This window comes from Clostridium transplantifaecale (assembly GCF_900626075.1).
GTDB lineage: Bacteria > Bacillota > Clostridia > Lachnospirales > Lachnospiraceae > Otoolea > Otoolea transplantifaecalis.
Genome location: NZ_UYZY01000006.1, coordinates 1 through 115,343, shown reverse-complemented (window position 1 = coordinate 115,343; position 115,343 = coordinate 1). Strand labels below are relative to the sequence as shown.

Annotated in this window: 102 protein-coding genes, 12 tRNA genes, 3 rRNA genes, 1 pseudogene and 2 riboswitches (1 of these 120 running past the window's edge); of the genes and pseudogenes, 73 read left to right on the top strand and 45 right to left on the bottom strand. The window is 48.2% G+C overall.

What is annotated here, in order from left to right; all coding sequences use genetic code 11:
• The 4 genes from EJL91_RS20160 to EJL91_RS20145 all read left to right on the top strand — a co-directional run.
• Nucleotides 1-473, top strand: the 3' end of a protein-coding gene (locus tag EJL91_RS20160; protein WP_125143758.1) for a hypothetical protein. The gene continues 1,948 nt to the left of window position 1, outside the view; the window shows 473 of its 2,421 coding nt (coding positions 1,949-2,421); the start codon falls outside the window, past its left edge; its stop codon occupies nt 471-473.
• Nucleotides 470-1,033 (top strand): type II secretion system protein, encoded by a 564-nt coding sequence (locus tag EJL91_RS20155; protein WP_243125493.1) that lies wholly within the window; start codon nt 470-472, stop codon nt 1,031-1,033. Before EJL91_RS20160 ends, EJL91_RS20155 begins: the two co-directional genes overlap by 4 nt.
• 153 nt (nt 1,034-1,186) lie before the next feature.
• Nucleotides 1,187-1,966: a PilW family protein gene (locus EJL91_RS20150; RefSeq protein ID WP_125143757.1), complete on the top strand. Its 780-nt coding sequence runs from the start codon at nt 1,187-1,189 to the stop codon at nt 1,964-1,966.
• A complete protein-coding gene (locus tag EJL91_RS20145; RefSeq protein WP_125143756.1) occupies nt 1,966-7,320 on the top strand; it encodes a DUF5057 domain-containing protein in 5,355 nt (1,784 codons plus the stop codon). Before EJL91_RS20150 ends, EJL91_RS20145 begins: the two co-directional genes overlap by 1 nt.
• 174 nt (nt 7,321-7,494) lie before the next feature.
• On the opposite strand, the gene EJL91_RS20140 is transcribed toward EJL91_RS20145, so the two are convergent.
• On the bottom strand, nt 7,495-8,424 hold the full coding sequence (locus EJL91_RS20140) for a hypothetical protein (protein WP_125143755.1): 930 nt from the start codon (nt 8,422-8,424) through the stop codon (nt 7,495-7,497).
• A 313-nt stretch (nt 8,425-8,737) separates the two neighbouring features.
• The gene (gene hpf / locus EJL91_RS20135; RefSeq protein ID WP_125143754.1) at nt 8,738-9,265 is read right to left on the bottom strand and encodes a ribosome hibernation-promoting factor, HPF/YfiA family; all 528 of its coding nucleotides are present in this window, start codon (nt 9,263-9,265) and stop codon (nt 8,738-8,740) included.
• Between the two features lie 645 nt (nt 9,266-9,910).
• On the opposite strand from hpf, the gene secA reads away from it, so the two are divergent.
• The 17 genes from secA (at nt 9,911) to EJL91_RS20050 (ending at nt 31,149) form a co-directional block, all read left to right on the top strand.
• Entirely contained in the window at nt 9,911-12,568 is a 2,658-nt protein-coding gene (secA, locus tag EJL91_RS20130) for a preprotein translocase subunit SecA (protein ID WP_125143753.1), read from the top strand.
• A gap of 71 nt (nt 12,569-12,639) precedes the next feature.
• Nucleotides 12,640-13,768, top strand: a protein-coding gene (prfB, locus tag EJL91_RS20125; protein WP_423243460.1) for a peptide chain release factor 2 whose coding sequence is annotated in 2 segments (ribosomal slippage) — nt 12,640-12,702 and nt 12,704-13,768 — 1,128 coding nt in all. Because the reading frame shifts where the segments join, the coding sequence is not laid out codon by codon here.
• Nucleotides 13,769-14,041: 273 nt separating this feature from the next.
• Nucleotides 14,042-14,188, top strand: a riboswitch (cyclic di-AMP (ydaO/yuaA leader).
• A 187-nt stretch (nt 14,189-14,375) separates the two neighbouring features.
• Nucleotides 14,376-15,932, top strand: a complete 1,557-nt coding sequence (gene nhaC, locus EJL91_RS20120; protein ID WP_243125492.1) for a Na+/H+ antiporter NhaC — start codon at nt 14,376-14,378, stop codon at nt 15,930-15,932.
• 306 nt (nt 15,933-16,238) lie between these two features.
• Nucleotides 16,239-16,682: an ACT domain-containing protein gene (locus EJL91_RS20115; protein WP_125143751.1), complete on the top strand. Its 444-nt coding sequence runs from the start codon at nt 16,239-16,241 to the stop codon at nt 16,680-16,682.
• A 5-nt stretch (nt 16,683-16,687) separates the two neighbouring features.
• The gene (locus EJL91_RS20110; protein ID WP_125143750.1) at nt 16,688-17,896 is read left to right on the top strand and encodes a homoserine dehydrogenase; all 1,209 of its coding nucleotides are present in this window, start codon (nt 16,688-16,690) and stop codon (nt 17,894-17,896) included.
• Nucleotides 17,897-18,170: 274 nt separating this feature from the next.
• Nucleotides 18,171-19,130, top strand: coding sequence for a LysR family transcriptional regulator (locus tag EJL91_RS20105; protein WP_125143749.1), 960 nt, complete (start codon nt 18,171-18,173; stop codon nt 19,128-19,130).
• 127 nt (nt 19,131-19,257) lie between these two features.
• Nucleotides 19,258-20,472, top strand: a complete 1,215-nt coding sequence (locus EJL91_RS20100; protein ID WP_125143748.1) for a pyridoxal phosphate-dependent aminotransferase — start codon at nt 19,258-19,260, stop codon at nt 20,470-20,472.
• Nucleotides 20,473-20,518: 46 nt separating this feature from the next.
• On the top strand, nt 20,519-21,268 hold the full coding sequence (locus tag EJL91_RS20095; protein WP_125143747.1) for an aspartate dehydrogenase domain-containing protein: 750 nt from the start codon (nt 20,519-20,521) through the stop codon (nt 21,266-21,268).
• A gap of 30 nt (nt 21,269-21,298) precedes the next feature.
• Nucleotides 21,299-21,811: a TRAP transporter small permease gene (locus tag EJL91_RS20090; RefSeq protein WP_125143746.1), complete on the top strand. Its 513-nt coding sequence runs from the start codon at nt 21,299-21,301 to the stop codon at nt 21,809-21,811.
• Nucleotides 21,808-23,106: a TRAP transporter large permease gene (locus EJL91_RS20085; RefSeq protein WP_125143745.1), complete on the top strand. Its 1,299-nt coding sequence runs from the start codon at nt 21,808-21,810 to the stop codon at nt 23,104-23,106. The genes EJL91_RS20090 and EJL91_RS20085 overlap by 4 nt, the downstream gene beginning before the upstream one ends.
• A gap of 72 nt (nt 23,107-23,178) precedes the next feature.
• Nucleotides 23,179-24,231: a TRAP transporter substrate-binding protein gene (locus EJL91_RS20080; RefSeq protein WP_164516902.1), complete on the top strand. Its 1,053-nt coding sequence runs from the start codon at nt 23,179-23,181 to the stop codon at nt 24,229-24,231.
• Nucleotides 24,228-24,866: an aspartate/glutamate racemase family protein gene (locus tag EJL91_RS20075; protein WP_125143743.1), complete on the top strand. Its 639-nt coding sequence runs from the start codon at nt 24,228-24,230 to the stop codon at nt 24,864-24,866. The genes EJL91_RS20080 and EJL91_RS20075 overlap by 4 nt, the downstream gene beginning before the upstream one ends.
• A gap of 66 nt (nt 24,867-24,932) precedes the next feature.
• Nucleotides 24,933-26,327, top strand: a complete 1,395-nt coding sequence (gene allB / locus EJL91_RS20070) for an allantoinase AllB (protein WP_125143742.1) — start codon at nt 24,933-24,935, stop codon at nt 26,325-26,327.
• A gap of 33 nt (nt 26,328-26,360) precedes the next feature.
• The gene (locus EJL91_RS20065; protein WP_125143741.1) at nt 26,361-27,548 is read left to right on the top strand and encodes a Zn-dependent hydrolase; all 1,188 of its coding nucleotides are present in this window, start codon (nt 26,361-26,363) and stop codon (nt 27,546-27,548) included.
• A gap of 173 nt (nt 27,549-27,721) precedes the next feature.
• Nucleotides 27,722-29,161 (top strand): sodium:solute symporter family protein, encoded by a 1,440-nt coding sequence (locus tag EJL91_RS20060; RefSeq protein ID WP_125143740.1) that lies wholly within the window; start codon nt 27,722-27,724, stop codon nt 29,159-29,161.
• A gap of 358 nt (nt 29,162-29,519) precedes the next feature.
• Nucleotides 29,520-30,728 carry an aspartate kinase gene (locus EJL91_RS20055; protein WP_125143739.1) on the top strand — a complete coding sequence of 403 codons (1,209 nt, stop codon included), beginning with the start codon at nt 29,520-29,522 and terminating at the stop codon, nt 30,726-30,728.
• Between the two features lie 64 nt (nt 30,729-30,792).
• Nucleotides 30,793-31,149, top strand: a complete 357-nt coding sequence (locus EJL91_RS20050) for a DUF2752 domain-containing protein (protein WP_125143738.1) — start codon at nt 30,793-30,795, stop codon at nt 31,147-31,149.
• 104 nt (nt 31,150-31,253) lie between these two features.
• Here the strand turns inward: EJL91_RS20050 and EJL91_RS20045 are convergent, their stop codons facing one another.
• The 3 genes from EJL91_RS20045 to pflA all read right to left on the bottom strand — a co-directional run bounded on the left by EJL91_RS20045 (nt 31,254) and on the right by pflA (nt 34,842).
• A complete protein-coding gene (locus EJL91_RS20045) occupies nt 31,254-31,652 on the bottom strand; it encodes a DUF4190 domain-containing protein (RefSeq protein ID WP_125143737.1) in 399 nt (132 codons plus the stop codon).
• Between the two features lie 125 nt (nt 31,653-31,777).
• A complete protein-coding gene (gene pflB / locus EJL91_RS20040; RefSeq protein WP_125143736.1) occupies nt 31,778-34,021 on the bottom strand; it encodes a formate C-acetyltransferase in 2,244 nt (747 codons plus the stop codon).
• A complete protein-coding gene (pflA, locus tag EJL91_RS20035; protein WP_125143735.1) occupies nt 34,006-34,842 on the bottom strand; it encodes a pyruvate formate-lyase-activating protein in 837 nt (278 codons plus the stop codon). Before pflA ends, pflB begins: the two co-directional genes overlap by 16 nt.
• 53 nt (nt 34,843-34,895) lie before the next feature.
• Nucleotides 34,896-34,976: riboswitch (ZMP/ZTP riboswitch) on the bottom strand.
• 440 nt (nt 34,977-35,416) lie between these two features.
• On the opposite strand from pflA, the gene EJL91_RS20030 reads away from it, so the two are divergent.
• From EJL91_RS20030 to EJL91_RS20015, 4 genes are all read left to right on the top strand, one after another.
• Entirely contained in the window at nt 35,417-37,561 is a 2,145-nt protein-coding gene (locus tag EJL91_RS20030; RefSeq protein WP_125143734.1) for a Tex family protein, read from the top strand.
• 329 nt (nt 37,562-37,890) lie between these two features.
• Complete coding sequence (locus EJL91_RS20025) at nt 37,891-39,426, top strand: AbgT family transporter (protein ID WP_125143733.1); 1,536 nt, start codon at nt 37,891-37,893, stop codon at nt 39,424-39,426.
• A 123-nt stretch (nt 39,427-39,549) separates the two neighbouring features.
• On the top strand, nt 39,550-40,749 hold the full coding sequence (locus tag EJL91_RS20020; RefSeq protein WP_125143732.1) for an amidohydrolase: 1,200 nt from the start codon (nt 39,550-39,552) through the stop codon (nt 40,747-40,749).
• Nucleotides 40,746-41,933 (top strand): amidohydrolase, encoded by a 1,188-nt coding sequence (locus EJL91_RS20015; protein ID WP_125143731.1) that lies wholly within the window; start codon nt 40,746-40,748, stop codon nt 41,931-41,933. The genes EJL91_RS20020 and EJL91_RS20015 overlap by 4 nt, the downstream gene beginning before the upstream one ends.
• A gap of 209 nt (nt 41,934-42,142) precedes the next feature.
• On the opposite strand, the gene EJL91_RS20010 is transcribed toward EJL91_RS20015, so the two are convergent.
• A complete protein-coding gene (locus EJL91_RS20010) occupies nt 42,143-43,438 on the bottom strand; it encodes an amidohydrolase (RefSeq protein ID WP_125143730.1) in 1,296 nt (431 codons plus the stop codon).
• Nucleotides 43,439-43,641: 203 nt separating this feature from the next.
• Complete coding sequence (locus EJL91_RS20005; protein WP_125143729.1) at nt 43,642-44,682, bottom strand: asparaginase; 1,041 nt, start codon at nt 44,680-44,682, stop codon at nt 43,642-43,644.
• A 347-nt stretch (nt 44,683-45,029) separates the two neighbouring features.
• Here EJL91_RS20005 and EJL91_RS20000 point away from each other — a divergent pair, with 347 nt between their 5' ends.
• The 22 genes from EJL91_RS20000 to EJL91_RS19895 all read left to right on the top strand — a co-directional run bounded on the left by EJL91_RS20000 (nt 45,030) and on the right by EJL91_RS19895 (nt 58,003).
• Entirely contained in the window at nt 45,030-45,521 is a 492-nt protein-coding gene (locus tag EJL91_RS20000) for a YcxB family protein (protein ID WP_125143728.1), read from the top strand.
• A gap of 1 nt (nt 45,522) precedes the next feature.
• Nucleotides 45,523-45,951, top strand: coding sequence for a tRNA (adenosine(37)-N6)-threonylcarbamoyltransferase complex ATPase subunit type 1 TsaE (gene tsaE / locus EJL91_RS19995; RefSeq protein ID WP_125143727.1), 429 nt, complete (start codon nt 45,523-45,525; stop codon nt 45,949-45,951).
• Entirely contained in the window at nt 45,948-46,703 is a 756-nt protein-coding gene (gene tsaB, locus EJL91_RS19990; RefSeq protein WP_125143726.1) for a tRNA (adenosine(37)-N6)-threonylcarbamoyltransferase complex dimerization subunit type 1 TsaB, read from the top strand. Before tsaE ends, tsaB begins: the two co-directional genes overlap by 4 nt.
• A 5-nt stretch (nt 46,704-46,708) precedes the next feature.
• Nucleotides 46,709-47,149: a ribosomal protein S18-alanine N-acetyltransferase gene (gene rimI / locus EJL91_RS19985; protein ID WP_243125491.1), complete on the top strand. Its 441-nt coding sequence runs from the start codon at nt 46,709-46,711 to the stop codon at nt 47,147-47,149.
• 210 nt (nt 47,150-47,359) lie between these two features.
• Nucleotides 47,360-47,602, top strand: a complete 243-nt coding sequence (locus EJL91_RS19980; protein ID WP_206429529.1) for a hypothetical protein — start codon at nt 47,360-47,362, stop codon at nt 47,600-47,602.
• A 166-nt stretch (nt 47,603-47,768) separates the two neighbouring features.
• Entirely contained in the window at nt 47,769-48,680 is a 912-nt protein-coding gene (locus EJL91_RS19975; RefSeq protein ID WP_125143724.1) for a ribonuclease Z, read from the top strand.
• Between the two features lie 22 nt (nt 48,681-48,702).
• Nucleotides 48,703-49,740 carry a tRNA (adenosine(37)-N6)-threonylcarbamoyltransferase complex transferase subunit TsaD gene (tsaD, locus tag EJL91_RS19970; RefSeq protein WP_125143723.1) on the top strand — a complete coding sequence of 346 codons (1,038 nt, stop codon included), beginning with the start codon at nt 48,703-48,705 and terminating at the stop codon, nt 49,738-49,740.
• A 2-nt stretch (nt 49,741-49,742) separates the two neighbouring features.
• A complete protein-coding gene (gene ispD, locus EJL91_RS19965) occupies nt 49,743-50,489 on the top strand; it encodes a 2-C-methyl-D-erythritol 4-phosphate cytidylyltransferase (protein WP_125143722.1) in 747 nt (248 codons plus the stop codon).
• A gap of 556 nt (nt 50,490-51,045) precedes the next feature.
• Nucleotides 51,046-51,131, top strand: a tRNA-Ser gene (locus EJL91_RS19960).
• Nucleotides 51,132-51,178: 47 nt separating this feature from the next.
• Nucleotides 51,179-51,267: transfer RNA gene (locus EJL91_RS19955), tRNA-Ser, on the top strand.
• Nucleotides 51,268-51,506: 239 nt separating this feature from the next.
• Nucleotides 51,507-53,038, top strand: a 16S ribosomal RNA gene (locus EJL91_RS19950).
• A 202-nt stretch (nt 53,039-53,240) separates the two neighbouring features.
• Nucleotides 53,241-53,358: ribosomal RNA gene (rrf, locus tag EJL91_RS19945) — 5S ribosomal RNA — on the top strand.
• Nucleotides 53,359-53,362: 4 nt separating this feature from the next.
• A tRNA-Ile gene (locus EJL91_RS19940) sits at nt 53,363-53,436 on the top strand.
• A 121-nt stretch (nt 53,437-53,557) separates the two neighbouring features.
• Nucleotides 53,558-53,630: transfer RNA gene (locus EJL91_RS19935), tRNA-Ala, on the top strand.
• Nucleotides 53,631-54,016: 386 nt separating this feature from the next.
• Nucleotides 54,017-56,904 (top strand): 23S ribosomal RNA (locus tag EJL91_RS19930).
• The 16S, 23S and 5S rRNA genes sit together here with 11 tRNA genes alongside, the layout of an rRNA operon.
• Nucleotides 56,905-57,044: 140 nt before the next feature.
• Nucleotides 57,045-57,117: transfer RNA gene (locus EJL91_RS19925), tRNA-Asn, on the top strand.
• A 113-nt stretch (nt 57,118-57,230) separates the two neighbouring features.
• Nucleotides 57,231-57,302 (top strand) — tRNA-Glu (locus EJL91_RS19920).
• 4 nt (nt 57,303-57,306) lie between these two features.
• Nucleotides 57,307-57,379: transfer RNA gene (locus tag EJL91_RS19915), tRNA-Thr, on the top strand.
• A 13-nt stretch (nt 57,380-57,392) separates the two neighbouring features.
• Nucleotides 57,393-57,466 (top strand) — tRNA-Ile (locus EJL91_RS19910).
• Between the two features lie 42 nt (nt 57,467-57,508).
• A tRNA-Asp gene (locus EJL91_RS19905) sits at nt 57,509-57,582 on the top strand.
• A gap of 47 nt (nt 57,583-57,629) precedes the next feature.
• Nucleotides 57,630-57,702, top strand: a tRNA-Val gene (locus EJL91_RS19900).
• Between the two features lie 214 nt (nt 57,703-57,916).
• A tRNA-Leu gene (locus EJL91_RS19895) sits at nt 57,917-58,003 on the top strand.
• A 41-nt stretch (nt 58,004-58,044) separates the two neighbouring features.
• Here the strand turns inward: EJL91_RS19895 and EJL91_RS19890 are convergent.
• From EJL91_RS19890 to EJL91_RS19845, 10 genes are all read right to left on the bottom strand, one after another.
• The gene (locus tag EJL91_RS19890) at nt 58,045-59,529 is read right to left on the bottom strand and encodes a tyrosine-type recombinase/integrase (RefSeq protein WP_125143721.1); all 1,485 of its coding nucleotides are present in this window, start codon (nt 59,527-59,529) and stop codon (nt 58,045-58,047) included.
• A 112-nt stretch (nt 59,530-59,641) separates the two neighbouring features.
• Nucleotides 59,642-59,860 carry a helix-turn-helix domain-containing protein gene (locus EJL91_RS19885; protein WP_125143720.1) on the bottom strand — a complete coding sequence of 73 codons (219 nt, stop codon included), beginning with the start codon at nt 59,858-59,860 and terminating at the stop codon, nt 59,642-59,644.
• A gap of 423 nt (nt 59,861-60,283) precedes the next feature.
• The gene (locus EJL91_RS19875; protein ID WP_125143719.1) at nt 60,284-60,523 is read right to left on the bottom strand and encodes a helix-turn-helix domain-containing protein; all 240 of its coding nucleotides are present in this window, start codon (nt 60,521-60,523) and stop codon (nt 60,284-60,286) included.
• Entirely contained in the window at nt 60,514-60,942 is a 429-nt protein-coding gene (locus EJL91_RS19870; RefSeq protein ID WP_125143718.1) for an RNA polymerase sigma factor, read from the bottom strand. Before EJL91_RS19870 ends, EJL91_RS19875 begins: the two co-directional genes overlap by 10 nt.
• 461 nt (nt 60,943-61,403) lie before the next feature.
• The gene (locus tag EJL91_RS25185; protein WP_279230057.1) at nt 61,404-61,532 is read right to left on the bottom strand and encodes a hypothetical protein; all 129 of its coding nucleotides are present in this window, start codon (nt 61,530-61,532) and stop codon (nt 61,404-61,406) included.
• A gap of 169 nt (nt 61,533-61,701) precedes the next feature.
• On the bottom strand, nt 61,702-62,400 hold the full coding sequence (locus EJL91_RS19865) for an ABC transporter permease (protein ID WP_125143717.1): 699 nt from the start codon (nt 62,398-62,400) through the stop codon (nt 61,702-61,704).
• Entirely contained in the window at nt 62,397-63,080 is a 684-nt protein-coding gene (locus tag EJL91_RS19860; RefSeq protein WP_125143716.1) for a fluoroquinolone export ABC transporter permease subunit, read from the bottom strand. Before EJL91_RS19860 ends, EJL91_RS19865 begins: the two co-directional genes overlap by 4 nt.
• Complete coding sequence (locus tag EJL91_RS19855; protein ID WP_125143715.1) at nt 63,077-63,922, bottom strand: ABC transporter ATP-binding protein; 846 nt, start codon at nt 63,920-63,922, stop codon at nt 63,077-63,079. Before EJL91_RS19855 ends, EJL91_RS19860 begins: the two co-directional genes overlap by 4 nt.
• Before the next feature lie 104 nt (nt 63,923-64,026).
• Nucleotides 64,027-64,608 (bottom strand): TetR/AcrR family transcriptional regulator, encoded by a 582-nt coding sequence (locus tag EJL91_RS19850; RefSeq protein WP_125143714.1) that lies wholly within the window; start codon nt 64,606-64,608, stop codon nt 64,027-64,029.
• A 73-nt stretch (nt 64,609-64,681) separates the two neighbouring features.
• Complete coding sequence (locus EJL91_RS19845) at nt 64,682-65,575, bottom strand: alpha/beta hydrolase (RefSeq protein WP_125143713.1); 894 nt, start codon at nt 65,573-65,575, stop codon at nt 64,682-64,684.
• A 174-nt stretch (nt 65,576-65,749) separates the two neighbouring features.
• On the opposite strand from EJL91_RS19845, the gene EJL91_RS19840 reads away from it, so the two are divergent.
• The 4 genes from EJL91_RS19840 (at nt 65,750) to EJL91_RS19825 (ending at nt 68,456) form a co-directional block, all read left to right on the top strand.
• Entirely contained in the window at nt 65,750-66,109 is a 360-nt protein-coding gene (locus tag EJL91_RS19840) for a helix-turn-helix transcriptional regulator (protein WP_125143950.1), read from the top strand.
• Nucleotides 66,110-66,355: 246 nt separating this feature from the next.
• Complete coding sequence (locus EJL91_RS19835) at nt 66,356-66,685, top strand: MobC family plasmid mobilization relaxosome protein (RefSeq protein WP_125143712.1); 330 nt, start codon at nt 66,356-66,358, stop codon at nt 66,683-66,685.
• On the top strand, nt 66,646-67,989 hold the full coding sequence (locus EJL91_RS19830) for a relaxase/mobilization nuclease domain-containing protein (protein ID WP_125143711.1): 1,344 nt from the start codon (nt 66,646-66,648) through the stop codon (nt 67,987-67,989). Before EJL91_RS19835 ends, EJL91_RS19830 begins: the two co-directional genes overlap by 40 nt.
• 83 nt (nt 67,990-68,072) lie before the next feature.
• On the top strand, nt 68,073-68,456 hold the full coding sequence (locus EJL91_RS19825) for a hypothetical protein (RefSeq protein WP_125143710.1): 384 nt from the start codon (nt 68,073-68,075) through the stop codon (nt 68,454-68,456).
• Here EJL91_RS19825 and EJL91_RS24685 read toward each other — a convergent pair.
• Together EJL91_RS24685 and EJL91_RS19820 are read right to left on the bottom strand one after the other, a co-directional pair.
• Entirely contained in the window at nt 68,453-68,602 is a 150-nt protein-coding gene (locus EJL91_RS24685; protein WP_164516901.1) for a hypothetical protein, read from the bottom strand. The genes EJL91_RS19825 and EJL91_RS24685 overlap by 4 nt on opposite strands.
• A 24-nt stretch (nt 68,603-68,626) precedes the next feature.
• On the bottom strand, nt 68,627-69,349 hold the full coding sequence (locus tag EJL91_RS19820; protein WP_125143709.1) for a hypothetical protein: 723 nt from the start codon (nt 69,347-69,349) through the stop codon (nt 68,627-68,629).
• Between the two features lie 138 nt (nt 69,350-69,487).
• Here EJL91_RS19820 and EJL91_RS19815 point away from each other — a divergent pair, with 138 nt between their 5' ends.
• Complete coding sequence (locus tag EJL91_RS19815; protein WP_125143708.1) at nt 69,488-69,796, top strand: helix-turn-helix domain-containing protein; 309 nt, start codon at nt 69,488-69,490, stop codon at nt 69,794-69,796.
• Between the two features lie 194 nt (nt 69,797-69,990).
• On the opposite strand, the gene EJL91_RS19810 is transcribed toward EJL91_RS19815, so the two are convergent.
• The 17 genes from EJL91_RS19810 to EJL91_RS19725 are packed head-to-tail and all read right to left on the bottom strand — an operon-like array spanning nt 69,991 to nt 87,512.
• Nucleotides 69,991-70,173 (bottom strand): hypothetical protein, encoded by a 183-nt coding sequence (locus EJL91_RS19810; protein WP_125143707.1) that lies wholly within the window; start codon nt 70,171-70,173, stop codon nt 69,991-69,993.
• Nucleotides 70,170-72,911 (bottom strand): antirestriction protein ArdA, encoded by a 2,742-nt coding sequence (locus EJL91_RS24680; RefSeq protein WP_164516900.1) that lies wholly within the window; start codon nt 72,909-72,911, stop codon nt 70,170-70,172. Before EJL91_RS24680 ends, EJL91_RS19810 begins: the two co-directional genes overlap by 4 nt.
• A 12-nt stretch (nt 72,912-72,923) precedes the next feature.
• Entirely contained in the window at nt 72,924-73,637 is a 714-nt protein-coding gene (locus EJL91_RS19795) for an antirestriction protein ArdA (RefSeq protein ID WP_164516899.1), read from the bottom strand.
• Nucleotides 73,627-75,744: a type IA DNA topoisomerase gene (locus tag EJL91_RS19790; RefSeq protein WP_423243459.1), complete on the bottom strand. Its 2,118-nt coding sequence runs from the start codon at nt 75,742-75,744 to the stop codon at nt 73,627-73,629. Before EJL91_RS19790 ends, EJL91_RS19795 begins: the two co-directional genes overlap by 11 nt.
• 5 nt (nt 75,745-75,749) lie before the next feature.
• A complete protein-coding gene (locus EJL91_RS19785; protein ID WP_125143705.1) occupies nt 75,750-75,935 on the bottom strand; it encodes a hypothetical protein in 186 nt (61 codons plus the stop codon).
• A complete protein-coding gene (locus EJL91_RS19780) occupies nt 75,932-76,681 on the bottom strand; it encodes a DUF4366 domain-containing protein (protein WP_125143704.1) in 750 nt (249 codons plus the stop codon). Before EJL91_RS19780 ends, EJL91_RS19785 begins: the two co-directional genes overlap by 4 nt.
• Nucleotides 76,668-76,949: a DUF4315 family protein gene (locus tag EJL91_RS19775; RefSeq protein WP_125143703.1), complete on the bottom strand. Its 282-nt coding sequence runs from the start codon at nt 76,947-76,949 to the stop codon at nt 76,668-76,670. The genes EJL91_RS19780 and EJL91_RS19775 overlap by 14 nt, the downstream gene beginning before the upstream one ends.
• Nucleotides 76,950-76,981: 32 nt before the next feature.
• Entirely contained in the window at nt 76,982-78,952 is a 1,971-nt protein-coding gene (locus EJL91_RS19770; RefSeq protein ID WP_125143702.1) for a C40 family peptidase, read from the bottom strand.
• Nucleotides 78,949-79,971: a DNA cytosine methyltransferase gene (locus EJL91_RS19765; protein ID WP_125143947.1), complete on the bottom strand. Its 1,023-nt coding sequence runs from the start codon at nt 79,969-79,971 to the stop codon at nt 78,949-78,951. The genes EJL91_RS19770 and EJL91_RS19765 overlap by 4 nt, the downstream gene beginning before the upstream one ends.
• Nucleotides 79,972-79,976: 5 nt before the next feature.
• Nucleotides 79,977-80,432, bottom strand: a complete 456-nt coding sequence (locus EJL91_RS19760; protein ID WP_125143701.1) for a hypothetical protein — start codon at nt 80,430-80,432, stop codon at nt 79,977-79,979.
• 2 nt (nt 80,433-80,434) lie between these two features.
• Nucleotides 80,435-82,858, bottom strand: a complete 2,424-nt coding sequence (locus EJL91_RS19755; RefSeq protein ID WP_125143700.1) for a VirB4-like conjugal transfer ATPase, CD1110 family — start codon at nt 82,856-82,858, stop codon at nt 80,435-80,437.
• The gene (locus EJL91_RS19750) at nt 82,800-83,210 is read right to left on the bottom strand and encodes a PrgI family protein (RefSeq protein ID WP_125143699.1); all 411 of its coding nucleotides are present in this window, start codon (nt 83,208-83,210) and stop codon (nt 82,800-82,802) included. Before EJL91_RS19750 ends, EJL91_RS19755 begins: the two co-directional genes overlap by 59 nt.
• A 17-nt stretch (nt 83,211-83,227) precedes the next feature.
• The gene (locus tag EJL91_RS19745) at nt 83,228-84,097 is read right to left on the bottom strand and encodes a VirB6/TrbL-like conjugal transfer protein, CD1112 family (protein ID WP_125143698.1); all 870 of its coding nucleotides are present in this window, start codon (nt 84,095-84,097) and stop codon (nt 83,228-83,230) included.
• Nucleotides 84,098-84,115: 18 nt separating this feature from the next.
• The gene (locus EJL91_RS19740) at nt 84,116-84,331 is read right to left on the bottom strand and encodes a Maff2 family mobile element protein (protein WP_125143697.1); all 216 of its coding nucleotides are present in this window, start codon (nt 84,329-84,331) and stop codon (nt 84,116-84,118) included.
• 27 nt (nt 84,332-84,358) lie between these two features.
• The gene (locus EJL91_RS19735; RefSeq protein ID WP_125143696.1) at nt 84,359-86,134 is read right to left on the bottom strand and encodes a VirD4-like conjugal transfer protein, CD1115 family; all 1,776 of its coding nucleotides are present in this window, start codon (nt 86,132-86,134) and stop codon (nt 84,359-84,361) included.
• Nucleotides 86,131-86,607, bottom strand: coding sequence for a PcfB family protein (locus EJL91_RS19730; protein ID WP_125143695.1), 477 nt, complete (start codon nt 86,605-86,607; stop codon nt 86,131-86,133). Before EJL91_RS19730 ends, EJL91_RS19735 begins: the two co-directional genes overlap by 4 nt.
• 5 nt (nt 86,608-86,612) lie before the next feature.
• Complete coding sequence (locus tag EJL91_RS19725; protein WP_125143694.1) at nt 86,613-87,512, bottom strand: DUF6017 domain-containing protein; 900 nt, start codon at nt 87,510-87,512, stop codon at nt 86,613-86,615.
• Nucleotides 87,513-87,923: 411 nt separating this feature from the next.
• Between EJL91_RS19725 and EJL91_RS19720 the strand changes: the two genes are divergently transcribed.
• Complete coding sequence (locus EJL91_RS19720) at nt 87,924-89,063, top strand: DNA cytosine methyltransferase (RefSeq protein WP_125143693.1); 1,140 nt, start codon at nt 87,924-87,926, stop codon at nt 89,061-89,063.
• On the opposite strand, the gene EJL91_RS19715 is transcribed toward EJL91_RS19720, so the two are convergent.
• From EJL91_RS19715 to tnpA, 5 genes and pseudogenes are all read right to left on the bottom strand, one after another.
• A complete protein-coding gene (locus tag EJL91_RS19715) occupies nt 89,048-90,037 on the bottom strand; it encodes an O-methyltransferase (RefSeq protein ID WP_125143692.1) in 990 nt (329 codons plus the stop codon). The two genes, EJL91_RS19720 and EJL91_RS19715, sit on opposite strands and share 16 nt — an antisense overlap.
• Nucleotide 90,038: 1 nt before the next feature.
• The gene (locus tag EJL91_RS19710) at nt 90,039-91,472 is read right to left on the bottom strand and encodes an ATP-binding protein (RefSeq protein WP_125143691.1); all 1,434 of its coding nucleotides are present in this window, start codon (nt 91,470-91,472) and stop codon (nt 90,039-90,041) included.
• 153 nt (nt 91,473-91,625) lie between these two features.
• On the bottom strand, nt 91,626-91,952 hold the full coding sequence (locus EJL91_RS25425) for a DUF5720 family protein (RefSeq protein WP_479723359.1): 327 nt from the start codon (nt 91,950-91,952) through the stop codon (nt 91,626-91,628).
• A gap of 760 nt (nt 91,953-92,712) precedes the next feature.
• A pseudogene (gene tnpC, locus EJL91_RS19700) lies at nt 92,713-93,327 on the bottom strand (IS66 family transposase); the annotation flags it as partial.
• Between the two features lie 49 nt (nt 93,328-93,376).
• Complete coding sequence (gene tnpA / locus EJL91_RS19695; protein ID WP_125143689.1) at nt 93,377-93,748, bottom strand: IS66 family insertion sequence element accessory protein TnpA; 372 nt, start codon at nt 93,746-93,748, stop codon at nt 93,377-93,379.
• A 356-nt stretch (nt 93,749-94,104) separates the two neighbouring features.
• Here tnpA and EJL91_RS19690 point away from each other — a divergent pair, with 356 nt between their 5' ends.
• Together EJL91_RS19690 and EJL91_RS19685 are read left to right on the top strand one after the other, a co-directional pair.
• Nucleotides 94,105-96,837: a PAS domain-containing hybrid sensor histidine kinase/response regulator gene (locus EJL91_RS19690; RefSeq protein ID WP_243125490.1), complete on the top strand. Its 2,733-nt coding sequence runs from the start codon at nt 94,105-94,107 to the stop codon at nt 96,835-96,837.
• A gap of 263 nt (nt 96,838-97,100) precedes the next feature.
• A tRNA-Arg gene (locus EJL91_RS19685) sits at nt 97,101-97,174 on the top strand.
• Nucleotides 97,175-97,375: 201 nt separating this feature from the next.
• Here EJL91_RS19685 and EJL91_RS19680 read toward each other — a convergent pair.
• Genes EJL91_RS19680 through EJL91_RS19670 form a run of 3 tightly spaced genes read right to left on the bottom strand, consistent with a single transcriptional unit; the run spans nt 97,376 to nt 98,496 of the window.
• The gene (locus tag EJL91_RS19680; protein ID WP_125143688.1) at nt 97,376-97,669 is read right to left on the bottom strand and encodes a DUF4352 domain-containing protein; all 294 of its coding nucleotides are present in this window, start codon (nt 97,667-97,669) and stop codon (nt 97,376-97,378) included.
• 43 nt (nt 97,670-97,712) lie between these two features.
• A complete protein-coding gene (locus EJL91_RS19675) occupies nt 97,713-98,138 on the bottom strand; it encodes a hypothetical protein (RefSeq protein WP_164516898.1) in 426 nt (141 codons plus the stop codon).
• Nucleotides 98,110-98,496, bottom strand: coding sequence for a helix-turn-helix domain-containing protein (locus EJL91_RS19670; RefSeq protein WP_125143686.1), 387 nt, complete (start codon nt 98,494-98,496; stop codon nt 98,110-98,112). Before EJL91_RS19670 ends, EJL91_RS19675 begins: the two co-directional genes overlap by 29 nt.
• Nucleotides 98,497-98,707: 211 nt before the next feature.
• On the opposite strand from EJL91_RS19670, the gene EJL91_RS24675 reads away from it, so the two are divergent.
• From EJL91_RS24675 to EJL91_RS19580, 18 genes are all read left to right on the top strand, one after another.
• A complete protein-coding gene (locus EJL91_RS24675) occupies nt 98,708-98,869 on the top strand; it encodes a hypothetical protein (protein ID WP_164516897.1) in 162 nt (53 codons plus the stop codon).
• A gap of 14 nt (nt 98,870-98,883) precedes the next feature.
• Nucleotides 98,884-99,090, top strand: coding sequence for a hypothetical protein (locus tag EJL91_RS19665; protein WP_125143685.1), 207 nt, complete (start codon nt 98,884-98,886; stop codon nt 99,088-99,090).
• Nucleotides 99,091-99,398: 308 nt separating this feature from the next.
• Nucleotides 99,399-99,794: a hypothetical protein gene (locus tag EJL91_RS19660; protein WP_125143684.1), complete on the top strand. Its 396-nt coding sequence runs from the start codon at nt 99,399-99,401 to the stop codon at nt 99,792-99,794.
• A gap of 277 nt (nt 99,795-100,071) precedes the next feature.
• Complete coding sequence (locus EJL91_RS19655; RefSeq protein ID WP_125143683.1) at nt 100,072-100,491, top strand: phage tail terminator family protein; 420 nt, start codon at nt 100,072-100,074, stop codon at nt 100,489-100,491.
• Entirely contained in the window at nt 100,488-100,682 is a 195-nt protein-coding gene (locus EJL91_RS19650) for a hypothetical protein (protein WP_125143682.1), read from the top strand. Before EJL91_RS19655 ends, EJL91_RS19650 begins: the two co-directional genes overlap by 4 nt.
• Nucleotides 100,683-101,981: a phage tail sheath family protein gene (locus tag EJL91_RS19645; protein ID WP_125143681.1), complete on the top strand. Its 1,299-nt coding sequence runs from the start codon at nt 100,683-100,685 to the stop codon at nt 101,979-101,981.
• 16 nt (nt 101,982-101,997) lie between these two features.
• Nucleotides 101,998-102,465 (top strand): phage tail tube protein, encoded by a 468-nt coding sequence (locus tag EJL91_RS19640; protein WP_125143680.1) that lies wholly within the window; start codon nt 101,998-102,000, stop codon nt 102,463-102,465.
• A 21-nt stretch (nt 102,466-102,486) separates the two neighbouring features.
• Nucleotides 102,487-102,915, top strand: coding sequence for a phage tail assembly chaperone (locus EJL91_RS19635; protein ID WP_125143679.1), 429 nt, complete (start codon nt 102,487-102,489; stop codon nt 102,913-102,915).
• Nucleotides 102,916-103,333: 418 nt separating this feature from the next.
• Nucleotides 103,334-105,472 (top strand): phage tail tape measure protein, encoded by a 2,139-nt coding sequence (locus tag EJL91_RS19625; RefSeq protein WP_125143678.1) that lies wholly within the window; start codon nt 103,334-103,336, stop codon nt 105,470-105,472.
• Nucleotides 105,472-106,128, top strand: a complete 657-nt coding sequence (locus EJL91_RS19620) for a LysM peptidoglycan-binding domain-containing protein (protein WP_125143677.1) — start codon at nt 105,472-105,474, stop codon at nt 106,126-106,128. Before EJL91_RS19625 ends, EJL91_RS19620 begins: the two co-directional genes overlap by 1 nt.
• Nucleotides 106,129-106,141: 13 nt before the next feature.
• Entirely contained in the window at nt 106,142-107,101 is a 960-nt protein-coding gene (locus tag EJL91_RS19615) for an XkdQ/YqbQ family protein (RefSeq protein WP_125143676.1), read from the top strand.
• Nucleotides 107,094-107,408, top strand: coding sequence for a DUF2577 domain-containing protein (locus tag EJL91_RS19610; RefSeq protein ID WP_125143675.1), 315 nt, complete (start codon nt 107,094-107,096; stop codon nt 107,406-107,408). Before EJL91_RS19615 ends, EJL91_RS19610 begins: the two co-directional genes overlap by 8 nt.
• 16 nt (nt 107,409-107,424) lie before the next feature.
• Nucleotides 107,425-107,820, top strand: a complete 396-nt coding sequence (locus EJL91_RS19605) for a DUF2634 domain-containing protein (protein WP_125143674.1) — start codon at nt 107,425-107,427, stop codon at nt 107,818-107,820.
• The gene (locus EJL91_RS19600) at nt 107,820-108,851 is read left to right on the top strand and encodes a baseplate J/gp47 family protein (RefSeq protein ID WP_125143673.1); all 1,032 of its coding nucleotides are present in this window, start codon (nt 107,820-107,822) and stop codon (nt 108,849-108,851) included. Before EJL91_RS19605 ends, EJL91_RS19600 begins: the two co-directional genes overlap by 1 nt.
• Nucleotides 108,851-111,706 carry a pyocin knob domain-containing protein gene (locus EJL91_RS19595; protein WP_125143672.1) on the top strand — a complete coding sequence of 952 codons (2,856 nt, stop codon included), beginning with the start codon at nt 108,851-108,853 and terminating at the stop codon, nt 111,704-111,706. The genes EJL91_RS19600 and EJL91_RS19595 overlap by 1 nt, the downstream gene beginning before the upstream one ends.
• Nucleotides 111,707-111,708: 2 nt before the next feature.
• Nucleotides 111,709-112,404 (top strand): putative phage tail protein, encoded by a 696-nt coding sequence (locus tag EJL91_RS19590; protein ID WP_125143671.1) that lies wholly within the window; start codon nt 111,709-111,711, stop codon nt 112,402-112,404.
• A 10-nt stretch (nt 112,405-112,414) separates the two neighbouring features.
• Nucleotides 112,415-112,978 (top strand): hypothetical protein, encoded by a 564-nt coding sequence (locus tag EJL91_RS19585; protein WP_125143670.1) that lies wholly within the window; start codon nt 112,415-112,417, stop codon nt 112,976-112,978.
• Between the two features lie 690 nt (nt 112,979-113,668).
• On the top strand, nt 113,669-114,691 hold the full coding sequence (locus EJL91_RS19580) for a tyrosine-type recombinase/integrase (protein WP_125143669.1): 1,023 nt from the start codon (nt 113,669-113,671) through the stop codon (nt 114,689-114,691).
• A 459-nt stretch (nt 114,692-115,150) separates the two neighbouring features.
• On the opposite strand, the gene EJL91_RS24800 is transcribed toward EJL91_RS19580, so the two are convergent.
• Nucleotides 115,151-115,343 (bottom strand): hypothetical protein (locus EJL91_RS24800; RefSeq protein WP_206429528.1); only part of this gene is annotated, 193 nt, incomplete at its 5' end.

Below are 115,343 nucleotides of genomic sequence, written 5' to 3'. Positions count from 1 at the left end.
CCGCAATCCTTCCGATCGGCAATTATGTGAAAGTGGATGAAGTGGCAAAGCTGAAGGGAGAACCGGTATTCCTTTCCAATGAGGAGGAGTCTGAGGCGGACAGCAGTTATGTACTGTTGAGCGGTGATTCGGTAACGGTTCAACTGGGAGATGACGGGGAGGCGACAGTCAGCACGCTGGGGAGAACGTATTCTATGAAAGGCGGCCTTGTCGTTTCTGCGAAAGATATAGAAGTAAAAGGAAAAGGAACATATAACGGCCTGTTGATGGCTGCGGGGAAAATATCAGTCACCGGCAGCGCCAAACTGACGGCGGACGGCCAGACCTTCGAACCTATTCTTGACAGAGAAGAGGCAGCAGAATATTTTTATGATTACAGTGACGTGGCATCTAGCGTGCTGAATGACTACGAAGATTTTGTAACCAGAGAGAACTGGAGCCGCTCCGGGCGTGAGCAGGGAGGCGGAAAATGATGAATGTAGGAAAAGAGGATAAAGCAAACGGGGGTTTTTCACTGATAGAACTCATTATTGCAATGACCATTCTTCTGGTACTCAGCGGGATGCTTTTCCTCGGAACCAGTTCGGCAAAGAGGAAGGAAACGGAAAAGTATGTTAACGCCCTCAGCAATCAGATCAATCTCTCAAAGACAAGCGCCATGTCGAAATCCGGGAAGTGGCGCCTGAGCCTTTACCTGAAAGATAAAGACTATTACTGCGTGCATGAGATAGAAAAAAGAAAATCGGACGATGAGGAAGACACTTACTGGGAGATCCAGTCGGAGAAGGTTATGCTGGGGCGTTCGGGGGTTATGAAATATGAACTGCTGTCCGGCGGGAGCGGAGAAGAAAGCGGCACGGAAGGGGATTCCAAAGGAACCCTGATCCATGTCTGGCGCTTTGACCGGGATACCGGTTCCTGCATAGAGGGAGCAGGCACACTGGCGGTTAAAGGAGCCGGAAAAACGCAGTATCTTACTGTTTACCGGGAAAATGGCCGGTGTGAGACAGGCGATGCGGGTTTGGTGCAGTAGTTTAGGCATATGAAAAGATGTTGGCGGGAGGGATTCAGAGGTAAGTGAAGCAGGAATAAAGTTACTGTTCACTGGGGATGAATTCCGGGAGGTGTTTTCACATGCTTTTCGTGAAAATCCCGGAATAAACAGAGAGGGAAAGGAGGGGACGGGATGGACAGAGCAGAAATAAAAGCGGCATTAATAGCCGGGAAAGAGAGCCGGAAGAATGCCAATAAAGGATTTACGCTGATAGAGCTTTTAGTAGGCATCTCGGTTATGGCAATTGTCGGACTCATGATGACGTCCCTGTTTGGCAGTTCCACCCGCCTTTACCGCTCTACGATTTCTTATTCCAATATTCAGACTGAAAGCCAGACCGTCAGCCGTAGAATCAGCAATACCGTGATGGGTGCCAGGTCTTTGTACCTCAACGAAGGGGAGAAAGGAACCTATCTGTTTACCGGTGAAGTGACGGAGGAGGCCGGAAAGGCGAAATTCAGCGGTGAAATGTTATGGTTTAATAAGGAGACCAACTGTCTGTATCAAAACAGCGGCTTTCTTGCGGAAGAGGATTCCGGTGCATTGGAAGAAGCAAATTCAACCGGAGAGGAAGAAGGCAGTGAGGAGAATCTCCAGTCACTGGGAGCGCTTTCGCCTGATACGGTAAGGAAAGCATTTGAAGAAAACGCGAGCAAAGGACGGGAGTACCTGATCAGCGATAAGGTGCAGGAACTGAAGTTTACGATTTATCCTGTATTGACAGAGAAAGAGCGGATCGGTGACACAGGGTATTTTTACAAAACAGAGGGTAAAGTAACTGTAGATTTTGCAATTACATTCCAATATCTGGACAGTAAAAGCTATTCCGTAGATACCAGTGCTACTCCGAGAAACAGGTTGGCTGTGCTTTGGTGGAACGGCAGCGGCGACGGCGAGGATGGGAGGCAGTAATGGAAGTACGTGTACAGAAAAAGAAAAACAAATTCCCGTTAGACGGGAAAAAACTGCATACGGTATGGAAGATTCTGGCTGTGATTCTGTCGATTTGCGTGCTGGCCGGAGGAATTGCGCTTGTTTCAGGATGGTCTCAGGAAGCCCAGGCCGGAATAGATCCGACTAAATATAGTAAGGAACATCCGTTTGTGGTTTTAGAAATTGTGCCATATGAAGGTCAGGGACAGTGGGGATATACTGTTAGTGGCCAGGAACCGGTATCGGCAGAGAAAATCAGACTGTATCACGAAGCTGCTAATGATGAGAAACATTATTGGGAGAATACGAATCAGGACAATACATTTGATATTGATTTTAAATTTTCAGGCCTGGTAAGAGAGGTTCAAAACAAAAGCTATAGCAACCAAGATACTTTTGTTAAGCAGATTCTCTGCAGAGATAGTGGTAATCCGGACGAATGGTCGGGTAAAGTGAAAGTTCAATCCAAAAGTGCGTGTGATGTAACGGTTCAAGATGTAAAGTCAGCAGATTTGGTCGTGGTGCAAAGTAATGAAACTGCATATAAATATAATGGTTACAGTAAAACTCCTCTGTACGTTTATTGGAAATATAACAATCCTGCCGTTATGTTGAGGACAGAGAATGGAGCGGCCATTAGCCCTTTGGATGGAGGACAAGCTGTTTACGAAGGACAGATATCAAAAGATAATGGCGTGACATGGAAGTCAATGGATATGCAATGGGACGTGGTACTGGCTATCTTAGATCATGCATATACAAATAACAAGGCGACTATTGTTGCGTCAGAAAAAACCTCAGGGAATGCAGAAAATAATATAGACAAATTAATTTTACTCCTATCTAAATTGACCAGAAAAGCATATGTTGATGATGGAATCAGTAAAATGATTACAACTGCAGTCAACGGGGACGGGCTCACTACGGGGAGTTTTAATGGACAGGTAGTTTGGAACGAGCAGTTATTTTATGATGCACTTTTACTTAACCGCACAAATTTTGTAGATGGTTTTGAGAAACTAAAATATTTTATTTATAATCCATCAGACAAATATTCTCCTTCAGGTGTCTTGAAAACATTTCTAAATAACTTTAGAACAATGGCCAATCAGTCAAATGAGCAGTTTTATCAGTTTATAGATTCTGATTTATGGGATGATATTTTAAAATATGCGAAACTTCTGAGAGATAAAGAAGACAATGCAGGCAAAATTACAGAATCGGAGTATCAGTGGTTTGTCGAATGCCGGACAAAGTACGAAAAAAAGCAGGTTTGTAAGCTCGAAGATAAATATGAAGTTGGGTATGACGTGCTGCATAATGGAGGGTATAGCGGCAAAACAGAGTGGGATAATGTAATACGTTATATGGAAGGTTGGATAAGTTATCCCTTTGTGCCGGTTCTTTTAGCAGACAGTTCTAAGCATCAGATAGATGTTGAAGAGATTTTGCTTGGAGGTGTTGTAACACCTGACGGGCCACCGGAAGATGCAACGGATGGCTCTGTTAAGGTATTAGAAATAGAGCCATGTAATAATTATTGGCTTTCTGTACCGGGCAACCTTCCGAAACTTGCAACGGCAATTGGAGTTGACGAGGATGACATATCAGTTACATACGTAACGCCGAATACTTTGAATGGTATGGCGGTAGATCTCGTCGCAGAGTATGACTTGATACTTATAGGAGATGACGCATCGCTGCTGAACTCATCTGGTGGCGGCGGTTCAAAGAGTGTAAAGTATCGTAGTAACGGATTCCCCGACGATGCAATCATTCCTCAGACTTTAATCAATGGTCTACTTGTAAATGACTATACAACTAAAGAAAGATTTGATATTGATATAACTAAGAAAACATCAGGAGTATCATTAAATACAGGCTCTTATCCTCTAACAGGCAGCGGCAGCACGAACTGGAATCCATTATTACGCGAAAAATGGAGTAAAGCGCCGGGTGAGTATTTTCTTAAAAATGTAGAATTATCTTTAGAACTTCAAGCATTGGGGGCAGACACTACAGTAAGTAAGGCGAGATTCAGCGGCGATGATGTGACCCAATTTATGCAAAAGCAATTAGCAGAATTTGTAAAATCGGGACAGCCGGTAATAGTTACAGAACAGCTTATCACTGATGCTATGAAACAAATCAATGAGTTTGAAGGGATCGATATGAACAATAACCCATATAATGCGGAATGTGATATTGATTCCAGATTGCTTTTTGCACTATATGGGATAGAAGATGTAAAGGATTACTACAATAAAAGCCTGGATAAGTCTTATTTTGATAAGCTGATATTGATGGATTCGAAGATAACAAATCCAACTACGAAAACAGTAGATTTAAAAAAAGATTTTAAGAGTTCTGTTATTATTAAGGATTCTGAGCTTATAAAAGATGAGAATGGTGAAGTTGTAACTGCGGTTATACAGAAGGGGTGGAATTCGGATACAAGGCCGGAGTTGAATACTTTAGCTAAATCGAATATGCTGACATTTGACTATGCAATTGAAATGCCCCTGGGGGACAAAGCCGAAAATATTATCATGAAAATTATCGTGGATCGCAATGGTGACGGTTATTTTGATGAAGAAGGGGATGGAGCATCCACTTCAGGAAAGCCGGGGGCACATAATAATGCCAGTGCATCTATAAAAAACGATCAGGTTTTTACCTGCCGTTTTGCGGATTTGTCCCCAAATGATTATAATGTGGAGGGATCCAGGATCACAGGACGCTATACAACACCGATGCCGGTCGATTCAATCGAAGAAATATGTCAGTTTCAAGTGAAAGTATCCACACTTGACAAAAAGAATCCTCTTTATAGTGTGTGGACCGGATACATGCGGCCGGATTTGAAAAAGAAAGATGTAAAAGTACTTCAGATTACACCGTTTTCGGATACCATTGGTGGGAAAAATCTCGGAGAAAATAAGCAATTTACTAATTTAATAAAAGAAGCGGAAGAAAATAACGGCGGTGGATATCATTTTGATTTTGAAAATGGTGCTCTAGTGTCAATTTCTGAGGGAGATTTCGCTGCTGATTGTGAAGATGGACACATAACGGCTGAAAGTCTCTTGGCAGACTATGATCTGCTTATAATTGGAACGGACTTTAATCAGTTTCTCACAGATGACCAAACAGACATTGACTTTATTAAAGCAACTGAAGTTTTAAAAAAATATTCAGATGAGTACAAGAGACCTCTAATTATAACAAATGATGCTTTTTCATATGTCAATTCGGAGAACTATCTAGCCCCGGAAGAAAAAGATTATTATTACAAAGACTTAACTCTGGAACGGGCAGAGTACTATAAAAAGAACAATCAACTGACAACTGAAGGTGGACAGTTACAAAAAGAAAGAATACTAGAAAATGAATATATTGGTAAGAAAAAGAAAAATGATGAGGCAATAGAGAATCATAATTATGGAGAGGGAACCGTATATCTTGAACCAGAAGATGGGGAATTATATGAGAAAATTTTAAGAGAAGGGACATACAAGGCAATTGTGCGCCCTGTTACAGCAGGACGGAGTGGCTCAAAATCGGTTTATGTTGGAAGGCGTATCTGGCGGATTTGGTATTATGACTATGAAGGAAGTAGAAGTGTTCCAGATGTTGGCGGTTCACTGGTTAACTTGACGCCTGAGAATTTGTACCAAAAACTAGGAAATGCGATGATTGATAGAACTCAATTTATATTTTGGACTTGGTATTACGCAAATATGAATTATGTTACCGAAGCTGAACTGAGAGAGTGGTATGAAACGAAGAATGGAATAACGGGGGAAAATGAAGCAAAAATTGTAGAGGTAGACGGAAGAAATTTCTACTTTAAAGATATTCATTCAGCTCTGAATGAGGATGTGACAGTTGATAAAAAATATATTGATACAGAGCATCCTATTCAGATTGCAGGTGACACATACTATTACTATCAGTATAATGACCGGGAAAAATATTTAGCCAGAAAATTGTCAGATGGTGAAGTTGAAAAATATGGATTTTTCTGGAAGGAAAAGGTACAAGGGGATTCAGATAAACCTGTTGAGTCAAAATATGAATTAAACAATGTGGCAGGAAAAGGAGATTCACTATATCCATCTCAAAACGCATGGAACTACTTATTCACCCAAAAACTCAGATACACCGTGGGTATGGATCGCTTTGCTATAACCACAGATATCGAGCCCAAAGACAAAAGAGACAAAGGCAGCAGCAGACGCTGGACCGAGATAGAAGAACTGCAGGGATTTACCAACGGAGCCCTGTTAGAGTATGCGTTTATCCCGAAAGAGGGCAGCAGTTATGCATCATTAGTCAACACGGCTTCGCCGTACAACACACAGCTCTCATTAAATCTGGCATTAGGAGTAAAGCCGCGCACGGAGTATATTGAACCTCTGAATGAAGGCCAAATCGGATTATATCCGTTTAAGATTTCCGACGAGGTTTCCGAAGCGAAAGTAAAGGTTGCCAAAAATCATGCGCCCTACTATCAGCTTGATCTGGAAAGGGAGCTTGGGAAGGGAAAGATTGATGATGTGACCGTCTGGTATACATTTGCAGGTTCGGGTAAAGATGATGAGTCAAAATACTTTGATACAACCGTCAGAGATGCTAGAAACAACTACTACCTTTACTCGAAAGGCAAAATTTATTACACCGGTTTTTCTCTCTACGATGTGACAGAGGGCTCAGATTCCGAGGATGCGCAGCTCGTTCCCGACATGGAAATGAAACTCTTCATCAACACCATCTACGCCGCCCTCAACAGCGAGACAGAAGAAACCTCCTACTATGACACCGTAGTCCGGGAGGGTGGAACCGTTTCCGGCATTGAGCTGGCTCAGGATGCCGGGTCGCCGAACCGTTATACCTGTTATTACGACGAGTATGACGAGGCGCTGGAGCTTTCCTTCCGCGTTCAGAAAATCAATGCGTCGGACGGTGAGACAACACCGCTCACAATTGGTAAAAAGGGTGAAAAGGCAGAAAACGGCCTGCCGGCGGTGAATAAGTTCGATGAGACAGTATACACATTGACAGGCCTTCCGGAGGAAAACGGCGTTTCGAACTTCCCTGTTGAAGAGATTGCAGGGGAGCAGGGAACAAAAGGCAGCATGGGTAGCGGGGCAAGTGATAGATGGTATACGTTCCGTTTTACAGGAGATAATGGAGAAGGAAAAATTCCGGATGACATGGACGGCATGACGATGATAATCGGTCCAGAGGCGGCAGAGACAGGGATGCTGAGGCAGGACAGCATTTATGCAGAGATACGCTTTGTGAAGAGAAATCTTTTTGACTTGGACTAACAATTCTTTCAAAGATTAAATTATAGCCGTCGGATTTTTCTTTATATAATGCACGGGACAGCTGGTATATAGCATCTGCTGATACACAGGGGCGTCTTCTCTTAACTGATATTCAGCTAAGAGAAGACGCCCCATTTCTGTCAATTTCCCTTTCAGGGAATCATTATTTTAGTATTATTTTACCTTTACGGTAACATCCAGCTCAATCGTGTAATTCTCCCCCTCAATGCCGCTGAGCACAAGCTTCGTGCTGCCTGCGGGAAGTGTGCCTTCTTTTATAAAGGTGTCTTTCCATTCGTAACCGCCGTCGGCAGTTTCCACAGCATTGTGGTCGATGATTGGGATTATCTCGCCTTCTGAAGATTCATAAGCCAGGTTGAATTTTCCAAGAACCATTTTTTGCGATTTGTTGCTTTTAACGTGTATGCGTGCCGTAACTTTCACACTTTCCGCTTCTTTCAAATCTGCTTCCATGAGAACAACCGGCGATGTTACATCGGTATATCTGCCCTTAAAGGAACCGGCCGCCGTTCCGGGTATTTTACTGTCGCTATGGTTAATGGAGGCAGGGGGAATATCTGTAAAGGTCAGATCAAATGTATATACGGAGTTCTTGCCTAAAAGTTTAAACTGCCCCTCGCCGGCTTTTATTGTAAAAGGGAGGTCAACGTCGGTTTGTTTGTTTTCACCTGTTCCGCTTTTAGCAAGAACCGTGGAGGTTCCGTCCGGCGCTTCATAAACGAGCCGCATTTCTCCCTTATTCTTTCTGAAATTGCCTGTAATATGAATTTCTGTATCATCCTGCGGATTTACAGTAAGAATTCCGGTGTTGTCATCCTCTGCAATATGAACTTCTCCCTGTACCCGAAAAACAGTTCCATCCCATTTTTCCTCGTAATTGTCAAAGTAGCTGGTAGAGCTGTTAAATAAACCGGAAACGTGCGGCACGGCCTCTTCGGCTGCTTCTTTCACTTCTTCCGCAGCCTCTTTAAAATCCTGAACCGCTTCTGAACCGGCGGAACAGGCTGAAATCAGTAGGCCGGAACTTAATACTGTAATTACTGCCAGTCCCTTTTTTATTCTGCTTTTTATCCCGTGTTTCATTTTCTTCTACCTCTGCCTTTCTTAATAACTTATTTAACGCATATAGAATCTACTTAAATAAAACGGTTTAAAATAGGAAAATACTTCAAGTATCCTGAATGAAATACACCGCAGTGCACAAAAAAGTTTCTTATCCATATCAGGATATAAAAAGAGCAGCCGCTCCATTACTGATTACCAGTTATGGAGCGGCTGTTCTTCGTATTGCTGGCCGGCAATGAAAACAAAACATCGCGGTGCGATTTCGCTGCCGGTTTATCGTTCAGTCAGGGGTTAAGCCTGTCCTTTCGTTTATTGCGTATGAGCTGTCTTATTAGAACTCCGGCTCGATCAGTCCGTAAGTATTACCTTTTCTCTTGTAAACCACATTGACCTGCTCGGTCTCGGAGTTTAAGAATACGTAGAATGCATGTCCGAGAAGTTCCATCTGTACACATGCCTCTTCGGGATCCATCGGTTTCATTGCAAATCTCTTTACCTTCATAATCTTTACTTCATCGTCTGATTCGTACTCTTCATTCATGAAATAATCGGAGAAAGCGATGGCGGCCTGTTTTTTGTCGACAATCTTGTTCTTATATTTTTTGAGCTGGCGCTCGATAATTTCTTCTACCAAATCAATGGATACGTACATATCGTTACTTTCCTGCTCTGCACGGATGATAGTGCCTTTTACAGGGATAGTAACTTCAATTTTCTGTCGTTCTTTTTCAACGCTTAATGTGACAATTGCTTCTGTGTCCTGATTGAAGTATCTTTCTAATTTGCCGATTTTCTCCTCAACTGCTGCCTTTAACCCCGGGGTAACATTAATATTTCTTCCAGTAATCTTATAACGCATACACATCGCTCCTTTTTCTTGGGATGTTTATAGTATACCACTTTTATTCGATAAATTCAATGATGAAAGTAAAATTGTCGAGACAATTATTGTTAATTTTTTCTAAAAAGTTTAAATTATTTGTAGATGAAACCATTGCAAAACGGTTTAAAACAAAGAAATTCTGTCAAGGATAATCTTTGTATTTTTTGTCGAAATATGCAAGTTTATGAGATATACACAAAAAAGTGGATAGGGAACTTTGGATGGGGAAAGATGGTGATAAACATAAAAAAGATGTGGATAATGTGGATAAGTCGGTGTATAACTACTTTTTCCCCTAAAATGGACAAGGTGCGATGTGCATAACTTTTCAACATTTTCGACGAAATCGGTGTGGATAATGTGGACAACTGGGGAATAGAACAAGTTTTTTGTGCAATTTGCTAAGTTTACCATAATGTGACGAATTATGTCACTGTAAAAATAAGGATACCGTTAATTGGATGTGGACAAAATGTAAAAAATTTATGAAGTCGTTGAATAAAACGCCTGTTAGTGTTAGAATAAGTAAGATTGTATAACTATAAGTATGCAGTTTTGGCATGAATAGAAGAGCTTGCAATGATGATAATAGAAATAATGATAGAAATAGGAGAGTAAAGCATGAATCTGATAGAGAAAATGTTTGGAACTCACAGCGAGCGTGAATTAAAGATGATTTACCCCATTGTGGATAAAATCGTTGCTTTAAAACCTGAGATGGAAAAGCTGACGGACGAAGAACTGAAGGATAACACCAGAAAGTTCAAAGAGCGTCTGGAAAAGGGTGAAACATTGGACGACATCCTGCCGGAGGCATTTGCCACCATCAGAGAGGCGGCAAGGCGTGTCCTCAATATGGAACATTATCCGGTACAGCTGATTGGCGGTATTGTTTTACATCAGGGACGTATCGCCGAGATGAAGACAGGAGAAGGTAAAACGCTTGTATCCACGGCTCCGGCATACCTGAATGCGCTGGCGGGAAACGGCGTATTTATCGTAACGGTCAATGACTACCTGGCAAAACGAGATGCTGAGTGGATGGGTGAGGTCCACAGATTCCTGGGACTCTCCGTCGGTGTCGTACTGAATGCCATGACGCCCGATGAGCGCCGTGCGGCATACAACTGCGATATTACCTATGTTACGAACAACGAACTCGGTTTCGACTACCTTCGTGACAACATGGCTATATATAAGGAACAGATGGTTTTAAGAAATCTGGACTATGCCATCATCGATGAGGTTGACTCCGTATTGATTGATGAAGCAAGAACACCGCTTATCATTTCCGGACAGAGCGGTAAATCCACTAAATTATATGAAGTCTGTGACATCCTGGCACGCCAGCTGGAGCGAGGAGAAGAATCTGCCGAGTTTACAAAGATGGCCGCTATTATGGGTGAAGAGATTGAAGAGTCGGGCGATTTCATTGTCAACGAGAAGGACAAAGTAGTCAACCTGACCGAGCAGGGCGTTAAAAAAGTAGAGGAATTTTTCCATATTGAAAACCTTGCCGATCCTCAGAACCTGGAGATACAGCATAACATCATTCTGGCGCTGCGTGCCAACAACCTGATGTTCCGCGATAAAGATTACGTTGTAAAAGATGATGAGGTCCTGATTGTAGATGAATTTACAGGACGTATCATGCCGGGCCGCCGCTATTCCGACGGACTCCATCAGGCAATCGAGGCAAAGGAGCATGTCAATGTACGCCGTGAGAGCAGAACGCTGGCTACCATTACATTCCAGAACTTCTTTAATAAATTTAAAAAGAAATCGGGTATGACCGGTACGGCCCAGACTGAGGAGAAGGAGTTCCGTAACATCTATCAGATGGACGTTATCGTGATTCCGACCAACAGGCCGGTAATCCGTATTGATAAAGACGATGCCGTTTATAAGACGAAGAAAGAGAAATTCCATGCAGTAGTGGACGAGGTGGCAGCAGCCCATGAGAAGGGACAGCCTGTCCTGGTCGGCACGATTACCATTGAGACTTCCGAACTTTTAAGCAAGATGCTGACAAGACGCGGAATTAAACACAAGGTACTGAACGCCAAGTTCCATGAACTGGAGGCTGAGATCGTAGCAGATGCCGGTGTCCACGGCGCCGTTACCATTGCCACCAACATGGCCGGCCGTGGTACGGATATCAAGCTGGACGACGAGGCGAAAGCGATCGGCGGACTTAAGATTATCGGTACGGAGCGTCATGAATCCAGGCGTATTGACAACCAGCTGCGCGGACGTTCAGGACGTCAGGGAGACCCGGGTGAATCACGTTTCTATATTTCTCTGGAAGATGATCTGATGCGTCTCTTCGGTTCCGAGAAGCTGATGAGCATGTTCAATGCATTAGGCGTGCCGGAGAATGAGCAGATCGAGCACAAAATGCTGTCGAATGCCATTGAGAAAGCCCAGATGAAGATCGAGACCAATAACTACGGTATTCGTGAAAATCTGCTTAAATACGACGAAGTTATGAACGAGCAGCGTGAGGTTATCTACGACGAGCGCCGCCGCGTATTGAACGGTGAGAGCATGAGAACCGTAATTATGAAGATGATTACGGATATTGTAGAAAATGCAGTGGACTTGTCCATTTCTGATGAACAGGGGACGGAAGATTGGGATCTGACGGAACTGAATTCACTGCTGCTTCCGATTATCCCTCTTCCAACCATCGCATTAAATGATGACCAGAAGGATATGAAGAAGAACGAGTTAAAGCATATGCTGAAGGAAGCCGCCACGAAACTCTATGAAGAGAAGGAAGCGGAATTCCCGGAGGCAGAGCAGATCCGTGAAATCGAGCGCGTGATTCTTCTGAAAGTAATCGATGCGAAGTGGATGGCTCATATCGACGATATGGATCAGCTTCGCGAGGGTATTGGCCTCCAGGCATACGGCCAGAGAGATCCTCTTGTCGAGTACAAGATGAGCGGCTATGAGATGTTCGACAGCATGACTGCCGCAATCCGTGAAGACACAGTACGTATCCTGTTCCACATCCGCGTGGAGCAGAAGGTAGAACGTGAACCGGCTGCCAAGGTTACGGGAACGAATAAGGATGACAGCAGCGTCCAGGCTCCGAAGAAGCGTGAGGCAAAGAAGATTTATCCAAACGATCCGTGCCCATGCGGTTCCGGCAAGAAATTTAAGCAGTGCTGCGGCCGTAAGATCCTGCAGGAGATGAGTTCCAATCCGGAGCTTAAGAATAAGACGGTTCAGATGCAGATCCTTCCTCAGGGACAGAAGAAAGAGGAAAACTGATTAAGTCCTGATATTTAATAAGTTTATCATGTTAGATTTGTAAAAATATAAAATTGAAAGTGGGTGAAGCTATGGTTGAATTAGATCAATTCAAATATACGTTATCGACGTATGATAAAACTTTAGTGGAAGTGAGGGATTCACTTTGACCTGGATAACAAGGTAAAGCGAATCGACGAGCTGGACAAATCCATGGAGGAACCAGGATTCTGGGACGATCCGGACAGGTCCACGAAGACAGTAAAAGAAGCAAAGAATTTAAAAGATACAGTAGAAACTTACCGCCATCTGGAACAGCAGTACGAAGATATCCAGGTAATGATAGAGATGGGATACGAGGAGAACGATCCTTCGATGATCCCGGAGATTCAGGAAATGCTGGATGAATTTATCGGCAGCCTGGAGGACATCAGGACGAGGACTCTGCTTTCAGGGGAGTATGATAACTGTAACGCCATATTGAAGCTGAATGCGGGAGCCGGAGGAACCGAGGCCATGGACTGGTGCAGCATGCTGTACCGCATGTACCAGAGATGGGCCGACAAGAAAGGTTATACGACTGAGGTCCTGGATTTCCTTGACGGTGATGAGGCCGGAATCAAGTCTATCACGGTTCAGATTAACGGGGAGAATGCCTTCGGATATCTGAAATCGGAGAAGGGGGTGCACCGTCTTGTGCGTATTTCACCCTTTAATGCGGCAGGCAAGAGGCAGACTTCTTTCGTGTCCTGCGACGTCATGCCTGATATCGAGGAAGATTTGGATATTGATATTAACCAGGACGATCTGCGGATTGATACGTACCGCTCCAGCGGCGCCGGCGGACAGCATATTAATAAGACGTCATCCGCTATCCGTATCACCCACCTTCCGACAGGAATTGTGGTACAGTGCCAGAATGAGCGTTCCCAGTTCCAGAATAAGGACAAGGCGATGCAGATGCTGAAGGCAAAGCTCTATCTGCTGAAGCAGCAGGAGAATGCGGATAAACTTTCCGATATCCGCGGTGACGTTAAGGATATCAACTTTGGAAACCAGATCCGTTCCTATGTTATGCAGCCATACACACTGGTTAAGGATCACCGAACCAATGCGGAGAATGGCAATGTCAATGCCGTGATGGACGGAGATATCGATCTGTTTATCAGCGCGTACCTGAAATGGATCAGCCTGAAGAACCAGGAGACTCCGGAGCAGTAAAACGCGGAGTTTAAGGTACAATATAATAATAGTTTGATCAATGGGAGGAAATGGGCCATGTGCCGTTCCTCCCGTTTTTGCGTATTGATTGTTAATGACGCTCAGATGTATTCAACGAGGTATTTTTGCCTTTTCGGTGCATCGCTCCGCGTGTTACTGGGCACAGAGTGAACAGTAACCTATTTATTTAAGATTACATTAACTTTTACCAAAAATACTTGAATGCAGATAATGATTTTGTTAAAATTAACTAACAACAGAATATACAGCAGAAAACATATAACGCCGAATGCCAGCAGCCTGCAAACCGGGCGGCGGCAGCGGGAGAACCAATTTTTGGGGTGTATTCGCCATATGGCGATAGGGGACCTTCTTCCCCGAACCCGTCAGCTAATCTCGTAGGCGAAGGAAGGGGTAAGCGCATTTATGCGCCCTTGTCTGATGTCAGTGAAAGGCCCATAGGCGCGCTTTCGTTTATTGAAGTTATTCTTTCGTTTCATGGACTGGAAAATCAGACAGAGTATTCAACCTGCAGTAACCTTCGCCACTCGGTATATCCGGGTGCTTTTTTGTTTTCTGCGAGTTTTCAGTGAAGGAGAGATTGAATATGAAGATGAAAACAAAAAGAGAGCCGGGAAAACCCGGTCTGCTATTATCCGCCTCTGTTCTGGCCGTGATCGCCGTGGTTCTTACGGTGGGAATCACCTCGGGAGTTGCCACAATCCCGCTTCTGGCAGTTAATATTTTTCTCGTCCTGATTATCTCCATGCTGGCAGGATACCGCTATGCGGATTTGGAGCAGGGGATGATGGGCGGCGTGAAACGGGCCATGGACTGTGTCATGATTCTCCTGTTTGTAGGTCTCCTGATCGGCGCATGGATTATATGCGGCACGGTTCCTATGCTGATCTACTACGGCCTGGGGATTATTACACCCAGGATGCTGCTTCCGCTGACCTTTATTATGTGCTCCCTTTTGTCAATCTGTATCGGCTCCTCCTGGGGTACGGCGGGAACCGTGGGTGTGGCCTGTGTCAGCATCGGAGCCAGCATGGGAATTCCGGTGGCTCTGGTTGCCGGCGCAGCCATATCCGGCTCAATTCTCGGAGATAAGCTTTCGCCGCTGTCCGATTCAACTATCCTGGCCTCCAGCGCCAGCGATATCAATATTTATTACCACGTGCGTTCCATGCTGTATACAACGGGGCCGTCTTTTCTCATCAGCCTTGTGATTTTCTACTTTCTCGGAAGCAAATATGCACAGGTTGCTTTGGATCAGACCGTTCTCGACTCGGTGAGAAGCGGGCTGGCAGGGCTTTACAATTTCAACATTTTGCTGCTGATTCCTATTATTCTTATTGTCGTGCTCAGCCTTAAGAAGGTCTCCGCTATTCTTGCCATCCTGATTTCAGGCTTTACGGGACTTGTGCTCGCCATGGTGGTTCAGCATGCGGGAGCGGCGGAAGTGCTGTCTGTTATTTTTAACGGCGTCAAGGTAGACACAGGGATGGAAATTGTGGACACAATGCTGAGCAAGGGCGGTATATCCTCCATGATGTCGACCATCTGCACCGCGGTGCTCGCTCTGGGACTGGGTGGGATACTGAGTGAAGCGGGATTCCTGCATGTAATCGTAGCGAGGATTACAAAGACGGTCAAATCAGATACCGCCACTATCCTGGTCACCCTGGTATGCGGAATTTTCACGGTCATGGTGGTTACGAATTTTTATGTCTCTGCAGTTCTTATGGGGACAATGTTTAAAGAGATTTACGATGAGAGGGGAATTCACAGAAGCGTTCTCTCCAGAACCATTGAGGAGGCCAACACCATTATCCTGCCTCTCGTGCCCTGGAATACGAGCTGCATTTATTACATGGGACTGTTTGGATTTACGACGTTGAGCTTTGCACCGTATGTTGTGTTCGCCTATGTGAATATTGCCGTCAGCATTATCTGTGCGGTCGCCGGCATCTTTATCTTTAAGGCGGTTCCCGGTAATGATGCCGAGGCGGTATGGAAAATCAGGGGTGGACGTCAGGGAAGTTCCCCGACGCTGGAACCGGAACCGTCACTTTGTGCCGAAGCGGCTGTTCTGATGGAAGAATCAGCGGCTGCACTGGCATCCCTGAGTTCACAGACAGGGGACACTGTCCTTGAATAAATAGAACGAGGAAGGTTTAGAAAAGTCTGGAGCCGGAAGTCTGTTTTGATACCGGTATGATTGGGAAGAGGCATTTCCTGAATCCTGTATTATCATGAATGATTTCCTCTATTTTAAGAGAGAAAACGGCTTTTTACGGTTGTTTTCTCTCTTTTGTATTGCATAAAAAACAATAATCATGGATAAAAACCACAAAATCCTGAAAAAAGATATTGCACCAGCATTTTAAATGTGTTAATATCTTTGCTATGAATACAAATGTATTTCACAAGCATACACGATGGTATACAGCGCAGGGGAGTGAATATGGAAGAGCAGACAAAATATTTTGTGTTAAAACAAAAAGCAGTACCTGAAGTTCTGCTGAAGGTGGTCGAAGCGAAAAAGCTGATTGAATCGGAGCGGGCTATCACGATACAGGAAGCCACTGAGAAAGTGGGAATCAGCAGAAGTTCTTTCTACAAGTACAAAGATGATATTTTCCCATTTTACGACAATGCAAAGGGAAAAACAATTACGCTGGTGCTGCAGATGGACGATGAGCAGGGGCTGTTGTCGGATCTTCTCCACACGGTGGCGGTTTATAAGGCGAATATCCTGACCATTCATCAGAGTATTCCGGTCAATAATGTGGCTTCGCTTACTCTGAGCGTGGAAGTCAGGCCGGATACCGGCAATATTTCCAGGATGGTTGAGGAAATGGAAGAGAAAAATGGCGTTCATTACGTCAAAATAATAGCCAGGGAGTAGAGATTATGATTCAGGTAGCGGTAATGGGATATGGAACGATTGGTTCCGGTGTCGTGGAAGTATTAGAGACAAACAGAGAGATAATCAAAAAGAAGACAGGTCAGGACATTGTCGTAAAATACATACTGGATCTGCGTGAATTCGCGGGTGATCCTCATGAAGGCCTGATTGTGCATGATTTTTCCATTATAGAAAAAGACGAGGAAGTGGGAATTGTCGTGGAAGCCATGGGCGGTGTGAACCCGGCCTATGCGTTTGCAAAAGCCTGCCTGCTTGCCGGAAAACAGGTGGTTACGTCCAACAAGGCGCTGGTAGCGGCGCATGGGACGGAGCTTCTTCAGATAGCCAGGGACAAAAATATTAATTTCCTGTTCGAGGCCAGTGTCGGCGGCGGGATTCCGATTATCCGCCCTATGGTTCAGTGCCTTGCGGGAGAGCAGATTCTGGAAATCAGCGGCATCCTGAACGGGACGACCAACTTTATCCTCAGCAAGATGGACAGAGAGGGCCAGACATTTGAGGAGGCGCTTAAGAAAGCCCAGGAACTGGGATATGCTGAGCGTAATCCCGAGGCCGATGTGGAAGGATACGACACCTGCCGGAAAATAACGATTCTGACGTCTCTGGCTCTCCAGAAGGAAGTCAATTACGAAGAAGTCTATACGGAAGGAATTACAAAGATTACCGATACGGACTTTAAGTACGCGGCAAAGATGGGGACTTCCGTCAAGCTGTTCGGAAGCAGCCGTATGGCCGACGGCAAAACCAGTGTGTTTGTCTGCCCGATGATGATCGGCAGGGATCACCCTCTCTATGGAGTGAGCGACGTATTTAACGCGGTGATGGTCCGCGGCAACATGGTCGGAACGCTGATGTTCTACGGAAGCGGAGCAGGAAAACTGCCGACCGCCAGCGCAGTGGTTGCCGATATCATGGAGGCGTCCTGCCGTATGACCGATAATGTGCCTCTTGGCTGGACCGGTGAAAAGCAGGAACTGTCTGAAGTGAAAGAAATGAAATTCAGGTATTTTATCCGCTTTGCAGGAACTGCGGAGGAAAAATTGTCCGATGTGGAGGCCGCTTTTGGCAAGTTGAAGGTGATCGAGCTGCCGGATATGGATGAATTCGCCGTTCTGACCGGTGAGATGACCGAATCCAGGTATCAGAAGGTAGCTGCCGCTTTCGGGGATATCCGCCAGATGATCCGCGCTTAGGGAGCTGCCGGTGCGCAGGGCAGTCATAAGACCGGTTACGCGAAAGTGTATTTTTAAGATCAGTGATTAGAGTGAGAATTGAAAATGAGAGAGCTCATATTTGCCTTTGCGGGTAAATACGGGCTTTTTTCTTTTTATGTGAAACGGGCATTTTAAGAGCGGGTCAATGTTACGGAGGAACTTTCGATTGGAACAATGATCTGTAATCTGATATAATATTAACATAAAGGATGATATATCATCTTATACAAAATATAAAGGAGTGATGAACAGAATGGAACCAGTTGAAGTAAGGGATATGCTGTATATTCTGGCGGTCTGTGAAGAGCGAAGCTTTTCGCGGGCAGCGGAAAAGTATTATATCACGCAGCCGGCGCTCAGTAAGATTGTGAAACGGGTGGAAGGAAATCTGGGAACACAGATTTTTGACCGTGGCTCCGTACCGCTAAAAGTGACGCCGGAAGGTGAAGTCTTTGTGGAATATTTCCGAAAGATGCAGGAGATTCAGGAAGAAATAGAATCATACTGCAATGAAATGCGCCGCCATCGGAAATCCGATTTAAATATCGGCGCCCCGTCTTTTTTCTGTACCTACGTTCTTCCGCCGCTGGTCGCGGCATTCAGGCTGGAAAATCCTGGAATTAACATCAAGCTGATCGAGACAAACGACAGTGATTTGAGAAAATTCCTTCAGGCCGGAATCGTGGATTTGGGTATCTCGGTAGAGCCCAATATGCCGTCTAAATTTAATTCCATCGTTCTGAAAAAAGAAAATATTATACTGGCGGTCCCCAGTGCATTGGAGATTAATGAAAAACTCCGGCAGCAGGCCGTCTGCTATGGGGATATCTGCAACGGCCGTTTTCTGGCGCCTGACCTGCCGAGCGTGCCAATGGAAGTGTTTGCAAAAGAGAATTTCCTGTTTCTAAAGAGAGGCAACGATATGCACCGGCGCGGTCTGAAGATCTGCCGGGATGCCGGATTTGAGCCGACCATCGTGATGGAGATGGATCAGCTTATCAGCGCGTACTATCTTGCGGGGACAGGTTCGGGAATCACGTTTATCAGAGCCAGCATCCCCTATTATGTGGGACCGTCGGAAGAGCTGACCTTCTATAAGATTGCCCATCCGGACACGAGCCGTGAACTGAGGGCCTATTATAACAGCGGTGAATGTACCGAGCTGCAGAAAATATTTGTCGAATATTTGAAGAACAGTCCGATGCCGGGGTAAGTGAGGATGCCACTATTCCGTTTTCGACATAAGTATATGTCCCCCTGTCTATTGGACAATATATCACCCCAATGATAAGATCAGAGTAACGAAACGTTAATCGAAATTATCAGGAGGACAGGTAGATATGACAATAGCGGAGAAGTTTGAAAAGCTTGGAATTGACAATGCTCCGGGGCAGGAGAGCCTTCAAAAGTCTGCGGCGCTGGAATTCAGGGGAGAGAAACTTACAGGACCGATGGTGGATTTTTCTCACGGGGATGTCGATGCGCATGAGCCGACACCGGGAAGCTTTGAGGTGTTTGCGGAAGGAGTGAAGGCGGGGGCTGTCCAGGCTTATACGCCGTACCGCGGGAAAAAGAGCGTGCTGGAACATGTGGCGTCCCGTCTGGCGGCCTTTACAGGAGCCGGAATCGATCCGGAGCAGAATCTCATCCTGACTCCCGGGACACAGGGAGCCTTATTTCTGGCAATGGGAAGCAATATCCTGCCGGGCGACAGGGTTGCCATCGTAGAGCCCGACTATTTTGCAAACAGAAAAATGGTAGAGTTTTTTCACGGCGAACTGGTGCCTGTGTTGATGGATTATGAAAACCGGGAGGAAGGAGCGGGGATTGATCTGAAAGCGCTGGAAGCGGCTTTTAAGGATGGAGTAAAACTCTTTCTTTTCTCCAATCCCAATAATCCGGTGGGCTGTGTGTATTCCTATGATGAAATCTGCCGGATTGCGGAGTTGGCGGCGGAATACGGCGTTACACTGATCGTGGATGAACTTTATTCCCGTCAGGTTTATTCGGATGTTACTTTCACACATCTCTGTGCACAGAAGAGGATACCGGATAATCTTATTACCATCATGGGGCCGTCGAAGACAGAGTCGCTGAGCGGTTACCGTCTGGGTGTGGCTTTCGGAACGGCTGAAATTATCGAGAGGATGGAAAAACTTCAGGCTATTATGGCGCTCAGGTGCAGCGGATACAACCAGGCGGTATTCACCACATGGTTTAATGAGCCGGATGGCTGGATGGAAAACAGGGTAAAGAACCATCAGGAGATACGTGATGCAATTATGGAAAAGCTCTCCGGTGCGCCGGGTGTGTATGCCAGACCTTCGGAAGGCGGCAGTTACCTCTTTATTACGATACCGGAACTGGATGTTTCACTCCATCAGTTTATCAGGATTGCCCGTGAGATGGCTTCTGTGATTGTCACACCGGGCACGGAATTCGGGCCTCAGTATATCCATCAGTTCCGGATTAATTTTTCACAGAATAAGGAAAATGCGGCAGCGGCAATTGAGCGCCTGCTTATACTTATGGAGCGATACCGCAAAGCGAACTAAAAAAGGCAGCAGCTTAGTGTGAGGGACAAAGGAGGAAGGTACAGGAATGAAAATTGCGTTTTTGGGCGGAGGAAAGATTGGAAGAGCCATGATTGATCATGTGCTGGCGAGACAGGATGTGGAAATCGCATTTGTGTATGATCCGTTTTTAAAGGCGGGAGAGCTGGGCGGCGTTAATGTGACTGCCGAACTGGAAAAGGAGATGTTTGAGGGACTTGACCTGGTGGTAGAGTGCGCAAATGCGGAGGTGGTTGCAGCTAATCTGGAGGACGTGCTGTCCTGCTGCAGTTTTATGCCATTTTCCATGACGGCTTTCCGGGACGACGAAATCAGGGCAAAAGCGGAGGAACTCAGTAAAAAATACGGTACCAATGTATTTCTTCCCCACGGGGCGATTCTTGGACTGGATGGAATTTTCGACGGACGTGAGGCGCTCACGGAAGTGACGGTGGAGACGATTAAAAATCCAAAGAGCCTGGGCCGTGATGATACGGAACTGACCGTTCTTTACGAGGGACCGACAAGAAAAGCAACGGAGCTTTATCCAAAGAATGTAAATGTCCATGCGGCTATTGCTCTTGCAGGCATTGGCTTTGACCGCACCTGGTCGAAAATTACGGCAGACCCGGCGGTCAGCACGAACACCCATGTGATTCACCTGGCAGGCCAGGGGATTGATTTTACAATCCGAGTTTCCAGTTTCTCCGAAGGCGGGGTTTCCGGAAAATACGTGCCTCTATCTGCCTGCGGAAGCCTGGAGAGTGTGCTCGGGGGAACCGGATTCCGGTTTGTATAAAAAGTTTCATACAGAAGAGGGGGAGAGGCGATGAAAGCAGCGTTACGCTGGCTGGATCAGCACTTTGAGGAGGTGCTGATGGCAATCTTTTTATGTGGGATTGTAGTGATGATGACAACACATGTATTTTTCCGGTATGTAGTGAAGGCTCCGCTTACTTGGTCGGAGGAAGCTACCCGGTATATGTTTATCTGGTTTGTATTTATGGGCATCAGTTATGGGATCCGGAATGGGACACATATCAGGGTGAATATTATTGAGGTGCTTTGCCCTAAAGTGATTCCCGTATTCAGCCTGATTCAGGATGTGGTGGGAGCGCTGTTTATATTTTATCTGATTCCGGCCGCACTCCGCTCCATGCAGCAGCTCGCGGCGCGTCATCAGACCTCTGCGGGGCTGCATCTTCCGATGGTTTTTGTCTACGGCGCGCTGATGGCTGGACTCTGCATCAGCGTGATCCGTATCATTCAGAAATTTTATGGCCGCTTCAGAAAGCTGGCTGATAAGAGCGGCACAAAACAGGAAGTGAGGGATGCGGTATGATTGGCGTCATGTTTATTATTTTTATCCTTTTTCTGGTACTTGGAATTCCAATTGCATTCAGCGTGGGATGGGCGACCCTGTCGGTTCATCTGATGAATCCGGCTTTTACCTGTGATGCCGAGTATTTCTTTAAGACGATGGTAAACGGGATGGATTCGTATGTACTGCTGGCAATTCCGCTTTTTATGCTCTCATCCAGCATTATGGCGGAAAGCGGTATGTCCAACCGGCTGTTTGACTTTTTTTCCTACTTCTTTGGAAATATTCCTGCCGGACTGCCTATTGCGGTCGTAGTTACCTGCCTGTTTTACGGAGCCATCTGTGGTTCCGGTCCGGCTACGGTGGCGGCGATTGGAACGATGTGCATCCCGCTTCTGACGAAGCTCGGGTATGAACGTGATTTTGTTACAGCCATGATCGCGGTGGCGGGAGGCCTGGGAGTAATTATACCGCCCAGTATCCCATTTATTACATACGGACTGGCTACCGGCGCATCTATCGGTGATTTGTTTATTGCGGGCTTTGCACCCGGAATTCTGATTGCCTTGTGCCTGATTGCCTACATTGTTTACTATTTTATGCGCCGTGACAACAGCAGCCTCCAGATTGCCGGGAATACAAAAAAATTGAGGGAAAAAGGATTTGGTCATATTTTTAAGGAGAGCTTCTTCGCTCTGCTTGCTCCGGTCATCATCCTGGGCGGAATCTATGGCGGCATTGTCAGTCCCACTGAGGCGGCGTGCGTGTCGGTGGTATATGCCCTGCTTATCGGCGTTGTGGCTTACCGTGCCATAAACCTGAAGAAACTGGCGGGCTGCCTTATTGATACGGCCCGGACGGCGACACCGGTTATGCTTATTTTGTCCATCTGCATTGTATTCGGCCGTGTGCTCACGATTTTGAACCTTCCGCAGATGCTGGCCGCTTATGTGGTTGGGCATGTACAGAGTAAGATTGTGGTACTTTTGGTCATTAATCTGTTCCTGCTCTTTGCGGGTATGGTTATGGATACGGTTCCCTGTATTTTGATTCTGGCTCCGATTATGCTGCCGATTGTGCAGCAGTACGGTGTGGATCCCATTCATTTTGGCGTACTTATGACGGTCAATCTGGCCATTGGATTCGTGACACCGCCTATCGGCACCAACCTGTTTGTGGCAAACTCCCTCACCCAGATTCCGATTACGAGGATTGCAAAACATGCAATACCGTTTATTGTAATGTTCCTGTTTGCTTTGATGCTGATCACCTACATTCCGCAGATTACGATGTTTTTACCGAATTTACTGGGATGATAAATGCAGTTTATGAACATAAAAACGGCAGTGCCCTGTTGCTGCACTGCCTTCACAATTAAGGAGGAAGTAATGAAAAAACGTTTAATGTCTGTTCTGGCTGTTGTCACTTCTCTGACGCTGGCTGCCTGCGGAGGTTCTGCAGGTGCGGCAAAACCCGCCGAATCGGGTAATTCGGGGCAGACTGCCGAAACACAGAAGGCGGCTTCCGGCGGAGAGGCAATTACGATCAACATTGGCCACGGCGGCGCCGAGAGTACGGCCCAGCAGGTAGGCTGTCTGGCGCTTAAGGATTATCTGGAGAAAAATTCAGGCGGAGCTTTTGCAGTCAATATTTATCCGAATAATTCCATGGGAAATGATGACGAGCTGTGCCAGATGGTGCAGAGCGGAAATTTGGAGATGTGCCTTGCCAATTCCATTATTGTTAACTATGTGGACGACGGCGTTATCTATGACCTTTTCTATAATTTTAACAATATTGACGACGTGAAGAAAAAATATATGGAGGATGAAAACTTCCTGAATGTGATGCGTGAGAAGTATTCCGCAGCAGGTTTCTGGCTGGGCGGTTACAGTGTCCACGGCTTCCGTGTGGCTACGGCGAATAAACCAATCACCAGCCCCGCCGATTTGAAGGGTCTGACATTCAGGGTTATGCAGAATGATCTTCATATTGAGGGATGGCAGTGCATGGGTGCAACTCCGACTCCGTTTTCCTTCAGCGAGCTTTATACGGCCCTGCAGCAGAAAACCATAGACGCGCAGGAGAACCCGATTGAACTGATTTATTCCCAGAAATTCTACGAGCAGCAGACGCATATCACAAAGACGAACCATCTTCAGCAGACACAGCAGTGGCTGGTAAGCCAGAGCTTCTACGACAGTCTGTCGGATGAAAATAAGAAGGTTCTGGATGAGGCTATTACTGCTGCCTGTGAGGCTGCCACAAGCTATGCGCTCGACAATGAAGCTGCCTGGACCAAGGAGATTGAGGATTATGGCTGCACGATTGTGGATCTTAGCGATGAACAGAGGGCGGCATTCAAGGAAGCCGTGGCGCCTGAATGGGACAGCGTCAAAGCAAAGGTTTCCCCTGATGTATGGGAGGCATATACAAAATGAGAATTCTGATCATTAACCCGAACAGCGATGAACATACCGACGAAATGATGGCAAAAAAAGCTGAGAATCTTGCACTTCCCGGTGTGGAGGTGGAAGTGAGGCATATGACAAAGGCCCCGAAACTGGTGTGTTCCTATGAGGAGCAGGCTGTCTCCGGGGCGGAGATGATAGAACTTGTCCGTTCTGCCGGTGATTACTACGATGCCTATATTGTGGCCTGCCACTCGGATCCCAATCTGGATCTGGTCAGGGAGATTGCAGGAAAGCCGGTGGTGGGAATTGCGGAGGCGTCTCTCAAGATGGCGGCGTCCATGGGAAACGGATATGCGGTTATTTCACCGTCGCCGAATTCCATTTCCAAAAAGATTACCCTGGCTCATAAATACCGTTGTGACGATCTGTTAAGGACGATCAAGGTCACAGAGAGCGGCAGCAATGAGGATTTATTAAAAGCGGCCAGGGAAGCGCTTTCTGAGTTCTGTGTGGATGTGATTGTGCTCGGCTGTGCCAACTATACGGGAGCAGACGGCTATATCGAACGGGAACTTGGGATACCGGTACTGGACGGGGTGGCCTGCGCTTTAATCGTGGCCTCCGGACTGGTACATTACCGCATCTGTAAAGAGAAGTATTAAAAATCATAAACTGTGAACGATGGCCGGCGTGCTGTTTGGACGTGCTGTTTAAAGGAGGATATAATCATGTTGGATCTTGCAGTAATTAACGGTCTTGCCTTCATCGAGGGTGGATTCAGAAGAGCGGATATAGGAATTAAGGATGGAAAAATTGCCATGGTAGCGGAGCCGGGCTGTCTGCCGGAGAGTGTGCGCACCATAGACGCGGCGGATAAACATGTGCTGCCGGGAGGTATTGACACCCATGTACATTACCGGGATCCGGGGCATGCGGAGAGGGAAACATTCAGGGTGGGGACCCGCGCGGCGGCAGCAGGCGGCTGTACCACATTCTTTGAGCACCCCATCTCGATCCCGCCCCAGTATAATGCCGAAATTCTGCACAGCAGAGTGGATCTCTGCAAAAAGGGAAGCTGCGTGGATTTCAGCTTTTTCGGCGCGGCGGGCGGAGAGTTCCCGGAAGAGATCGAACCATTATCCCACGAGGGCGTTGTGGCTTATAAAACATTTCTTCACGAGGCGCCCGAGGGGCGTGATGCCGAATTTAAGGGCCTGACAAGCGCCAATAATGCACAGTTGATGCGGGCTCTGGAAGAGGTGAAAAAAACAGGTCTGACGCTGGCTGCCCATGCGGAGGATAATGAGCTTGTGAGCGGAAATATTAAACGCCTGAGAGCGGAGGGACGAGTGGATTACCTGGCCCACTGTGAGTCACGTCCTCCGATTGTAGAAATTGAGGCTATTGCCAAAATGCTGCGTTTCAGTAAGGAAGTGGGCTGCCCTGTGGAACTGGTTCATGTTTCCACCTGCGGTGCAATGGAACTGGCAAAACAGGCTAAGGCGGAGGGACAGAAGGTTTATGTGGAGACCTGTCCTCACTATCTGCTCTTAGATGAGAGTTATGTTGAAAAATACGGCCCCTATGCAAAATGCAACCCTGCACTGAGGAAAAAAGAAGAAGTGGAGAAACTGTGGGATTATGTGCTGGACGGCACCGTTGACTTTATCGGAAGCGATCACAGCCCGTTCCTCGTATCGGAGAAGGAGACAGGAAATAAAGACATCTTTGTGGCTCCGTCCGGATTCCCGGGAATTGATCTGCGCCTGCCGCTGATGGTGACAGAGGCAAAGAAAGGCCGCCTGAGCCTGGAAAGAGTCGTGGAACTCTGCTGCGTCAATCCTGCTAAATGTTTCAATCTGTTCCCGCAGAAGGGAACGATCTCTGCCGGAGCAGACGGTGACCTGGCCGTTATCGATTTAAACCATGAGGTGATTTGCCATGCAAAAGACAGCTATTCCCAGGCAAAGGACATCTCTAAAGTATACGAGAACTGGAAGCTCGGCTGCTCTGTGGATTATACGGTGGTCCGCGGCCGCGTGGTGATGGAGAACGGAGTTGTGGATGAAAGTGCGGCGGGCTGGGGAGAGTTTGTCAAACCGGTTTTAGCAGAAAAACAGTAACACCATAATCTCAGGGTAAGGAAGGCATATGGAATGAATCAGGTCAAAGAGATACTTGCGGCCATCGGCATGGCAGGGAAAAACGAGGATGGCTCATACACGCGAAGCTGCTATAGTCCTGCGTACTTTGAAGCGCTGGATATTGTAGAGCGGCAGATGTGTGAACTTAATCTGGAGGTAAACCGGGATGCGGCGGGAAATATTCACGGACTGCTTCCAGGAACGGAGGAAGGTCTGGGGAGCATCATAATAGGCTCTCATCTGGATACCGTTCCCTCCGGAGGTCTGTTCGACGGCGCTTATGGTGTGGCGGCGGGGATTGAGGTAGTACGCCGCCTGAAGGAAGAGGGGAAATGCTTGCGCCATCCGTTGGAACTTTACGGGTTTAACGCGGAGGAATCCAATCCGATTGGCGGAACCTTTGGCAGCCGCGCCGTAGCCGGCCTGGTCGACCGGGAACAGCCGGGTCTTTCGGAGGCGCTGCGGGAATATGACCATACAGTGCAGGAAATCATGGACTGCCGGAGAGATTTTTCAAATGCAAAATGCTATCTGGAACTACATATTGAACAGGGAGATCTGCTATTTAACGAGGGACTTGAAATCGGTGTGGTGAGCGGGATCGTGGGAATCGTACGGTATCGGGTGACGGCTGTCGGCCACAGTAACCATGCGGGAACCACCATGATGAAAAACAGGCGGGACGCCATGGTGGCCATGGCGCGGCTGATTGCCGCGGCTGACGAAAGGTGCAGGGGGATTGACGACACACTGGTACTGACTGTGGGAACGATCCGGTGCTGGCCTGGTTCCGAGAATGTGATTCCCGGACAGGTGGAATGCACTTTTGAGATGCGCCATATGCAGAAAGAAAAGACAGATAAGCTGATTGAAGAAATAGAAAAAATTGCCGCAGAAATCGATACTGTGGACTTTGAAATAACAAAGAAAATCGATAAGGGTTCAGTGGCATGTGACAACCATCTGATGCAGGTGATCACTCAGGCCGCAGAGGGGTCAGGGGTCAGTCATATTGTTATGCCAAGCGGTGCGGGACACGATGCCAATCCGATGGCGCACTGCCTGCCGGTGGGGATGATCTTTGTGCCCAGCAGGGATGGACTCAGCCACTGTAAAGAAGAATGGACAGAAACGAAAGACCTGGAAAACGGTGCGGAGGTTTTGTACAGAGCCGTGGAGCTTTTGGATCAGGAAGATTAAAGCTGCAGCTCGGCTGCATCTGTCGGCTGTATCCGTTCAGAGCCAGGGGCGGGCTCTAAGAAAAGGGGGATTCATATGGTAGTAACAGGCGGTTTAGTAGCAATGTGGATATTATATATAGCCTTTGGCATTTTTCCGATTATTTATGTCAGCATGAAGGGGAGGAAAGGGAAATGACGACGAATTCAATTTATCTCATGATTGTTGTAGCTTTTATGATTGCACTGATGGTGATGGGACTTGTCATTTCCAGGGGAATTAACAGTTCAGAAGACTGGATGCTTGCCGGTAAATCTCTGGGGGTGATTCCCATGGCCGGTACTTATTTTGCAACAATTGTAAGTTCTGCTTCGATTGTCAGCTATATGGGGTATTACTACCTGAACGGCTGGCCGGGCTGGTGGAATTGTGCCGGCACGTTTGTTACCTCTTTTCTGGCATGTATCTGGTTTGCAAAACGTCTTCGTAAGACGGGGTGCGATACCCTCCCGCAATTTATTGATGAACGGTTTGGAAAACGCCACGCAGCATTTGCCTCACTGTTGATTGTTGTTTGCTGCACCGCATTACTGGCGGCTCAGGTTATTGGAGGAATCACCATTCTACAGACTTTTGTCAACTGGAATAAAGCGGTATGCTGTTTCGTTTTGCTGCTGATTTTTCTGCTGTTTACCGCTATGGGCGGGATGAAGGCGGTAGCGTGGACGGATACTATATGTTCCTTTATTATCATTATCGGCGTATGGATGATGGCTATTAAGTTTTTAGGTTTAGTAGGCGGTTTTACTGAAATGAACAGACAGATAGCGGCAATCAGCCCGGAATTTGTCAGTGCATTCAGTATAAAAATTCCGCCAATTACCGCCTTTTCCTGGGTAGTGACATGGGGAATCTGTAATTTTGGAGCCCCTCAGTTTATAGCCCGTTTCTTCTCCGCCCAGACTCCGGAGATTGCTTCAAGATCGCAGGGATACACTGGGATAGGCCTCTTGTTATTTTATATACCTCTGGTAATTATAGGGATTTGCGGCATGATTTTGCTGCCGGGTATTGAAAAACAGGATCTTGTATTTGTTGGCCTGGTCACTCAGATGCTTTCACCGGTCAGCGGCGGAATCATGTTTGCCGCGGTAATTGCCGCCATCATTTCCACTGCGGATTCGTTACTCTTATTGTCGGCAACAACATTCAGCAACGATCTCTGGGGGAAATATGTCCGGCCGGATCTTACGGATAAACAGAAGCTGCAGATTTCCAGAGCAGCTACAATTGTGATTGGAATCGGAGCAATTCTTGCTACATTTGTAATTAATGACGCGATTCAGTTTATCCAGGTAAAGGCAGTTACGCTGATGGGAGCTTCTATGGCAGTGCTGACGATGGTTGGCGTTGTTTGGAAGGGAGCGAATAAAACAGGAGCGGCGGCAAGTATGCTCACCGGTTTTGTCACAGCGTGTATCTGGTATGCACTTGGCCAGCCGGCCGGAATCTATGCCGCGCTGCCGGCTATCATCGTCAGTTTTGTTACACTGGTAGCAGTCAGCAAAATGACGGCGCCGGTGCCTCAGGAGATTATAGAACAATTTTTTCCAAAGGAGACGGATGAACAGTAGAGGAAGTTGTTTACGGCCGTCAATGAAAATGTGATTTTTTGAAAGCAATGAGAATATATACCCGGTGATGCCGTATCTTCCAGCTCGCCGGGTATTTTTTGTCCCGCTGCGAAGAAGAGGGCACCGGCTGAATTATCGCTGCATCGCCGATACTATCACCGCTCCTTCAAAATATCCTGCTTCCTCCGCAATGAGAGAATATTTGACACCGTGATACTTTTGTTATAAAATAAAAATTCTAAACATTACTGTTCACACCGGACGGATTTACAGAAATATGTCACTGTTTGCGGCGAAGCTGCTCTCTGGCTGCGATGTGGATAATAATTTCTAAACTACACAGGAGGACGGGCAATTTATGCTGGTCGTGAAAAAATTCGGAGGCAGTTCTGTAGCCGATAAAGAGAAGATTTTCAATGTGGCGAGACGCTGTATTGAGGATTATGAAAAAGGTTATGACGTGGTGGTTGTATTGTCCGCCATGGGAAAGACGACGGATGGCCTGCTGGAAAAGGCACATGAGATTACGGACACGCCGTCGAAACGTGAGATGGACATGCTTCTGGTGACAGGAGAGCAGATTTCCGTAGCGCTTATGGCGATGGCATTTCAGTCGCTGGGGGTCCAGGCGGTTTCCCTCAATGCGTCCCAGGTGGCGATGAGGACAACATCCGCTTACGGACAGGCAAAGCTCAAGAGAATTGAGACGGAGAGAATCCGGAATGAGCTGGATGCCAGGAAGATTGTGGTAATCACAGGTTTCCAGGGCATTAATAAATATGATGATATGACGACTCTGGGAAGGGGCGGTTCGGACACGACGGCGGTTGCGCTGGCAGTTGCCCTCCACGCCGACCTCTGCGAGATTTATACGGACGTGGACGGCGTTTATACGGCAGATCCGAGGATTGTGCCAAATGCGAGGAAACTCTCGGAGGTTTCATACGACGAGATGCTGGAATTTGCATCCCTGGGCGCGAAGGTTCTGCACAACCGTTCGGTGGAGATGGCCAAACGGTACGGAGTAAAACTGATGGTCCTTTCCAGTATGACCAGGGCGGAAGGTACGATCATTAAGGAGAAAACCACTATGGAGAAGATGTTGGTAAGCGGTGTGGCCGCAGATAAAAATACAGCCAGAGTTTCTGTGCTTGGTGTGAGTGATGAACCGGGAATCGCTTTCCGTCTGTTCAATCTTCTGGCCAGACATCAGATTAACGTAGATATTATTATTCAGTCTGTAGGGCGTGACAATAAGAAGGATATCTCCTTCACGGTGGCCCGTACGGATTTACAGGAGACGCTGGAGCTTATTAATGTGCACCTTGAGATGCTGACGGCCCAGTCGGTCAGCGCCGACGACACGGTGGCAAAGATTTCCATTATCGGAGCCGGAATGACAAGTAATCCCGGTGTTGCGGCGAAGATGTTCGAAGCGATGTCCAGCGCGAATATCAATATCAAGATGATTGCCACCTCCGAGATCCGTATTACGGTCCTGATTGACGAGGTGGATACAAACCGGGCGATGCGCGTGGTACACGACGCATTTGCGCTCGCTGATTAATGAAGAAGACTGGCCGGTCCGGCCCGATTCATTGTCTGGCGCGTTCCGGTGAGGAGACGAAAGAATGAGAATTTTAGCAGAGCTTATTGAAAGCGCCAGCCAGGGCATCTATCCCTGCCTGTTCCATGTGGTGACGGGAGCATATTGTCCCGGCTGCGGAGGAACCAGGGCGTTTTTGGCGCTGCTTCACGGGCGGATTGCGGACAGTATCTGGCTTAACCCGCTTGTACTTTATATGGCGGTGTCCATTCCCTCTTTTTTGATGTACCGTTTTTACTGCATGCGGAAAAAGAAAACGCCGCGCCCTGCGGTTTGGATGACGGTGCTGTTTATCGGAATTGCGATTCTGGCTGTCAATTTTGTAGTTAAAAATTATTACCTGCTGGTGAGGCATGTGGATTTGCTGGCCGGGATATACTGATGTAAAAAGGCACACGTTACGGTTAAACCGTGAAGTGTGCCTTTTTACATCAGTATATATAGTTGTTTACCGTACATATAGTTGAATCTCATTATGCGGTAGTGTTACTGCGCATTCTGGTACTGATCCAGTATCTGATCAAACATGGAAGACATCTGCGGATCGCGGAGCATGAAATTAACTGCAATCATATACAGGCCTTCGGCTACGCCGAGCACCAGTGCAAGGATGCCTAATACAAGTCCCGCAATAGCCATGCCGGTAAACGGTTCTCCTTTTCTCGAAAGAAAGGAAAGGACGATAGCAGCTACTCCCAGGATAATGGATAAGGGAAATGCAATACAGGCACAGAGAGAAAGGACACCGATAATGCCGCAGATCAGGGAAACCGTTGCCATTCCGTTGGGCTGCTTCGGCGGTCCGCCTGCGGGCTTTCCTCCCTGGTTCCGTCCGTTCTCGGGTCCGTTATTATATTGGTTATCATTGCTGTCATAATAATCCATGGATAAAACCTCCTTTGTATCCTAATGATTGTAACATGGTTTTATTTGGTTGTCCAGAGAACGGTGGAACGGAAATGGGAAAAACAGTACCTGCAGTTACTGCGCAGGGAGTGAACAGTAACTAACTACATCTGTTCGTGGAAGGTACGTTTGATTACCTCTAACTGCTGTTCCCGGGTGAGACGGTTAAAGTTGACTGCATAGCCGGAAACGCGGATGGTTAAAGTCGGATATTCTCCCGGGTGTTCCATGGCATCCATGAGAATCTGGCGGTTCATTACATTGACGTTAAGGTGGTGGGCTCCCTGGATAAAATATCCGTCCAGAATGGAAACAAGGTTTTTAATCCGCTCGTCGGGTGATTTTCCAAGTGCATCGGGGACAATGGAAAATGTGTTGGAGACGCCGTCCTGGCAGACGGCTCTGTAAGGGAGCTTTGCTACGGAATTCAGGGAGGCCAGGGCGCCGTTTTCGTCGCGGCCGTGCATGGGATTCGCACCGGGGGCAAATGGTTCACCTGCTTTTCGGCCGTCCGGAGTGGCTCCCGTTTTCTTTCCATACATGACATTGCTGGTAATAGTGAGGGCGGAGAGCGTGTGAACGGCATTTCGGTACAGGGCGTGTTTTTTTAGCTCACCGGAGAAAAAGGCCATAAGCTCCACCGCAATATCGTCCACCCTGTCGTCGTCATTGCCGTACTTTGGAAAACTTCCCTCCACCTCAAAGCCGACGGCAATTCCATTTTGATTCCGTACCGGCTTTACGGCGGCAAATTTGATGGCGGAGAGAGAGTCTGCAGCGATAGAGAGGCCGGCCACTCCAAAAGCGGCCAGCCGTTCCACCAGAGTGTCGTGCAGGGCCATTTGACTGGCTTCATAGGCATATTTGTCATGCATATAGTGGATGATATTGATCGTATCCACGTACAGACCCGCAACATAGGAGAGCACTTTCTTATAGTTTCCCAGCACCTTCGGATAATCCAGAATCTCATCGGTATCCAGGGGAATTTCGGGAATGACATGCAGGCCCTTTTTCTCATCCATTCCTCCGTTAATTGCATACAGCAGACTTTTGGCAAGATTGGCCCTGGCTCCGAAAAACTGCATCTGTTTTCCGACCGCCATTGCCGAAACACAGCAGGCGATACAGTAATCGTCACCGTACAAAGGGCGCATCAGATCATCATTTTCGTACTGGAGGGAGTCGGTGGATATGCTCATCCCTGAGCAGTATTCTTTAAACGGGCCCGGCAGACTGCCGCTCCACAGCACGGTCAGGTTGGGTTCCGGGGCAGTTCCTAGGTTTGTCAGCGTATGGAGGTAACGGAACGTGGTACGGGTGACCAGCGTGCGGCCGTCTATGCCCATTCCGCCGAGAGCCTCCGTAACCCAGGTGGGATCGCCGCCGAAGAGTTCATTATATTCCGGTGTGCGCAAATGGCGCACAAGGCGCAGCTTGATAATAAATTGGTCGATCAGCTCCTGGGCGCCTGCTTCATCCAGTATTCCCAAATCGAGGTCCCGCTTAATATAGATGTCCAGGAAGGTCGCGGTTCTGCCCAAGCTGGTGGCTGCGCCGTTATTTTCCTTAATTCCGGCCAGATAGGCCAGGTATAGGTTCTGCACGGCTTCCCGGGCATTGCCGGCGGGGCGCCGGATGTCGCAGCCATATGTTTCCGCCATTTCCGCCATCTCGTCCAGTGCCCGAATCTGCATACGGACCTCCTCTCTGAGGCGGATTCTTTCATCCGTCATAGCTCCGTCCAGCATATCCAGATCTTTTTCTTTCTCCTCAATCAGAAAATCGGTGCCGTACAGGGGAATTCGGCGGTAGTCACCCACAATGCGGCCGCGCCCGTAGGCATCCGGCAGACCGGTGAGCAGCCCGGCCGAACGGGCCAGCCGGGTGCGTTCGGGATAGGCGTCAAACACACCGTCATTGTGGGTTTTCCGGTACAGCCGGAAATGTTTTTCGATCTCAGGATTCAACTGATACCCGTATTGTTCAAGGGCCTGGTTGGCGGTGCGGATACCGCCAAACGGATTGACGATCCGCTTTAAAGGCGCGTCGGTCTGCAAACCTACAATCACCTCATTTTCCCTGTCAATATAACCGGGAGCAAAATTGTTGATGCCGGAAACAACATTCGTTTCCACATCGATTATGCCTTTTTTCACTTCCTCCACAATCAGGGCGTGCGCCTTTTGCCAGACTTTCAAAGTACGGCCGGTAGGAGGAGCCAGAAACGCAGCGTCTCCGGTGTAGGGTGTGTAGTTTTTCTGGATAAAATTGCGGACATTTACAAGATGGCGCCATTCTCCGGTGCGAAATCCTTCCCAGGCTTTATTATTTACATTGACAGGCATAATTGATCCTCCGTTTTCTTAATGACTGTGGTATGCAGTGTGCTGTTTAAGTTACTATCCAATACTGTTTTGTGAACGCGTTTCAGGTTGCTATTCTTAAGGTCATTATTCTTAAGGCCGTTATTCATAACCTGCTGCCATCGAACCAGGGCCCCGGGCTCCATCGGCGGCACATGTTCCAGCGGACAGGGAATACCAAGTGTATGATATTTTGGCACTCCCAGTACATGGTAGGGCAGCAGTTCCACTTTCTCTACGCCGCGCAGTGTCCGGATAAAGTCCCGGAGTCCTGTAAAATGTTTTTCTCCGTCCGTAAGCCCGGGAACCGCCACATGGCGTATCCACAAACGAACACCGCTGCTCACGGCGGCATCCAGAAAGCGCAGCGCCTCATCCGGCGACTGCCCCGTAACCGCTCTGTATCCTTCATCCGTATAGTGCTTCACATCAAAAATAACAAGATCCGTGTTTCTAAGAATTTCACGGTATCTGCCGATGCCGCAGCCGGCAGTGTCGAGGCAGGTGGAAATCCCCTCCTCCCGGCATAAAGACAAAGTTTCCAGAAGAAAATCAGGCTGGAGCAGGGGCTCCCCGCCCGAAAAAGTCACGCCTCCCCGGGCGCCGTAATAAGGCTTAAAGCGCTTAAGTCTCCGTATAACCTGCTCCGGTGTAAACGGAGTCCCTCCCTTTACGTTCCAGGTATCGGGGTTATGGCAGTATTGGCACCGCAGCCGGCAGCCCTGTAAAAAGAGCACCGTCCTGATACCGGGTCCGTCAACCAGCCCCATGGATTCAATCGAATGAATGTAACCGGGTGTCATGTGAAAAACCTCCTTTTCTCAGAAAAAAGATCAAAAAAAGCCGACTGTCCGGGCTTTTCTGCCCAGACGGTCGGCCGGTTTTCGATCATACTCCACGTGGTTTTCCACTTGTTCCGTCAGTCATATGATCACCTTGTTTTTTAATATAGCCAGTTAAAAGAAATTTGTCAAGAAAATTTAATTGAGGATTCAAGGGAAAGGGGATTTCCGCCACAGCCCAATTCGCCGCCGCAAGCCCCCCAGGGTGCCCGAAAACCTTCGCATCTTCAGTTCCGGCCATAACCTGCCCGGCGGGGGAGGAGGAAGAAAAAATCTGCGGAGGGGACGTTGGAATCCGCCGGTGCTTGGACGCCGTCTTATGGTGTCTTAGCATCCGCTGCGCATTCCATAAGCGCAAGCGGTCCCCGCAGCAGATTTCTTTCGTCCGTATCCCCCGCATCACAACCCCCGCCCGGAACTGAAGAATAATCCCCCCTTATTCTCATCTTGCACCCTGATAAAGAATCCTGTATAATAATCTCGCACAGGAAAATAGTGGAACTGTTAGTGCTACGACATAAAGTGAGGAAACAGAATGGACATTATACAAATTTTAAAGGACGAACTTCAGATTAACCGCAGCCAGGTAGAGGCTGCAGTCAAACTGATTGATGAAGGCAATACCATCCCTTTTATCGCACGTTACCGCAAGGAGGCCACCGGCTCCCTGAATGATGAGGTGCTGCGTAATCTGGATGAAAGGTTAAAATATTTAAGGAACCTGGAGGAGCGCAAATCCCAGGTTATTAATTCCATACGCGAACAGGAAAAGCTGACCCCGGAGCTGGAAAAGAAGATTCTGGAGGCGGCAACGCTGGTGGCTGTGGAGGATCTCTATCTTCCGTACAGGCCGAAGAGGAAGACAAGAGCCAGCATTGCGAAGGAAAAGGGGCTGGAGCCTCTTGCCAACCTGATCAGCCTGCAGATGACGCAGACACCGCTCCTTAAAGAGGCCGAGAAATATATCTCGGAGGAAAAAGGCGTCCTGACCGCAGAGGATGCGCTTAACGGGGCAAAGGACATTCTGGCGGAGCGGATTGCAGAGACGGCGGAATACAGAACTTATATCAGGAAGACCACGTTTCAGGAGGGTTCCCTCGATTCCTCCGCCCGCGATGAGAAGACGGAATCCGTCTATGAGATGTATTATAACTTCACCGAGCCGCTGAAAAAGACGGCCGGCCACCGGATACTTGCCCTCAACAGGGGAGAGAAGGAAAAAATTCTGACGGTAAAGATTACCGCGCCGGAGGAAAAAATTCTCCGTTTCCTGGAAAAGAAAGTGATTACCAGGGACAATCCCGAGACATCGGGCATTCTGAGGGAAGTGGCGGAGGACAGCTATAAGCGTCTGATTTCTCCTGCCATTGAGCGGGAAATTCGCAGCGAACTGACGGAAAACGCTGAGGCGGGAGCAATCAAGGTGTTTGGGAAGAACCTGGAGCAGCTTCTGATGCAGCCTCCGATCATGGGCCGCGTTGTACTCGGATGGGATCCTGCATTCAGGACGGGCTGTAAACTGGCGGTGGTGGATGCCACCGGAAAAGTACTTGATACGGTGGTAATTTATCCGACGGCTCCTCAGAATAAGGTGGAAGAGTCCAAGAAAATCCTGAAAAACCTGATTAAGAAGTACGGTGTCTCCCTGATTTCCGTAGGAAACGGCACCGCGTCCAGAGAGTCGGAGCAAATTATTGTGGAACTCTTAAAGGAGATTCCGGAGCAGGTGCAGTATATTATCGTCAACGAGGCAGGCGCCTCCGTGTACTCTGCCAGTAAGCTGGCCACGGAAGAGTTCCCGCAGTTTGACGTGGGGCAGAGAAGCGCGGTTTCAATTGCCAGAAGACTCCAGGATCCTCTGGCCGAGCTGGTCAAGATCGATCCGAAGTCTATCGGTGTGGGGCAGTACCAGCATGACATGAACCAGAAAAATCTGAGCGAGGCCCTTCAGGGCGTCGTGGAAGACTGTGTAAACAAGGTGGGCGTTGATTTGAACACTGCATCGGCCTCCCTTTTGGAGTACATTTCCGGAATCAATAAGACGATTGCGAAAAATATCGTTGCCTACCGTGAGGAGAACGGTGTGTTTGACAGCCGCAGGGGGCTTCTCAAGGTGGCCAAACTGGGACCAAAGGCATATGAACAGTGTGCCGGATTCATGAGGATCCAGGGAGGGAAGAACCCTCTGGACACGACCAGCGTGCATCCCGAGAGTTACAAGGCGGCCGAGGCGCTCCTGAAACGTCTCGGATACGATATAAAAGAACTTTCATCCGGAGGAATCAAGGGAATCAGCCGAAAAGTGACGGACTATAAAAAGCTGTCCCAGGAACTGGATATAGGCGAGATTACTCTGAGAGACATTGTCAGCGAGCTGGAGAAACCGGCCAGGGATCCGCGTGATGAGATGCCGAAGCCGATCCTCAGGACGGACGTCATGGATATGAAGGATTTGACACCCGGTATGGTGCTCAAGGGGACGGTCAGAAATGTCATCGATTTCGGCGCTTTTGTGGATATCGGCGTGCATCAGGACGGACTGGTACATATCTCCCAGATGACGGACCGGTATATTAAACATCCGCTGGAGGCGGTCAGTGTCGGCGATGTCGTGGAAGTCAAAGTGCTGAGCGTGGATCTGGGGAAAAAGAGAATTTCCCTGACAATGAAAATAAAATAGTAACTGTTCAGAAGGTGGTATTTCACCAGGTATTTTCAGGCGGTTCGGACTTTGCATCCTGCATGGGTCCGGGCCGCTTTTAAATTAATAACGTCAGCCTGCGGCTGAGACGGCGGAGGACTGCTCGCCCGCGTTACAAAGATGAGACGGGAGGGGATGAATTTTCTGCCGGTAAAGGGGACATGAATTGTCAGCGTAAAGACGATAATTGTTTCATGACATCTCATAAAAAACTTGTCATGTTCTGTGATTTTTGATACAATATCACAAAATGATGTATTATTATGCGAATTATCAAATAATATTATATCAGACAGGAGGGTAAGTATATGAGTAAAGAAAAAGGTAAAAAGAAGCTGCTTGACCGGATCCTGAACGGGATCGAAGTGGCGGGCAACAAGCTTCCGGATCCGGCGACGCTGTTCGTTCTTCTGGCGACACTCATCGTAGTGTTATCCGGTATTTTTAGCGCCATGGGGGTCACCGCGGTCCATCCGGGAACAGGAGAAACCTTATCGGTTGTCAATCTGTTTTCCAAGGCCGGCGTCCGCATGATGTGGAGCAAGGCGGTAACCAACTTTTCAGGATTCGCTCCGCTGGGAATGGTGCTTGTAGCGGTAATCGGTTCCGGCGCGGCTGAAAAGAGCGGTTTTCTGGCGGCGTTTATGCAGAAGATGCTTGGAAGCGCAGCACCGGCATTCGTAACATTTGTAATTATTTTTGTAGGAATCAACGGCAATATTGCCGGGGATGCGGCTTTCGTTGTGATGCCTCCTCTGGCGGCCATCATTTATCTTGGAATGGGAAGGCATCCGCTTTTAGGTATGTTTACCGCATACGCCGGTGTGGCCGCAGGTTTCTGCGCCAACGTGGCTCTCGGGCTTTCCGACGCCCTGGCTTACGGGTATACGGAGGCGGCGGCCCAGATGATTGACCCGAATTATGTGGCGTCTCCCGCCATCAACTATTATTTCCTGATTGCTTCCTGTATCGTACTCTCCATCGTGGGAACAATCCTGACGGAAAAATTCATGGCGCCGCGTTTTGAGGGCCAGGACTTAAGTAAGTATGAATATGATAAAGCGGCGGCCGAACTTTCGCCAAAGCAGCATAAGGCCCTCAATCTGGCCGGTCTTTCTTTCGTGATTACGGTTGTGGTAATCATTGCAATGTGTCTCGGAAGCGATCCCGTTCTCGGCGACCCGGAAACAGGTTCCCTTATGGCATCCACCTCTCCGTTTATGAGCGGAATTATTGTAACAGTATCTATCATTCTCTTTGTACCCGGCGCGGTATACGGATTTGCATCCGGCAGATACAAGAATGACAAGGCGTTATTTGCAGATATCGTGGATGCATTTAAAGATATGGCCCCATACATACTGCTGTGCTTCTTCTGTGCGCAGTTTACAAATTACTTCAGCTGGAGCAACCTGGGGGCGATTATCGCCATCAAGGGCGCCGATCTGCTGACGGCAATGAACTTTACCGGTATTCCGTTACTCGTGGGTCTTGTGATAGTTTCCTGTATCGTCAACCTGTTCATCGGTTCCGCGTCGGCAAAATGGGCAATCCTGGCTCCCGTATTTGTACCGATGATGATGATCCTGGGATATGACCCCGCGGTTACACAGGTGGCATACAGAATCGGTGACTCCATCACCAACCCGCTGTCACCTCTGTTCTATTATTTCCCGCTGATCCTCGGATTTGCCAGAAGATATGAGAAAGATACGGGTATGGGAACAATTATAGCCAATATGATTCCTTATTCCGTGACCTTTACGGTCGCATGGCTAATTCTGCTGGTAATCTGGGCAATGTTTAACCTGCCTCTGGGTCCCGGCGGCGGAATTTTCCTGTAAACAATAACAAAAAATCCGGAGACGGAAGAAAGGCGGGAAAAACCTTCTGGTTTTTCTCGCTTTGCAATTGGTGCGTTACCGCTGCCGAATTTTACGATCCGGAGATAAATGAAAGGAAACAGTATGAATTTTAAAGAGGAGGCTGCGGGGCTGAGTGATTATATCGTCGAGAAGAGGCGTTGGATACACAGCCACGCGGAGGTATCTTTTGAGGAAAAAGATACGACGGCGTATATTACGAAAGAACTGGAAAGCCTGGGGATTGAAACGCAGCGTTTTCCCGATTATTACGGCGTGATTGGCACGATCCGAGGAGAAAAACCGGGAAAGACGGTAATGCTCAGGGCGGACATTGACGCCTTGCCGCTGAACGAGGAGAGCGGGGAGGCATTTTCCTCCTGCAATCCGGGAGCAATGCATGCCTGCGGACACGACTGCCACAGCGCAATGCTTTTAGGGGCGGCCCGTATACTGTGCGGCCATCGTGAAGGTCTCTGCGGCACGGTAAAACTTTTATTCCAGTCGGCGGAAGAATCCTGCCATGGGGCGAACTACTATGTAGATCACGGATATCTGGACGATGTGGACGCCCTGATGGGAATCCACGTCTGGGCCAGTATGGAAACAGGTTTTATGAATATCGAGGATGGATTCAGGATGGCGTCCTGCGACAATTTTAAAATCATTGTGGAGGGCTCCTCGGCACACGGCTCCACCCCGCACCTGGGGCACGACGCTATCGTGGCAGCCAGCTCGATTATCATGAATATACAGACCTTTGTCAGCAGGGAAAATGATCCGCTGAATCCAATGGTGGTATCGGTGGGTATGGTGAAGGCCGGAACCCAGTTCAATATCATCGCCGACCGCGTGGAGATGGAAGGGACCATCCGGACATATGGAGTGGAGATGAGAAAGAAGGTTCAGAAGGAACTGGGAAGAATCATCGGCGGCACGGCGGAGGCGCTTGGATGCAGAGCTGAATTTATCAATAATCCGATTGAACCTCCGGTTAATAATGACGACTTCGAACTCAATGAAACAGCCAGGGCGGCGGCAGTGAAGCTGTATGGAGAAGATGTCCTTAAAAAGATGCCGAGGGTAATGGGCTCCGAGGACATGTCCATTCTGATGGAAAAAGTTCCGGGACTGCTGTGTTTTATAGGCTATTATAATGAGGAGTGCGGAAGCGTTTATCCCGTTCACTCCGTCCATTTCCGTGTGGATGAAAAACTTCTGCCAAGAGGAGCGGCGCTCTATGCGCAGTTTGCTTATGATTATCTGGAAGGCGGAGAAGTGGAAGAGGAGGGGAAATCGCTGTGAATATAAAAGAACTTGCAGGAGAACAGAAGGAATATATACTTACGCAGCGCCGCTTTTTCCACGCGCATCCTGAGGTATCAAAGGAAGAGGCGGGGAAAACGGAACATATCGTAAGAGAACTGGAGGCAATGGGCATTCCGGTCCGCACATTTGACGACTGCACCGGTGCGGTGGGAACCATCGAGGGAACCCGTCCGGGCGGGGAACCGGGGGCGGGAAAAACCGTGATGCTGCGGGCGGATATAGATGCCCTGCCGATCACCGAGCCGCAGAATAAAGAGTACTCCTCACAGAATCCGGGCGTGATGCATGCCTGCGGCCATGACTGCCATATGGCCATGCTTCTGGCGGCTGCAAAAATCCTTTCGTCTCACAGGGATGAATTTTCGGGTACAGTGAAACTGCTCTTCCAGATGGGAGAGGAAGTCGGGATAGAATCAAAGCATTATGTGGATAACGGCGCACTGGACGGCGTGGATGCAATTTTCGGAATGCATGTGTGGGCGCTCCTGGACTCCGGCTGCGTCAATTTTGAGGACGGGGAGAGGATGGCGTCCAGCGACCGTTTTACAATCCGGATCAAGGGCTGCTCCTCACACGGAAGCGCCCCTCACGAGGGAAAGGATGCCGTCGTAGGAGCGGCCGCCGTTGTTATGGCGCTTCAGACTCTGGTAAGCCGTGTTAATAACCCGCAGAACACCTTTGTACTGTCGGTGGGGATGATGAATGGGGGAACCCAGTCCAATATTCTGGCCGGACAGGTGGAACTGGTGGGAACCACCAGGACGTTTAAAAGAGAGTTCAGAAAGAGCCTGCCAAAGCTCATCACCGATATGGCCTCAGGCATAGCCATGGCATACGGCTGCGAGGCGGAGACGGAATACTGCTTTTTCCCGGGACCGGTTATTAACGACCATGAGGATTTAAATAAAATAGCGAGAAGCGCGGCGGAGAAACAGATGGGAAAAGCGGCCCTTGTTCATTTGGATAAAATGACGGGTGCGGAGGATTTTTCCGTTCTGATGGAGAAGGTCCCCGGAGTTTATGGATTTTTAGGAGTGAGAAACAAGGAAAAGGGAATCTGCTGTGTGCATCATCATCCTGATTTCGAGGTAGATGAGGAACAGCTTCCGAATGGAACGGGAATCTATGTGCAGTTCGCGATAGATTATCTGAATGGATGAGAGAAACAGGGGAAGCGTGTTACTGGGCATACTATGCCCAGTAACGGATGCGGAGGAAAGAAATAGTTCTTGCCATTCCGTCGTCGTAAAGTTATAATTACAATACAAGTCGATGCCGTTTCAAGGCATCCGGATTTTTATTCCTGCAATGCAGTTTTGCATTGTAACCGGCAATTTCTGCCATAGTTCAACAGATAAAAGGATACGCTTTATTTTATATAATCAAGGTACTCCTCAATTGTAAGAGCCGGTGTAAAATCCTTAAGAATCTGCCTTGCTTCTTTTGCCTGGTTTGTCAGAAGGCGGTAAGCGGTAAGAGCCATCAGTTTGGCGGGATTTACAAAAGCCTTTTCCTCATCGGTCAGGCGGAAATCTTTGCTGTGCAGTGCGCCCTCGAATCCGCCGAAGGTAAAATTGAGCACCGGTATCAGGTGGGTCAGGTCGCCGACATCGGTGGAAGTCATATTTTCCTGGCCGGGTGTGATGGAAGTCCAGCGGATGGAGCTGCCGATGAGCCCGGCGGCGTCTATCATGACCTGATCCGGCAGGCGTTCAATGACGGGCAGATAGCCGGGCACATCTTTAATCTCAACCTCGGCGCCGATGGCATAGGCAGCTCCTTTGAAGGCGCGGTCCGTTTTCTCAGATACTTCGGCGACGGCTTTCAGGCTGCCGGCCCGCACCATCATATCGAGAATGGCTTTATCGGGCACGACGTTGACGGCAGAACCGGCTTCTTTCATAATAGGATGCACCCGGACATAATCTTTTTCCTGGAATGTTTCGCGTATCATGCCGAGAGCGCTGAGGGCCAGGGCGGCCGCATTCATTGCATTGATTCCTTCATGGGGAGCTCCTGCCGCATGGGCGGCTTTGCCGTAAAATGTCGCCGTTTTTCCAATGAATCCGGTGCAGGCGTTGTTGCCGAGGACGAAATCATATTCACTGAAAGGCAGCATATGGGCGTGTGTGGTTATCGCTATATCAATGTCCTCAAAACAGCCGCGGGAGATCAGTTCGGCCTTTCCTCCGGAATGGGTGGAAATCTTTTTTTCCCTCAGCCCGCAGCGTATATCCTCACTGAGAAATTCCTCGGATGGTACGGCAAAAAAGGTGGCCAGTCCGTCCAGCTTACCGGCAACTTCCGGAGCCGTCAGGGCAATTGCGGCCCCGAGCATCGCTATCATCTGGGCATGATGGCCGCAGGCATGACTCATTCCGTCGGGAGCGGCCTGCGGGTGGGAGGGGCAGAGAATTCCATCCAGCTCACTGATCAGGGCGAGATTTACACTGCCCTCTTTGCCGACGGAAGCGCGGAGCCCTGTTCCAGCCAGGCCGGTACGGACGGATAAACCGAACTTTTTCAGTTGTTCTGCAATAAAAGCGGAGGTATTTACTTCGGCGAATCCACGCTCTGCGCGGGTATAGAGTGCATTCCCCATGGAAATCAGTTCTTCACGGTGTTCATCAATGATATTTAATATTTGTTTTTCTGTCTCGTTCATGTTTTTTCTCCTGCTGTTCAGAAAGATCCTAGGTGAGATAACAGTTCAGCCATAATACATTCCGCGAGGTGTTTTCACGTGTTTTGCGTGAAAATCCCGAGTTATGCGGTTGGTCTGAATCCGTATTCATTTTCATGTTTTATCTTGTGAGTGTAATTAGAATATCAGGCCAGGTTCCTGCCCGGCCTCACGGTTGGGCAAGGTTATACTTCTTCGGTAATGGAAACCTCGCCTGCAATATTCGTATTAAAAATTTCGCGGACTTTTTCCGGATCATCCGTCTGTCCCAGAGCCCACATCAGTTTTGTAACGGCCGCTTCGGTCGTCATATCGCGGCCCGGGATGACTCCGCATTCCAGCAGACGCCGTCCCACCTCGTAGATTGAGAAATCACTTGGCTCGTACAGGCATTGGCTGCATGCCACGACGCTGATACCGGCTTTAGTGAGCTGCTCCAGTTTTTCAAGCAGATTCCTTCTGAAAAAGTGCAGTCCGCCGGCTCCGAATGCTTCCAGCACGATTCCGCGGTATCCCAGGTTTTTCAGCGCATCAAAGATGGCCGGTTTGGTGTTAGGAATCAGCTTCAGCAGAAAAACGTCGGTGGATATGCTGTCATTTAAAACAGCGCGGCAGGAGCCTTCGGTTGGCGGATCGGCAAGCGGGGCGGAAGATACCGGCTTTTCCGGCTCATGGTATCTGCGCATTCCATTGGCGAAAACTTCCGCCAGATAGGGGGCGTTAACACTCTCAAAAGCTTCAAAACCAAGTGTCCTCACCTTGACGGCGCGGCAGCCCAGCATAATCCGGCGGTTGAATGCCACACAGACGCCGTTTATTTTGGCGTCAATGGCGGCAAAGGCCGAGTATAGATTGTTTCGCGCATCGGTCAGCATGTTGTCGATAGGCATCTGTGAGCCGGTCAGCACAACGGGGATAGGCAGGCCCTGGAGCATGAAAGACAGCATGGAGGAGGTATATGCCATGGTATCGGTTCCATGGGTGACGACGATACCATCATAAATATCCAGATTTTCGAAGATATTGCGGGCTATTTTTTTCCATTCCTCCGCCTGGATATTGGAACTGTCCAGACTGAGCAGCTCGCGGCAGGTGATTTCATAACGTGATGTTAAATCTCCCATATAAGAAAGCAGCTCATCCGCATTCATCTCGGGCTCAAGGCCGTTCGTGCCTTCTTTGGATGCGATGGTGCCTCCTGTGGTGAATAATAATATTTTTTTCATATTGTTTTACCATCCTTTATGCTCACAAGTATACAGGAAACGATATAGGCTGGCAAGGGGGAAGAAAGGTGTTACGGTTCACTCCGTGACCTGTAACACGCGGCGCGGCGCATAGAAATGGATACCTGGCAGAGAGGGAAATACCGTTTTGTAAAATGCATGATTGACAGCGTGGAAACTGTCTTTTTGACAAAGATGGACAACCGCGGGAGAATGCAGCCCCGATTGACTTTTTTCAGTTCCTATATTAAGATGTGGGAAGGAAATATTGGTGTTTTGTCCCTTCGGTATTAATCGTTGCCCGGCTGGGCGGGGAGATAGGACACCGGAGAAAAGAGGCGTGTAATATGGATTTACGAATTAAAGTAACGGCAAGGGAGATCTTCCTGTTTTCCCTTCACCACTATTACCATTCCACAGCAGGCGCGATAAGCATCGGCTGTTCGGTGCTGGCCCTTGGAGCGGTGGCGGCCACCTGGTCTGCGCAGCCTGGCTATATGAAGGGAGTTCTGGCGCTGGCGGTAATATTGATCGCGGCGACCCAGCCGTTTGTCCTGTACAGGAAAGCCGGCAGGGAGACGCTGGATCCCCAGAGATCAAAGGAAACCCATTTTAAAATAGATTATAACGGACTGAGGGTGCACCAGGGGAAGGATAAGGCTGTAATCCGGTGGAACCAGATTGTAAAGGTGGGAAAGATATCGGATATTTATATCCTGTATCTGACCAAGGACAGGGCATACCTGTTCCCGGAGCGGGTACTCGACGGGAGCAAAAAAGAGCAGTTTCTGAACGTAATCAGAGAGTATGTCCCGGCAGAAAAGAGGAAAGGGATCTGAGATGACAATAGAGACATTTACACCGGAAGAGACATTTGAACTGGGAGAGAACCTGGGAAAGAAAGCAAAGCCGGGAGAGGTGTACTGCTTAAACGGAGATCTGGGAGTGGGGAAGACCGTATTTACCCAGGGTTTTGCGAAAGGACTCGGCATTGAAGGGCCGGTGAGCAGCCCTACGTTTACCATTGTCCAGCAATACGACGACGGGCGTCTTCCGCTTTATCACTTTGACGTCTACCGGATTGGAGACATCAGCGAGATGGATGAAATCGGCTATGAGGATTGTTTTTACGGTGATGGAGTCAGCCTGATAGAGTGGTCCAATTTGATCGAGGAAATTCTGCCGGAACAGCTTACACAGATCCGGATTGAGAAGGATTTGAAAAAGGGTTTTGACTACCGCAAAATAACCGTGGAGGAAAGAAAATGAGAATTCTAGGAATAGAAAGTTCATCTCTGGTGGCCTCGGTGGCCATTGTGACGGACGATGTTGTTACGGCAGAGTATACGGTGAATTTAAAGAAAACGCACTCACAGACGCTGCTGCCTATGATCGATCAGATGATGGGGATGCTGGAGGAGGAGCCGGGTACCGTTGATGCTATTGCTGTCTCGGGAGGACCCGGGTCTTTTACCGGACTCCGTATCGGCTCGGCGACGGGGAAGGGGCTGGGGCTGGCGTTAGGTAAACCGCTGATCCATGTTCCAACCATGGACGCTATGGCCTATAACCTCTATGGAGCTTCCGCATTGATTTGTCCGATCATGGATGCGAGAAGAAATCAGGTCTATACAGGTCTTTACCATTACCGTGATTCATTCGAGGTGGTCAGGGAACAGTGGCCGGCGGATATAAGGGAGCTGGTGGAAGAACTTAACCGGATTGGGGAAAAAGTTATTTTTCTCGGTGACGGAGTGCCTGTCTGCCGGCATATAATAGAAGAAGAAATAAAAGTCCCCTATGAGTTTGCACCGGCTCACGTAAACCGGCAGAGAGCAGCCGCAGTGGCAGCCCTGGGAGCCGTTTATTACAGTCAGGGTAAAACTGAGGATGCGTCGGAACATAAGCCGGACTATCTGCGCAAATCCCAGGCAGAACGGGAACGCGAGGTAGCGGAACGCCAGGGGGAAATGGATAAACTGGCGGCAGGGATTGTGGTAGTGGAGAAAAGCGGGGAGTAATAGAAATGGCGTCGATTCGTTTGATGGAGCTTAAGGATTTGCCGGATGTGGCGGAACTGGAGCAGAAAAGTTTTACAGTACCCTGGTCCGGGAAACTTCTCGAAGAGTGCCTGGAGAGTCCTTTAGACAAGGTATGGGTGTTGGAAGAAGAAGGAAAAATTAAGGGATATTGCAACTTCCGCGTCATAGCCGGGGAGGGTGAACTGATGAGAATTGCCGTCCTGCCTGCGTCCAGGGGGAGGGGGTACGGCAGGGAGCTTATGGAAATCCTGGCTGAGTATGCCAGCATAAACCAGGTGGAAGAAATCAGTTTAGAGGTAAGAGCTTCCAACAGCGCAGCCATAAATCTTTATAAATCATACGGTTTCAAAACAGAAGCAGTCAGAAAAAGGTATTACACCGCTCCTGACGAGGATGCACTCATTATGTGGCGCCGTCACAGTTGAAAAAATTACCACCTGAAATCGTGAATAAACCAGATATAATGTAGGAGTATCCCTGACGGTGATGCTCCTATTTTCTCTGCAGCAGGGAAAATCAGAGCTTCGGAAACCGGACGGGAAAAATGAGATAAAAAATAAAAAAGGTCCGGTCAGGAAAAAGAGGGACAAGCCAGAAAACAGGTGACACACGATAAGAAGAAAGGCGAGGATATTATGAGAAAGTACAAAGAAAATGGACAATTGGAAGCTGTCTGCTGTAACATGTGCGGGAAAAAGATGGTTGTGAAAGACGGAATTCTGAGAGAAGGGACTGCCCGTTTTGACTATGTGTGGGATTATTTCTCGGAAAAGGATGGAGAAGTGCATCATTTTGATCTCTGCGAGGAATGTTATGACAGGATGACGGCGGAATTCTGCATTCCGGTAGATATTGAAGAGCAGGTAGAGCTTTTGTGACAGGATTAATATGTGAAAACACTTCGCGGAATATATCCGTGTGAACAATAAATCAATCGCATCCGCATCCCAACTAAATCCTCATCCCCCTTGCAACCTGGCTTCCTTTTATGGTATGATTTGGGAGAACTATTTGACAGGATGTATATAGAAAAGAGGATTTTACATGTTAGACGTTTGTCTGCTGGGAACAGGGGGGATGATGCCGCTGCCGTACAGGTGGCTGACATCGCTGATGACCCGCTGTGACGGGAGCAATTTATTAATAGACTGCGGTGAAGGAACCCAGGTGGCGCTGAAAGAGAAGGGATGGAGCCCGAAACCGATTGATGTAATGTGTTTTACCCATTACCATGCGGATCATATCAGCGGCCTTCCGGGCCTTTTGCTGACGATGGGAAATGCGGAGCGTACAGAGCCCGTGATTATGATTGGACCGAAGGGCCTGGAACGGGTGGTCGGCGCTCTCAGGACAATAGCGCCGGAACTTCCTTTTCCGCTTCAATTTATTGAAATGACGGAACCAAGGGAAAAATTTGAGATAGGACCTTACGTGCTCGACGCATACAAAGTGAACCATAATGTCACCTGTTATGGATATTCTGTTTCCATCCCAAGAAAGGGACGGTTTGATGTGGAGCGCGCAAGAGAACAGCAGATCCCCCAGAAGTTCTGGAGCAGGCTTCAGAAAGGCGAGATTGTGGAGGACGGCGGACGTACCCTGACGCCGGATATGGTATTAGGAGCTGCCAGAAAAGGAATCCGCGTCACATACTGCACGGACACCAGGCCGGTTCCCGTGATTGCGGAATATGCGCAGGATGCGGATCTGTTTATCTGTGAAGGAATGTACGGCGAGGACGGAAAAGAGTCCAAGGCAAGAGAATATAAGCATATGACAATGTATGAGGCGGCAAACCTCGCAAAGACGGCGAAACCTGCGCAGATGTGGCTTACCCATTACAGTCCTTCCCTCACCAGACCGGAAGAATATATGGATAAGGTCAGAGAGATATTCCCTGAGGCAAAAGCGGCAAGGGACGGCTGGACGGCAGAGCTGGGTTTTGAAGAAGACTAGGAAGCGGGAGGAAGAAAGCGCCATGAAAAAACATACAACCGATGAAGATGTTTATATTCTTGCAATTGAAAGCTCCTGCGACGAGACCGCAGCTTCCGTGGTGAAAAACGGCCGCCAGGTGCTCTCGAATGTCATATCGTCACAAATTGACCTTCATACACTCTATGGAGGGGTGGTTCCGGAAATTGCCTCCAGGAAACATATAGAGAAGATCAACCAGGTAATTGAAAGCGCCCTGAAAGAGGCGGACATGACCCTGGAGGAAATTACGGCAATTGCAGTCACTTACGGTCCCGGCCTGGTTGGTGCGCTTTTAGTTGGAGTGGCCGAGGCGAAAGCGTTGGCTTATGCCGCTAAAAAACCACTTGTAGGAGTCCATCATATAGAAGGACACGTATCGGCCAATTTTATTGAGAATGCGGATTTGGAACCTCCGTTTGTCTGCCTTATCGTATCCGGAGGGCATACACACCTTGTAATTGTGAAGGATTACGGAGAATTTGAGATTATTGGAAGAACAAGGGATGATGCCGCCGGAGAGGCCTTTGACAAAGTGGCAAGGGCTGTGGGCCTGGGTTATCCGGGAGGGCCTAAGGTGGACAAGGCAGCACAGGGCGGAAATAAGCACGCAGTGGAATTCCCGAGAGCCAAAGTCGGGGAGAATCCCTATGACTTCAGTTTCAGCGGTTTAAAATCGGCTGTTCTTAATTATATTAATCATGCAAAAATGACAGGAGAAGAGATTGCCGTTCCCGACCTGGCAGCCTCATTTCAGAATGCCGTAGTGGAAGTTCTGGTTACAAGAACAATTGCAGCGGCCAGGGAGTATGGCTATGACAAGGTTGCAATCGCCGGAGGCGTTGCATCGAATACGGCCCTCAGGGAAGGAATGGAGGAAGCCTGCCGTAAAGCCGGGCTCAAATTCTATCACCCGTCCCCCATTTACTGTACGGACAATGCGGCGATGATTGGTGTGGCGGCCTATTATGAATACATCAATGGCTCCCGGGCCGGCTGGGATCTGAATGCAGTGCCGAATCTGAAGCTGGGGGAACGCTGATTATGGATAAAAAAGCCTTAAATAAGACAGGCCGGTTTGCGGCTGTCGTACTGGCGGCAGGCAGAGGGAGCCGGATGAACAGCAAAGTTCAGAAGCAGTATATGCTCCTGGATGGGAAACCTCTTATCTATTATTCACTGAAAACATTTGAGGATGGGCCGGTGAATGATATTGTGCTTGTGACAGGTGCAGAAGATATAGAGTATTGCCGCAAAGAAATTATAGAGAAATATGGATTCAATAAAATATTGGCCGTAGTCCCCGGAGGAAAAGAACGCTATCACTCTGTTTATGAAGGACTGAAATGTCTAGAGGCACAGGGGGGATACGGTCAGGGGGATTATGTCCTGGTCCACGACGGGGCCAGGCCGTTTGCCGATCCGGGGGTGATTGCACGGGTGATGGATGACGCAGTGTGTTATGGGGCCTGTGTGGCGGGGATGCCGTCCAAGGATACGGTGAAGCTATCCGATGACGCCGGATTTGCCGGAGTGACGCCGGATCGCTCCCTGGTCTGGACGGTTCAGACACCGCAGGGATTTGCTTATCCTCTGCTCAGGGAAGCTTATGACAAGATGATGGGCCGGGCGGAATATCAGACAGGTGTTACCGATGATGCGATGGTGGTGGAGTCGATGACCAGACATAAAGTCAGGCTGACGGAAGGCTCATACCGCAATATCAAGGTAACAACACCGGAAGATATGCTCGTGGCGGAAACTTTTATACATCATAGAGCCGATATTTAAGCAAATGGAAAAAGATTTACGGTGTGCCAGGATATGGATAGGTTTTTATTTTTCTGGATATACTGTACATAGTAATAGCAGCCGAATTATTAAAAACGGATCTCCTTATCCGTCCGATTGAGGTTTAGTGATTCTGAAGAAAGATTCTTATTTTACTATAGAATTCATATTAAGTTGAATTTATATAAAAGAGGACAACCTCATATTTTGGTGAAAAGGAAAATATAAGGACGAAAATCAACGATATAAAATATACCTAAAATGCCCACAGCCCTTGTAGTTAAAGGAAAGATTAGAGAGACTGGAAACCAGAAATTACAAAAATTGTAAAAAAATGAAAAATAGTGGTTGACACCTGTGGGTATACGTGGTAAGATTATCACCGTTGCTGCTGAGACAGCGAGCGACAAAGCCCTGATAAACAACCGTTTTCGGAGGCTGCAGAGATTAATTTTATCTAATGTATGAATTGAATCTATAAAAGATAAAATTCAAAAAAAGATAAAAAAGTACTTGACAAACTGGAAAGCCTGTTGTAAAATATGAAGGCACGTTTGGAGAGATATCGAAGTGGTCATAACGAGGCGGTCTTGAAAACCGTTTGTCCGAAAGGGCGCGTGGGTTCGAATCCCACTCTCTCCGTTAAGAAATATAATGCACAGCTTCATATATAAATAAGAAATCAACCGGCAGAAGTACCCAAGAGGTTGAAGGGGCTCCCCTGGAAAGGGAGTAGGTCGTTAGTAGCGGCGCGAGGGTTCAAATCCCTCCTTCTGCGTTCGACATTGACAGACAAGCAATTGGAAGTCGATGCCAGGAACCTTGAAAACTGAACAGTATGTAAAACCTTGAAAATTCTTAAAGAACAAAGGCTTTTGGTTAAGCCTAGAAGTTCGAGAGAACATTCAGAACAAAACCAAGTAAAAACGTGATACACTTGCGGAGCACGAAAGTGCTACAAAAGCGAACACAAACGGACAAAAATAGCCAAGCGATTTTTGAACGGAATCAAATCTTAAACATGAGAGTTTGATCCTGGCTCAGGATGAACGCTGGCGGCGTGCCTAACACATGCAAGTCGAACGAAGCGATTTAGCGGAAGTTTTCGGATGGAAGCTAAGTTGACTGAGTGGCGGACGGGTGAGTAACGCGTGGGTAACCTGCCTTGTACTGGGGGACAACAGTTAGAAATGACTGCTAATACCGCATAAGCGCACAGCATCACATGATGCGGTGTGAAAAACTCCGGTGGTACAAGATGGACCCGCGTCTGATTAGCTAGTTGGTAGGGTAACGGCCTACCAAGGCGACGATCAGTAGCCGACCTGAGAGGGTGACCGGCCACATTGGGACTGAGACACGGCCCAAACTCCTACGGGAGGCAGCAGTGGGGAATATTGCACAATGGGCGAAAGCCTGATGCAGCGACGCCGCGTGAGTGAAGAAGTATTTCGGTATGTAAAGCTCTATCAGCAGGGAAGAAAATGACGGTACCTGACTAAGAAGCCCCGGCTAACTACGTGCCAGCAGCCGCGGTAATACGTAGGGGGCAAGCGTTATCCGGATTTACTGGGTGTAAAGGGAGCGTAGACGGTACTGTAAGTCTGAAGTGAAAGCCCGCGGCTCAACTGCGGGACTGCTTTGGAAACTATGGAACTAGAGTGTCGGAGAGGTAAGTGGAATTCCTAGTGTAGCGGTGAAATGCGTAGATATTAGGAGGAACACCAGTGGCGAAGGCGACTTACTGGACGATAACTGACGTTGAGGCTCGAAAGCGTGGGGAGCAAACAGGATTAGCTACCCTGGTCGTCCACGCCGTCAACGATGAATACTAGGTGTTGGGGAGCAAAGCTCTTCGGTGCCGTCGCAAACGCAGTAAGTATTCCACCTGGGGAGTACGTTCGCAAGAATGAAACTCAAAGGAATTGACGGGGACCCGCACAAGCGGTGGAGCATGTGGTTTAATTCGAAGCAACGCGAAGAACCTTACCAGGTCTTGACATCGATCCGACCGGGGAGTAACGTCCCCTTCCCTTCGGGGCGGAGAAGACAGGTGGTGCATGGTTGTCGTCAGCTCGTGTCGTGAGATGTTGGGTTAAGTCCCGCAACGAGCGCAACCCTTATCCTAAGTAGCCAGCACGTAGAGGTGGGAACTCTTGGGAGACTGCCAGGGATAACCTGGAGGAAGGTGGGGATGACGTCAAATCATCATGCCCCTTATGATCTGGGCTACACACGTGCTACAATGGCGTAAACAAAGAGAAGCGAGACCGCGAGGTGGAGCAAATCTCAGAAATAACGTCTCAGTTCGGACTGCAGGCTGCAACTCGCCTGCACGAAGCTGGAATCGCTAGTAATCGCGAATCAGAATGTCGCGGTGAATACGTTCCCGGGTCTTGTACACACCGCCCGTCACACCATGGGAGTCAGTAACGCCCGAAGTCAGTGACCCAACCGTAAGGAGGGAGCTGCCGAAGGCGGGACCGATAACTGGGGTGAAGTCGTAACAAGGTAGCCGTATCGGAAGGTGCGGCTGGATCACCTCCTTTCTAAGGAAGAAGAAGTAAAGGTTTTATATACTGTTGAGTTTTCGAGGATACAGAGTTAATTGCGCAGAAATGAAGGGACAGAAGCGATGAAAGCTTGCTTTCAAGAGCGGATGGAGCGGAATGGATGCATAAGTGGTGCCAACCACGACCGAGAAAAGCGAAGCTTTTGGAGGTGCGATTAACGTAGCCTGGAAACAACATTTCTGGTGGCGATGCGCTTAGGGGAGACACCCGTTCCCATCCCGAACACGATGGTTAAGACCTAAGCGGCCGATGATACTATATTGGTAACGATATGGGAAAGCAGGTGGCTGCCAGATTAATGGGCTTATAGCTCAGCCGGTTAGAGCGCACGCCTGATAAGCGTGAGGTCGGTGGTTCGAGTCCACTTAAGCCCATTACCCGAGAGGGTAATGCCGTGGAACGAGAACAGCATACTGACAGGATAAACGGCTGAATTCAATATAATAAACAAAATGAATATGGGATCGCCTTTAATTAGGGAAGGCCCGCATCCATGGGGGTGTAGCTCAGTTGGGAGAGCACCTGCCTTGCAAGCAGGGGGTCAAGAGTTCGAATCTCTCCATCTCCATTTGCGCGAGCTGAAGGAAGAGTGCGCATGATGAGTCAGGGCTGTGTGGAAAGTTTACTTTCCTAAGCAGACATGAGGAATCAAGCATAGGCGTGAAACGCCGTGAACGAAAGGTCGTAGACCTTGAGTGGCATTCTGGACTAGGTAAACGCATCGCATGTACCTTGAAAACTGCATATTGAAATAATATCTAGATAGAGTTTCAAAACTCTTCTGAGTGGCTTGCCACAAAGAAGGGAAGAGAGACAAAATCAAGACATCCGAGGTGTTACACGAAAGTGTAACCGAAAAAAACAAACCAAAACGAATTTATTTGTAAACCTAAACCAAAGATTCAACGCTATGAATCTTAGACAAGAACCCGCACCCGCAGGTTTGAGTCAATTGGTTAAGCTAATAAGAGCGCAGGGTGGATGCCTTGGCACTAAGAGCCGATGAAAGACGTGATAAGCTGCGAAAAGCTTCGGGGAGGAGCAAATATCCTTTGATCCGGAGATATCTGAATGGGGAAACCCACTTGAGAAGACCTCAAGTATCCATACGCCAATACATAACGTATGGAAGGGAACCCGCTGAACTGAAACATCTAAGTAGGCGGAGGAAGAGAAAGAAAAATCGATTTCCTGAGTAGCGGCGAGCGAAAGGGAAAGAGCCCAAACCAGAGTGCGTGCACTCTGGGGTTACGGACTGCATACGTGAGCCGATTTGTTAATGGAACGGTCCTGGAAAGACCGGCCAGAGAGGGTGAAAGCCCCGTACATGAAAACAATAGGCAGCAGCAGGATCCAGAGTACCGCGAGACACGTGGAACCTTGCGGGAAGTCGGGGGGACCACCCCCCAAGGCTAAATACTTCTTAGTGACCGATAGCGCATAGTAATGTGAAGGAAAGGTGAAAAGGACCCCGGGAGGGGAGTGAAAGAGAACCTGAAACCCTGTGTTTACAATCTGTGGAAGCACGTTAAGGTGCGACCGCGTACTTTTTGTAGAACGGTCCGGCGAGTTGCGGATGCTGGCAAGGTTAAGCACTTAAGGTGCGGAGCCGAAGCGAGAGCGAGTCTTAATAGGGCGTCAAGTCAGCATGTGCAGACCCGAAACCGGGTGACCTATCCATGTCCAGGTTGAAGTTTCCGTAAAAGGAAATGGAGGACCGAACGCACATCCGTTGAAAAGGGTGGCGATGAGGTGTGGATAGGGGAGAAATTCCAATCGAACCCGGAGATAGCTGGTTCTCCTCGAAATAGCTTTAGGGCTAGCCTCGTATTAGTTTAGCGGAGGTAGAGCACTGAATTTCCTAGGGGACGTCAAAGTCTACCGAAGAATATCAAACTCCGAATGCCGCATAAATGATGTACGGGAGTCAGACTGCACGAGATAAGTTGGGTAGTCAAAAGGGAAAGAGCCCAGACCTACAGCTAAGGTCCCAAAGTGTGTGTTAAGTGGAAAAGGATGTGGGATTTCAAAGACAACTAGGATGTTGGCTCAGAAGCAGCCACACATTCAAAGAGTGCGTAATAGCTCACTAGTCGAGAGGTCCTGCGCCGAAAATGTCCGGGGCTAAAACACAACACCGAAGCTTAGGAATTGTCGTAAGACAATTGGTAGAGGAGCATTCTTAAAGGAGTGAAGCAGTACCGATAAGGAGCTGTGGACTTTTAAGAAGAGAGAATGCCGGAATGAGTAGCGAGATGGAGGTGGGAATCCTCCAGGCCGAATATCTAAGGTTTCCAGAGTAAAGCTGATCTGCTCTGGGTAAGTCGGGGCCTAAGGCGAGGCTGAGAAGCGTAGTCGATGGACAACAGGTTGAAATTCCTGTACTGCATATCATCAGAACTGTGGGGACACAGAACCGGTGCCAAACCCGGGAATGAAAAGACCGGGGCAAGCGTAGGACTGGTTGAGCTGGCAAATCCGCTCAACAACAGGAGGACGTGACGCGTAGCGAACTATTAGTAGCGAAGTTGGCGTAGGGGCTGTCGAGAAAAGCCGCTATTGTGTGATATGTACCCGTACCGTAAACCGACACAGGTGGATGAGGAGAGAATCCTAAGGCCGGCGGGAGAAGCATTGTTAAGGAACTCGGCAAAATGACCCTGTAACTTCGGGATAAAGGGTGCCCACGAGAGTGGGCCGCAGAGAATAGGCTCAAGCAACTGTTTAGCAAAAACACAGGTCTATGCAAAACCGTAAGGTGAGGTATATGGGCTGACGCCTGCCCGGTGCTGGAAGGTTACGAGGAGAGGTTAGAGCAATCGAAGCTTTGAATCTAAGCCCCAGTAAACGGCGGCCGTAACTATAACGGTCCTAAGGTAGCGAAATTCCTTGTCGGGTAAGTTCCGACCCGCACGAAAGGCGTAATGATTTGAGCGCTGTCTCAACAATGCACCCGGTGAAATTGAAATACCAGTGAAGATGCTGGTTACCTGCGCCAGGACGGAAAGACCCCATGGAGCTTTACTCTAGCTTGATACTGGGATTCGGTATTGCATGTACAGGATAGGTGGGAGACGAAGAAGAGAGGACGCCAGTCTTCTTGGAGTCAATGTTGGGATACCACCCTTGTGATACTGGATTTCTAACCAGCCACCGTGATCCGGTGGTGGGACAATGTCAGGTGGGGAGTTTGACTGGGGCGGTCGCCTCCGAAAGGGTATCGGAGGCGCTCAAAGGTTCCCTCAGAATGGTTGGAAACCATTCAAAGAGTGCAAAGGCATAAGGGAGCTTGACTGCGAGACTGACGGGTCGAGCAGGTACGAAAGTAGGACTTAGTGATCCGGTGGTATGAAAGTGGGATTGCCATCGCTCAACGGATAAAAGCTACCCTGGGGATAACAGGCTTATCACTCCCAAGAGTTCACATCGACGGAGTGGTTTGGCACCTCGATGTCGGCTCATCGCATCCTGGGGCTGAAGTAGGTCCCAAGGGTTGGGCTGTTCGCCCATTAAAGCGGTACGCGAGCTGGGTTCAGAACGTCGTGAGACAGTTCGGTCCCTATCCGGCGCGGGCGTAGGATATTTGAGAGGAGCTGTCCTTAGTACGAGAGGACCGGGATGGACTGACCTCTGGTGTATCTGTTAGGTATCAAACCTATGGCAGAGTAGCCAAGTCGGGACGGGATAAACGCTGAAGGCATCTAAGCGTGAAGCCCCCCTCAAGATGAGATATCCCATCGCAAGAGTAAGACCCCTTGAAGACGACGAGGTAGATAGGGCAGAGGTGGAAGCATGGCAACATGTGCAGCTGACTGTTACTAATCGGTCGAGGGCTTAACCAAAAGGTTAGGTTAGGATAGAGGAAACAAAGTTTAAAAACGGATGAATTTCAATATGTGGTTTTGAAGGTATATGTAATGGGAATCTGGGCATGATAACCGAGAGGGAGTCTGGTTCAGGTAACCAAAACATTCCCCTTTATTCCTCGATAGCTCAGTCGGTAGAGCACGCGGCTGTTAACCGCGCTGTCGTAGGTTCAAGTCCTACTCGGGGAGTTTTTTTGTATCAAAAAATAGCCAAAGATAAATTGACATTAGGCCAAAAATGTGATAATATTACTAAGCAATTAGCAGCGGGAAGAACACACTATGGAGTCGCTGTGAAGTAAGGCCCCATGGTCAAGCGGTTAAGACATCGCCCTTTCACGGCGGTAACACGAGTTCGAATCTCGTTGGGGTCATTCAGCCGATGTGGCTCAATTGGCAGAGCAGCTGATTTGTAATCAGCAGGTTATCGGTTCGAGTCCGATCATCGGCTCTTTTATATATTTGGACCTTTAGCTCAGTTGGTTAGAGCAACCGGCTCATAACCGGTCGGTCCCGGGTTCGAGTCCCCGAAGGTCCACTATCCTGAACTAAAGGAAAAGAATTAAAAAACGAAAGATCTGGCCCGGTGGCTCAGTTGGTTAGAGCGCCGCCCTGTCACGGCGGAGGTCGTGGGTTCGAGTCCCATCCGGGTCGCTAGTTTTAACGTTTGATGAAAGTCAGGCGAAAAACTTATAATATTTGGGGTCTTAGCTCAGCTGGGAGAGCATCTGCCTTACAAGCAGAGGGTCATAGGTTCGAGCCCTATAGGCCCCATTTATCTGTGAAAAACCAGATATGCCGCAGTGGCGGAACTGGCAGACGCACAGGACTTAAAATCTCCTGCGTGATTTCCTCGCCCGGTGTCAAAAGCCTTGAATTTACAAGGGTTTCAACAACTTCATAACTTGTGACCGTTTCAACATCCCTCCTGAACATCCCTCCAAATTCCGAGAGGAAAAATAAAGGTGGGAAATGGAACAACAAATCTGCGGGTATGGTGGAATAGGCAGACACAAGAGACTTAAAATCTCTCGGGAGCAATCCCGTGCCGGTTCAAGTCCGGCTACCCGCACCAGATTATTCAGCTTTGGAAGTTTTCTTCCAGAGCTTTTCTTTTTATGCCGGGTAACTTCCCATGATTGCGTTTGCGGACTGGACCTTTTTGCTGAAATCGAAATGAGTATATGTGTTTGCCGTGGTGGTGATAGTGCTGTGCCCTAACCACTCCTGAATCGCTTTCAGGTCCACACCGTTGGCATAAAGTAAACTGGCGCAACTATGTCTGAGGTCGTGGAAACGTATCATCTTCAGTCCGTGCTTTGTCAGGATCAACTTGAAATGCTGGCTGATGAATCCAGGTTTCATCCGGCTGCCGGTCTTGTCTTTGAGAACATAATCCAGATATTCCCGGCTGTAAGAATTTCCGCAAACCGCCTGATCTTCTTCCTGCTGCTTTTTCAAATTCAAAAGTGCAATCTCAAACGGTTCCACCAGAGGTAAGGTCCGCGTACTTGATTTTGTTTTGGTCTTATCTTTTGAAATCGTGATTGTATGCCCGTCTAAATAAATATCGGTCACAACATGTTTGATTGTGATTGTCTTTTTCAAGAAATCAATGCTGCTCCATTTGAGACCTACAATCTCGCTTCTCCGCAGGCCATAAAATGAGGCCAGGATAACGGGCAGTTCCACCGGATTACCTTTTACCGCCTGGAACAGTACGTCCAGTTCGTTCCCGTCATAATATTCAGGAACATAGACGTTTTTCTGCGGCCGTTCAATGCGGTCTGCCGGATTGGACTTAATCAGCCCTATCTGAAAAGCATATTGCAGACACTTCCGGATATTGGCATGGCGGTGAATAATGGTATTCGTTGTCAGGCCGTTTTCATTCATCTCATAGAGGTAATAGTCCTGAATGTACTTCGGGTTGTTTTCCATATCTGTCAGCATATACCCTTTTTTCTTGAAGTAGGGGGCTATCTTGCTCTTAATGCCGGAGGCATAGCCCGCATATGTATTGAGGTCAACGCTGCTTTTCATCATATCCAGCCAGTCTAGGATAAAATCAGAGAATAATATTTCTGTTTCTCCGGTCAGGGGATCAATCTTATCGGCCGGGTTATCCTCAATCCAGCCGGAGGTTACCGCGTAGGCCAGGGCACCGCTTATGACGGTGTGGCAGGTGGTGAGAATCCTTTTTAAATCCTCCGGTGAGGGAATCATGCCGTTCTGCCGGATATTCTCATACAACGATTTCAAGTCCTCGGTCGTCATATCCGCTATGGTTAAATTTCTGTTTTCAAGGTACGGTACGGCATACAGATTGATGGCAACACGGTATACGGCGTAAACGTCAGCCGCAAAATTCGCTGTCTCCAGCCATTCGCTGAGAAAGTCATAGAATAATGTGTCCTTATCCCAAAGTGTGGGGATAAATTCTTTCCTCAACTGGAGGAGCATACCCTCCGCCCTCTTTTTGTTTCCCTTTATGGGGAGACGGGTGCTGACGGATTTTGTTTTCCGCTTTTTGCTCTTGTCATAATAATTTAATATCATCTGATAAATGCCGTTCTGAATTCGTAGATGTCCTGCTACCATGTATATCCTCCTTTGCGGGGCAGCAGCTAATTTACACCTACCATTGACACTTTTATTATACCGTGTCTTTGGAGGTTTGACAGCCCCAGACGCACAGGAATTTTTAAAGCTGCTAATTTTTGATGATGTTTAGGTAGGCCATGATGTGGATTTTCGGTATCTTGTAAGTCCGGCCGATCATAAAATGTTCAATGGCATTTTCTTTCAGCAACCGGTAAGCTGTTTTGGTGCTGATACCAAGCATTTCACTCATTTGGTCTACGGTAACTACATCGGGGTATTTCTTAAAAACAGACTGGTAGGCTTCTTTCTGGGAAATAGCCATATCCATAAAGCAGTCCCCCCTTTTCTGAATAATAAAAAGAAAAAGGCATGAACGGACGGCTGTATGGCACCATAGATGAACTATGTACAGCTCCACGGGAATCTAACCCCTGCATGGTTCTCATGCGGCCCTACTCATTGCCTGCGACGCTCTGAACGCTCTGGCTGTGACTGTAAGGGAGTATCATTATCCTTTCCGTGTGTCATTGCCTGCAAACTGCCGTGTTTGCGTTACAGCCTGGTGTTGTCGCTCGCTCCGGGGAGATCATGGCGCACTGGCTGCCCGGCTCGGCACGGAAAGAAAGTATCCGTCTGCCTTATGCTGCGCCGGCGTTTTCTTCCGGGCTTTCTTTGTCATGGTTCAAAACAGGCTATGTGCCGGTCCATTGGAGCGGGGATAGGGAGTGGAACACGCTCCGCGGGATAACCCTTATGCCGGCAGCACTTTAAAGCCCGTCACAATGCTGTAAATCAGTTTGGTCTCCAGCCGGAGCCGCATGGATTCATCAACGCACAGGTATTCATTCCCGTATTTGTCTTTCATCGGCCTGGTGGCAAGAGCCCGTATGTAGCTTTGGTAATGGGAGACAACAGTGGTGAGAGCTGTCTCGTCACCCTCCATTGCCGCCAGGATTACCGGCAGCGGCAGGGCTTTCTTTTTTACGGCCATTCAAATCCCTCCTTTTCCAGATACTTGCGCAATTCTTTCAGAATGTTTGCCCGCCGTTTGGATATGGTCTGCCGCAGGACATTCAGCTTTTCGCTGATCTCGCGGTCATTCATACCCAGGAAATAGGACAGCAGGATTATATCCCGCTTATCTTCCGGCAGCTGTCCGATGGCTTCTGCCAGGGAATTGCCGGTTACGACTACCGGGAGCCCTTGTACTTCAAAGATGTGTTCATCCGCAAAATACTTGTCCACGGTGGAGGTCTGTTCCAGCTCTGCGGCTGACAGTTCATTCAGGGACTTCTCGGCATTCCGGAGCCGTGCATATTCCTTTAGAATATCGCAGGCTTCGTTCTTCAGAACTCTGGCGCAAAAGGCGCCAAACTGATTCTGAACGCGCTGTTCGTAGGAGTCTTTCATGTTCTCACCCCCTTTCGCACTGCGGCGAAGCAGGTGATGTTTTTTTCCCTTTCGCATGGGTAACTGTAAAAAGCCGAAATCGGCAACCGCAAAAGAGAAAAAATATTTGAAAGGCTCCAATAGGAGGAAACCGTCCAAACCGCAAAAAGGCCCGACTGAAATAAACTCAGCCGGGCATGGGAAATAATATATCCTATAAAATGATTTGTATGTTCATATGTAAGTGCGTAATACTGCGGAGGAGGAGTATGAATTTTTTTGACTTTAAAGGTTTATGAAAAATGCAAAATATTAAAGCAAACATGGCGGTTCCTCCTTAGATACCGCCATATCCTAAAAAAGGGTGACTTTAACACACCCTCCGTAATCCAATTTTTGAAAAAGGAAAACGGCGGTTTAATTTCAAACTGCCGTTTTGTGCTGCTACACAGATAGCAGTTTTCCTTTTTAGTTGATCCTTACTAATCTTCATCATTATGCGGACGCTTTTTGGAATTTTTTTTATCGTTGTATTTTTTCATAATAACCATTTTAAGTAAGCCAACGACAATCAAAACCGCAACAATGATAATCCACCAGTATTGTTCCATAACCTACCTCACCTCCTTTCATTGGCCTTAAATCATCTTCCCCGTCCTATGCAAAGTGGGGAAGTTCATTAGTATTAACATGTACCATACAATGTTTACATTGTGGAAACCCGTATGCCTTATTTACATTTCCATTTAGCAGGCTTTCATTTTTTTCCATATAGGCTCCTTACCCTGCCAGCTTCTGAAACAGACGTTTTGTAAGGAAGTAATACCAGATTAAGGCTACCAGCAATGCTATGGTGAGATAAAGAATCGCCTCATTCTGTACAGCTTTTGCCACCCAAAATGATGGAAGGAAGCCGACTGCAAACTGATAGTAACTATCAATAAAGAATGGAGCCGGTATTCCTAGTAATGTAAGTGCAGCCAGTTTTGTAACTGCCATTCCTTCCAGTTTATTAGTTGAAAGTGTAATAATCATCAGGGCTACTATAATAGCCTGAATCGCTCCCAATACGGACAAGCCTAAAACCATGATGACGGGCCGTCTTTCCAATGAAAAGATTAGCAACACAATAAACGTAACAACAGTTGACAGAATTGCAGGTATTCCAAGCCTTGAAAATATATATCCTGATTTTCCGAGTGGCGTTATTGAAAAATAGCGTGAGACTTTATCATCAATTTCTTCCAAGGTAATCATGGCAAAAGCAAAACAAAGGAGCACTGGTGCCATGATAGAGAGAAACAGGTCAAAAATCGGATAATAGGGCAGTAAAGAAAACTTTGTCGCGTTCTCTATTAATGGGATTCCAAATTTAATAAGGGCACCAACCAGAAACGGAGTGAAACAAGCTGCAAACATCATGGGATCTTTAGTTATCTGTTGGAATACCTGCCCTGTGCTGTTAAATACTTTTTTCATATCTTCACACCTCCAATACTCCGCCACATTTTTGATACCATCTTATGGGCTACCAGATATAGGACAAAATTCGTTGCAAGAATAAGAACCAAGTCCAGAAACAAATTCTGACTATACCCTGTTATTAAATTCATGCAGGCCATTAATGGAAAGAATCGCAAGATTTCCGGCAGGTCTGTAAATAACCCTAAAATTGGTGGGACAAAGCATAAAATTTCAATGGGCATGATTACAATTAAAAACTGATTCAGGTTCGCAATCTTTGTGGCGGCCATGATACCAAGCATAGTAAAAATCGATGATGTTAATGCTGTCCCGGCTATGATACCTGATATGTTCCCATTTCCTGCCGTAATTCCCAGTATCAATGCGACCACGCAGGATATGAACATTAAAGAAAATACCTTAGCAAGGATATACTCGGATACCTTTGTCGGCGATATTGCAATCGCATTGAGTACCTTTTGACTTTTTTCAAGTAAAACAATCGCTCCCATGAAAAACAATCCCATGGCCGCCGGATCAGAATAAACCATAATGGCAACAGCATTGTGTTTCCAGTTTTCTGGTAAAGATGTAATGCCACAGACATAAATCACTGTTAGGACAAAATAAATAAAGTAAAATCCATATTTCCACTGGAAATGAATATCGCCGCGGATCAATCTTCCTAATTTCATTGCAATGTCCTCCCGGTTATGTCCACGAAAATATCATTTAATGTTGGCTCACTGCTATGAACAGATTGAAGGCTGTTACTCCGGATAAGCTCATTTAACCGTTTATCAGCAGCCGTTTGTGTAAGCATACATTCCCCGGTCTTTTCACCATTTTCAAAATAGGTGTACTGGAGTTTAGCTGCACCTCTTGACATGATGAGATTATGGGGGGTATCCAGGGCGCTGACTTTTCCTGACACGATAAAAGCTACCTGATCGCACAGTTCCGTAGCGTCAAACATATTGTGTGTGGTAATAATAATCGTTTTGCCGCGCTTTTTCTCGGAAAGGATAATATCTTTCATGAGCCTGCTGTTTGTAGGATCAAGGCCGCTAGTAGGTTCATCAAGAAAAAGAATATCCGGATTGTGAACCAGGGCCTTTATAAAGTTCAGCCGGGAGCGCATGCCTTTTGAAAAATTGGAAACCTTCTTATCACCGTCATTTTCCAACCCCACCATTTTTAAAAGTTCATCGGTTGAGCGAAGTGGCCGGTCATATAGGGAACCAAAGTATTTTAGATTTTCGCGTGCGGTGAATTTCTCATAACAGGTGGAAAACTCAAAGTCAACACCAATACGCTCATAAAAACTGTTAGTTCTTTCGCGTATTTCTGTTCCCGCGACTTTGACACTCCCTTGATATCTTGTGTTGAGCCCGGTTAAGACTTTTTGTATGGTTGATTTTCCGGCGCCTGATGGCCCCAGAAAGCCAAAAACTTCACCCTGCCCCACATGAAAGCTTACGTTTTCAACAAAAGGCTTATTTGTATAGCTGAAACATAATTTGTTGACCTCAATCATTTTAATTCCTCCCTGTTGGATATATGACGTTTTATATTATATAGTCATATAAAAGTTAAAAAAATGTTTGGCTACCTGTCAGCCAAATAACCAAACAAATGTTGCTATTCTTTAATAACCTGATTCACGATACCATCAACTAAAAGTGTTTGTATCTGTCCTAATTCTTTATCCTCCTTGAACTGCTCAAGGCAGGTCAATACAGAATAGAGAGATTTAATTATTACTGTGTGAGGAACAGTAAATTGCACTCCCATATGTTCCAGCATTTCCAATATGCGGATGTCATTGTACATATGATTGTTGAAAATATCAGGAGATAATTTCCGTTGCAGATAATCCATTATGGATAAGTCAATTTGCGACAGGATGGGGGAAGTAACGATTCCGCTAAGTCCCATCATAATGACATCTTTGGTTAAAGTCCTTTGCGTAGGATAACGTTTATTCTTCACCACCGTTTCAATGTCCTCAAAAAGTTTTTGCTGTAACTGAAAGTTGATTTCTACATACAGGTGTTCTTTGCTGGGATAAAACGCATAAAAGGAGCCTTTGGATATATTAGCAGCAACAGCTAAATCATCAACCGTTACTTTTTTTAATCCGTGTAGGGCAAAGAGTTTTTCGCCCTCGGCTAACAGTTTATCACTAATAAAGGCTTTTTCTTTTTCTGTAAAGCGTGGCACTTTTATCACCTCCTTATGACTAAATATTTAATAACGTCATATAGAATATATCACTTATGATTTGTATTGTCAATCATTTTCTCTTTAGCTCTGTTGTTGGCACAATGCAATATAAATACTTATGCAGTGTTGGTTCTAATGCATTCAAAGTATCATTGGTATCCTCATTAAAAATCATATGCCGGTTTAGGCTAAGCACAAGCATTTCTTTATTAGCAGAGTTAATCTGTTCATACACTTTTTCTATGTAGTCATAGCTGAATAGCGGATCACCTTTGGCTGTAATTAAAACAATCGGACATTTGATTGAGCCATCTTCAAGGCAGGATAAATCAGCATTAAACAAGCTGGCTACAAATTTTAAGGGATAATAGGGCAAAAGCATGGGATCATTAAGGCAATCATTTTTTGCCTTTTCACTATGGAAAACCTTGTTAAAGTCCAGGTAGGCATCAGGATGAATTTTCATGTTGGGAAATATCGTTCCGCCTACACGAAACATAAACTGAATAAATCCCATAAAACGGTGTGTCCATGCTGGAAATTTCGTCAGGCTCATCGTCTCTCTCAACGAGGTCAGCATGATATTGTACGGAAAAACGGCCTTTATACGGGTATCCCGGCCTGCGGCCATGGCAGCTAAAATTCCACCCTGGCTGGAACCCATAATCGAAATATTATGTCCAAAATTTTCGATTGCAAATGTAGTTGTGTCATAAACATTTTGCAATAGATCATCCATTGTGTAATTTGTTTTGACCTTTGGGCTTTTGCCATGTGAAAAATAATGAATGCCAATAACATTGAAACCACGTTCAGATAAACCGTTCAAGAACGTTGCATACATTAGTGGATGTGACATCGTTCCAGGAAGAAATATTATAGTTGGTTCGTCTGCGTCTTGTATCCACATGGATAGAGTAATGGGTATGTTATCTGATAAAATTTCAAATTCTTTGTAAGCCATAAGCAACCTCCTATATGACTATATTAAATTTATCGTCATATAGATTATAAGACAAATACATATTCGTGTCAATATATTAAATTTTAATAATAGGAACTATATTGGCTAATAATAGGAACTGTGTAAGCATATCCAAAAGAAAAAGGGAACTGTAAAATGTAATTGGGTGAACAAATTATGAAAAGACCAGTACCAAAGTATGATTTTACGGCACTCGGACAGGCAATAAAAGCGGAGCGGACTGCAAGAAAAGAATCACGGAAGAAAGTGGCGGATGAGATGTATATTTCTCCACGCTATCTTGCTAACATTGAGAATAAAGGGCAGCACCCAAGCCTCCAGTTATGTACGGAGTTTGCCATCCGTTACAATATATCCCTGGATCAATTCATTTTCGCTGAGAATGAGGGAAATAAATCCACGCAGCGCAGACAGCTTGATGTCCTGCTGGATGGGATGGAGGACAGAGGCTTGAAGATTGTCACCGCCACCGCACAAAGTATCCGGGAAACCGAAACGGAGGAAGAAGCATGATTCTCCCGTTACAACTGAATATTGTTTAAGGGACGCTATGAGCCATGACTGGTTTGTAGCGTTTTTCTTTGAAAATGGTTGCTGAATCGGTGTTCCCGCAGTTACTAAAGTACGGAAAGACTAAAGACAGCAAGCACAGCAAGTGGGTACCCACCACTTGCGGATTTTTCCATTTAGGCCCCGTTGCCCAAATGGAAAAATGCTTGTTGGGATAATCCCAAACCCTTATAGAAAGCGAGGAACGCCATGGTAAACCGGAAGCGGAATATCCAGATGAAGTTCTGGGTGACAGAGGAAGAAAAACGGCTGATTGATGAAAAGATGAAGCTGCTCCCAACGAAAAGGTACGGAGCCTACTTCCGCAAGATGGCGATTGACGGCTATATCATCTATACGGATACATCCAACATTAAAGAGTTTACGGCGCAGCTTGCGGGGATTGGCCGGAACATTAACCAGATAGCGAAAAAGCTCAACGCCGGCGGGCCGGCTTATCAGGCAGATATGGAGGAAATCCTGGAAAGGCTGGATCAGATATGGCAATTACAAAGACACATCCTATCAAGTCTACGCTGAAAGCGGCGATAGATTATATCTGCAATCCCCAGAAAACGGACGGGAAACTATTGGTATCCTCCTTTGGATGTTCAGCGGAAACGGCTGATATTGAGTTTGCCTGGACGAGGAAATATGCCATTGACAAAGGCACAAACCTGGGGCGCCATTTAATCCAGGCATTTGAACCGGGGGAGGTCACGCCGGAGGAGGCCCATGAGATTGGTATGCAGCTTGCAAGGGAAATCCTAGGGAACCAGTATGAGTTTGTTCTTACCACGCACATAGACAAAGGGCATATACATAACCACCTGATTTTTAATGCCGTCAGCTTTACGGATCACCGGCATTACCATTCCAACAAGCGGAGTTACCATAACATCCGCCGTGTCAGTGACCGTCTCTGTAAGGAACATGGCCTGTCAGTCATTGTTCCCGGACAGGACAAAGGAAAGAGTTATGCGGAACATGCCGCAGAGAAGGCGGGGACCAGCTATAAGGCAAACCTGAAAGCTGCCATTGACCGGCTTATTCCCATATCCGCGGATTTTGAGGACCTGCTCCGCCGCCTGCAGGAGCAGGGGTATGAGATTAAGCGGGGAAAATATACATCCTGCCGAGCTTCCGGCCAGGAACGGTTTACCCGGATGAAAACCCTGGGGGCAGATTACACGGAGGAGGCCGTAGCTGCCCGGATTGCGGGGAAACCCCGCCCCTCCAGGCTGCCGAGGCAGGGTGATGGGCGGATCAGCCTGCTTATTGACATTCAGAATAACTTGAAGGCCCAGGAGAGCGCCGGTTTCACGCACTGGGCAAAAATCAATAATCTCAAACGGGCGGCAAAGACCATGAACTTCCTTACGGAGCATGGGATCGCCAGCTATGAGGAACTGGAAAACAGGATGGAAGCACTTACCGGGAGACGCGAGGCAGCCCTGGCAGCTATCAGGGAAACAGAAGAACATATGACAGACCTTTCCATGCTGATGAAACACGCAACTACTTACTGGAAGCTGAAACCGGTCTATGACAGTTACAGGAATTCCCCGGACAAAGAAAAATTCCTCCGGGGGCATGAGGGGGGCATTATACTGTTTGAAGCGGCGGCCAGACAGTTAAAGGAGCGGAACCTCAAAAAGATTCCGGCCTTTCAGTCGATGAAAGCGGAGTATGATGCCCTCACCGCAAAAAAGGAGGCACTGTACCCGGAGTACCGCAAGGCCAGGGCAGAGGCAAAGGAATATGAGGTCATCCGGCAGAATGTGGACGTCCTGCTCTCCATCCCGAAAGAACCGGACAGGGACAGGTCACAGGAATACAGATAAAAAAATTGTAGGCGCGGAAAAAAATCTGTTGTATAATGGGAGCAAAAATGACACCGCAGACACACAGCAGCAAAGGAGGTTCTATGGCAGTAATATTTACTTATGGCCTGGCGCTTGCCATCGGTCTTGTAATCGGCCTGGTGCTTATGGTAATCGGCCTGTTCTTCGGAAACATCATCTTATTTGACAGTATCAGCCTGGCGGCCGGCGCGGGATTTGCCTGCCATCTCCTGGCGGGTGTCCATCCTGCCATATGCCTGGTGATTGGCCTGGTATTTCTCTTTTGGCTCCAGAATACAGCCGTCGGCTTCTGGATCATCGGCGGGATTCTCTCCCTGTTCTGGGCGTTTGTATTCGGATTCCTTGCATATGCCTTTTCCGGAGAGGACATGGTATGGTTTTATGTTGTCATGGGATTAGGGGTTCTCCTGATGGGAGGGCTCCATTTAAAGGCAAAAAACAGTTAAAGAAGCACCGTGGAAATGTGCATAACCAGCCATTCCACCGATGGAAAAGGGCGTTCACAGGCCATGGAAAAGCACAGGGCTTTCCCACATCCTGCAAACGCCCTTTCCCACAGCTCCATGGGACGGCAGGTTATACACATTCCCACAATGCCTGCTGCTGCGGAATCCCCCTATTGCTCATATCTTTCAGGACAGTAAAAAATCAGAAAGTCCATTTCCCTTTCAGAAGTTCCCGCCGGCGGTTCCCTCATATCGCAGGAAATATAAAAGTCACCAAAAGTGAACGCGGTGACTGTTTCTTCAAACAGCCGGATTCCCCTTGTCTTAAAATTGATTACCCCCACGCCGTAGGGATTGTCACTCCAGTTTTCTTCCATGGTCCGGTTGAGGCAGCTGGTACAGAGATGGGAGGCGGCCTCTTTTAAATCCAGGGTTCCATCCTGGTTGAAAGAAACGAAACCCGTGGCAAAGCCCCGGCCTGTGTCCTCCGAGATCATGGTAAAAAAGCCATCCTCCCCGCGGCTCATGATATGTGTGGCAGAACCCCGGATCGGTTCCTCAATCAAGTTTCCATCATCGTCATAACGGTTAATCCCGACATAGGACAGCTCAAAGGTGTTCAGGCTGATAATGCCGATATTGTCCTGGTCCCAATACAGAGGGAGCAGGGTTCCTTTTCCGTCACCGCACAGGAGACAGTCTGCCGGCGGGGTGTCGGAAGTATACCGGGGTTCTTTCACGGTTCCTGTTTTTTCTTCCTGTTCCTGGGAGAAAGCTGCGCGGGATTCCGGCGCCTGTACCGGACCGCAGCCAGGGAGCAGCAGGGCCAGGGACACGGCAGCCGCATATAAGGCGCTGGCTGCTGTAAGATGGTATGTGCCTGTATGTCTCATATAATCCTCCTGTCGTCTTAAAAACGTTGTTTTCTCAATAATATCTGATACAATCAGATAGGTCAACTCAAACATCCTATACAGCCGGATATATTTTGTATCAGTGTAGGGTACAATCATATAAAAAGGCGGTGGGGTATGTTTGAGGAATTGTTTTACAGGAGACTGGCAAAGCTGCGCACGGAAAAAGGCATTTCAGCACGGGACATGAGTTTATCCATCGGGCAGAGCGCCGGCTATATCAATGCGCTGGAAAATAGAAATGGTTTCCCGTCCATGCAGGTGTTTTTCTATATCTGTGAATACCTGGGTGTTACGCCGTCCGAATTTTTCGATGAGGGAAACGGCCACCCGGCAGAGTACCAGGAGATTATCGGAGATTTGGATTCCCTGGATGATGAACAGGTGCAGAATGTAAAAGCCATCATAAAAGGCCTGAAAAGATAAAACGTATGTGAGGGCAAAAAAAGAGCGGGAACACAGCCGTTGTATAAAACCATCGGCTGTGTTCCCATTTTTATGTCTGAAAAGGGGTATGATAAGCTGCCTTTTCCCTTTTCCGTTCCAGGCGGTAAAGTCAGACGGGAAAACCTATGCCCCATGCCAATGATGGCTGATACAGAGGGCTTTTCCGCCTGTTTTCAACCTTTTTTCGGGGTGTTTTTTGCGCCCTTGCCTGCATACTTCGGGCATTGAACCAGTGACGCCCGGAAACTCTGCTTGCAGCCATGGATACAGCGTTTGCAAAGTTTGTTGTACTGGCGCCTGCCGTTTTCCCCAAGGAAGAAAGACCATTCCAGTTTCCAGCGTTTGCTTTTGCTCATAGGCTGTCACGCTCCGGGGTATCCCTCCCCGGATTTTTCTCCGGGGCTTTCCGCTCCGCACATTCCCGCTTTGCCTCCGCCAGTTTCTCCCGGAGGGACGGCTTGCCGCCTGTCTCCGGCGGGGTGGCCTCCCGCTGGCCGTTGTTGATAATCCCGTCAATCATACCGTAATCATCTTCCAGGGACATTTCTGCGCTGCGGAGATAATCCTTGTTCATGGGGGAGGCTGCCAGGCTGTATTCCCGGACCTGCTCCGGTGACAGCGGTTTTGTGTATTCCAGATAGCCGACTGCATGGATGAGGCCGTTTTCCACCATGGTGGTATGGCCGTATTCCTCCACCTGTGGCGGCTGTTCCCCGTCCAGCGGATAGGCGCCGCGCTCCAGGGAAGCCTCCGTGATGTAATAGCGGTAGGTGTCATGGTAGACGCCGTAGTGGTCGTGCAGTTCCGCCTCCGGCACGGCGGCGATCAGCTGGATGGCCTGCTGGACCAGGGGGCTTTCCCGGTAATGGGGGATTTCATTGATAGTGTCGGTGTCGATGGTATTGCCGGACAACAGATCCATTTCCCCGTCATATATGCTGCCGTCCTCCAGGAGGAAGCCGATTCCCTTGACGCCGTTCAACCGTTCTGACGGGATTGCATGGTACAGCTCCACGGCCTCCGCCAGGGACAGGTTGTTATGGTATTCACCCAGGGAGGGGAATTCCATGCACTCCGCTACATAGAAGGTCAGCTTTGCCACCGCTTCCGGCGCGTCTTTCAGTTCTGAGAGCCCGTCATCATGGGCGCGCACTTCCTTCATGGGGGCGGGGAGTACCATGATTTCATCCCCCATCTGCACGAACATTTCCGGTGTCCGGAAGTGTTCCATGTACTTCTGTGCCAGTTCTGGGGACAGGGAGGTGAAATCTTCCTCCCCAAGGCCAGCCACCAGGAACGGGCCGCATACAATGTCATAGACCTTTCCGTTTTCATCGCGCAGGGCCCGGTTAGGCTCCATGCCGTTCAACTTGCTTTCATCATTGCAGATGACGGCGACCAGATCATGGAAAGGATACGCGGCGGCGATTATGCCGCCCACCTCTTTCTGCAAAGCGCCCAGGCCGGGGGGAAGTTCCTTGACATAGGGCTCTTTCATTGGCTCCACCACAAGTACGGCCAGTGTGGGCTCCGGTTCTGCCAGGCTGCCGTCCGGCTTTTCCGGCTCCGTCTCCCGGCCCGGTTCCAGGAATCCGGGAATTTCCCGGAACCCGAAGCTGTCACAGTAATAGGCGCTTTCTTTCCCGTGGTCCTGGAACACCACCACATCCGATACGGATAGGCTGTGCCCGTGGAAATTGTCAGGGCGTTCCAGATTCAGGTCCCGGTAAATGCTTTCCAGGGTTTCCCCAGGCGTCAGCGGCGCCGAATAAACCAGTTCGTAGTTCCCGGCGTCCGGGGAATGGCCGGCGGCTTCCAGACGTTCCAGCGGTTCAAAGCGGAAATCCCGGTATTCTTCCCCGTCCTGTATCTGGTAGACGCAGTAGGTGTCAATGCCGTATTCTTTTTCAAAGTCCGTAAGCCGTGCAATCAGAGGGGCGGCGGCTTCTTCCAGGCCCCTCTCACGGGCTGTGTTGATGAGCCCGGTCTTGATTGCGGAGGTGCGGCCCTTATAGAGCTGTTCATGTAAGGCAATCTGCTGTACTGTCTCATCCGGGAACATGGCGGCATATTCCGCATGGTAGCCGCGGAAGAACTGGTCCGCGTCAGCGGCAAGCTCCATGGAGGCGGTAAGCATACGCTCATCCTTACCGATGAAATCCCCGTCAAAAGTATCCAGGCGCTTCATCAGGCTGCCTGCTTCCTGGGAAAAACTATTTTTCCCTGCGGCTATGGGGGCAAAGAGTTCTTTCAGTTCCCGGTAATTCCCATTTAACAACAGGTCAGCAAGTTCTTCTTTCCGTCCGTGCGCGTCAGGATGGCTTTCTGCATATGCGGGATCAGCGTTCCGCAGCATGGTGTCCATATCGAAAGCAAGGTCCGTGGCTTCATCCAGCATGGCAGATTCCCGTTCCTCCGCTTCCTGGCCCTCGATGAATTCCTGTTCTTCAGCAGTGGCGGTCACCCGGTACTCCCATGGGATTTCGTCCCGGTTCCCCTCGTAATATTCAATAAACTTATCGTTGTTATCCCGGATATAGCCGTAATCGGTAAAGGCACCGCTTTCCTCCAGGGCAATATCCCTCCCGTACCGTTCATAATCAAAATAATATTTCAGGTGTTCCGGGAAGTTAAGGCCCATCAGGTCATCGGCGAATTCCCGGCCCAGGTCGTCATAATCCTTTATGCCGGACATGACATCGTATTTATCCAGGTTATCCGTCAGGTTGATCAAGTCCTTTACGCTGTGTGTGTAGTCGCTGATCTCTATGGCGGCCAGGAAATGTTCATAATCAGAATAATCCATTTCCTCCAGCTTGTTTGCCAGGTAGTTCAGTTCATCCAGGCTTTCATATTCGCCCAGCCGGTCATAGAGGCCGTCCACATAGCAGTCATAGTCTGAGATGAACCATTCCTCATAAACATTTCCGGATTCATCTGCCCGGCCAATGCCAATCCGCTCAAAGACTTTCTGCATTTCCTCATAGGTGGTGGGGAATTTCACCCACTCGCCGGCCAGTTCGCCCTCGTTGTATTTTCCGAGGTTGGTGACAAATGCCTCAAAAGGGCAGTCGTGATCGTAACTGTATGCCATATTCCTGCCTCCTTACCGTTCCTGCCCATGCTTTGCGGCTTTTGGCTCCGCGTCATGGGCGGCACAATCCTTTTTCCCCTGTTCCAGCCGTTTCCGGATGGAGGGTTTTGCTTCCGGCTTCTCCGGTTTCTTTGGGAACCTTTCAATGGACCATTCATCCCCGGACAGTACCACGTAGCCTTTTTCTGAAAAACAGCCGTGCTCCTGCTCCCGGATATGGCGGCCAAAGGCTTCAACGCCTATGCCGGCTTTCCATTCCTCCGGCATGTCCACCATGCCCGACTGGTGGAGGTAATAGCCTCCCAGGGCCTTGTCATCCGTGACGCCGGGCATGAAACAGAAGTAATCCACGTTGTCCGGGTATGCCCTGAACTGGTTTAGCGTCTCCAGACGTAGGGGCGTCTGCTGCACGGCGTCCAGCTTTTCACGCTCAAAGGCTGGTAGGTCATGGAGGTCTTGGGCCAGGGCCGGCAGTTCCTCAATATCACCGTACATGGGAAGCACTGGCCGGAGCCCCTCCACACGGCACACGTAATCATCCATGAAATACATATCCGGCGTGGCGTCCATGGGTAGCCCAATTTTTTCATACAGGGCCATGATGTCCTCTGCATAGGGAGGAAAGTACAGCCAGGAACCGGAATCCTCCCGGTTCCCGTCATCGTAGGCCGTGGTATTCACCACGTAAGCCTTGAAGATATAATCAGAAGTGTTCTTATCGTCCATCTGTGCGCTCCTTTCGTCCGGGCTTCCGGTCAAACTCCAGCTTGAAATTGATGTATCTGCCGCCCGTGTCATCCAGGATCACGGTGGCGTCATAGGTGGTATCTTTTTTCTCCGAATACATCCCTTTAACTTTCACCCGCCCTTTTTTCAGCAGGTCCGCCGCCATCTTTTTAGTCAGTTCCTTTTTCCGGGAAACCCAGAAGCGGTCATTCTTCCAGAGGACGAAGCCGCAGCCGCGGTTCCCGCAGTAGAAGTTCTTTTTCCCCTCATACACAGGTTCGCCGCAGCGGGGGCAGACACCCACCGGCTCCTTTTCCGGGGCAAAGAGTTTCTGCCCGTCCTGGTCGATATGGGAATAGGTGCTTACCAGGTCCGCCGCCATCCTGTGGATACCGGCCATGAAGTCCTCCGGGCCAGCCTGCCCTTTTGCCACATCCGAAAGTTTCTGTTCCCATTCCGCAGTAAGGAGCGGGGAGGTGAGTGCGTCAGGCAGCACCGCCACCAGGTTGATACCGTCCTTTGTGGGAACCAGGTTCTTCCCCTTGCGCTCCGCAAAACCGGAGGAGACCAGCTTTTCGATGATGGAGGCTCTTGTGGCCGGGGTGCCTAGGCCCCTGCGCTCTGCGTCCTCCGGCATATCCTCCGCACCGGCGTGTTCCATGGCCGACAGGAGCGTATCTTCCGTATAGGGTTTCGGCGGCGCAGTGAAATGCTCCGTGACGGATACGGCGGCATTTTCAAACACCTGCCCCGCGCACAGCTCCGGCAGGGCGCTGTCACCGTCCCCATCCGTATCCCCATCCTCTGGCCGCCCTTTCAGGGAAGCGCGGAACAGCTGTTCCACTGTCTGCCATCCCCCGGACAGAAGCCGTTTTCCCTTTGCGGTAAAGGCATGGCCCGCACAATCAAATACCGCCGTCACCGTTTCAAAGATATAAGGGGCGGCCGCCGCACACAGCAGTTTGCAGCCGATCAGCAGCAGGATGTTCCGATCGCCGGCGGGCAGGGCGGGCACATCCGTCTTTCCCAGCTTCGCCGTTAGGATGATGGCGTGGTGGTCGGATACGTCCTTATCGGAAATCAGGGACGCTGTATCCGGAGGGAAACCGATATTCCCGTTAAAGGGCGGCAGTGCAGCGGCGAGACGGAAGATGGAGGCAGCCGTATCCGCCATGTCGGAAGTGAGATACCGGCTGTCCGTGCGGGGGTAGGTGATCAGTTTCTTCTCATAAAGGCTCTGTGCATAGTCCAGGGTTTGCTTTGCCGTGTATCCGAACAGGCGGTTTGCCTCCCTTTGCAGGGTGGTGAGGTCAAAGAGCTTTGGGGGCTTCACCGTTTTTTCTTCTGCCTCCACAGAGGTACAGATAACGGCGGCGCCCTGGCAGGCGTCTTTTAACTGCCCGGCCTCCGAGGAACCGGGAATCCGGCTGCTGACAGCTTCCGCGCCGCCGCAGGTTAAACGGACCAGGTGGTATTTCTCTTTCTGGAACCGGGAAATCCGGCCCTCCCGCTGTGCAAGCATGGAGAGGGTGGGCGTCTGTACCCGGCCTACGGAAAGCGTCCGGTGGTACAGGACGGAGAACATCCTTGTGGCGTTAATGCCAATCAGCCAGTCGGCTTCCTGACGGCATAAGGCCGACTGGTACAGGGCCTCATATGCCGCCCCCGGTTTTAAGTTTTCAAATTCCTCCCTGATGGCGGTGTCCTCCATGGAGGAAATCCAGAGACGGGAAAAAGGCTTGTTGCAGCCGGCCATATCATAGACCAGCCGGAAAATCAGTTCACCCTCCCGCCCGGCGTCACAGGCATTTACCAGTTCCTCCACATTGGGGCGTTCCATAAGGCTTTTTAAGGTGTTAAACTGTTCTTCCTTGCCGGGGGAGAGGACGAAGCGGAACGGCTCCGGCAGGATCGGCAGGTCCTCATAGCGCCATTTCTTAAAGCGTTCCTCGTAGCTGCCTGCGTCGGCAAGGCCAACCAGATGGCCGATACACCAGGATATGATCCGTCCGTTTCCCTCAATGTAGCCATTCTTCCGGTTTTTCACGCCCAGGGCCGCGGCCACGGTCATTGCCACGCTGGGTTTTTCACAGATAATCAGTTGCATGTCAATCACTCCTTTTCTTTTTTATGTCCGGCTGCCAGCCTGCGGATACAGAAGCCCACACAGGGGGAAGGTTTCCGGTAGGGGCAGGAGGCACATTCCGGGGAACGGGGAATGGGCGGCGCATTTTCACGCCGCCCGCCCGGCTTCTGTGTCATCATCTTTTCCAGGGGATTGCAGGTGAACCAGGTCATGGGGTGCCCTCCCCTCCGGTTCCATCCTCCCTGCCGCCCTCTGCGTTTTCCGTATCCGGCTCCGGTCCGTCCCCGTATTCTTCTTCCTCAAAATCAAAGTCCTCCAGGCTGTCCCTGCCTTTTACCGCCTGTTTTGGTTTCAGGAATTTCACGTAACAGAAGACACCCCCGCCAATCAGGGCCAGGGCCAGGACAGCCGCCAGGATACCGCCGGCAGGGTTTTTATCCTCTTTTACCTCCGGCGCCGGCTCCGGTTCTGCGGCCATGCCCTTGCAGCCCTTTAAGTCATCCTTGCATACCGGGCAGGAGGAATCCACGTCCCCGGCCGTGCATTTTCCCATACAGGTGCATGCGGCGGGAAGCTCCGGCGCGGATTCCTCCCCATCCTCAATGAGCGCCAGCAGGTCCGCCTCATCCACCAGGTTCAGGAAATGTACGTTGTCCTCGCCGTCATCGGCGCGATCAATCACCAGATAAAAGTAATTGCCGTTTTTGGACACCACGGTGATGAACTGCTTTTCCCCGGTGTCACCGGTTGCCACGTCATCCACCAGGGTAAGGTTGCCCTCCGGGGTGAGGGGTTCGGTAGGTTCTGCCGGTTCCTCCGGCGCGGGTGTTTCTTCCGTGGCCGAGGGTTCCTCATAATCCGGGCCGCCGGCGTAAGCGGTCATGGAAAAGGCCGCCATACAGGACAGGGCGGCCAGAAGTGCGGTCAGGGCGTGCAGTTTCCGTCTATTCTTCCTCATCAATATCCTCCTCCTTTTCTGCGCCGCTGCCGTCCTCCGCAAGCCCTGCCTGCATTTCTTCCGGCAGGGTGATGAAGCCGCTTGCGTAGGCTTTCAGTACGGCGGTCAGTTCCTTATTGTCCAGTTTCACGGCTTTTACCATGCGGATGATCTCCAGGTTTTCTTCCTCCGCAAGCTGCGCCTCCAGGGTGCGCTGCCGTTTTTGGAGCTCTGCAATCTTTTCCCGGTTGCGCTCCATATCTTTCCTGATCTTTTCAACAGTTGCCATAAATACAAGTCTCCTTTCTGGAATCGGTCTGGTTAATAAATTCTGCCAAAACACATGAAATGCTCCTGCCAGTAAGCGGAGCCAGTGTTCGCATACTGGATGGGGTTCCCGCAGTGGATCATCATGGAATCCCCCACATAAATGCCTACATGGGACGCCCCGGCCGTGTCATAGGTCCCCTGGAAAAAGATAATGTCCCCCGGCCTTGCCTCCCCAGGCGGGATGATGGCGCATTGCTGCCGGATACCCTCGGCGGTGGTCCTGCCGATGGGATATACCCCGGAATGGTCCAGCACATAGCAGACAAACCCTGAACAGTCAAAACTTGTGCTGGGTGAACTGCCGCCCCATACATAGGGGTACCCCAGGTATTTTTCCGCTTCGGTTATCAGCCTGCGGAAGGTTTCGTTGGTAAGCGCCTCCGGCGGGATGTCATAATCCGTGTATTCCCCGATGTTCACGCCTCCGGAAATGGAGGGGCTGTCCGGGAACAGGCCGTCCCGTCCGCCTTTGGTCTCCATCAGGACCTGATAGCGTTCCAGCTGTTCCGGCGTCAGGGTTTCCCTGGCGATCGTGCCGATGGATTTATTTTTCAGCGTCACCGTCAGGATGTAATAATCGTAGGGGACTTCCTCGGAGGTGGTGTTGCCGTCCGCGTCCGTATGGGATTCTGTCCGGTAACGGGTTTCCACGGTTTCCGTATAGGCCACGGTGTACTGCCTTTCAAAAAGCTCCCGGATGGCTTCCCGGACCTCCGCTTGTGTGTAATCCTCATAAAGCACGGTCAGGTAGCCTGCCAGTTCATAGGGATCGTGACCGGTTTCATCCAGCTGGTAGCGGTATTCATCGTATCCGGGATGGGTTTGCTCTGCATTGTTAATTTCACTGCGCAGGTCATTTTCCATCCCCGTGTAATCGGCCTCCACCCCGTTGATATCCGCGTCCTCCGCCGTGTAGGTGGTCCCCAGGATGGCATTTAGCCCGCCGGCAATCATGTTGGAACAGGAAGAAAGCCCGCCAGCCAGCAGCATGACGATGAGGCCGATTCCAAGGACGGCCAGGACTGCGTGCCAGTGGGAGGCGGCAAAGGAAACGGTTTTTTCCGCTGCCGCTTTTACTCTGGCCGCTGTGCCCTTTGCGGCCACCGCCGTGTTCCCTGCCTCTTTCCCTGCGCTCCTGGCTTCTTTTGCATAATTCTTCTTAATCTGCCGTTTCTGCCAGAAGCGGGAGACGGGGCTGCCGGAAATACGGGGATTGTCAAGGAGGGCTTTCTGGTAATAGTAGGAGGCATTGGCTTTTATGGCTTTTTGTTCCGCTTTCGCGGCCTCCCGCCAGGGTTTCAGCTTATGGCGGCGGTAAACGCCGCGGATACGCCGCCCGGTCCATCCGGCTCCCCGCTCCAGGGTGCGTTCCCCCAGGTGCCCGGCCTGTACGCCGGAATTTTCCTGCTCCACCTCCCGGACCTTTCCATGCAGGGCGGCCCCGGCCTCATGGATGGGGCGGGAGAGCGGGTTCTGCCGCAATTTCCCGTTTGGCCGCCGGTCCGTTTCTTCAAAGCGGAACCTGGCCGTTGCCTTCCCGGTCCCGGCGTCATAGGACCGTTCCACTGCCAGCCGTTTCTTCTTCGGGATGTTTTCTTTTGCAGCGTCCAGCCGGTCAGCGGCCCGGTCAGATTTACGGATTGCTTTCTGCAATTCCGGCGTGTCCCGTTCCGCTTCGGTAAAATGCAGGCGGGAGGATGGGGAATCCCTTGCCGCCTCCCCCTCACGGATGGTATCCCCTGCTTTCTTAGCCGCTTTTTTTGCAGCCCTGCGGCCAAGGGCGGCCTCTGCCCGGTCCAGTGTCTTTCCGGCGGCCCCGGCAGTTTCGCCGGAAGCGGAGAAATCCGCTTCTGCCTCCCGGCTGCTGATGGCCTCTGTTTCGCCCGTGGCAAGGTTCTCCGTCACGGCGCCGTCCCGCGTCATTTTTTGAACGGTCTTATCCTGGGCTTTTAATTGTTTCATGGCCGGGCACCTGCCTTTCCAAAGACACACCAGTCCGCACAGCGTCCGGTCTCTATGTCTGAAATGTATTTGAAGATGGGGAAGGCCTGGGGCGGGCAGACCGCGTTCCCAAGGGTTTTTAACCGCAGCGCCCGCCCTGTGGTTTCTTCCGTCACGCGGGGGATTCCGTCCGGCTCCCGTTCCCAGAGGACACGTCCGTCCATCCGAGGGGGAAGCCCATTAGCCATTCCACCCAGTCCGGGTTCAGGGCTGCCGTGTCCGACACCGGGTTCTCCGAAAAGATCACCTGGGCCGACAGGTTGGAGCTGCCTTTCTTCTGGTCGTAGGCCGATGGCTTCAGGGTGGAGCGGAAGCCGTCCGATGCCACCGGCGTCAGGTAGAACACCGCCGCAGACAGCGGGAGGCTCCATACGGCCCCATTGCGGTTCCGCTTCCGGAATATCCCATTGTCCGACAGGTATACATCCAGGCTTTTCACATCCCTGGCGGTGCTTTTGTCGGAAGCAAGGGGCGTGGGAAACATGAGACGCGACGATAAAAGTTCGCTGGCGCTCATGCCATGCGCCGACGCCGCAAGCCGGAAATACGAATGGGAGAACAGCGTATCCCGCTTTTGCCAGGTCAAGGATCGTTTTGTCGAGCCCCATATTGATGAAGCCAGCAACATTTTCCCCAAGCACCCAACGGGGCTTGAGTTCTGTAATAATCCTGCACATTTCCGGCCACAGGTAGCGTTCATCCTCAAAGCCTTTCCTCCGTCCTGCGGTTGAGAACGGCTGGCAGGGGAATCCGCCGGAAATGACGGTGACGGTACTGCGTCCTGTCTTTTCAAAAAATGCCTCCTTTGTGAATGTGGTAATGTCCCGGAATTTCGGCACGTCCGGCCAGCGGGCGGAAAGCACCGAAAAAGGGAAGTCGGCCCATTCGCACTGGCAGACGGTCTCAAACCCGGCGGCCTCCGCCGCCAGATCCAGGCCGCCAATGCCGGAGAACAGGCTTGCATGGGTAAGTTCCTCCATAGGCGTCACGCCTCCGCGTCAAGCTGCCCCATCAGGGTTTCCATGTCCCCGGTGATTCCGTTCAGCAGGGAGAGCAGTTCTTCCAGGGTTTCCCGCAGCTGTTCATTGTCCGGACCCTCCCCGGCAGGGGCGCTGCCGTATTCCGCGTCCGGTTCCAGGGGGTTCCCGCTGTCAATGCACGCCTCAATGGGGAGCAGTTCGTTTTCTTTCAGGACGTCCAGGTCCTCACGGTTCCCGGATACCAGGTAGCGCTTCGGGATACACCAGGAGGCATACATTTCCTCCGCCGCCCCCGAAAAGACGGCCGCCGTCTCTTTCAGGCGTTCATAATCCTTTTTGGTCCTTGCCTTTTCAGTGAGGAAAGCCAGCTGCTTCACAAAGGAAAGCAGACGGGCTTTTTCCTCGATGTGCTTTTCGTAGGCAGCTTCAAAAATCAGGCATACTCTGTTTTCATTCTTCATAGTCAGTCCTCCATATTTGTTTTCGGGGTTTCGCCGGTCTCGGCGGGCAGATCACCCGGCCGGGTAGTCATGATACGGTACAGCTCGGTGTCCTGCGGGAAGCGGTCAATGAACGGCAGGATCACGTTGCCATAAAAAATAAGGCCCTCGCCGGCCTCGGAATGTGTGACATAGGATAGCTGCTGCGGGGAAATGTTAAGCTGCTTTGCAAGGATTTCCCGGTCGCCGGCCGCCTGGTTCAGCATATAGACAAAATCGGAGTTCTCAAAAATGTTCTCAATCTCCGGGCTTGCCAGGAAATCCTTGATGTTCTGGGTGATCCCGGTGGGTATCCCGCCCCACTTCCTGAAACGTTTCCAGATTTCCACGCTCCAGGACGCCACCTCACCCCGCAGCAGGAGGTGGAATTCGTCAATGTAGTACCGGGGGGCCTTGCCCGCTGCCCGGTTGATGGTGACGCGGTTCCATACCTGGTCCTGAATCACGAGCATGCCGAGCTGTTTCAGCTGCTTGCCAAGTTCCTTAATGTCAAAACATACAAGGCGGTTATGGATATCCACGTTAGTGCGGTGGTTGAATACGTTGAGGGAACCATGTACGTACAGTTCCAGGGCAGAGGCCACCCGGAGCGCTTCAGGTTCCGGCTGCCGCTTAATCTCATCGTACAAATCCTCCAGGACCGGCATGTTTTCCGGCTCCGGCGCTGCCAGGTATCCCCGGTACACCGTCCGCACGGCCCGGTCAATCAGCGTCTTTTCCACCGGCTCCAGGCCGTTCCTGCCGCCTGCAACAATCTCACAGAATGACAGGAGGAAGTCGCTTTTTAAGGCCAGGGGGCTGTCATCGTCCGAGTAATCCAGATTGATGTCCATGGGGTTCACGTACTGCCGGCTGGCGGGGGAAATCCGGATGACCTGGCCCTTTAGCTTCTGCACCAGGGGGAAATACTCCGCCTCCGGATCACAGATGATAATGTCATCGGAGGTCACCAGGAATTCATTGGTGATGGAACGCTTCGCCGAGAAACTTTTTCCGCTTCCGGGAGTCCCTAAAATCAGCCCGTTGGGGTTTTTCAGCTTCTTGCGGTCACAGAGGATCATGTTGTTCGAGAGGGCGTTGAGCCCGTAGTACAGCGCCTCCCCGCCCTGGAATAATTCCTGGGTGGTGAACGGCACGAAGACGGCGGTGCTGGAAGTGGTGAGGCCCCGTTTGATTTCAATCTGGTTTATGCCTAAGGGCAGGGAGGACACGAAGCCCGCCTCCTGCTGGAAATCCAGGCGCACCAGGGAGCAGTTGTATTTCTGCGCCACGCCGGAGGCCTGGAGCACCGCGTTTTCCAGTTTCCGCCTGCCCTCTGCAAAATTCATCACCAGGAACGTGACCAGGAACATTTTTTCATTCCGGCTCTGTAATTCATGGAGCAGGTTCTTCGCCTCTCCGCCATAGGTGGCAAGGTCGGAGGGGATGATGTCCATGTCATAGCCGGAGCGGACCGCCTTTTTCTGTTCGGCAATCTTCATGGCGTCCAGGTCCGTGATCTTCCGCTTGATGGTGCGGATGGCCTCGTTCTGGTCGATACCGCGGATATGGAGTGTCACCAGGATTCCGGTGTCCGAATCCATGAAGTCCGCCAGCATACGGTCACTCAACTCCGGCGCCAGGATTTGCAGGAAAGAGACGGCCCCGGTCCGGTTCCCCATGAGGAACTGCCTGGACTGCACGAAATGGAACGAGGACGGCGCGATAAAATCCTTGACGGAGAGGCCGCTTGCCGCGAGCCATCCCCATTCAAAGGAAAACCGTTCCCCGTCCGGGTGGAGGATACCGTGCAGGAGCGCAAGGCGCTGTTTCCCGTCCAGTACCCTTGCGGCGGCGCCCATCACCTTGAAATGGCCCAGCGTGTCGGCTTCAATCCGTGCAAGGCGGCTTCTGGCCGCATAGTGATTGTCCGCCTCAATGGTGAGCGTCAGAAATTTGGTCTTTATCAGGCCATTGTTCCCGCGGGCGAGCTGCCCCCGGAGCATTTCCGTGTATTCCGCGCGGATACCGTCAAAGTCATCCCCCTGGGGCGCAATCTCAATGGTTTTCTGGAAATCCTCCTTGTTGACGTACCGGCTGATCAGGGAAAGCTGGATACCGATGGAGGAATCATAGCAGTTGTAGAAATCGCAGAGGTTTTCAAAGGTGGCCGTCTTATCGTCCGCCCCTGCAAGCTGGTAATTGATGTCCTCAAACTCAATGCACTTTGAGTAGGACCTATCCGCCAGCCTGCACAGGCCGTCCGGGTACATGGCCTCAAAGGGGAGGCTGTCCTGGGCCGAATGGGGCTTGCCGTCCCCTTTTGCCCTGGCAATCACGGCGGCAATCTCACGCTTTTCTGCCCTTGTGAGCTTCTGCTTTGCTTTTGGCGTTCCGTTTTTTGACAATGGCTCTTACCTCCTTTTCCAGTTGGTCCTGCCGCATGAGGGCAGTGTAAAAGTTACAGGTCCGGTAGGGGCGTTCCTTTGGACGGGTGAATTTCGTCCGGACGAAATGCCCGATGAACCGCTCCAGGGGCTCGCCGTTTTTTTCATACATGGCAAGCAGGAAGAACGGGAGCATGACAAGGACCATGCACAGCGTCGCCGCGCTTGTTCCCATGCTTCCCCGGAGCAGGAAGAAAAGCGGCACTCCGAGAAGCACCGCCGGTGTAAAACATGCAAGCTGCCGTTTCGTCAGGCCGAACAGCACCTTGCTCTTGATTCTGGTTAAGTCTTTCGGTACGGTCACGTAGGCCATAGGGAAACCACCTCCTTTTAGTGGGCGCCGAACAGTCCTTTTGCAAGGCTGCCGGTCTTGAACAGGGAGAAGCATAAAAGCACCGTGTATCCCATGCAGGCCCAGATAGCGCTGCTCATATCGCCGCCCTCGGAGATGTTCTGCACCAGGACGGCGTATATGCCGACGCATACCATGATGAGGAACGCCTGGAAGCCCAGGGCCAGCAGGGATTTCAAGTAATTCTGGCCGATCCCTCCCCATTCCCGGTTTACCATCGTGGCAAAGGGGATCGGGCCGAGGGAGGTCACGAGGTATATCTCAATCATGCGGCCGTAAACCACCAGGAAGATACAGATGGAGAGGATGTGCATGGTAAGCCCCACGAACATGCTCTGGAACCACAGCCCCAGCAGCGGCCCTAAATCCATGGCCTCCAGTTCGGTTTCCATGTTTCCGAGGACGGAGGATATTTCAATGCTTGCGTCGGTTGAGATGACGCCGGTGCTCTGGTTCACCACATGCTGCGCCATGTCGAACACGCCCATGACAATGTTCCAGGTGTTCGTCACCAGCAGCACGGCGATAAAGGTCTTGAATATCCATTTAAAGAATATCCAGGTATCCACATCGTGGAGGTTATTCTTTTCAACCACGATCTGGATGAGCTCATAGCACATGACAAACGTCAGGATGATTCCGGCTATCGGGATAATGACATTTTCGGAAAGGTTCTGGATCATGGAAAAGACGCCCCCGTTCCAGCCGGAGGGCGTCTGTCCAACTTCACCCGTAATCTCGCCTACTTTGGTATTCACCGTGTCAAACATTCCCGACAGGTTCCCGGTTATGCCGTCAATGAGAAGCCCTTTGAACCATTCCGTGATCTTGTCGATAATGCTGTCCATAGGCGGTTACCTCCCATCTTATCCGAACAGGCCGGAGAGCAGGGGAACGAGCGTCATGCCGATCAGGGCAACGCCGCCGCCCGCCATGAGCTGCTTCATGCCCTGGCTTTTGGCACCGGGGTTATCGTTACCGTAGCCCTCCAGGAGGTTGATGACACCCCAGATACCAAGGCCGGCGCCCAGGGCGATGACTAACGTCTGCAATACATCTACCGCGCTGTTAAAGAATTCCATAAAATTTCCTCGCTTTCTTTGCTGAAATCAGTTTCCGGTTTCTTCTATTTCCAGCTCGTACAGTTCAAACGGCTCATCCGGCTTTACAATGGCCGGGCAGCGCTTCATGTACCGTTCCACGTCAAAGGTGTTCTTTTTGTCGGCGTCGGCAAGGTATTTGTAGCGGGGGTGTTTCGTAATGTCGTACTTTTCAGAAAAGAACGGCCTTACACCCCGAAGCTGCAAGATACATCTGCCGCCGTCCATGACGGCGATTTCGTCCTGGGACATCAGCTCCTTTCCTAATTTCTGATAATTGAGGCCGTGGGAAATCTGCGTGCCCCGGTTTTCCGAGGTATTGAAACTGTCTATGGTCTCTTTCCCCAGAAGCTCCGAGATTTCTTTCAGCGTGGATTTCTCCTTGCCTCCCAAAAACAAGGTCGTGTCGCAGTTGCCCACAATGGTGTCTGCGGCGTCCTTGTAGATGGACTTTAGCTGTGACTGGCTCTGCAAAATGATGGAAGCCGAGATTTCCCGGCTCCTTATGGTGGCAATCAGCTTGTCGAAGTTTGGTATCTGGCCGATGTTGGCAAATTCGTCCAGGATACAGCGCACATGGACGGGCAGCCGCCCGCCGTACACGTCATCCGCCTTGTCGCAGAGCAGGTTGAAAAGTTGCGATTGTAGGATCGCTATAACGAAATTGAATGTGGTGTCCGTGTCGCTCATGATGAGGAACAGGGCGGTTTTGCGGTCGCCCAGGGTATCCAGTTCCAGTTCATCGTACTCCATGAGGCCGCGGAGCTCCTTTATGTCAAAGGGCGCCAGCCTTGCGCCGCAGGAAATAAGTATGGATTTTGCGGTCTTGCCCGCCGCCAGCTTATATTTTTTATACTGTTTCACGGCAAAGTGGTCCGGTTCCCGTTCCTCCAGCCCGACAAACATGAGGTCAACGGGGCTCTGGTATTCCTCATCGTCCTCCCTGGCTTCGGAGGCGTTTATCATATCCAGCAGGGTGATGAAATTCTTTTCTTCCTCCGGCGCCTCATACCAGATGAAGCCGATGAGGGCGCAGTACAGGAGGCGTTCCGACTTCACCCAGAAATCCTCACTGGATTTTTCCCCGTCCCCTTTGGTGTTGGCAATGATGGTGTTCACCAGCTTCAAAATATCTTTTTCGGATCGGATGTAGGAAAAGGGGTTGAAGTGCATGGACTTTTTGAAATTGATGGTGTTCAGCACCTTTATCCGGTATCCGCCCCGGACCAGGAGCTGCCCGACCTCCCCGATCAGGGTGCCTTTCGGATCGGTCACCACGTATGAGGAATGGAGCTGCATGAGGTTGGGCTTCACAAAGAACCTGGTCTTGCCGGAGCCGGAACCGCCGATCACCAGGATATTCTTGTTCCTGGCATACTTCGGCTGCTTCGGGCGGCCCGACATGGTGAGCCGTTCCGTCATGGTAAGCAGGACATTGTTGTAAAAATCCTTGTCCATGTAAGGGGCAATATCCGCCGCCGTTCCCCAGCGGGCAGAGCCGTACTCCATGCCCTGGCGGTATTTCTTCGCATTTTTGCCCTTGAAATATACCAGGAGCCGGATCACCACCGCGCCGGCAAGACCGATACAGAGGTCCGCAGGATGGAGGCTGGGGGCAAGGCTGCCAAAGGCGGCCGAAAGACTGCTGCCCAGGTGCAGGAATTTTTCGGACAGGTCCGCACCCTGAGCCAGACGGAACGCCTGGCAGAGCTTGTCAAAGAGCCAGAGGAACAGGAGATAGGGGAGGTTTAAAAGGACCAGTTTTTTCACATTCAGGCTGTTCATAATTCCACACCCCGGTCTTTGGCCTTGACTTTCTCCCGCTGTTTCCCTTTCTGCTGCGCCTTTTCTTTCATGGCGGAGAGCAGCTTGCGGATGGAGGGCTTTTTCTCATGTTTCAGCGTCATGGCGGAGAATTTCTCAAATGCCGCCATCACGGAATCCTTATCCTGACCCTTGAAGAACACCAGGTAATGGGGAGGTTCCTGGCTGCCGTCTTTCTTTAGGGCAAAATCAATCTGGAATTCCTTTGCCACGGAGGAAAATGCCTTGATGTTCTGGTCCGTGATTTCAATGTTTGTCAGTGGCTTCCCGTGCTTCTTGAGCTGCCGGAGCGTCTGCTGCCCCTCCTTCGGCCGGTTCCGCCGTGCCTTTTCCGCCCGCAGGAAAGCACGGATGGCTTTCTGCAAAAGGTCGGCTGTCAGTTTGGTGGCCCTGATGGACAGGGCTATGGTTTTCTGGGTTACTTCTTCCTGCATGGGTGTTACCTCCTTTCCCCGCCGCTGTACATGTCATGGTTCACCAGTGACGTGTAATAATTCCCGATGGTGGCCGGCGCATTATACAGGGCGGCCAGCAGGTATTTCTTGATGTTGCGGATGTAGGTGGTGTTATCGGTCATGCTGGCAAGTACGTACTGGATGTGCCCGCTGTCCAGTTTCAGGAAGCGGGATTTCACCACCTCTGCGGGGTAGTCATCCCCTGCAATACGGATCACCTTCCGGTTGGAGCAGACCGTATCAACAATGAGCTCCACCAGTTCATCCAGACGTTCCCGGTCAATGTGGCTGTCCCTGGAAAGGAAGCGGTATTCAATGTTTTCCAGGACCAGATTCCTGTAATTCTCACGGACAGAGACCGTATCCGTTCCCATCCCATCCGCCGCCTGCGGCTTCCTCCGGGTTGATTGGATAGGATTTGATGGCTCGGTATTTGATAAATCCGTATTTGATTCCTGGTTACTTGATTTCTTAGTATTTAATTGTGCGGGATTTTCCTGTTCAGGGGAAACCTGTCCAGGCGTTCCCAATACTGGATTTTCCAAAACTGGATTTTCCCATTCAGGATTTCCCGGTTCTGGAGGGGCAGGGCGGGGCTGCTCCAAAATGGTGTACTCAATCGTGGTGAGCTGCCCTTTTTCGTTGCGGATACGGCGCCGGATGATATAGCCGGCTTCCTCCAGTTCCTTTACGGTGGCACATATACTGTCCACGCCGTCCTTACATATCCGTGCCAGCCCCCTTGTGGTATAGTCCCAATCTTCCGGCAGGGAGAGCATGAGGGAGAGAAGTCCTTTTGCTTTCAGGGACAGCGCCGTGTTCCGCAGATGGTGGTTCGCCATCACGGTGTAGTCACGGGTTTTCTCAATGCGGAAAACCGCCATGTGGATTACCTCCTTAATAAAAGAGGTCCGTTTCCATAGCTTTTTACTTCTGTGTCGAATATAGGAGCAAAGAGGATAAAAATGCCTTATTTGCCCAAAATTGAAAGCACAGAGAGAAAAAAACGGTAGAAACAGACCTTTGTGTGATGTGTTTTAATTAGGATATAGTCTTTGCACTCAGAACGGCGGTGGTGGTTGAAAAATATAGTTTGTTGAATAACTCTGCTCACAATAATAATAGCTCCTTTGCAATTTAACTATAAAAAGCCATAGGAAATTTCACCTATGGCTTTGACATTAGATAATACAAAAATATAAATAAGTAAGATTTTATTTTATAAATTGCAATTCCCCTATAAATGTTGTAGAATCATAATGAGTGTTTATGATTTTTAGGGAGGAGGAAAGTTATTGCCGAATGTTATTGATCTTTTTGCCGGGGCTGGTGGTCTAAGCTTAGGAGCTTGTCGCGCAGGTTTTAATGTTGTAGCAGCCGTAGAATTGGATGCACATGCAATTAATTCACATATAACTAACTTTCCTAATACTAAGCATATTCAAAGAGATATAATGTCTTTACAGGGGAGTGATTTGCTAACGTTATCAGGTATCAACAATAACCAGCTAGTCGGTATCATAGGAGGTCCTCCTTGTCAAGGATTTAGTAATATTGGACATGGTAATGTTGATGATAAAAGAAACCGCTTATTTATCAAGTTTTTTGAACTTATCGAAGAATTGCAACCAGTCTTTTTTGTTGCAGAAAATGTTCCGGGCATAATGAATGATAAATATAAAGCAATTAGAGAAGAAGCTTTTAATCACATTACAAATTATAATTTACTACCACCAATAAGTGTAAATGCAAGTGAATACGGTGCGCCAACAACGCGTACACGTATATTTTTTATTGGTTATCGTGATGATAAACGAATCAATCCCTTTACAGAAGATGATATTGAACTTATGAAAGTTCCATTGAACCAACGAACTAATGTCCGTACAGCATTGGAGGGGCTTCCAGCTAATATTCGTTATAGTTCAAAATGCACTGGTGAAAAAAAGTTGGATAAAACTTACACAGCAGAGAATGCCGTTCGTATTCAAACGGATTTTTTTTATCAACGTGTGGTTGATTTACGTCCAAAAGGTGTCGGAAATCCAGAGTATATTAATTTGTATACGGATAAGCATATTGTTAATGGGTGTCTTACAACAAAACATTCACCAGAAGTGAAGCATCGATATGCGAATTTGAATTATGGACAACAAGATAAAGTGTCAAAATCTATAAGACTTAACCCCGATAAGTATTGTCCAACATTAAGAGCGGGTACTGGACCTGAAAAGGGTAGCTTTCAAGCTGTACGGCCAATACATTTCAAATATGCACGAGTTATTACTCCAAGAGAAGCAGCCCGATTGCAAGGATTCCCTGATTGGTATAAATTGCCTGAAACCATTTGGCATGGATTCAGGCAATTAGGCAATAGTGTATCTCCTTTGGTCGCGGAAAGAGTTTTAAGTGCTATTTATCAAAAACTTACTTGATGATAATTAGGGTAAAACTTATAAAATGATATGTAACTATCAACAACCTGTGTTGCTTTTTCTGAAAATATAAAAGGAAATTTAGTTATAAGTTGTTGCCGGACTTCATTAGCCGGTAGCAACTTATTTAATTCAGAAATTTCCCTAACGGATAATGCGGGAATTTCTATATGGCAAGGGTTATCCCACGAAAACGTATTGTGGGGATAGCCTTTTAACATATTTTGGATTTCATTTTCCTGTTTATGTGAATCTAAAATAATTCCTGTAAATGTAACCATTTGCTGCCCATCGGCATAAATACTTGAAAATAGTGGCAACATAAAATTAGGGCTATACAAGGGTTCATCAATAAGGCTTTGCATGGTTACATTTTTTAATATTTTTAAAAGCACTAATGGATAATTTGCCGTAGTCATATTTTGGGGTGTGATTGATACAGGAAAATACATATCAGGTACGCGCTTTTGTAATGCTTCAAGCCTTATCTTTTGTAAATCATCAGGGTTGGTGTTGTCTGCTTTTCCACCTAATGAGCCAGGATTAGCATTCAGAGTTATACGAACAATATCTCCAGGGTTTAATATATTAAGGAGAGTGGCATAATCAGCAAGTTGCATTCCTAATTCTGCGGGAGTAACGTAATCTAGCCAGAATATATTATGTGTGTTATCCTCTATGAACAATTCTGACAAATATTCTGTGCTATCTATATTTTTAACCTCTATGCAATTATATGGTAGATTAAATTTAGCACGTTCATACTCAATAGGATCTTTTTCTAGTGAAATCATTTTAGAAATATTTAATGTATCGTGCAATAATTTAAAATCGTCAAATAAATAAGAACCAAAGCCTGTATATTGATAGTCTATAATTGGAAATAATTGAGAAAGTCCAATTAAGGTTTGAATAAACAAACTGCGATCTATACTTTTATTAGGCCGGAGGTGATAAAACGGTTGGTTTGCCATATCATTCATCCTTTGTTTTTTTTGCTTGTTCTAAAATAATATCAAAACATTTCTCTCCAATTTGTGAGGGCGTAACAGAGTGGTTTCGGTCATTGTAGAAATATTCTACTAAATCCAAAATTTCGTCTGAATCCTTACTGTACCTTATAACTTTATAGGGTTTATCATTGTGAGGTTTTGGCAATACTGGATTAAATACAAACCCACCACGATTTTGACGAAGTTTTATTGGACTTTCGTCAGAAGATTGAATGGGAGTAGCAATGAGTGATTCAACAGGAACACTTTTTGCTTTTGTTGAAAATTTACGTTCTTCCTCATTCTGGCCTTTCCATTTGTTGGTGTAATCAGTAAACATTTTAAGACCTTGTCTCATTCTGTCTTTTACAGCGGAATAGATTTTCGATGATGTATCAACACCACGTTTCGTAGTTGTCATCGGTAAATTTTTAGGGTTATTACTTTCAAATATTACTATACCACGAATACCAATAAACTGAGTATGGTATTGAGGAATACCAGCTTCTCCCCAACCAGTCAAATGGCTTTTATCGTTATATAGTACGACACGATCATTACATACGATTGTCCAACCGGCATCGGAAGAAGATCGTTTGAGATTATTTTCGTCATCTATATCTTCTGGTGAAGGTGGCGGAGCATAGAAACCAATAACCAAACTAACAGATACATCATCAAAAGTTTGCTTATAAACGAAAGGTTTAACACCCGTTCCATCTGCTGCTTCATCCATAAGTAATTGCATTGGTAATGGTTCTACTTCATGATCATTAATTAAAATTTTAAAGCCTTTTTGAATAATGAAGCTATAACTTTGTTGAATGGATTTTACTAGTCGTTCGGTATATTCATCAATTTTATCTTTTGAACTCCATATATCAGCTATTCCTGGATTGATATTGTCTATTTTTATTTTAGTTCCTCCGCTAGTTAACAGTTCCGGGAATATAGGTTCATTAACAGAAAAATTCCAGTCATCATCTGAAGCAGCCCAGTTAAGAGGTATTATTACTTGATAGAGTTCCCCATTATTTCTGGTACTTACCAAAGCTGATCTTCCGATTTTGAAGATGGCCCTTTTCATTCCTATGCCATATATGCCAACAGTAGGAAGTTCATCCCCAAATTTTTCAGGTGAACGTCCCATGCGAAATGCATATTTTTCAGCTATTTCACGAGGAATGCCACCACAATTATCTTCAATAATAAAAGAATTATTTGTAATTGTGATTTGTGAGTAGTAGCCATTATAATAATCTGGCGATGTTCGTTTGTCGAGCGCACCTTTTTGTCGTACTACTCCATCGAGGCAGTTATCTAATAAATCTAATATTGCGTCGCTTAATTCAATATCTCGTGTGAGCATTCCAACGAAAAATTCCTTTGTGGGCGCTCCTTGAACGGTTTTACTCATAGCACACCTACTTTCCTAAAACATAATATAGTATTATGCTTTTAAACATATTAAATACATTATACGTCTTAGTTTTGATAGCTTCAAGTTAATAGTTATATTTTGGAAAAGAAATTACAAAAAAACAAAGAATAATATTCTTTATAAAATGTTTTATAGGTCACGGTCCTTGTTGTCGTAATGGAGGTGGCCGGAAAGTACCTTTGCATGATTCTTTATCCTGATAAAACCCCGTTCCTGGTTCTCCAGGGATTTCTGGTAGCCCTGGTCCGTAAGGAACAGGCGCGTCCGTTCCCCTTTTGTGCCCACGGGGGAATCGCGGGAGAGCACGTCAAAGACAATCATGTGGCGGGTATCGGGGGCAAAACGCTCCAGTGCCATAATGTCATGGCCTGCCAGTTTGACGGCGCCGGATTTCTGCCTGGCCTCCGCCAGAAGCTCGCCGACGGTCTTAGGCTCATATGGCAGATGGTAATTCATGCGTATGCCCTGGACCATCTCCATACATTCCCTCTCCGGCAGTTCTTTCAGCTTCCCCATAAGGCTGTATGCCGAGTCCGCCAATGTCCGGCTTTTCATGTAAGGGGCAGCCATGCGGATTTCATCCAGGGTGTCGGCCTTGTTGTAGCCGTTGAATTGATAGAGCACCCTTTTTTCGTTATCAGTCAGATTCATGTGATGACCTCCTTTTTGATTTTGGGCATAAAAAAATAGGCGTCCGTGAGGAACACCTATCTGTTTCCGTGATTCAGTTTTATATGAATTGCGTGAAGCCGGCCATATAAAAATCTGTCAATGGTAAGTGCTGGCTGCTGCAATGATTGTCTTGTTTTCTCTGTATCGTCACTCCGGCGCTTCTGCCAACATCCCTCCAAAATGCCACCAACATCCCTCCGACGTCATTTTCCGGTTGCCAAACCGGAGTTTTTGAGGTATACTGATAAACACTAGAAAAGCAGAGCAAAAATGCGGGAAATGCTTGATTTTATGGGCTTTTTTAAGGGTTCTAAGTTCCAATGGGTTCTATTGTATTCCAACAGGTTCTACCTATTGTAAGGGACTTAAAATCCTGCGAGGGTTAAACTTCGTACCGGTTCGATTCCGGTCTGCGGCATTTGGGAAACAAAAAACCAGAAATCTTATAATGAGATTTCTGGTTTTTTTATTGCGATAAAGTAACCGTCAAATAACAGAATGTATAGAAAAATCGCCAGCCTTCTGCTCTTCTCAAGGTTGGCGGTTATCTACATATTTTCTGTATGACAGGTTCCCATGGCATATAGTCTTCCAGAAATTCCGGATACTGCTGGAATGCTGTTCCGGGGATATCACTCAAAATATACTGAATGTATTTTCTGGGGTTTAGGCCATTGACTTTTGCCGTTTCCGCCAGCGTATAGATACCTGCACTGGCCTCTGCTCCTTTGGGGCTTCCAGAAAACAGCCAGTTCTTACGTCCTATCGTAAAGGGACGGATGCAGTTCTCGGCAAGATTGTTTGAGACAGCGCAGTTCCCGTCCAGCAGATAATTCATCAACCCCTTTCTCTGGTTGAAGGCATAGGTAAATGCCTCTCCAAGTTTGGATTTTGGAAGGATTCCGGCAGATGCATCTTCAGCCCACGACCAAAAGGCATCTAATACAGGCATTTCTTGTATCAGACGCTGTTCCTTCCTGCCTTGGGGAGACAGGACTTCCAGTTTTTTCTCAATCTCAAACAGCTGATTGATGTAGCTGATGGCCTGTGCCGGAATGGTTGTTTCCCGGCTTTGCGTTTCTTTTGGAAGGGCATCCACAAAGTATCTGCGAAGGTGTGTCCAACAGAAACATCTTGTAATCCCAGATACTTTTTCATATCGGTATAACCACAGGCAAGATAAATCGTTTCTGCCCGTGAAAGATCCCCTAACATCTGGATGCAGCCAGAATGACGGACTGAATCAGGGAGTCTGGCGTATTCACAGCGATCTCAATCACTGCACTGCCGGAACGGATGATAACAGATGCGGGATTGGAAGAGCAATGGCTAATAACCGGAATCGATGCAAACACTGCAGTCTCCGGTGCTTCCGTGGAAACAGATCCTGCATTTCGCTTATGCGGAAGGTTCTCAATCGCCAACTTTCTGATCTTTGCGAGCCAGTAATAGTAGCTTTTCAAAGAAATGCCATTCTCTTCACACCACTGCTGGTTAGAAAGCCCACTGTCGCGGCATCGGTGAATGACTTCCAGCCATTTCTGGATATTGATTTGTGTCTTTGCTGATAGTTCTTCCATGATATACCTCCGTGTTTTAGATTTTTAAGAGCAGACTCTAAAAACTCTAAGAGTAATTATCACGGATTATGGCAGGAAAAGAAATACACTATGTTATTTGACGCTTACTTTGTTTAGATACTTATAAAAATCGGTAAACTGTGAGATTTGCTGTTTTTCAGAAAGGTAAGTTTACTTCTTTAAAGTTTAGTGTATAATAAAATCATAAATTTCTGATGATGATTGTTTTCTCTAAATTGTGAGGTGGACGGATGAGGTCTGATTCAATATATAAAAATATTTTAGATAACCTGGGAGATACTGCTGTTCTTGTAATACGGCGGGATGATCACAGGATTTTATATTATAATGAGACTATGAAAAAAGCAGTTCCTGAAATCCGGGAAGGGCAGATTTGTGATGAAGTCTGGATGGTGTCAGGCAAGAAATTTCCCCTTAGTAGGATAGAAAACAGAAACTCATATTCTGAAATCAGTCTGGACAATCCTTTTGGATCGGCTGTGGAGTTTCACGCATCTGCGATAGAATGGGGGGAGGAAGGAATTGCCTCCTATGTCGTTACAATAAGGCCTCACGGATTTGCCGAGGAGGAAAGCCACCGGATCGCAGAAAGTGGAATAAAAGAGAAAATCATAAACATAACAATGGATGAGGCGGTCACACAGGTTTATGATGAGGTGATTTATTTTAACATAACCAGAGGCAAACTTATATTCCGACAGGGGAACGGGCGGGTGGACCTGGGCAGAAATGAGGATAATGTCAATTTTGAAGATATTTTATCAAAGGTCCATCCTGACGACCGGGACGAGTTTCAAAGGACATTCTCGCCCGACAATATGATGGAGCGCTTTAAACAGGGAAAAACAACGGGATACATGGAATGCCGGAGACTTGGGACCGATGGAAGATATCATTGGTATGCAACTACTTTAAAGATGGCGGAAGGCGATAAAGATGATATCATCATGCTTGCTTTAATTGCTAATATTGAAGAGAAAAAGCAGCTGGAACGGGAAAAAAATGACTTGCTTTCCTGTATTATGAATTTGTTCGGCGAATTTCTTATGCTGGATCTTAATTCGGGCAGGTATCTGGTATATAAAAGTGACGGTCAGTTGAAAACTATGTTTCAGGAGAAAACGTTCAGCCAGTTCAACCGTCTGTATGGAGAAACTTTAATCCACCCCCATGACAGGAAACGTTTTTTTGATTCCTTTACTCTCGATAACATCAGAAAAAATATGGGAAGCGGAAAAGAGCAGATTGTGGTGGAAGTCCGGAGAAAAGACAGTATGGGAGAATACCGCTACTGTGAACTGATAGGTACCTTTCTGAAGGATGGGGACGGACTTCCGGATAAGATGATGTTGACATACCGTGATACGGATGAGCTGACAAGAGCCAGGATAGAAGAGAAACATGCCAATCAGCGCTTTGTGCGTGCGGTAAATGATTCCTACAATGAGATTTATGAAGGAGAGTTGTATTCCGATTATCTGAAACAGTGGAAGGGAGACACGGCAGAACAGCATCTGCGTTTTGTCCCGTCTATTACAGAGCAGATTGACTGGGCGGCCGGGGCGGTGATCCATCCTGGAGAGAGGGAAGAATTCATAAGGATCCTGCAGCCGGAAAATCTGAAAAAAGAATTTGAGAGCGGAAAAACAGAGGTGACAACCAGATACCGGCGCATGACCGCCGCGGGAACTTACCGTTGGTATTCCATGCACATCCAGCTTCTCGAAATGACGACGAACTGCATCAGGGTTATGTATTATCTGAGAGATGTCGATGATGTGAAGAAGGAAGAGGAAAGAAAGCAGGCAGAGCTTCAGAGCGCCCTTGCCATGGCAGAGAAGGCGAATGAGGCCAAGACGGACTTTCTTTCACGAATGAGTCATGACATAAGGACCCCAATGAATGTTATTATCGGAATGTCATCGATAGCCAAGTACATTCTGCAGGGACCGACGGCGCTTAAGGCCGAAAATCCGCTGGATGCTGACCGGCCGGAGGGAGAAGAAAAGCCGAAGAATAAAGAGAAGCTGCTCGACTGCCTGGAAAAGATTGATATGTCGGCGACCTTTTTACTTTCCCTGATTAACGATATTCTGGATATGTCGAAAATTGAGAGCGGGAAGATGGGAGTCACAATTAGGGAAATGAATCTGAAAGAGGTGATACGCAGCGTTGTGGCTCTCAGCGAAGTCCAGGCGGAGGAGCGCAGCCAGAAATTTTCGGTAGAGATTGCGCCTGAAGTTGGGACATATTATTTGTGTGACAGTCTGAGACTGAATCAGATTCTCATGAATCTTTTGAGTAACGCCTTAAAGTATACACCGGAAAAGGGAACGATTACTTTTTCAGTCACGGCGGAAGCGGAAAAAGAAGACATCCAGCTTATTCGTTTTATTATATCAGATACAGGAGCCGGGATGACGGCCGAATTTATGGAACGGATGTTTGAGCCGTTTGAACAGGAAGATTCCGGAGGGAGCCGGATATTCGAAGGAACGGGCCTGGGTCTTTCGATCAGCAGGAGACTGGTTGAACTTTTGAGCGGTACGGTCAGTGTGGAAAGTGAACTTGGTAAAGGTACGACCTTTACGGTTGTTATCCCCATGAAAAGATCGGATAAAGCCCCGGGGATGGAAGAAAGACGGGGGAAAGAGCGGAAAGAAAGCAGAAGTGAATGCGAAAACAGGTTTCGCAGCGCGCGTATTCTTCTTGTTGAAGATAACGAGATTAACAGAGAAATTGCAGAAATGCTGCTGGAGCAGAAAGGAATAACGACAGAGTGCGCTGTCAATGGCGAAGAGGCGGTTGCCATTTTTGAAAATTCTGCTCCGGGCTGGTATGATGCCATTTTGATGGATATCAGGATGCCTTTTATGAACGGAATCGAGGCTGCAAAGAAAATCAGGGGTTTGGGACACCAGGATGCTGCAGGAGTGCCGATTATCGCAATGACCGCAAACGCCTTCAACGATGAACGGGAGGAAGCTCTGAAGGCCGGTTTTAACGACTATTTGACAAAGCCGATTGATGCTGGGATTCTATATCGCTGTCTTGAGAACTTTTTATAGAAGCTCATATATAATTAGATGGAATAAAAAGCGGCAGTATTTTAATGGACTTTATGAAAGGCGGGGCGGAGGAAAAAAACCTGTCCCCCGGGAGTGGTGACAGGGGCAGAATGAGAAGAGGAAAATAAACTTAAGATAATACGGATGGGAGAAGGGGAGGAAGGAAACAAAAAAATAAAGATAAAAAATGAAATAGATAGTTGACAATCCTGGAAAATTATTATATAATGATTAACGTTGTTAAGGACAATGTTCTTCAATAAGTGTGTGTAGCTCAGCTGGATAGAGCACTTGGCTACGGACCAAGGTGTCGGGAGTTCGAATCTTCTCACGCACGTCTAAGAAACCTTTGTGAGACAAGGGTTACAAAAAAGGCATCCCATATGGGATGCCTTTTTTGGCTATTGATTAACATTTAACTGACATCCCCTTTTGACAATTTTCTGCCTGTCAAAAGGGAGAGCCAGAATGGCGGAAGCAGTATCGTCACTTCCAAGCGGTAGTGCTATGTGCTCATTGACGGTTATGTAATGACCGCTTATCGAACCTTAATTTGTAAAGCATCTTTGCCGGCTGAAATTACTAATACAAGTTCCTCGTCCGCAGATGCTACAGAGTCAGGGACTTCGAATGCAATCATGCCGCTTTTTGTTGATAAGGGGTTAACGCTTGTGTCATAAAGGCTTTTGCAGTATCCAAGCAGATTTGATGCAGTGAACTCGTATTCTCCCTGATTTAATAATTTAACAGAGATATCATCCCCCATATTAAAGCTGGGTAAAAAGGTTGCAGCGTTTTTTCCATTGTTAGTTGCCGTAATATCGATAGCCATAAATTGGTTTCCGATATGTATTAAAAAGCCATAGGCAATTTAATTATAAGTCATTTCCATACAGCCACTGCTGTTCCGCCCGAGCAAAATCATCAACAGCTCCCATATCCCGCAAATAATCCATATCATTTTGGAGTTCTTTCAACTGGCGCTGGATTTTACGGCGTCTTGCCTGGATGGCCTTGATGCGCTGCAGGTATTTGGCCGATGGAATTCGTTCCGCATCTTCCGGGATGATAAGTTCATGCGCGGCTGACTCGATTGACTGGACGTTTTCTCCCTGAAAATCGTTGTTTTCAATGTGTTTCATCGCGTGTTTGTAGGCGGCCAGCTGTCCGCTGTAGGCCAGCCTGGAATTGATTAATATAGTGTAACTTCCATCTTCATTTTCCACGACCATCTCCTTGCCGCGTTTATGGTGGAAATCAAGTAATACTACATTAACATCCTGTGTCATCGTCGTTTCCACGTTCCTTTCTTTTCAGTGCAAGGGCCATACTGTGTAAAGCCATTAAATCTTCGGGATCTGCATCTCTTGCAGCGTCAAACAGCATCTTTAGTTCCCTGTTCTCAAAAATTTCCTGTGCCGCTTTTGCTGTCTCCTCGTTCAGATAATAGCCGGCCTTCTGCTCATCATCCGTTCCGTTTAACAGGTGGTCAACCGAAACACCAAGCAAATCCGCGATCTGACGGATTTTATCTGTGCTTGGTTTATTTTTATTGAACTTATTAATTGAACTTCTGGCAAAGCCTAATTCCTTTTCCAGTCTGTTAATCGAATAACCCTTCTCCTTTGCAATATCTCTTATCTGTTCATAAAGTCCCATATCTACACCTCAATATTTTGCGCAATTAAGACTTGACATACGTAAAATCTTGAGTATAATTAAAGTATGAGTTACGCAAGATTTTGCGGATATCGTTATCATATTGTAGATTTATTTGTATTTATATAATTGATTTTAGAATATTTAACGTAAAAAGTCAATCAAATAATCAATATTTTGCGTAGTTTATAGAATGCAGGAGGTGGAAAAGATGGGCAGACATTGTTATGCAGGAACGGAGGTAATTCGTTTAAGCCGAAGGAACCGTCAGATGGGAAGACAGGTTGAACGGATGAAATCCATGATGGTCTGGACTGCGTACGCGTGGATCATCGCTGCAGGCGTTTTGCTTCGGGCAGCGGGAGGTATGTGACAGGAGGCGGAATTATGGTGAAGAAAGCTTCGGAATTAAAAGGCGGAGATGTAATCCGTTTTGAGTATGCCGATTATGGGAACTGGCTCACCTGTAATGTTATTGCCATGGAAAATAAAGGAGCTTCCATTTATGTAAAGGGAAGCCGGATGGGAAAAGCATATGATTTCGTTTTTTCTCAAAGGGAAGAAGTGCAGGTTCTGGGACGCGGCACTGCCTGAGGATGAAAAAGGGGGGAGCCGGCCAGGATTTCTCCCGCCGGCTTGAGTATGAAAAAGCTTATGTTACAGGTTGCTGTCCTGTTAGATATTACTATACAGGTTATTTGTGATGAAAGTTTGACCGGGAGATAAAGGATTTCTAAAAAGGATAAAAAAATTCTTACGGAAATAATGGTACATTGACAATTGAATATTTTACCGGCCGGCAACGGAAAATTTACGGAGCCTGTTTTTGCACAGGTTGTGTGCCGTTTTGAAGAGACGGGACAAAATTATGGACGGAGATAAGTTTAAGGGAGGCGAAGCGATTGGACAGAATATGCAAAAGGAACCTGAAACTGAGTGACTACAATATATCTCAGGCTAAGTATAATGAGTTAAAGTATTTTTGCATGCAGTACGATGAAAAACGCAGGGAGCTACATAACGGCTTTGGACTCAGGGCGGTTGTCTATGACGGAATGCCGAAAGGTAATTCGCCGGGAAACCCGACGGAGCGGATTGCAATCCGAAGAACGATGCTGCAAAGCGATTTGGAACTAATTGAACAGACAGCTATGGAGGCGGACAGAAGCATCTATAAATGGCTGATGAAAAATATAACGGACGGCATTCCTTATGAATGCCTGGATGTGCCGAAGGCAAGAAAACAGTTCTATGAGTCACGCAGGTATTTCTTTTATCTGCTGGCACAAAAAAGATAAAAGCGGATAACTGAGAGGGGGTACTTCCATGATAATATAGTATCATGCAATAAGCGGACAGGAAATCTGCCTGTTGTATATGTATCCTCCCTTTTTTGAAGCGGCTGCCGGAGTGAAATAATCCGGCGGCCGTTTCAGCTTCACGGCGGTTCTGTGAGCGGAGTGTGTGGCTGGAGCTCTTTTAGGGACAGGCACGGTGGAGAGGGGGGAGATGCAGGTATGGACAGATGGTAAGTTCGGTATTGTAAAATTCAGGCTTGGCTAAAGGAGGTGAATCATGCTCAATGAGATTTTGAATGCGGTTACCGGGCGGCTGAATGAACTGTTCGGGGAAAATTATACAATTTACACAGATAAAGCAGGACAGGAGTTTCAGAAGCCCTGTTTTTTTGTACGGATTTCGGAAACATCGGAACGGCCGATGATAGGCCGGCGATATTTCCGCAGGACAGGAATCGCAATTCAGTATTTTTCGATTGAAAAGTCCAGTAGGGAAGAAAATCAGGTATTGGATATTTTAATGGAAGGCATGGAGAGTGTTGCTTTGGAAAATGGGCGGCAGTTGTCCGGGACGAATCGGAAAAGCGGAGCAGAGGAGGGAATTTTAACCTTCTATGTCAACTATGATCAATTCATTGTGAAGGAAAAAGCAGAAACACCGATGGAGGAGTTGGAGATGAAAGGAGGAATTGTGTGAGAACAGGTAAGGGTAAGGAGACTGCCGTGGAATCTGAGCAGGCGGTATTTACAAAAAAACAGCTTTTAGCATCATCCAGATATAAAGGAAAGGGTGATTTGCTGGAGGCTCTTCTGGAAGACGGAAAAAAGTACAGTTTCCGGGAAACAGATGAAACAATTGATGATTATATGAAAGGAAAGGTGAATTAAATGTTAGGAGGCGGAAGTTTTACATCCCAGAACCAGACACTTCCGGGAGCTTATATTAATTTTATAAGCGCGGCCCGGGCTAATGCAGTCTTATCGGAGAGAGGTATTGTGACCGTACCCATGATTCTTGACTGGGGTCCGGAAAAAACGGTATTTGAGGTAACGAACGGAGAGTTTCAGACGAATGGGCAGAAGTTATTCGGTTATTCTTATGATGCACCTCAGATGCTCAATCTGCGGGAACTGTTTGCCAACGCGACAAAAGGGATCTTCTATCGTCTGAACAGCGGCGTTAAAGCGGCCAATGACTTTGCGACTGCCAAATATGGCGGGGTAAGAGGCAATGATGTAAGGATTGTAATCGCCGTTAATGTGGAGGATGAACAGAAGTACGATGTAACGACCATGCTTGATGGAAGCGAAGTGGATCGTCAGACGGTAACAAAGGCAGCCGATCTTGCGGGGAATGACTATGTTGATTTTAAACAGGATGCAACTCTTGCAGCGACGGCCGGAACTCCCCTTACAGGAGGGACAAATGGAGAGGTTCCGACGGGCTCCGATCATTCAGCCTACCTGGCGGCGATCGAACCGTACACAGTGCATATTTTATGCTGCCCCGTGACCGACGAGCCCACGAAAAATCTCTATATAGCATTTACAAAGCGAATGCGCGAGAATGCAGGAGTAAAATTCCAGACGGTTGTTTTCCAGAAAAGTGATGCGGACTACGAAGGCGTCATTTCTGTTGAAAACACGGCAAAAGAGCTGGATCAGGGACTTGTCTACTGGACGGCAGGAGCAGAGGCCGCATGCGCGGTGAATAAGACCAATGAAAACAGGGTGTATAACGGAGAATATACGGTTAATACGTCATATACACAGACACAGCTTGCGGACGGAATCAAATCCGGAAAATTCATGTTCCATAAGGCAGGAGACCAGGTGCGCGTTCTGATGGATATCAATACGCTGACCTCGGTCACTGCCGACAAGAATGAGGAATTTGCCAGCAACCAGACAATCAGGGTGCTGGACCAGATAGGAAATGATATTGCATCCATGTTCAATACTAAATATCTGGGAACGATTCCGAATGATGATGCAGGGCGTATCAGCCTCTGGAATGATATTGTGACATATAATCAGAAACTGGCGAAAATCAGGGCGATTGAAGAGATTAATGCAGAGCAGATTACGGTGGCAAAAGGGGACAGCAAACGTGCTGTCATCGTGACTAATCCGGTTACTCCGATTAACTGTATGAGCCAGTTGTACATGACTGTGATAATTGATTAAGAAGGGAGCAAATTTTATGCAGACTATGAATGCGTGGGATGCGGTCAGTGCATCCAAGGCGGAGTGTTTTGTTACGATCGAAGGAAACCGTTACAACTTTATGCAGGCTATCAATCTGGAGGCCAAAATTGAGAAGACAAAGACAGAGGTGCCGATTCTGGGCAGGTCAATGAAAGGAAACAAGACGGTAGGACTCAAAGGCACCGGTTCGGCCACCTTCCATTTTAACACCAGTATCTTCCGGAAAATTCTGTATGATTTCCAGAAGAGCGGCAAAGACATCTATTTTGATATCCAGGTCACCAATGAGGATCCGGCTTCCAATGTCGGAAGGCAGACTGTGATTCTGAAAGACTGCAACCTGGACGGAGGAACGATTGCCAAATTTGATGCGGATGCGGAGTATCTGGAGGACGAATTTGACTTTACCTTTGAAAGCTGGGAAATGCCGGAGACATTCGGCAGCCTTGAGGGAATGATTTAGAGAAAGAGAGGATCAGGATTTATGAGTAGTTTAAGTTGTTTTCTGTCACAGAATGCAGTGCCAGTGGAAAATAAAAAGTTTGTGGTATCAAAAAGATTTATTGGGGCGGATAAGAAACCGGTTGAATGGGAGATTTGTCCGATTTCATCCTCCGAGGATGAGCTGCTCAGAAAAGAATGCACAAAGCGGGTTCCGGTTCCGGGAAAAAGAGGGCAGTATACACAGGAAACAGACTATAATCTTTATCTCGGAAAACTTGCGTCCCGTTCTACGGTTTTTCCGAATCTGAATGATAAAGAACTGCAGGATTCTTATCATGCTATGGGGGCGGACGCCCTGCTAAAAACGATGCTTACGGCGGGAGAATATGCCGGCTATCTGGAGAAGATCCAGCAGGTAAACGGATTTGATGTGCCGATGGACGACATTGTTGAAGAAGCAAAAAACTGATAGAGGGAGACGATACCGAGGCCAATATCGCCTATTATTGTCTCCATAAACTGCACAAATGGCCTCATGAGTTTCTGGAATTAGAACGGTATGAAAAGGCCTTTGTAATAGCTGCCGTTGAGCTGAAGCTTCAAAATGATAAAAAGGAAGCAAAGAAGGCGAACGCTATGAGGAGGAGATAGATTATTGTTTTAATAAGTTGGACAGCCCCCGGGATGATTGTCCTGTTTAGAAGGAGCAATCATAAGATCTGCTGATGCTTCTGCCAACTTTCGTTTAAATACATTTGAACGATTGATACCCATGAGTCCGGTAATAAAAAGCAGTAATACAGGAAATATAATCGGGACGTCTCTTCTCAGGGACGTTCCATCTGATAAGTAACATAAAAAATTTACAGGAAAGGAGGAAGAGGAAATTGGCAACAGTTGAAGCAGCAATACAACAGTATGCGGGGATGCCTGCGACCTTCAATACAATCACCGGGGATATGCGCGCAGTGATCAGCTCGTTCAAAGCATTGCAGATTGTTTCATCCGACGGTTTGAATATTACGGCTATCCAGGCGGGAAAGGCGGAACTTGTCAGCACGGGAACAGAAGTAAAAAGGATCGGCCAGTCAATCGATACCGCTTCAAAACAGATGGAAACCTTTGACGATAAAATCAGCCAGGGGAAGAGTGAAGCGGTTTCCCTTGGATCAAAGTTCAAGGATATAATGAAAAATTTTGACGGCAAGAAGGCGGTTAAGATGGGCGTTGATTTTGTTAGCGACGCATTATCCCTGCAGAGCGTCCAGCAGCAGGCGGAAACAAAACTTGGAACAGTAATGCAGCAGCGTATGGGAGCGTCGCCGGAGGATATCCAGTCAATAAAAAATATGGCCTCCGCACAGCAGCAGCTTGGCGTAATCGGAGATGAAGTACAGCTTTCCGGTGCACAGCAGTTAGCTACATACCTGGGGTCCGCGGATGCTCTGGGCACTTTGCTACCCGCGATGAATAACCTTGCGGTAAGTCAAAACGGAGTCGGCGTCAGCAGTAATGACATGATTAATGTCGGAAGCAAAATGGGGCAGGCCATGCAGGGGCAGACGAGTGTCTTAACCGAAATGGGGATCGGATTTTCAGAGGCCCAGGCTCAGATGTTACAGTGTGGCAATGAGCAGGAGCGTGCCGCCACGCTGGCACAGATTATTACGGATAATATAGGAAACATGAATGCCGTCATGGCCGGAACACCTCAGGGACAGATTCAGCAAATGAAAAACGCATGGGGAGAGATAAAAGAAATGGTGGGCGCCCAGGTATTTCCGGCGGTGCAGGGATTTTTTGATGTACTTAGATCTCATCTGCCCCAGGCACAGAGCCTGTTCATGGGGCTTGCCGGAGGGATTAGTGTCATTATTGCGGTAATAAGTCTGCTGGCCGATGGATTGGGGACTGTGGTTGAGTTCTTCCAGAGCTACTGGACCGTATTTGAACCGATTATATGGGGAATTGTGGCGGCACTGGGAGTATATTTGCTGGTCACAGAAGGCGTGAAACTGGCACAGATGGCGGGAGCCGCTATCATGACGGCGTATAAAGCGGCACAGACATTTCTATCAATTGGATTTGGCGTGTTGACAGGCAGTACGACAGCAGCCGGTGCGGCGGTAGCAACTTTTAATTCCGCTCTGCTTGCCAGTCCAATAACGTGGATTATTATAGGGATTATTGCATTGGTTGCAATATTATTTGCGGGGGTGGCGGCATTTAATCACTTTACCGGAGCATCTGTCAGTGCGGCGGGACTTATCGCCGCGGTATTCGGAATGTTGGGAGCTCTTATTTATAATACATTTATTGTGCCTCTTTGGAATAATATTGCAGCATTTATCAATTTTTTCTATAACGTATGGAATGAGCCGATTGCGTCTATAAAACTTTTGTTTTATGATCTGGCTTTAACTGTAATCGGATATGTAGCAAACATGGCACATGCGATAGAAGATGTTATTAATCATATTCCCGGGATTGAAATAGATATTGCCGCTGGACTGGATAATTTTAAAAGCCAGATTGAATCAGCGGCAAAAGACGTAAAAAGTGAATCTGAATGGAAAGAGATTGTAGAAAAGAAGAATTTCCTTGATTATGGGGAAGTTTCCAATGCTGCATATGATAAGGGAGCGCAGTTTAATTTACCTGGTATGGGCCTGTCAGACAGCAGTTTCGATTCCGCATTTGATCCCGGTGTCCAGCCGCCTTTTGGAGGTGACGCCGGGAATCATTATAATTCGGATATGAGTGATATTTCCAATAATACAGGGAATACCGCCGCCAGCACCGCTGCGATGGCTAATACGGTGGATGTAATGGATGAAGACCTGAAATATATGCGGGATGCCGCCGAACAGGAGATCATCAACCGTTTTACACTGGCAGAGCTAAAGCTGGATATTAATAATAACAATACGCTGACCAAGAAGGCAGACTTTGGTGATCTGGCATTTTATATGGAAACCCTTACCGGTAGTTTTCTGTCATCATACGCGGAAGGAGATCACATTTAATGTATGAAGTATATTTAGACGATATGAGGCTCCCTATCACACCGCAGAAGATTCAGATGAAGTACGGAAATCAGAATAAGACGGTAGAACTTATAAATGGCGAAGAATTTAATATAATCCGTCCGCCGGGGCTTTGTGAGATTTCATTGGATGCGGTCATTCCCCAGTCTGATTATCCGTTTGCTGTCTGGGACGGAGCAGGAGATGCAGAAGAGTTTATTGAACACCTGAGGGAGCTTAAAGAAACCCGGTCGGAATTCGAATTTATAGTCATCCGGGAGGGGCCGGGCAGGCAGAACTTCTTTGACACGAACATGGATGTGACGCTTGAGGACTACAAGATTTCGGACGATGCGAAGGAGGGCGTGGATCTGCTGGTTTCGCTGACGCTGAAAGAATATCAACACTACGGAACCAAAATCGTGAACTTCACAATCATGCCGGAACAGACGCCGCAGGCCACAGAGACGGAGGAGGACCGGGCAGCACCGGAGACGCCGAAGACTTATACGGTCCAAAGCGGAGACAGTCTTTGGAAAATTGCAAAAAAGACGTTGGGTGATGGAAACCGCTGGTCTGAAATCTATAATCTGAATACGGACAAAATCAGCAATCCGGATTTAATTTATCCCGGTCAGGTGCTGACACTGCCATAGAAGGAGGGGACAGATGGAAACAGCAATCTATATTCAGAACGGCCAGACCGTATATGCTCCTGTGGTGGAAGGTGACATAACCTGGGAAACTGAGCGGAAAGGACAGCCGGGAAAGCTTTCCTTCACGGTGATTGCGGACGATAAATTAAAGATAGAGGAAGGAAATGCCATACGGATGGATGTGGACGGTAAACCGGTGTTCTTCGGTTTTTTATTTGAGCGCTCCGGGAGCAGGGAGAGGGAGGTCAAAATCACTGCCTATGATCAGCTTAGATATCTGAAAAATTCAGATGACTACAGCTACACGAATCTGACGGCAGGAGAGCTGATAGCACAGATCGCAGGCGACTATTATCTGCAGACCGGAGAGCTTCAGGACACCGGATACAGGATAGAATCACGAACGGAAAAAAATAAAACGCTTTTTGACATCATTTTAAACGCACTGGATCTGACCATGCTGGGAACAGGAAAAATGTTTATCCTGTATGATGACGTAGGAAAGCTGACTTTGAAATGCATTGACAATATGAAGCTGAACCTGATGATTTGTGAGAAAACAGCTCAGGATTTTGATTATAAATCCGGTATTGACAGCAGTACCTACAACCAGATCGAACTATACAGGGAAGACGATGAAACAAAAGAACGGGAAGTCCATATGGTCCAGGACATAGAAAATATTAAAAAATGGGGGATTCTGCGGAAATATGAATCTTTCGGGGAAAAGGTAAATGGGCGGCAGAAGGCGGAAGTTTCCCTTTCTCTGTATAACCGGCCGTCCAGAAGCCTCTCAATCAGGGATGCGTTCGGAGATCTCAGTGTGCGGGCCGGCTGTCTGGTTCCTACATTTTTAAGAGTGGGGGATCAGAACCTCCAGAATTATATGTTGGTGGAGTCCGTGAAACACAAATTCAGCCAGGGATTTCATTCGATGGATTTAACACTGAAAGGAGCTGCTTTTAATGGCTGATACGGTATGGATTGATAACATGAGGCAGATTATGATGAAGGCGGTGGATGCCGGAGAACCCTGTGATATCCTCCAGGGCGAGGTGGTTTCCGCTGCTCCGCCGGCGGTCCGGCTCAATCAGAAGATAACTTTGTCGGGACCTCAGCTTCTTCTGCCGCAATATTTGACCGATCATACGGTAGAGATGGACATTCCCGGAGTTGGAAGTGTGACGGTGACGGTTAAAGGCGCTTTGAAGACGGGAGACGTGGTTTTTATGCTTCAGAAAAGGGGCGGCCAGCAATATCTGATTCTGGCGCGCCGATGACGGAAAGGAGGAGGTTATGCTGCCGGATTCGGGAAGTATATTGAAACAGGATTTTATAATAGTGGAACAGCCGTCTAAAACATACCGGTTTCAGGCGGAGAAGATTATGGGATATGCGGATGGGCTGGAGGCCGTTAGGCAGGCAATTTTCTGTATTTTAAATACAGAGCGTTTTGACTATCTGATTTACAGTTGGAATTACGGGATTGAGCTGAAGGGACTATTTGGCAAGCCGATGGAACTCGTTAAGTCAAAATTGAAAAAGAGAATCAGGGAGGCATTAATGCAGGATGACAGAATCCGGGGTGTGGATGCTTTTTCCTTTGAAACCAGCGGCCGGAAATTGTCGGCCACTTTCCAGGTACACACAAAGTATGGTGATGTTGCGGCGGCAAAGGAGGTGAAAGTTTGATGTTTGAGGACACAACTTATGAAAAAATATTGAAACGCATGCTGGACAGGATACCTGAGTCCTTTGATAAACGCGAAGGTTCGATCTTGTATGATGCGCTGGCGCCGTCCGCAGCGGAGATGCAGATTCTTTACATCAGCCTGGATAATGTGCTGCGGGAAGCGTTTGGAGACACGGCCGACCGGGAATTTCTTGTAAAGCGTGCCGCGGAATACGGCATGATTCCGAACAAAGCCCAGGCGGCCGAGTGGCGGGGCGTATTTTCTCCGGATGGAATCGAAGTGGAAACAGGAGAGCGGTTCAGCCGCGGAAAAATGAATTTCCGGGTAATCGAGAAAATGGACGACGGGGGATACCGTCTTGTATGCGAGAGCGCCGGGGCAGCAGGCAATGACAGCACCGGCGCCATGATTCCGATCAATTATGTCGCAGGACTGGAACGGGCGCAGCTTACGGAACTTCTTATTCCGGGAACGGATGAGGAGGATACGGAGGATTTCAGAAGCAGGTATCTGGCGGCGGTCCGTAAACCGTCCGCCAGCGGTAACAGGTATGACTATTACAACTGGGCTATGGAGTGCAGCGGAGTGGGGGCCGCAAAGATTTTTCCCCTCTCAGACGGACCGGGAACCGTAAAGGTCGTGATTGCTAATGAGGAGCGAAAGGGAGCTGCCCCGGCGCTTATAAACTCTGTAAAGGAACATATTGAGGAACTTAGGCCGATTGGCGCCACGGTTACCGTGGCTTCGGCATCGGAAAAAGAAATACATGTGACGGCGGGAATTCGCCTGAAGAACGGCCTGTACCTGGGTTCGGTCCAGGATGATTTAAGCAGGAGACTGAGAGAATATCTGGGGAGGAATGCATTAGAAATTTCTTATGTGAGCCTGGCAAAGGTGGGCAGTTTACTGCTGGATGTTGAGGGCGTGGAGGACTTTTCAGATTTAATGCTTAATGGTGAGGCAGGGAACGTATTGCTTCAGAAGGAAGAAATCGCAATAGCAGGAACCATAAGTCTGGAGGTGATGTAGTGGAGGTCAGCCGATTTGAAGAGAAACTCAATAAAATCGATGGGAATAATTATGTAATCGAAGAGAAGGCGCTGTTATGTGAAGGCGTTTATAACGGAGAGCTGAAACATGACAACATAAATCCGGCGACGCTGGCCGTCTTTACAGGCCCCCGGCTAACCGGAGACAGAATCCAGACCTATTCGGTATCAACTCCCAGTCTGACTCCCTGGAAGAGAGTCATTAAGGTTTTTGCCGATGTGCCGGAGGTGTATATCAGTTATGAGACTGACGGAGACACGGTGGAAGCAGAAGATATAAACCGGCTGCAGGGAGCCGTGTCAAAAACACAGACCGCGGTTAATTCGGAGACGGAACGGGCGGGCAGGGCTGAGGAAAAGTTGAAAGAGGAGCTTGACGCTGAGGCAGAACGGGCTAAGGATTCCGAAGCAGAGACAGCCGGGCGGCTGTTAGAAGAAAGCGGCCGTGCACGGCTGGCGGAACGGGAACTTAGAGACGGCCTGGATACGGAAATAAAGCGGGCCGGTGGTGAGGAAGAGGATTTAAAAAAGAAACTTCTTGCAGAGACAGAGAGGGCAGAAAACGCAGAACAGGTATTAAGAACCGGGCTTGCAGAAGAAACTGCCAGGGCCGAGGCGGCAGAGTCAGACAATGCGGCTAATCTGGCAGCAGAATTAAAACGCTCTGAATCGGCGGAGAAAAAGCTGGCCGATGATCTGGAAGCGGAGATTTTGCGGGCATCGGGGGAGGAAGCAAAACTGCAGACCGGGATTCAGAATGAGATATCGCGGGCAGGAGCTGCGGAAGCTGCAATCAGGGATGCCATCTCATCCAAAGAGCCGAACTGGAACGACAAATATACCCGTAACGAGGTAGACAATAAGTTTGCAGCTCTGGAAACTGCGATTGACTGGAAAGAGGCGGTTGATACTTATGCGGCTCTGAAAGCCGTATATCCTGCGCCGGAAGACGGATGGACGGTCAATGTAAAGGATACCGACTATACATACCGCTGGAGCGGAACTGAATGGATCGCAATATCGGCAAATGCAATTCCAAAGGCAACGCAGAATGTGGACGGTCTGTTGAGCAGGGAAGATAAATCCGCCTATGATGAGGCTTATGGTAAACGGCATGTCCACACGAATCAATCCGCCCTGGACAGCCTGACGGATTCCCTGATGGCCAATTGGACGGATGCCTACGGTAAGCGCCATGAACATGCGAATAAGGCAGTGCTCGATAAGGTCACCCAGACACTGACAGACAACTGGAATGCCGCATTTACCCATACCGGTAGTAAAAGCAATCCGCACGGTGTAACGAAGGCGCAGGCAGGTCTTGGAAATGTGCCGAACGTTGCGACAAATGATCAGACGCCGACTTTTACACAGGGAACTGCGCTGGAAAATATTACGAGCGGGGAGAAGTTAACCGCAATGTTAGGGAAAATTTCAAAGGCCGTTTCTGATCTAATTACTCATAAAGCGGATTCTGTTTCCCACGTTACAGCTGCAGAGCGGACCATATGGAATGATGCGGATAATAAGAAACATACTCACGGCAACAAGGGAGTGATAGATAAGTTAACACAGGCCATGCTGGATAAACTGGCGGGAATTGCCCCGGGAGCCGATGTAAACGTACAGGCAGACTGGAATACAACCGATACGTCTTCGGATGCCTATATTAAGAACAAACCGGTATCCATGCCTGCGTCGGATGTGCCTGCATGGGCGAAAGCGGCGTTAAAGCCTGCATACGGCTGGAGCGAAATTACCGGAAAGCCGGGCAGCTACCCTCCTTCTTCACATACTCATACGAAGAGCCAGGTGACGGACATGCCGACAAAACTGTCCCAGTTTACGAATGATTCAGGCTTTTTAACATCGGCGGATATCGACACCAGCAAGAACCATACGCATGCGAATAAAACGGTACTGGATAAGGTTACGCAGGCGCTTTTCGATAACTGGAATACCGCGTTTACCCATAGCGGAAACAAAAGCAATCCGCACGGCGTAACGGCGTCGCAGGTAGGGGCAGCCGCTTCCTCACATACCCATCCTAAAAATCAAATTACAGACTTTCCATCCTCCATGCCCGCGTCCGATGTTCCGGCCTGGGCGAAAGCAGCGTCTAAGCCGTCTTACGGATGGACGGAAATATCGGGAAAACCCGGTGCATTTACTCCGGCAGCCCACAGCCACACGAGTCTGGAGGCGACAAATATTACGGGACAGACGGTGGATGTAAACAGCTATAACTTATCGTCAGGAAGTCCTCAAATACAGTTCTACTCCGAGAAAACGAGCGGCGGAGCGGCCAATATTACGAACATCCCTGTCGCCGGACAGCCGTTTTTACTAAAGGCGGAGAGCCTCAGATGGGCATCCGAAACGGATTATGTTACAAAGCAGACATTTTTTTCAGCCTCGGCAAAAGCTGTTTATGAACGCTACTGTTCAAACGGAATCTGGTCTGCCTGGCTGCCGGTCGGTCGTTTTAATGCGGCGCCAGTTTCTGGACGCGTTCTTGTTTCAGACGGGACAGCCGGAGGAATCAAGTCATCCGCATATACGATTGCCGCATCAGTGCCGTCGGGAGCCAAGTTTACCGACACCGTATACGCGCATCCAAACAGCGGAGCTGCCGCCGGAACCTACCGGAGCGTAACCGTAAACGCCCAGGGACATGTGACGGCCGGAATGAATCCCACAACGCTGGCCGGATACGGAATTACAGACGCGGCTCCGAAGAGCCACAATCATGACGGCGCCTACATGCCGATGGGACCGTTTTCCTGGGCACAGATGCATGGCGCTTACACCTGGAACCAGCTTAAGGGGGTGTAACTATGTATGGAGTTGAAAAATACGGTAAGTTAAAGTATGCCCTGGAAGAATTAGAGCCGGAAATACAGGAGGAATATTTTACAGACTTGTCGCTTTATGTTCCGCCCTTTATTTCCTCAATAAGAGAAATGAAAGAAATATACCAGACCCAAGGCAGGGAGATAGGGCTGCTTCGGTACTATCTGTACGACCTGCTGGCTCAGTGCTTTGTTTCTACTTCTTCCTGGGGAATTACGAGGTGGGAGGAACTGCTGGGAATTACGACTAATTTAAAGTTATCTTATGAACAGCGGCGTGAAATTGTCCTGGCTAAAATAAGGGGACAGGGAACGACAACAAAACAGATGCTCAAAAACACCGCAGAGTCATTCAGCGGGGGCGAAGTCGATGTGGTGGAGGAGAATGAGAACCACCGTTTTATTGTCCGCTTTATAGGCATTAAAGGAATACCCAGGAATATGCAGGCGTTTGTCGCCATGCTGGAAGATATTAAGCCTGCACACCTGGAATACAGGTTTGAATACACCTATACGACATGGAACAGTTTAAAAATCTTCACCTGGAATGAACTGCTGACGAAAACCTGGGATGAAATCAGGATTATGCGCGAAGTGGAGTATGAGAACGATGATTGGAAGAGCCTGGGGCTTTATACCTGGGATATGATTTACTGGAAAACATGGGAAGAAATTAAATAGGAGGTAATTTATGCAGTATACAACAAATTATAATTTGAAAAAACCGGAAGGTTCCGATCCGGTAAATATTCAGGACTTTAATGATAATGCAGACAGCCTGGATACAGAACTGAAGAAAAGAGTGGCGGTATCGGGCGGTGATATCTCAAATACAAAAATTGCAACAGCAGACAATATCACAACAGAATTCCCCGTCCCATCCGCCGGAGATACGCCAAAAGCATTCCTCGGTAAGATGAAGAAGTTCGCGGAAGATTTTAAAAATTTGAAAACTGGGCTTTTAACCGTCGGAATGTTGGTAAATAACTGTACTACGAACAATGCAAATCTGCCGTTGAGCGCGGCGCAGGGGAAGGTTTTGATGGATTTGTATACTCAGTTAAATGGCGATAAGCTGGCCGGAACCATAACCGGAGGAATAAAATTCACAGTCGAACGTCTTGAAGAACGTTTCGTTATCACTGTGTCAGATGCGTCATCGAAAGGATATAGACTTGACGCAACAGCTACCAGTTTAAAGTTTGACAGAGTAAACTCAACGAACATAACAAATATCTGGACTGTGACCCCATAAAATGGCGATCTAAAGCATCCCGCCAAAGCCACAGATATCAAAGTTTTTGCAGACTCTTGCCGGCTAGGGGTGACATGCTTTTTAACAGGTGCTGATACAAGCGTCATATCTGGTATGGGATCCCCTTATACGGTTGGCCTTGTACTAAAAAGGGCTGAAGACTCGGCCGCTGTTATGATGTTTGCGTACTCGATAAAAGAGACGTATTGCCTTTTTAAAAACACCAGCTGGGACACTGCAGTGACAAAACTATAGCACTACAAAATGGCGAAAGTTCAGCGAAAATCAGTAACAGTATGCTGTCGGCTGATATGCTCTTTTGTAAAGAAGGTAGCGTTGTGTATCTTATTTATTCCACAGATATAACCCCCACTGCACTGAATACAGAACTTACATTGGGCAATCTACCGGCTGGATTTCGTCCCAGAAGTACGATCAGGGCACACTGTCCAATTACTGGTAGTGTCAATCAGTTAGTCATAAATACGAACGGCACCGTAAGTGCATATTGTGTGTCATCCAACCTTCAGTCGTTCCGTTATTGCTTGGCCTTTTTGGCACAGTAAAAGGCTACTATTCAGGGCAGGGTTAGGCCCCAAAATCACAATTTAATGAAGTAAATCTTACGAAAAGTAGGGTGAAATGACCTCTTTTTTGGTATTGTAGAAATACCAGGAAGGAGGTTTTTAAGTGTTAGAAGAAATGTTGATGAATGTTGTCCAGGCAATGAGTAATTGTCTGGATGAGGAACAACTGGACAAGCTGCAAAATGTGCTCTACATCCAGTTCCATGATAAAAAAATTGTGGAAGAAAAAAATGAGCTGCAGGCGACCGGCACAGATAGCGATACTGCTAAAATCAGGCTGTTTGTTGCCAGTAAAAAAGTATCTGGCCGACAGAATAATACGCTGGCCCAGTACGTAAGGGAAATAAGCAACTGCCGAAACGCCTTGAATAAAAACATCGAAGACATTACAACGATGGATTTACGGTGGTACTTTGGTATGTTGCGGGAACATAATAACATCAGTATGGTGACACTGCAGGGGAGGATGAGGTATCTTAACAGTTTCTGGACATTTTTGCAAAAAGAAAACATGGTGGCCGAGAATCCAATCGCAAGAATAGAGTCATTACGCATTGAAAGCACTATAAAACAAGCCTTTTCAGCAAAGGAGATAGAGTCATTGAGGCTGTCCTGTACCCGTAGTCGGGATAGGGCATTGATAGAGTTTTTGTATGCAACAGGTGTCAGGGTGAGTGAACTGTGCAGCTTGAAGGTGGGGGATATTGATTTATACAAACAGGAATTTAAGGTCATGGGTAAGGGAAGAAAAGAAAGACATTTGTATGTGTCGGATGTGGCGTGTTTTCACCTCTTCCGATATTTTAAAGATCGCATGCAAAGAGAGGGGCTGACAGCAGAAGAATTGGCAGAAAGACCGTTATTTGCCGCAGTGAAAAAACCTTTTACAGGCATAACGGTAGCCGGTGTGCAGTACCTGGTCAAAACTTTGGGAAAAAGGGCTGGTGTCGGGAATGTGCATCCACACCGGTTCCGACGGACGTTTGCCACAGACCTTTTAAATCGGGGAATGCGGATTGAAGAGGTCATGGTTTTAATGGGGCATACCAAAATAGAGACAACGTTGATTTACTGCAATATTAAGCAGGACAATGTCCGGGAATCTTATCGGAAATATGCTGCTTAGGCGGTGATGGAAAATGTTTTTTAGTCGGCCGTGAGGGTGGCTTATTTTTTGTACAAAAAAATAGACTGGGTGACATAAAAATATAAGGGTAAAAAAGAGAGGGACTGAAAAAGGGCAAAAATACGTAAGGTTTTGACAATTAAATTGTGATTTTGAAATCTATCAATATGCAAAAAAGCTTGCAAAGATCGAAGCACTAGGAGCGTCATTGGCAAGAATAATGTTATTTCCAACAGCCTGAATGCTTTCCCCATTGTTTTGTGCTGCATAAAAACAATTGACGCAATTTCCATAAGCCGAAAAAGGAAGGTTGTCTAAAATTTTTGTGCCAGCGGTCGCCACGCCATTTCTGACATTAAGAACAATTAGGTGACAATTACCTATCTTTTTAGCTCGGGATTTAAAGTTAACTTCCCAGCCATTAACAAGATAAGGTTCAAGGTCAATCCAGTCGCCATTTTATGGGGTCACAGTCCAGATATTTGTTATGTTCGTTGAGTTTACTCTGTCAAACTTTAAACTGGTAGCTGTTGCGTCAAGTCTATATCCTTTCGATGACGCATCTGACACAGTGATAACGAAACGTTCTTCAAGACGTTCGACTGTGAATTTTATTCCTCCGGTTATGGTTCCGGCCAGCTTATCGCCATTT

Bases quoted from the DNA above. Each gene is read 5' to 3' on its own strand.
- EJL91_RS20155 (WP_243125493.1), top strand. From the start codon at position 470: ATGATGAATGTAGGAAAAGAGGATAAAGCAAACGGGGGTTTTTCACTG.
- EJL91_RS20150 (WP_125143757.1), top strand. From the start codon at position 1,187: ATGGACAGAGCAGAAATAAAAGCGGCATTAATAGCCGGGAAAGAGAGC.
- EJL91_RS20145 (WP_125143756.1), top strand. From the start codon at position 1,966: ATGGAAGTACGTGTACAGAAAAAGAAAAACAAATTCCCGTTAGACGGG.
- EJL91_RS20140 (WP_125143755.1), bottom strand. From the start codon at position 8,424: ATGAAACACGGGATAAAAAGCAGAATAAAAAAGGGACTGGCAGTAATT.
- hpf (WP_125143754.1), bottom strand. From the start codon at position 9,265: ATGCGTTATAAGATTACTGGAAGAAATATTAATGTTACCCCGGGGTTA.
- secA (WP_125143753.1), top strand. From the start codon at position 9,911: ATGAATCTGATAGAGAAAATGTTTGGAACTCACAGCGAGCGTGAATTA.
- nhaC (WP_243125492.1), top strand. From the start codon at position 14,376: ATGAAGATGAAAACAAAAAGAGAGCCGGGAAAACCCGGTCTGCTATTA.
- EJL91_RS20115 (WP_125143751.1), top strand. From the start codon at position 16,239: ATGGAAGAGCAGACAAAATATTTTGTGTTAAAACAAAAAGCAGTACCT.
- EJL91_RS20110 (WP_125143750.1), top strand. From the start codon at position 16,688: ATGATTCAGGTAGCGGTAATGGGATATGGAACGATTGGTTCCGGTGTC.
- EJL91_RS20105 (WP_125143749.1), top strand. From the start codon at position 18,171: ATGGAACCAGTTGAAGTAAGGGATATGCTGTATATTCTGGCGGTCTGT.
- EJL91_RS20100 (WP_125143748.1), top strand. From the start codon at position 19,258: ATGACAATAGCGGAGAAGTTTGAAAAGCTTGGAATTGACAATGCTCCG.
- EJL91_RS20095 (WP_125143747.1), top strand. From the start codon at position 20,519: ATGAAAATTGCGTTTTTGGGCGGAGGAAAGATTGGAAGAGCCATGATT.
- EJL91_RS20090 (WP_125143746.1), top strand. From the start codon at position 21,299: ATGAAAGCAGCGTTACGCTGGCTGGATCAGCACTTTGAGGAGGTGCTG.
- EJL91_RS20085 (WP_125143745.1), top strand. From the start codon at position 21,808: ATGATTGGCGTCATGTTTATTATTTTTATCCTTTTTCTGGTACTTGGA.
- EJL91_RS20080 (WP_164516902.1), top strand. From the start codon at position 23,179: ATGAAAAAACGTTTAATGTCTGTTCTGGCTGTTGTCACTTCTCTGACG.
- EJL91_RS20075 (WP_125143743.1), top strand. From the start codon at position 24,228: ATGAGAATTCTGATCATTAACCCGAACAGCGATGAACATACCGACGAA.
- allB (WP_125143742.1), top strand. From the start codon at position 24,933: ATGTTGGATCTTGCAGTAATTAACGGTCTTGCCTTCATCGAGGGTGGA.
- EJL91_RS20065 (WP_125143741.1), top strand. From the start codon at position 26,361: ATGAATCAGGTCAAAGAGATACTTGCGGCCATCGGCATGGCAGGGAAA.
- EJL91_RS20060 (WP_125143740.1), top strand. From the start codon at position 27,722: ATGACGACGAATTCAATTTATCTCATGATTGTTGTAGCTTTTATGATT.
- EJL91_RS20055 (WP_125143739.1), top strand. From the start codon at position 29,520: ATGCTGGTCGTGAAAAAATTCGGAGGCAGTTCTGTAGCCGATAAAGAG.
- EJL91_RS20050 (WP_125143738.1), top strand. From the start codon at position 30,793: ATGAGAATTTTAGCAGAGCTTATTGAAAGCGCCAGCCAGGGCATCTAT.
- EJL91_RS20045 (WP_125143737.1), bottom strand. From the start codon at position 31,652: ATGGATTATTATGACAGCAATGATAACCAATATAATAACGGACCCGAG.
- pflB (WP_125143736.1), bottom strand. From the start codon at position 34,021: ATGCCTGTCAATGTAAATAATAAAGCCTGGGAAGGATTTCGCACCGGA.
- pflA (WP_125143735.1), bottom strand. From the start codon at position 34,842: ATGACACCCGGTTACATTCATTCGATTGAATCCATGGGGCTGGTTGAC.
- EJL91_RS20030 (WP_125143734.1), top strand. From the start codon at position 35,417: ATGGACATTATACAAATTTTAAAGGACGAACTTCAGATTAACCGCAGC.
- EJL91_RS20025 (WP_125143733.1), top strand. From the start codon at position 37,891: ATGAGTAAAGAAAAAGGTAAAAAGAAGCTGCTTGACCGGATCCTGAAC.
- EJL91_RS20020 (WP_125143732.1), top strand. From the start codon at position 39,550: ATGAATTTTAAAGAGGAGGCTGCGGGGCTGAGTGATTATATCGTCGAG.
- EJL91_RS20010 (WP_125143730.1), bottom strand. From the start codon at position 43,438: ATGAACGAGACAGAAAAACAAATATTAAATATCATTGATGAACACCGT.
- EJL91_RS20005 (WP_125143729.1), bottom strand. From the start codon at position 44,682: ATGAAAAAAATATTATTATTCACCACAGGAGGCACCATCGCATCCAAA.
- EJL91_RS20000 (WP_125143728.1), top strand. From the start codon at position 45,030: ATGGATTTACGAATTAAAGTAACGGCAAGGGAGATCTTCCTGTTTTCC.
- tsaE (WP_125143727.1), top strand. From the start codon at position 45,523: ATGACAATAGAGACATTTACACCGGAAGAGACATTTGAACTGGGAGAG.
- tsaB (WP_125143726.1), top strand. From the start codon at position 45,948: ATGAGAATTCTAGGAATAGAAAGTTCATCTCTGGTGGCCTCGGTGGCC.
- rimI (WP_243125491.1), top strand. From the start codon at position 46,709: ATGGCGTCGATTCGTTTGATGGAGCTTAAGGATTTGCCGGATGTGGCG.
- EJL91_RS19980 (WP_206429529.1), top strand. From the start codon at position 47,360: ATGAGAAAGTACAAAGAAAATGGACAATTGGAAGCTGTCTGCTGTAAC.
- EJL91_RS19975 (WP_125143724.1), top strand. From the start codon at position 47,769: ATGTTAGACGTTTGTCTGCTGGGAACAGGGGGGATGATGCCGCTGCCG.
- tsaD (WP_125143723.1), top strand. From the start codon at position 48,703: ATGAAAAAACATACAACCGATGAAGATGTTTATATTCTTGCAATTGAA.
- ispD (WP_125143722.1), top strand. From the start codon at position 49,743: ATGGATAAAAAAGCCTTAAATAAGACAGGCCGGTTTGCGGCTGTCGTA.
- EJL91_RS19890 (WP_125143721.1), bottom strand. From the start codon at position 59,529: ATGGTAGCAGGACATCTACGAATTCAGAACGGCATTTATCAGATGATA.
- EJL91_RS19885 (WP_125143720.1), bottom strand. From the start codon at position 59,860: ATGGATATGGCTATTTCCCAGAAAGAAGCCTACCAGTCTGTTTTTAAG.
- EJL91_RS19875 (WP_125143719.1), bottom strand. From the start codon at position 60,523: ATGGCCGTAAAAAAGAAAGCCCTGCCGCTGCCGGTAATCCTGGCGGCA.
- EJL91_RS19870 (WP_125143718.1), bottom strand. From the start codon at position 60,942: ATGAAAGACTCCTACGAACAGCGCGTTCAGAATCAGTTTGGCGCCTTT.
- EJL91_RS25185 (WP_279230057.1), bottom strand. From the start codon at position 61,532: ATGGAACAATACTGGTGGATTATCATTGTTGCGGTTTTGATTGTCGTT.
- EJL91_RS19865 (WP_125143717.1), bottom strand. From the start codon at position 62,400: ATGAAAAAAGTATTTAACAGCACAGGGCAGGTATTCCAACAGATAACT.
- EJL91_RS19860 (WP_125143716.1), bottom strand. From the start codon at position 63,080: ATGAAATTAGGAAGATTGATCCGCGGCGATATTCATTTCCAGTGGAAA.
- EJL91_RS19855 (WP_125143715.1), bottom strand. From the start codon at position 63,922: ATGATTGAGGTCAACAAATTATGTTTCAGCTATACAAATAAGCCTTTT.
- EJL91_RS19845 (WP_125143713.1), bottom strand. From the start codon at position 65,575: ATGGCTTACAAAGAATTTGAAATTTTATCAGATAACATACCCATTACT.
- EJL91_RS19835 (WP_125143712.1), top strand. From the start codon at position 66,356: ATGGTAAACCGGAAGCGGAATATCCAGATGAAGTTCTGGGTGACAGAG.
- EJL91_RS19830 (WP_125143711.1), top strand. From the start codon at position 66,646: ATGGCAATTACAAAGACACATCCTATCAAGTCTACGCTGAAAGCGGCG.
- EJL91_RS19825 (WP_125143710.1), top strand. From the start codon at position 68,073: ATGGCAGTAATATTTACTTATGGCCTGGCGCTTGCCATCGGTCTTGTA.
- EJL91_RS19820 (WP_125143709.1), bottom strand. From the start codon at position 69,349: ATGAGACATACAGGCACATACCATCTTACAGCAGCCAGCGCCTTATAT.
- EJL91_RS19815 (WP_125143708.1), top strand. From the start codon at position 69,488: ATGTTTGAGGAATTGTTTTACAGGAGACTGGCAAAGCTGCGCACGGAA.
- EJL91_RS19810 (WP_125143707.1), bottom strand. From the start codon at position 70,173: ATGAGCAAAAGCAAACGCTGGAAACTGGAATGGTCTTTCTTCCTTGGG.
- EJL91_RS24680 (WP_164516900.1), bottom strand. From the start codon at position 72,911: ATGGCATACAGTTACGATCACGACTGCCCTTTTGAGGCATTTGTCACC.
- EJL91_RS19795 (WP_164516899.1), bottom strand. From the start codon at position 73,637: ATGGACGATAAGAACACTTCTGATTATATCTTCAAGGCTTACGTGGTG.
- EJL91_RS19790 (WP_423243459.1), bottom strand. From the start codon at position 75,744: ATGCAACTGATTATCTGTGAAAAACCCAGCGTGGCAATGACCGTGGCC.
- EJL91_RS19785 (WP_125143705.1), bottom strand. From the start codon at position 75,935: ATGACCTGGTTCACCTGCAATCCCCTGGAAAAGATGATGACACAGAAG.
- EJL91_RS19780 (WP_125143704.1), bottom strand. From the start codon at position 76,681: ATGAGGAAGAATAGACGGAAACTGCACGCCCTGACCGCACTTCTGGCC.
- EJL91_RS19775 (WP_125143703.1), bottom strand. From the start codon at position 76,949: ATGGCAACTGTTGAAAAGATCAGGAAAGATATGGAGCGCAACCGGGAA.
- EJL91_RS19770 (WP_125143702.1), bottom strand. From the start codon at position 78,952: ATGAAACAATTAAAAGCCCAGGATAAGACCGTTCAAAAAATGACGCGG.
- EJL91_RS19765 (WP_125143947.1), bottom strand. From the start codon at position 79,971: ATGGAGGAACTTACCCATGCAAGCCTGTTCTCCGGCATTGGCGGCCTG.
- EJL91_RS19760 (WP_125143701.1), bottom strand. From the start codon at position 80,432: ATGAAGAATGAAAACAGAGTATGCCTGATTTTTGAAGCTGCCTACGAA.
- EJL91_RS19750 (WP_125143699.1), bottom strand. From the start codon at position 83,210: ATGGCCTACGTGACCGTACCGAAAGACTTAACCAGAATCAAGAGCAAG.
- EJL91_RS19745 (WP_125143698.1), bottom strand. From the start codon at position 84,097: ATGGACAGCATTATCGACAAGATCACGGAATGGTTCAAAGGGCTTCTC.
- EJL91_RS19740 (WP_125143697.1), bottom strand. From the start codon at position 84,331: ATGGAATTCTTTAACAGCGCGGTAGATGTATTGCAGACGTTAGTCATC.
- EJL91_RS19735 (WP_125143696.1), bottom strand. From the start codon at position 86,134: ATGAACAGCCTGAATGTGAAAAAACTGGTCCTTTTAAACCTCCCCTAT.
- EJL91_RS19730 (WP_125143695.1), bottom strand. From the start codon at position 86,607: ATGCAGGAAGAAGTAACCCAGAAAACCATAGCCCTGTCCATCAGGGCC.
- EJL91_RS19725 (WP_125143694.1), bottom strand. From the start codon at position 87,512: ATGGCGGTTTTCCGCATTGAGAAAACCCGTGACTACACCGTGATGGCG.
- EJL91_RS19715 (WP_125143692.1), bottom strand. From the start codon at position 90,037: ATGGCAAACCAACCGTTTTATCACCTCCGGCCTAATAAAAGTATAGAT.
- EJL91_RS19710 (WP_125143691.1), bottom strand. From the start codon at position 91,472: ATGAGTAAAACCGTTCAAGGAGCGCCCACAAAGGAATTTTTCGTTGGA.
- EJL91_RS25425 (WP_479723359.1), bottom strand. From the start codon at position 91,952: ATGAATTACCATCTGCCATATGAGCCTAAGACCGTCGGCGAGCTTCTG.
- tnpA (WP_125143689.1), bottom strand. From the start codon at position 93,748: ATGGAAGAACTATCAGCAAAGACACAAATCAATATCCAGAAATGGCTG.
- EJL91_RS19690 (WP_243125490.1), top strand. From the start codon at position 94,105: ATGAAAAAAGCAGTTCCTGAAATCCGGGAAGGGCAGATTTGTGATGAA.
- EJL91_RS19680 (WP_125143688.1), bottom strand. From the start codon at position 97,669: ATGGCTATCGATATTACGGCAACTAACAATGGAAAAAACGCTGCAACC.
- EJL91_RS19670 (WP_125143686.1), bottom strand. From the start codon at position 98,496: ATGGGACTTTATGAACAGATAAGAGATATTGCAAAGGAGAAGGGTTAT.
- EJL91_RS24675 (WP_164516897.1), top strand. From the start codon at position 98,708: ATGGGCAGACATTGTTATGCAGGAACGGAGGTAATTCGTTTAAGCCGA.
- EJL91_RS19665 (WP_125143685.1), top strand. From the start codon at position 98,884: ATGGTGAAGAAAGCTTCGGAATTAAAAGGCGGAGATGTAATCCGTTTT.
- EJL91_RS19655 (WP_125143683.1), top strand. From the start codon at position 100,072: ATGCTCAATGAGATTTTGAATGCGGTTACCGGGCGGCTGAATGAACTG.
- EJL91_RS19645 (WP_125143681.1), top strand. From the start codon at position 100,683: ATGTTAGGAGGCGGAAGTTTTACATCCCAGAACCAGACACTTCCGGGA.
- EJL91_RS19640 (WP_125143680.1), top strand. From the start codon at position 101,998: ATGCAGACTATGAATGCGTGGGATGCGGTCAGTGCATCCAAGGCGGAG.
- EJL91_RS19635 (WP_125143679.1), top strand. From the start codon at position 102,487: ATGAGTAGTTTAAGTTGTTTTCTGTCACAGAATGCAGTGCCAGTGGAA.
- EJL91_RS19620 (WP_125143677.1), top strand. From the start codon at position 105,472: ATGTATGAAGTATATTTAGACGATATGAGGCTCCCTATCACACCGCAG.
- EJL91_RS19615 (WP_125143676.1), top strand. From the start codon at position 106,142: ATGGAAACAGCAATCTATATTCAGAACGGCCAGACCGTATATGCTCCT.
- EJL91_RS19610 (WP_125143675.1), top strand. From the start codon at position 107,094: ATGGCTGATACGGTATGGATTGATAACATGAGGCAGATTATGATGAAG.
- EJL91_RS19605 (WP_125143674.1), top strand. From the start codon at position 107,425: ATGCTGCCGGATTCGGGAAGTATATTGAAACAGGATTTTATAATAGTG.
- EJL91_RS19600 (WP_125143673.1), top strand. From the start codon at position 107,820: ATGTTTGAGGACACAACTTATGAAAAAATATTGAAACGCATGCTGGAC.
- EJL91_RS19590 (WP_125143671.1), top strand. From the start codon at position 111,709: ATGTATGGAGTTGAAAAATACGGTAAGTTAAAGTATGCCCTGGAAGAA.
- EJL91_RS19585 (WP_125143670.1), top strand. From the start codon at position 112,415: ATGCAGTATACAACAAATTATAATTTGAAAAAACCGGAAGGTTCCGAT.